Origin of the sequence: Pseudanabaena sp. FACHB-1998 (assembly GCF_014696355.1) — a bacterium.
Classification (GTDB): domain Bacteria; phylum Cyanobacteriota; class Cyanobacteriia; order Pseudanabaenales; family Pseudanabaenaceae; genus Pseudanabaena.
The window spans coordinates 1-98583 of record NZ_JACJQA010000011.1; the positions used below are offsets into that span (position 1 = coordinate 1).

General features: G+C 42.6%; 86 protein-coding genes, 2 tRNA genes and 1 pseudogene. 39 read left to right on the plus strand and 50 right to left on the minus strand.

The window, feature by feature from the left end; all coding sequences use genetic code 11:
* The first annotated feature begins 182 nt into the window (after positions 1 to 182).
* Both H6F42_RS05120 and H6F42_RS05125 read left to right on the plus strand, forming a co-directional pair.
* Positions 183 to 782 carry a TIGR02466 family protein gene (locus H6F42_RS05120; RefSeq protein ID WP_190398287.1) on the plus strand — a complete coding sequence of 200 codons (600 nt, stop codon included), beginning with the start codon at positions 183 to 185 and terminating at the stop codon, positions 780 to 782.
* Between the two features lie 192 nt (positions 783 to 974).
* Complete coding sequence (locus H6F42_RS05125) at positions 975 to 1220, plus strand: hypothetical protein (protein WP_190398288.1); 246 nt, start codon at positions 975 to 977, stop codon at positions 1218 to 1220.
* A gap of 72 nt (positions 1221 to 1292) precedes the next feature.
* Here the strand turns inward: H6F42_RS05125 and H6F42_RS05130 are convergent, their stop codons facing one another.
* The gene (locus H6F42_RS05130; protein ID WP_190398289.1) at positions 1293 to 1457 is read right to left on the minus strand and encodes a hypothetical protein; all 165 of its coding nucleotides are present in this window, start codon (positions 1455 to 1457) and stop codon (positions 1293 to 1295) included.
* Between the two features lie 71 nt (positions 1458 to 1528).
* Positions 1529 to 1675 (minus strand): potassium-transporting ATPase subunit C, encoded by a 147-nt coding sequence (locus H6F42_RS05135; protein WP_190398368.1) that lies wholly within the window; start codon positions 1673 to 1675, stop codon positions 1529 to 1531.
* 147 nt (positions 1676 to 1822) lie between these two features.
* On the opposite strand from H6F42_RS05135, the gene miaB reads away from it, so the two are divergent.
* The 3 genes from miaB (at position 1823) to H6F42_RS05150 (ending at position 4591) form a co-directional block, all read left to right on the plus strand.
* Positions 1823 to 3175 (plus strand): tRNA (N6-isopentenyl adenosine(37)-C2)-methylthiotransferase MiaB, encoded by a 1353-nt coding sequence (gene miaB, locus H6F42_RS05140; protein ID WP_190398290.1) that lies wholly within the window; start codon positions 1823 to 1825, stop codon positions 3173 to 3175.
* Between the two features lie 77 nt (positions 3176 to 3252).
* Positions 3253 to 3324, plus strand: a tRNA-Lys gene (locus H6F42_RS05145).
* Positions 3325 to 3424: 100 nt separating this feature from the next.
* Positions 3425 to 4591, plus strand: coding sequence for a glycosyltransferase family 4 protein (locus H6F42_RS05150; RefSeq protein WP_190398291.1), 1167 nt, complete (start codon positions 3425 to 3427; stop codon positions 4589 to 4591).
* 20 nt (positions 4592 to 4611) lie between these two features.
* Here the strand turns inward: H6F42_RS05150 and H6F42_RS05155 are convergent, their stop codons facing one another.
* Positions 4612 to 6741, minus strand: coding sequence for an ATP-binding protein (locus H6F42_RS05155; RefSeq protein ID WP_190398292.1), 2130 nt, complete (start codon positions 6739 to 6741; stop codon positions 4612 to 4614).
* Between the two features lie 210 nt (positions 6742 to 6951).
* Entirely contained in the window at positions 6952 to 9510 is a 2559-nt protein-coding gene (locus H6F42_RS05160) for a PAS domain S-box protein (RefSeq protein ID WP_190398293.1), read from the minus strand.
* A 181-nt stretch (positions 9511 to 9691) separates the two neighbouring features.
* On the opposite strand from H6F42_RS05160, the gene H6F42_RS05165 reads away from it, so the two are divergent.
* From H6F42_RS05165 to H6F42_RS05180, 4 genes are all read left to right on the plus strand, one after another.
* Positions 9692 to 9955 carry a hypothetical protein gene (locus H6F42_RS05165; protein WP_190398294.1) on the plus strand — a complete coding sequence of 88 codons (264 nt, stop codon included), beginning with the start codon at positions 9692 to 9694 and terminating at the stop codon, positions 9953 to 9955.
* Between the two features lie 46 nt (positions 9956 to 10001).
* The gene (locus tag H6F42_RS05170; RefSeq protein WP_190398295.1) at positions 10002 to 10931 is read left to right on the plus strand and encodes a DMT family transporter; all 930 of its coding nucleotides are present in this window, start codon (positions 10002 to 10004) and stop codon (positions 10929 to 10931) included.
* A 198-nt stretch (positions 10932 to 11129) separates the two neighbouring features.
* A tRNA-Asn gene (locus H6F42_RS05175) sits at positions 11130 to 11201 on the plus strand.
* Positions 11202 to 11279: 78 nt separating this feature from the next.
* On the plus strand, positions 11280 to 12671 hold the full coding sequence (locus H6F42_RS05180) for a serine/threonine-protein kinase (protein ID WP_190398296.1): 1392 nt from the start codon (positions 11280 to 11282) through the stop codon (positions 12669 to 12671).
* Between the two features lie 39 nt (positions 12672 to 12710).
* On the opposite strand, the gene H6F42_RS05185 is transcribed toward H6F42_RS05180, so the two are convergent.
* The 3 genes from H6F42_RS05185 to H6F42_RS05195 form a co-directional block, all read right to left on the minus strand.
* Positions 12711 to 14795, minus strand: coding sequence for a bifunctional diguanylate cyclase/phosphodiesterase (locus H6F42_RS05185; protein WP_190398297.1), 2085 nt, complete (start codon positions 14793 to 14795; stop codon positions 12711 to 12713).
* Between the two features lie 332 nt (positions 14796 to 15127).
* Entirely contained in the window at positions 15128 to 15652 is a 525-nt protein-coding gene (locus H6F42_RS05190) for a Ycf51 family protein (RefSeq protein WP_190398298.1), read from the minus strand.
* A 186-nt stretch (positions 15653 to 15838) separates the two neighbouring features.
* Positions 15839 to 16234: a helix-turn-helix domain-containing protein gene (locus H6F42_RS05195; RefSeq protein ID WP_190398299.1), complete on the minus strand. Its 396-nt coding sequence runs from the start codon at positions 16232 to 16234 to the stop codon at positions 15839 to 15841.
* Positions 16235 to 16456: 222 nt separating this feature from the next.
* Here H6F42_RS05195 and H6F42_RS05200 point away from each other — a divergent pair, with 222 nt between their 5' ends.
* Both H6F42_RS05200 and H6F42_RS05205 read left to right on the plus strand, forming a co-directional pair.
* On the plus strand, positions 16457 to 16693 hold the full coding sequence (locus H6F42_RS05200) for a CDGSH iron-sulfur domain-containing protein (RefSeq protein WP_190398300.1): 237 nt from the start codon (positions 16457 to 16459) through the stop codon (positions 16691 to 16693).
* A gap of 226 nt (positions 16694 to 16919) precedes the next feature.
* Entirely contained in the window at positions 16920 to 17618 is a 699-nt protein-coding gene (locus H6F42_RS05205) for a pirin family protein (protein ID WP_190398301.1), read from the plus strand.
* 52 nt (positions 17619 to 17670) lie between these two features.
* Here the strand turns inward: H6F42_RS05205 and ureC are convergent, their stop codons facing one another.
* The 12 genes from ureC to ureG form a co-directional block, all read right to left on the minus strand.
* A complete protein-coding gene (gene ureC / locus H6F42_RS05210) occupies positions 17671 to 19383 on the minus strand; it encodes an urease subunit alpha (protein WP_190398302.1) in 1713 nt (570 codons plus the stop codon).
* A 4-nt stretch (positions 19384 to 19387) separates the two neighbouring features.
* The gene (locus tag H6F42_RS05215) at positions 19388 to 19699 is read right to left on the minus strand and encodes an urease subunit beta (protein WP_190398303.1); all 312 of its coding nucleotides are present in this window, start codon (positions 19697 to 19699) and stop codon (positions 19388 to 19390) included.
* 51 nt (positions 19700 to 19750) lie between these two features.
* Entirely contained in the window at positions 19751 to 20395 is a 645-nt protein-coding gene (locus H6F42_RS05220) for a Uma2 family endonuclease (RefSeq protein WP_190398304.1), read from the minus strand.
* Positions 20396 to 20463: 68 nt separating this feature from the next.
* Complete coding sequence (gene ureA / locus H6F42_RS05225) at positions 20464 to 20766, minus strand: urease subunit gamma (protein WP_190398305.1); 303 nt, start codon at positions 20764 to 20766, stop codon at positions 20464 to 20466.
* A gap of 130 nt (positions 20767 to 20896) precedes the next feature.
* Positions 20897 to 21721, minus strand: a complete 825-nt coding sequence (locus H6F42_RS05230; RefSeq protein WP_190398306.1) for an urease accessory protein UreD — start codon at positions 21719 to 21721, stop codon at positions 20897 to 20899.
* Positions 21722 to 21828: 107 nt separating this feature from the next.
* The gene (gene urtE / locus H6F42_RS05235; protein ID WP_190398307.1) at positions 21829 to 22551 is read right to left on the minus strand and encodes an urea ABC transporter ATP-binding subunit UrtE; all 723 of its coding nucleotides are present in this window, start codon (positions 22549 to 22551) and stop codon (positions 21829 to 21831) included.
* Positions 22551 to 23303, minus strand: coding sequence for an urea ABC transporter ATP-binding protein UrtD (gene urtD / locus H6F42_RS05240; RefSeq protein WP_190398308.1), 753 nt, complete (start codon positions 23301 to 23303; stop codon positions 22551 to 22553). Before urtD ends, urtE begins: the two co-directional genes overlap by 1 nt.
* Positions 23278 to 24483, minus strand: a complete 1206-nt coding sequence (gene urtC / locus H6F42_RS05245) for an urea ABC transporter permease subunit UrtC (protein WP_190398309.1) — start codon at positions 24481 to 24483, stop codon at positions 23278 to 23280. The genes urtD and urtC overlap by 26 nt, the downstream gene beginning before the upstream one ends.
* 5 nt (positions 24484 to 24488) lie before the next feature.
* Complete coding sequence (locus H6F42_RS05250) at positions 24489 to 25658, minus strand: branched-chain amino acid ABC transporter permease (RefSeq protein ID WP_190398310.1); 1170 nt, start codon at positions 25656 to 25658, stop codon at positions 24489 to 24491.
* Positions 25659 to 25818: 160 nt separating this feature from the next.
* Positions 25819 to 27162, minus strand: a complete 1344-nt coding sequence (gene urtA, locus H6F42_RS05255) for an urea ABC transporter substrate-binding protein (RefSeq protein WP_190398311.1) — start codon at positions 27160 to 27162, stop codon at positions 25819 to 25821.
* A gap of 568 nt (positions 27163 to 27730) precedes the next feature.
* The gene (locus tag H6F42_RS05260; protein ID WP_190398312.1) at positions 27731 to 31033 is read right to left on the minus strand and encodes a PAS domain S-box protein; all 3303 of its coding nucleotides are present in this window, start codon (positions 31031 to 31033) and stop codon (positions 27731 to 27733) included.
* A gap of 300 nt (positions 31034 to 31333) precedes the next feature.
* Entirely contained in the window at positions 31334 to 31927 is a 594-nt protein-coding gene (ureG, locus tag H6F42_RS05265; RefSeq protein ID WP_190398313.1) for an urease accessory protein UreG, read from the minus strand.
* A 183-nt stretch (positions 31928 to 32110) separates the two neighbouring features.
* On the opposite strand from ureG, the gene ureE reads away from it, so the two are divergent.
* From ureE to H6F42_RS05280, 3 genes are all read left to right on the plus strand, one after another.
* Positions 32111 to 32566: an urease accessory protein UreE gene (gene ureE, locus H6F42_RS05270; RefSeq protein ID WP_190398314.1), complete on the plus strand. Its 456-nt coding sequence runs from the start codon at positions 32111 to 32113 to the stop codon at positions 32564 to 32566.
* The gene (locus H6F42_RS05275; RefSeq protein WP_190398315.1) at positions 32556 to 33341 is read left to right on the plus strand and encodes an urease accessory protein UreF; all 786 of its coding nucleotides are present in this window, start codon (positions 32556 to 32558) and stop codon (positions 33339 to 33341) included. Before ureE ends, H6F42_RS05275 begins: the two co-directional genes overlap by 11 nt.
* 552 nt (positions 33342 to 33893) lie before the next feature.
* Complete coding sequence (locus H6F42_RS05280; RefSeq protein ID WP_190398316.1) at positions 33894 to 34739, plus strand: diguanylate cyclase; 846 nt, start codon at positions 33894 to 33896, stop codon at positions 34737 to 34739.
* A gap of 162 nt (positions 34740 to 34901) precedes the next feature.
* On the opposite strand, the gene H6F42_RS05285 is transcribed toward H6F42_RS05280, so the two are convergent.
* From H6F42_RS05285 to H6F42_RS05295, 3 genes are all read right to left on the minus strand, one after another.
* Positions 34902 to 35918: a 2-hydroxyacid dehydrogenase gene (locus tag H6F42_RS05285; protein WP_190398317.1), complete on the minus strand. Its 1017-nt coding sequence runs from the start codon at positions 35916 to 35918 to the stop codon at positions 34902 to 34904.
* A gap of 76 nt (positions 35919 to 35994) precedes the next feature.
* On the minus strand, positions 35995 to 38529 hold the full coding sequence (locus H6F42_RS05290) for a glycogen/starch/alpha-glucan phosphorylase (protein WP_190398318.1): 2535 nt from the start codon (positions 38527 to 38529) through the stop codon (positions 35995 to 35997).
* 220 nt (positions 38530 to 38749) lie between these two features.
* Positions 38750 to 39397 carry a Uma2 family endonuclease gene (locus tag H6F42_RS05295; RefSeq protein WP_190398319.1) on the minus strand — a complete coding sequence of 216 codons (648 nt, stop codon included), beginning with the start codon at positions 39395 to 39397 and terminating at the stop codon, positions 38750 to 38752.
* Positions 39398 to 39491: 94 nt separating this feature from the next.
* On the opposite strand from H6F42_RS05295, the gene H6F42_RS05300 reads away from it, so the two are divergent.
* Positions 39492 to 40961, plus strand: coding sequence for an FAD-binding domain-containing protein (locus tag H6F42_RS05300; RefSeq protein WP_190398320.1), 1470 nt, complete (start codon positions 39492 to 39494; stop codon positions 40959 to 40961).
* 121 nt (positions 40962 to 41082) lie between these two features.
* On the opposite strand, the gene H6F42_RS05305 is transcribed toward H6F42_RS05300, so the two are convergent.
* Together H6F42_RS05305 and H6F42_RS05310 are read right to left on the minus strand one after the other, a co-directional pair.
* A complete protein-coding gene (locus H6F42_RS05305) occupies positions 41083 to 41529 on the minus strand; it encodes a cyclic nucleotide-binding domain-containing protein (RefSeq protein ID WP_190398321.1) in 447 nt (148 codons plus the stop codon).
* Between the two features lie 2 nt (positions 41530 to 41531).
* Complete coding sequence (locus tag H6F42_RS05310; protein ID WP_190398322.1) at positions 41532 to 44579, minus strand: MFS transporter; 3048 nt, start codon at positions 44577 to 44579, stop codon at positions 41532 to 41534.
* Between the two features lie 24 nt (positions 44580 to 44603).
* Here H6F42_RS05310 and H6F42_RS05315 point away from each other — a divergent pair, with 24 nt between their 5' ends.
* Both H6F42_RS05315 and H6F42_RS05320 read left to right on the plus strand, forming a co-directional pair.
* Positions 44604 to 45467 (plus strand): PD-(D/E)XK nuclease family protein, encoded by an 864-nt coding sequence (locus H6F42_RS05315; RefSeq protein WP_190398323.1) that lies wholly within the window; start codon positions 44604 to 44606, stop codon positions 45465 to 45467.
* Positions 45468 to 45621: 154 nt separating this feature from the next.
* Entirely contained in the window at positions 45622 to 46596 is a 975-nt protein-coding gene (locus H6F42_RS05320) for an alpha-ketoacid dehydrogenase subunit beta (RefSeq protein WP_190398324.1), read from the plus strand.
* Positions 46597 to 46714: 118 nt separating this feature from the next.
* Here the strand turns inward: H6F42_RS05320 and H6F42_RS05325 are convergent, their stop codons facing one another.
* The 3 genes from H6F42_RS05325 to purL form a co-directional block, all read right to left on the minus strand.
* Positions 46715 to 47509, minus strand: coding sequence for a rhodanese-related sulfurtransferase (locus H6F42_RS05325; protein WP_190398325.1), 795 nt, complete (start codon positions 47507 to 47509; stop codon positions 46715 to 46717).
* 30 nt (positions 47510 to 47539) lie between these two features.
* Positions 47540 to 47782, minus strand: coding sequence for a hypothetical protein (locus H6F42_RS05330; protein WP_190398326.1), 243 nt, complete (start codon positions 47780 to 47782; stop codon positions 47540 to 47542).
* Between the two features lie 158 nt (positions 47783 to 47940).
* Positions 47941 to 50253 carry a phosphoribosylformylglycinamidine synthase subunit PurL gene (purL, locus tag H6F42_RS05335; protein WP_190398369.1) on the minus strand — a complete coding sequence of 771 codons (2313 nt, stop codon included), beginning with the start codon at positions 50251 to 50253 and terminating at the stop codon, positions 47941 to 47943.
* A gap of 109 nt (positions 50254 to 50362) precedes the next feature.
* Here purL and H6F42_RS05340 point away from each other — a divergent pair, with 109 nt between their 5' ends.
* Complete coding sequence (locus tag H6F42_RS05340; RefSeq protein WP_190398327.1) at positions 50363 to 50941, plus strand: Uma2 family endonuclease; 579 nt, start codon at positions 50363 to 50365, stop codon at positions 50939 to 50941.
* 7 nt (positions 50942 to 50948) lie between these two features.
* Here H6F42_RS05340 and H6F42_RS05345 read toward each other — a convergent pair whose 3' ends face one another.
* Both H6F42_RS05345 and lipA read right to left on the minus strand, forming a co-directional pair.
* A complete protein-coding gene (locus tag H6F42_RS05345; RefSeq protein ID WP_199288916.1) occupies positions 50949 to 52742 on the minus strand; it encodes a DUF389 domain-containing protein in 1794 nt (597 codons plus the stop codon).
* Positions 52743 to 52746: 4 nt separating this feature from the next.
* Positions 52747 to 53625 carry a lipoyl synthase gene (lipA, locus tag H6F42_RS05350; RefSeq protein WP_190398328.1) on the minus strand — a complete coding sequence of 293 codons (879 nt, stop codon included), beginning with the start codon at positions 53623 to 53625 and terminating at the stop codon, positions 52747 to 52749.
* Positions 53626 to 53738: 113 nt separating this feature from the next.
* Between lipA and H6F42_RS05355 the strand changes: the two genes are divergently transcribed.
* The 4 genes from H6F42_RS05355 to H6F42_RS05370 all read left to right on the plus strand — a co-directional run bounded on the left by H6F42_RS05355 (position 53739) and on the right by H6F42_RS05370 (position 57078).
* Positions 53739 to 54764, plus strand: coding sequence for a hypothetical protein (locus tag H6F42_RS05355; protein ID WP_190398329.1), 1026 nt, complete (start codon positions 53739 to 53741; stop codon positions 54762 to 54764).
* A 188-nt stretch (positions 54765 to 54952) separates the two neighbouring features.
* Positions 54953 to 55987, plus strand: a complete 1035-nt coding sequence (aroF, locus tag H6F42_RS05360) for a 3-deoxy-7-phosphoheptulonate synthase (protein WP_190398330.1) — start codon at positions 54953 to 54955, stop codon at positions 55985 to 55987.
* 48 nt (positions 55988 to 56035) lie between these two features.
* Entirely contained in the window at positions 56036 to 56458 is a 423-nt protein-coding gene (locus tag H6F42_RS05365; protein ID WP_190398331.1) for a thioesterase family protein, read from the plus strand.
* Positions 56455 to 57078: a class I SAM-dependent methyltransferase gene (locus tag H6F42_RS05370; protein WP_190398332.1), complete on the plus strand. Its 624-nt coding sequence runs from the start codon at positions 56455 to 56457 to the stop codon at positions 57076 to 57078. The genes H6F42_RS05365 and H6F42_RS05370 overlap by 4 nt, the downstream gene beginning before the upstream one ends.
* Positions 57079 to 57099: 21 nt before the next feature.
* Here the strand turns inward: H6F42_RS05370 and H6F42_RS05375 are convergent, their stop codons facing one another.
* Positions 57100 to 59688, minus strand: coding sequence for a chloride channel protein (locus H6F42_RS05375; RefSeq protein ID WP_190398333.1), 2589 nt, complete (start codon positions 59686 to 59688; stop codon positions 57100 to 57102).
* 8 nt (positions 59689 to 59696) lie between these two features.
* Positions 59697 to 60434 (minus strand): tRNA (guanosine(46)-N7)-methyltransferase TrmB, encoded by a 738-nt coding sequence (gene trmB / locus H6F42_RS05380; protein WP_242018338.1) that lies wholly within the window; start codon positions 60432 to 60434, stop codon positions 59697 to 59699.
* 320 nt (positions 60435 to 60754) lie between these two features.
* Here trmB and H6F42_RS05385 point away from each other — a divergent pair, with 320 nt between their 5' ends.
* Together H6F42_RS05385 and H6F42_RS05390 are read left to right on the plus strand one after the other, a co-directional pair.
* Positions 60755 to 61777 carry a homoserine kinase gene (locus H6F42_RS05385; RefSeq protein ID WP_190398334.1) on the plus strand — a complete coding sequence of 341 codons (1023 nt, stop codon included), beginning with the start codon at positions 60755 to 60757 and terminating at the stop codon, positions 61775 to 61777.
* Positions 61778 to 61942: 165 nt separating this feature from the next.
* Entirely contained in the window at positions 61943 to 62917 is a 975-nt protein-coding gene (locus tag H6F42_RS05390; RefSeq protein ID WP_190398335.1) for a M48 family metallopeptidase, read from the plus strand.
* A 35-nt stretch (positions 62918 to 62952) separates the two neighbouring features.
* On the opposite strand, the gene H6F42_RS05395 is transcribed toward H6F42_RS05390, so the two are convergent.
* Positions 62953 to 63528 (minus strand): gamma-glutamylcyclotransferase, encoded by a 576-nt coding sequence (locus H6F42_RS05395; RefSeq protein WP_190398336.1) that lies wholly within the window; start codon positions 63526 to 63528, stop codon positions 62953 to 62955.
* A 163-nt stretch (positions 63529 to 63691) separates the two neighbouring features.
* Between H6F42_RS05395 and H6F42_RS05400 the strand changes: the two genes are divergently transcribed.
* Positions 63692 to 64960 carry a chromate transporter gene (locus H6F42_RS05400; RefSeq protein WP_190398337.1) on the plus strand — a complete coding sequence of 423 codons (1269 nt, stop codon included), beginning with the start codon at positions 63692 to 63694 and terminating at the stop codon, positions 64958 to 64960.
* 302 nt (positions 64961 to 65262) lie between these two features.
* Positions 65263 to 65682: a helix-turn-helix transcriptional regulator gene (locus tag H6F42_RS05405; RefSeq protein ID WP_190398338.1), complete on the plus strand. Its 420-nt coding sequence runs from the start codon at positions 65263 to 65265 to the stop codon at positions 65680 to 65682.
* A 115-nt stretch (positions 65683 to 65797) separates the two neighbouring features.
* Here the strand turns inward: H6F42_RS05405 and H6F42_RS05410 are convergent, their stop codons facing one another.
* The 9 genes from H6F42_RS05410 to H6F42_RS05450 all read right to left on the minus strand — a co-directional run bounded on the left by H6F42_RS05410 (position 65798) and on the right by H6F42_RS05450 (position 74681).
* Entirely contained in the window at positions 65798 to 66589 is a 792-nt protein-coding gene (locus H6F42_RS05410) for a HEAT repeat domain-containing protein (protein WP_190398339.1), read from the minus strand.
* Positions 66590 to 66696: 107 nt separating this feature from the next.
* The gene (locus H6F42_RS05415) at positions 66697 to 67512 is read right to left on the minus strand and encodes a HEAT repeat domain-containing protein (RefSeq protein ID WP_190398340.1); all 816 of its coding nucleotides are present in this window, start codon (positions 67510 to 67512) and stop codon (positions 66697 to 66699) included.
* A gap of 140 nt (positions 67513 to 67652) precedes the next feature.
* Positions 67653 to 68144, minus strand: a complete 492-nt coding sequence (cpcA, locus tag H6F42_RS05420) for a phycocyanin subunit alpha (RefSeq protein WP_190398341.1) — start codon at positions 68142 to 68144, stop codon at positions 67653 to 67655.
* 51 nt (positions 68145 to 68195) lie between these two features.
* Positions 68196 to 68717, minus strand: coding sequence for a phycocyanin subunit beta (locus H6F42_RS05425; RefSeq protein ID WP_190398342.1), 522 nt, complete (start codon positions 68715 to 68717; stop codon positions 68196 to 68198).
* A gap of 561 nt (positions 68718 to 69278) precedes the next feature.
* The gene (gene glyQ / locus H6F42_RS05430) at positions 69279 to 70193 is read right to left on the minus strand and encodes a glycine--tRNA ligase subunit alpha (RefSeq protein ID WP_190398343.1); all 915 of its coding nucleotides are present in this window, start codon (positions 70191 to 70193) and stop codon (positions 69279 to 69281) included.
* A 395-nt stretch (positions 70194 to 70588) separates the two neighbouring features.
* Positions 70589 to 71299: a helix-hairpin-helix domain-containing protein gene (locus H6F42_RS05435; RefSeq protein ID WP_190398344.1), complete on the minus strand. Its 711-nt coding sequence runs from the start codon at positions 71297 to 71299 to the stop codon at positions 70589 to 70591.
* Between the two features lie 21 nt (positions 71300 to 71320).
* The gene (locus H6F42_RS05440; protein ID WP_190398345.1) at positions 71321 to 71656 is read right to left on the minus strand and encodes an NINE protein; all 336 of its coding nucleotides are present in this window, start codon (positions 71654 to 71656) and stop codon (positions 71321 to 71323) included.
* Positions 71657 to 71733: 77 nt separating this feature from the next.
* Positions 71734 to 71961: a hypothetical protein gene (locus H6F42_RS05445; RefSeq protein ID WP_190398346.1), complete on the minus strand. Its 228-nt coding sequence runs from the start codon at positions 71959 to 71961 to the stop codon at positions 71734 to 71736.
* A 95-nt stretch (positions 71962 to 72056) separates the two neighbouring features.
* Positions 72057 to 74681 (minus strand): DEAD/DEAH box helicase, encoded by a 2625-nt coding sequence (locus H6F42_RS05450; RefSeq protein ID WP_190398347.1) that lies wholly within the window; start codon positions 74679 to 74681, stop codon positions 72057 to 72059.
* Positions 74682 to 74829: 148 nt separating this feature from the next.
* Between H6F42_RS05450 and H6F42_RS05455 the strand changes: the two genes are divergently transcribed.
* The 7 genes and pseudogenes from H6F42_RS05455 (at position 74830) to uvrC (ending at position 81372) form a co-directional block, all read left to right on the plus strand.
* Positions 74830 to 76593 (plus strand): N-6 DNA methylase, encoded by a 1764-nt coding sequence (locus H6F42_RS05455; RefSeq protein ID WP_190398348.1) that lies wholly within the window; start codon positions 74830 to 74832, stop codon positions 76591 to 76593.
* 2 nt (positions 76594 to 76595) lie between these two features.
* The gene (locus H6F42_RS05460) at positions 76596 to 76823 is read left to right on the plus strand and encodes a DUF433 domain-containing protein (RefSeq protein WP_190398349.1); all 228 of its coding nucleotides are present in this window, start codon (positions 76596 to 76598) and stop codon (positions 76821 to 76823) included.
* Complete coding sequence (locus tag H6F42_RS05465; RefSeq protein WP_190398350.1) at positions 76820 to 77194, plus strand: DUF5615 family PIN-like protein; 375 nt, start codon at positions 76820 to 76822, stop codon at positions 77192 to 77194. The genes H6F42_RS05460 and H6F42_RS05465 overlap by 4 nt, the downstream gene beginning before the upstream one ends.
* A gap of 5 nt (positions 77195 to 77199) precedes the next feature.
* Complete coding sequence (locus H6F42_RS05470) at positions 77200 to 78534, plus strand: type ISP restriction/modification enzyme (RefSeq protein ID WP_190398351.1); 1335 nt, start codon at positions 77200 to 77202, stop codon at positions 78532 to 78534.
* A 15-nt stretch (positions 78535 to 78549) separates the two neighbouring features.
* A pseudogene (locus H6F42_RS21810) lies at positions 78550 to 78996 on the plus strand (XisH family protein).
* Positions 78954 to 79277: a XisI protein gene (locus H6F42_RS05480; RefSeq protein WP_190398352.1), complete on the plus strand. Its 324-nt coding sequence runs from the start codon at positions 78954 to 78956 to the stop codon at positions 79275 to 79277. Before H6F42_RS21810 ends, H6F42_RS05480 begins: the two are co-directional and overlap by 43 nt.
* Positions 79278 to 79425: 148 nt before the next feature.
* A complete protein-coding gene (gene uvrC / locus H6F42_RS05485; protein ID WP_190398353.1) occupies positions 79426 to 81372 on the plus strand; it encodes an excinuclease ABC subunit UvrC in 1947 nt (648 codons plus the stop codon).
* Positions 81373 to 81611: 239 nt separating this feature from the next.
* Here the strand turns inward: uvrC and H6F42_RS05490 are convergent, their stop codons facing one another.
* From H6F42_RS05490 to H6F42_RS05510, 5 genes are all read right to left on the minus strand, one after another.
* Positions 81612 to 82247, minus strand: a complete 636-nt coding sequence (locus H6F42_RS05490; protein WP_190398354.1) for a MotA/TolQ/ExbB proton channel family protein — start codon at positions 82245 to 82247, stop codon at positions 81612 to 81614.
* A complete protein-coding gene (gene rbfA, locus H6F42_RS05495) occupies positions 82240 to 82623 on the minus strand; it encodes a 30S ribosome-binding factor RbfA (protein ID WP_190398355.1) in 384 nt (127 codons plus the stop codon). The genes H6F42_RS05490 and rbfA overlap by 8 nt, the downstream gene beginning before the upstream one ends.
* Positions 82624 to 82710: 87 nt before the next feature.
* A complete protein-coding gene (locus tag H6F42_RS05500) occupies positions 82711 to 83004 on the minus strand; it encodes a DUF6464 family protein (RefSeq protein WP_199288919.1) in 294 nt (97 codons plus the stop codon).
* Positions 83005 to 83132: 128 nt separating this feature from the next.
* Complete coding sequence (locus tag H6F42_RS05505; RefSeq protein ID WP_190398357.1) at positions 83133 to 83336, minus strand: DUF751 family protein; 204 nt, start codon at positions 83334 to 83336, stop codon at positions 83133 to 83135.
* A 204-nt stretch (positions 83337 to 83540) separates the two neighbouring features.
* Positions 83541 to 84275, minus strand: coding sequence for a DUF4337 domain-containing protein (locus H6F42_RS05510; RefSeq protein ID WP_190398358.1), 735 nt, complete (start codon positions 84273 to 84275; stop codon positions 83541 to 83543).
* Between the two features lie 201 nt (positions 84276 to 84476).
* On the opposite strand from H6F42_RS05510, the gene H6F42_RS05515 reads away from it, so the two are divergent.
* Both H6F42_RS05515 and H6F42_RS05520 read left to right on the plus strand, forming a co-directional pair.
* On the plus strand, positions 84477 to 87713 hold the full coding sequence (locus tag H6F42_RS05515; RefSeq protein ID WP_190398359.1) for a CHAT domain-containing protein: 3237 nt from the start codon (positions 84477 to 84479) through the stop codon (positions 87711 to 87713).
* Between the two features lie 503 nt (positions 87714 to 88216).
* Positions 88217 to 89761, plus strand: a complete 1545-nt coding sequence (locus H6F42_RS05520) for an adenylate/guanylate cyclase domain-containing protein (protein WP_190398360.1) — start codon at positions 88217 to 88219, stop codon at positions 89759 to 89761.
* A gap of 97 nt (positions 89762 to 89858) precedes the next feature.
* Here H6F42_RS05520 and H6F42_RS05525 read toward each other — a convergent pair whose 3' ends face one another.
* Positions 89859 to 90179, minus strand: coding sequence for a S1 RNA-binding domain-containing protein (locus H6F42_RS05525; protein WP_190398361.1), 321 nt, complete (start codon positions 90177 to 90179; stop codon positions 89859 to 89861).
* A gap of 3 nt (positions 90180 to 90182) precedes the next feature.
* Positions 90183 to 90512, minus strand: a complete 330-nt coding sequence (locus H6F42_RS05530; RefSeq protein ID WP_190398362.1) for a hypothetical protein — start codon at positions 90510 to 90512, stop codon at positions 90183 to 90185.
* A gap of 87 nt (positions 90513 to 90599) precedes the next feature.
* Here H6F42_RS05530 and H6F42_RS05535 point away from each other — a divergent pair, with 87 nt between their 5' ends.
* Positions 90600 to 91214: a hypothetical protein gene (locus tag H6F42_RS05535; protein ID WP_190398363.1), complete on the plus strand. Its 615-nt coding sequence runs from the start codon at positions 90600 to 90602 to the stop codon at positions 91212 to 91214.
* 33 nt (positions 91215 to 91247) lie between these two features.
* Positions 91248 to 92183: a methionyl-tRNA formyltransferase gene (gene fmt, locus H6F42_RS05540; protein ID WP_190398364.1), complete on the plus strand. Its 936-nt coding sequence runs from the start codon at positions 91248 to 91250 to the stop codon at positions 92181 to 92183.
* Positions 92184 to 92214: 31 nt separating this feature from the next.
* Here the strand turns inward: fmt and H6F42_RS22275 are convergent, their stop codons facing one another.
* Both H6F42_RS22275 and hflX read right to left on the minus strand, forming a co-directional pair.
* Positions 92215 to 93078, minus strand: a complete 864-nt coding sequence (locus H6F42_RS22275) for a tetratricopeptide repeat protein (RefSeq protein WP_190398365.1) — start codon at positions 93076 to 93078, stop codon at positions 92215 to 92217.
* Between the two features lie 32 nt (positions 93079 to 93110).
* Positions 93111 to 94781, minus strand: a complete 1671-nt coding sequence (gene hflX, locus H6F42_RS05550; RefSeq protein ID WP_190398372.1) for a GTPase HflX — start codon at positions 94779 to 94781, stop codon at positions 93111 to 93113.
* A gap of 105 nt (positions 94782 to 94886) precedes the next feature.
* Here hflX and H6F42_RS05555 point away from each other — a divergent pair, with 105 nt between their 5' ends.
* Complete coding sequence (locus H6F42_RS05555) at positions 94887 to 95651, plus strand: sirohydrochlorin chelatase (RefSeq protein ID WP_190398366.1); 765 nt, start codon at positions 94887 to 94889, stop codon at positions 95649 to 95651.
* Between the two features lie 222 nt (positions 95652 to 95873).
* Positions 95874 to 98411: an EAL domain-containing protein gene (locus H6F42_RS05560; RefSeq protein WP_190398367.1), complete on the plus strand. Its 2538-nt coding sequence runs from the start codon at positions 95874 to 95876 to the stop codon at positions 98409 to 98411.
* The last annotated feature ends 172 nt before the right edge of the window (positions 98412 to 98583 follow it).

The window sequence follows — 98583 nt, forward strand, 5'->3', positions numbered from 1 at the left end:
GTAATGGCTTTGAATCAATTAAAGGCGCTATTGACTATTTTGCCCATAATTTACCCGCAATGTTGTCTTTGATTTCTTAAAGTCTCTCTACCTCTTTCTTGAAATAGCCCTGCTCCCAAAAGGGGATATAACCCTTTCACTTGCTTTGTCTTGATAACACTATTAACTCTTCTACAAAAACTATGGCTGGTTCTCGTAATGATTGGTTTCCGACTCCCATTTGGCACTTTACGATCGCTAATCATCAGCAACTCAATGCCATCCTTCTCGCAGAAATTTATGCAGAACAAGAAAAAGATCAGCAGGGGGAGAAATGGTCAAATATTCTGGGATGGCACAGCGTCAATGATTTACATAGACGCGATCGCTTCCAAGATCTCACCAAAATCATCCATACGAATGTTTTAGAGGTTGCTCAATTTTTGCAATGGGATTTACAAAAATTTTCACTACATATAACCACTTGTTGGGCAATTATCAATGGTAAGTTTGCTTCTAATTCAGTCCACAATCATCCCAATTCCATTTTAAGTGGAGTGTATTATCTCAAAGCTCCTGAGAACTGTGGTGGTATATATTTCAACGATCCTCGTCCTGCTTCGCAAATGATCATTCCTCCTGTGACAGAGTTCAATTTATGGACTTATCCTAAAGTTAGTTACAAAGCCCACGCAGGTACGATGCTTTTATTTCCTAGTTGGCTTTTGCATGGGGTAGATACAAATATGAGCGAAGAGTCTCGCATTTGTGTAAGTTTTAATATTGGCATGACTCCTCTCTAAGAAACCATTTTTGAGCAAGCGATCCAGATCACAATATTTTGAAAAGCTTACTTTGCAAACTTTTCAAAATATTGTGATCTGGATCGCCTTTATGTACTTTCAACATCACAGGATCATCAGATTAGCGATCGCATATTAGCTCTTAATAGAAGGCGATACTAATCCCATCAAGCAATAATTTCCAAAAAAGCAATGATCCTCACTTCCCTAAAGCAAGTTCGTTCCATAGTTATCAACACGGTAGCTGGCTCGGAGAATGCAATTATATTTTTAGGTAAGACCTTTGTATCCGATAAAGCCTATGACTCTCTTGACAAAGCGATCGCCGAAAGTAGAAGAGATATAGACTTAGGAATGGCTATAATCATTACACCCAATGACAACAAGTTTACAGTTTGGGTTGCAATTCCTCAGGAATTGATTTTGCAAGCTGCTTAAAATTTATCGCCAGAAAATCAAACTAACTCAGGACTAATAATAGATCTTTTGGAGAGGCAACAGTGGAGCATTTCAGTCTGAATTTTTATATACGCCTTCTCGCAGAGTTAATTCAATCTCAGACGCAAAGTATGTAGGAACTTCTATTTCAGATATTTGGATAAAGTTCTGCTCAGCATAGCTAACTTCAAATTCGCCTAGTACTTCATCAATCTTTTTGTAATTGTTGTATGGCATATTTTGACTTTAAATACTTGATTAGGTTTGGGACTCGGTAAGCACAACTCGTGAATTCTACTTACCCAATTCTAAGCTTTTGATAAGCTATCTAACGCCGCATTTAGCTTCAACACATTTACGCCATCCTCACCAAAGATACCGAGAAAACGGCGATCGCTATTTTGTTCGATTAGCTTTTCCATTGGGCTAGGTTCAACTTTGCGGACTTGAGCAATTCTGGCAACTCGCTTCTTGGGTTTTGAGTTGTCTTAATGCAAGTGACCACAGTTATTTTTTTGCTGTGTTTCTCATAGATTATGACAATCAATGCTGAAAGATATTAGAATAGGACAGTAATATTTTCGGCTTGGTTAAACACTTTCATGACTGCTCAGAAATATCACATCATCACCTTCGGCTGCCAAATGAATAAAGCTGACTCCGAACGCATGGCAGGCGTTTTGGAAGATATGGGCTATCAGTCAACCGAGGAAAGCGAAGAAGCCGACCTAATTTTGTACAACACTTGCAGCATTCGTGATAATGCTGAGCAGAAAGTTTATTCGTACTTAGGACGACAAGCCAAGCGCAAACGCGAAAATCCTAACTTAACTTTAGTCGTGGCTGGTTGTGTCGCCCAGCAAGAAGGCGAAGCATTACTTCGTCGCGTTCCTGAACTTGATCTGGTGATGGGTCCCCAGCATGTCAATCGCCTTGGAGACTTATTGGGACAGGTCTTTAATGGCAATCAAGTCGCCGCCACCGAAGAAGCCTATATTGAAGAAGACATCACCACCCCTCGCCGCAATAGCTCAGTATCGGCTTGGGTAAATGTGATCTATGGCTGTAATGAAAATTGCACCTATTGCATTGTGCCTTCAGTGCGCGGACGAGAACAGTCTCGGACTCCTGAAGTCATTCGCCAAGAAATTGAAGGGCTTGCGGCGCAGGGCTACAAAGAAATTACTTTGCTGGGGCAAAATATTGATGCCTATGGGCGTGATTTGCCCGCAGGTAGTATCGGTGCGGGTGTGGGCGGCAAAATTACCTTTACGGATCTGCTTTATTACGTCCATGATGTGGAGGGGATCGATCGCATTCGCTATGCCACCAGTCACCCCCGCTATTTCAGCCCTCGCTTAATTAAAGCTTGCTCCGAACTGCCCAAGGTTTGTGAACATTTCCATATTCCTTTTCAGTCAGGGGATAACGACATCTTGAAGGCAATGGCGCGGGGCTATACCCATGAGCGTTATCGCCGCATTATTGATGATATTCGCGCGGTGATGCCCGACGCTGCGATTACTGCTGACGCGATCGTCGCTTTCCCGGGGGAAACTGAGGAGCAGTTCGATCGCACTGTACAACTAGTCAATGATATCGGCTTTGACTTGGTGAATACCGCCGCCTATTCGCCTCGTCCGGGAACCCCTGCGGCGATTTGGGGAAATCAGTTAAGTGAGGAGATTAAAAGCGATCGCCTGCAACGTCTAAACCATGTTGTTAATCAAAATGCCGCCGAGCGATCGCAGCGTTATGCAGGACGTATCGAAGAAATCATGATTGAAGGTACTAACTACAAGAATCCTAATCAAGTAATGGGACGCACACGCACCAACCGTATCGCTTTCACAGAGAACACTACAGGCAAATCATTGGCTGAGCTAATTGGACAAACGGTATCTATAAGAATTACTGAAGTAAGACCTTTTAGTTTAACTGGCGTAATTTGCTAAAAGCATGTTAGACTAGCCAAGCGCGTTAAAAACAAATAAGATAATTTTTTGTTAAACAGCGCTGTGACAAACTAAATGGGTCGCTAACTCAACGGTAGAGTACTCGGCTTTTAACCGATTAGTTCCGGGTTCGAATCCCGGGCGACCCATAAAATCCCGAAATTAGCCAGTGCTACGCACTGGCTAATTTCTTATAGCTGTCGTCTGAGCATTTGGTATTATACCTTTGGTAATAATGTGGTGTAATTCATGCATATTGCATGGTTAGGTAAAAAATCGCCTGCTTGTGGCAACGTGACCTACAGTCGCGAAATTACAAATGCGTTACTCGATCGCGGGCATCGTGTTAGCTTTATGCATTTTGCGCCTGAGACCGATAGTGACAATCCAGATGATGAACTGGATGAAAACTCTCAAGAAGCCCAAGATGTAGCACTACCCTTTCTTTATAAGTCCACCATTTATACGGTTCCTTCACTGCGGGCTAATAAAATTTTGATCGATTCCTTGCGATCGCTCAAACCCGATCTTGTCCATGCATCCCTTGCCATATCTCCCCTCGATTTCCGCTTACCAGAAATTTGTGCCGAGCTAGATTTACCCCTTGTCGCTACTTTTCACCAACCCTTCGATCTCAAACGACGCAATCTTGCCTCTAGCACGCAGCAACTCACCTATCAGATTTATGCGCCATCCCTCGCTGATTACAATCAGGTGATTATTTTTTCCAACATTCAGAAAGAACTACTGAATAAGCTAGGCGTTCCCAATACAAGGATTGCGGTTATTCCCAATGGTGTTGATAGCGATCGCTATTCTCCGGGGGAATCAAATATTAAGCGAGAACTCAAGGCGGATGTGCTATTTCTCTATCAAGGTCGCCTAGCTGCTGAAAAAAATGTGGAGGCTCTGCTCAAAGCTTGGCGCAAATGCCGAATGCCTGAAAATTGCAAATTAGCGATCGTTGGTACTGGTCCCCTACTCGCAGGTTTAAAAGCCTTTTATGGAAATGACCCTACCATTGTGTGGATGGGATATATTGCGGATGAGCAGCGCCGCATTGAGATATTGCGCGGTACGGATGTGTTTATCTTGCCTTCCCTCGTGGAAGGTTTATCTCTCTCCTTGTTAGAAGCCATGTCCTGTGGGGTGGCTTGTATTGCCACCGATGTGGGAGCCGATGGTGAAGTGATTGAGCATGGCGCAGGAATTATTCTTGATTCCCATAAGGTGACTTCGCAACTTTGTACACTTCTGCCTTTATTTGTCGATCATCCTGAAATGGCTAAAATTATTGGGCTGAAGGCAAGACAAAGGGTTTTAGACCGCTATACCTTAACTAAAAATATCGATCACCTCGAAGTTCTCTATGAGCAAACTATGAGTCAGCAATGGGTTCGAGTCAGTGCTTTCTAAAGACACGCGATCGCTCCTCTTTAAATATACTTGGCGATGGTTTGGACGAGAGCTTTGAGTTTAACTGGCTTCATTAAATAATCAGTAATTCCCACTTCGAGAAACTTTTCGCGATCGCCCTCTATCGCTAAATCTGTCATGGCAATAATTGGTATATTAGCCAAACTAGAGTCTAGTCTTATTTGCTTAATTGTCTCAAGTACATCGATGTTAGACATTTTCAGATCAATCACCATCATATCTGGCTGATAGAGTTGAGCATTAGCAAAAGCATTTTGATGATCGCAAGAACCTTGTACGCGAAAACTCTTGGCTTCTAGATAACAAAAGATCGTGCTGAGATTTACTTCATTGTCTGCAACTAAAAAAATTAGAGGAGATGTAGTTAGAGGTGGAGATACACTCGAACTAGGAATTTCCAAAGCTGTTTCCGCTATGGGGACAAAACCTTCCCGCAAGGGAAGTTCGATGGTAAAGCAACTGCCCTTATCAATTTCGCTAATTACACCTACCCGTCCTCCGTGCAACTCGATAATTTTTTTAACGAAAGTCAAACCAATTCCCGATCCATTGTACTGACGATTAATTTTGCTATCTAATTGAGTGAAAGGCTCAAACAAAATTGATATATGCTCCTCCGCAATCCCTATTCCTGTATCCATAACTGCTAATCGCAGCCAACAATCAGAGTCTTGGCGATCGCAATGGGTATCCACCTGTAATTCAATGGAGCCACCTGTGGGCGTGAATTTCACCGCATTACTTAGCAATTTAATCAATACTTGCTGGATATGATTACAATCAATTTCCACATAGGGCAGATTAGGCTGGATTTTGTACACAACCTTAATTTTCTTTTGGAGAGCAGATTGTTGGATTAAACTCAAACTGGTTTGACAGATCTGATCGATACTGCTGGGGCTGAGATTGAGGGCAAATCGTCCCGCCGCAATATTTGTGATATTGAGAATGTCTTCAATCATTCCTAATAGATGTTTACCACTGGTGGCAATGGTATTTAAGGCTGTGAGTTGTTTTTGATTAGTAAGTCCAAATGCATGATCTTGAAAGGCTTCCGTCAATCCAAGAATTGCATTAAGTGGAGTTCTCAACTCATGACTCATCACCGATAGAAACTCATCTTTGAGGGAGCTAGCCCTCATCAGTTCTATATTAGAGAGAGCAAGTTTTTCATTGCTAGCTTGAAGTTCTGCTTCAGCAATTTTCTGAGCAGTAATATCTTTGGCAATGCCCAAATATCCTGTAATCCCATCTTGGGGTGAACAAATCGCTGTAATTGATAGCAAGACAGGAATTCGATTACCATTTTTATGAATATATGTCCATTCTTCTTCAAATACTTCCCCCAGTTTTGCTTTCGCAATAAATACCTCAAATCCCGCTTCAATATTTTGCTGTAATGCTGTAGAGAGAAGGGCGGCTCTCTCTGATATTTCGTTAAAGTCATGAAAGCTGGCAGGGGTTTTGCCCAGTATTTCCGCCTCTGTATATCCCAAAAGTGCTTCTGCACCTGTATTAAAAGATTTGATGATCCCTTCTAAGTCGGTGGAAATAATCGAAAAGTTGGCACTATCGAGAATTGCTTTCTGAAACATTGCAATTTCAAATAATTGCTTCTGCATCTCTTTTGCAGTAAATTCTTTGAGTCTTAGCTCTAACTGGCTGATTACTAAACTTCCCAAGACTTGAAGTTGTTGAATTTGTTTGGAATTAAGATTTTTTGGTTGATAATCAATGACACATAAGGTTCCTAAAATATAGTTGTCAGGTGTTATCAACGGAACCCCTGCGTAAAAACGAATTTTAGGATCATCCTGAACCAAAGGATTATTGGCAAAACGTTCATCTTTAGTTGCGTCTGGGACTATTAAGATAGATTCCAATGCAACCACATGACCACAAAAAGAAATGTCTCGCGATGTTTCTGAAACATCAATCCCAAATCGTGATTTGAACCACTGGCGATCGCGATCAACTAGTGAAATCAAGGCGATCTCCGTGTCGCAAATATCGGCAGCTATTTGGGTTAAATCATCATATTCTTTCTCAGGCAAAGTATCGACGATTTTATAGCGGTCTAATGCGGCTAGTCGTTCATTTTCATTTGTAGGGATTAGAGGTATTTTCATAGGATCAAATCATCGCCTAATTTACTAACTAAAAAGTTATTCGTAAACTTACTTATTCATATAGTAATACCAAATGAAGAAATGGCGTAGCCATTTCTTCATTTAAAAAACCTTACTGGGTTTGGTTTGTAAATCACAAAAGTGTTGTCCCACTTTCGTGATTTGGTATAACTAAAAGTTTGCTTAGGTTATAAAACGCTTTTTTTATACTTAAACTTCTAAATATTGTTGGATTAGCATCGTCATTTGCTTAAGTTTGACGGGCTTACTTAAATAATCGGTCGCGCCTGCTTCTAAACATTTTTCGCGATCGCCATCCATCGTTAAAGCAGTTAGGGCAATAATCGGAATATTCTTAGAATTATCATCTATTCGGATTTGGCGGATCGCCTCTAACCCATCCACAGTCGGCATCTGAATATCCATTAAAATCAAATCTGGATGATGGCTTTTGGTAAAGGCGATCGCTTCTACTCCATTTTTAGCTATTAGCGTACGATAATTTTTAGCTTCTAAATAGCTAGAAAAAGTAATAAGATTCGCCTCATTATCCTCAGCAATCAAGATTAAAGGATTATTGTTTATATTTGTTTCCGAAAAACTAATTTCTTTAATAGATTCATGATTATTAAGATTGGATGATATGAGCAGAGAACTACTTTTTTGTAAATCTAAATCTGCAAATTCTTCTGGTTTACAGACATAGGGTAGGCGTACCGTGAAATTACTGCCACTTCCTCGCTGACTACGCAAAATCACATCTCCACGGTGAAGTTCTACTATTTTTTTTACTAGAGCTAATCCTAAGCCTGTACCTTCATATTGTCTATTCAGATTGCTATCTATTTGAATAAATGGCTTAAACAATTTTGCTTGATCGGCTTCAGAAATACCAATACCTGTATCAATTACGGAAATGCAGAGATATTTTTGAAACCCTATGTAGCATCCTTTTTGATCGTCAAGATTAATAGGTTTGCGTAGGCGAACTAGGGATATCGGCTCAGACAAATTGATATCCATTGGTTCATAGTGAACTGCAAGGGTAACTTGTCCAGCGATGGGCGTAAATTTGATAGCGTTGTTTAAGAGATTAATCAGTACTTGCCGAATTCGCCTTTCGTCTAAATCCATTACTCCTAAATCTTTGGGCAGTCTTGCCTTAAGTCGAATTTGTTTTTTAAAAGCTTGCTGTTTAACAAAGGTAAGACTGGATTGACATAACTCCTCGATGTCAACTTTAGAGATTTCTAAATCTAGTTTTCCTGCTTCTATTTTAGAAAGTTCAAGAATTTCATTGATTAATGATAGTAAATGTTGTCCACTGCTGGCAATTGTAGCGATCGCACTAGACTGGCGATCATTCAGATTGCCCAATATCTTATCTAGTAAACTTTCGGACATTCCTAAAATGGCATTTAGTGGAGTTCGCAATTCATGACTCATGTTGGCGAGAAATTCGTCCTTAAGGCGTGTAGCTCTCATTAGCTCTGCATTGGAGTATTCGAGACGTTGTTCATAGTCTTTTTGCTCTTGCTCCAGACGTTTGCGATCGCTAATATCTCTAAAAATCCCTTGAGCCAACATTTTGCCATCTAGCTCGATACTACTTCCAGTAATTTCCACAGGAACTTTCGTTCCATCTTTCTGTAAAATAGTGCTTTCTATCGGGTGTTTGTAATTCTCTTCTAAAATTTGTTTAAAATGCTGGCGAGTGATTTCTAAAGTCTCCAAAGGATGAATTTGAGATGTATGCATCTCCATGAGTTCTTCGTGGCTATAGCCTAGCAATGTCTCAGCCATTTTGTTAGTGCTAATAATGTAGCCTTGGTCATCGGCTAGAACAATTGCGTCACTTGCTCCATCCATCAAAGCTCGGTAAAGTTTTTCTCTTTTTTCTAGAGCGATTTCTGCTTCTTTGCGATCGGTAATATCCGTTAAAGTGCCGATATATCCAGTCAGGCTGTTATTTTCAGGATCAAGCTCTTGGACTACTTGCACGTAAAACCAGTTGATACTTCCATCTGGTCGCAAATGTCGCCCTTCCCCATAATTGATGATTTGTTTGACAGGATTTGGATCACTATGGCTTTGTATCCATTGACTAATGAAGAGATCGCGATCCTCTGGATGTAATGTGTCCGTCCATCCATCCCCCAAAGCTGATTCTGCTGGATAGCCTGTCATTTCACTCCAGCGATCATTTACATAGGTGCATTTACCCTGCTTATTAAAATGAAAAATAGCTACGGGAGCCGCCGTCGCTAAACTTGTATAACGGGTTTTGCTCTCCTGTAAATCTAATTCCGCTTGCTTGTGTTGAGGAATATCAGTTTCTAAAGCACTTCTACTCGCAAGGATTTCAATTAATTTCTCCTTGTCTAACACACCAAGGAGGCGATCGCCATTTAATACGGGCAAATGCCGAACTTGCGGGGGGAAAGTTGTCAAAAACGAAGAAATATTGCTAATAAAATTATTTAACTCTGACTCTTGGAGCGTAACTACAGGACTCATCACTTCCTGTAAATTTAGTTTATCTAAATTAAGACGCTGAAGGCTAATACGCACTAAATCACGTTCTGTGAAAATGCCCAGTAAAGTGGGTTCCTCATTCTGTTTGCTTTGGCTCTGCGTTACAAGCACATAACCCTCATTTTGCATCAAAGCGATCGCCTCCATCACACTCATATCCTGTGAAGCCATCGGAGGATCGCGAGTGATTACCGAATGCAAAGCTGTAATTTTTGACGAAAATTCAGTAGTCATTGATTGGCAATTGCTGTGACAAGATTATAGCGATTTCTGCACATACTTATTTGCCACACATTAATAAAAACCAAACTGATTTCCTCATTTAGCGGGGGAATCAGTTTGGTTTTTATTAAGCCTCTGTACTTTGCTATATAATTCGGCATGATTACGCGAAATTTAGTCGGAGTAGATCGAGATGCCGAGAGAACCCAAAAAGCCTAATGAATACATCGTGCATTTAAAGCTAGAAGGTGGGCAAGAAGTCATAACAAAATTTACGACCATTGAAGAAGTGAAAACTTGGTATGCATCGCAATTTAAGGCGAAGGCTAATGAGGATGATCTGATGCCTATTCCCGTAAGAGCCGAATTAAATGAAATTTTGCTGGTTCGTCCTAAACGGGTTATTGCTATTCACGTTGAGCCGATTTACTCCTCTAGCGTCGAAATGTTTTCATAAAATTAAAAGGGGCGCTGCGCCCCTTTTAATTTTATGAATAAAAATAATGCCTCTACATCAAGTTTCGGGGCGATCGCGTTTAGGTCTGGCGCTATCGTTGCTCACAGTTTTGTTATGGGGATTTTTAGCGATCGCCTTAAAAATCGTTCTCCAAGAGCTAGATCCCTTCACAGTCACTTGGTTTCGTTTTACTGTCTCAGGGGTCGTTTTAGGAGCATATCTAGCCATAACTAAGCAATTACCAACATGGCAACAATTGCAGAAAATTCCCTTGCCCGTGTTTTTAGTAGCCGTTGGCGGTTTAACGCTGAACTATGTTTTATTTTTAATTGGGGTGGGCAAAACCTCCGCCAATAACGCTCAGGTAATCACCCAGATCGCGCCCGTGATGATGGGCATGGCTTCATTGGTAATTTTTAAAGAAAAGTATAACTATCTACAGTGGTGTGGCGTAGGTATTCTGGTCTGCGGATTGTTGCTGTTTTCCCATGACCAAGTGCGATCGCTAATCACCAGCTTTGACACCTACCTGTGGGGCAATACGTTATTAGTAATAGGCGCGATCGTCTGGGCTTTTTATGGACTAGCTCAGAAACAGCTATTGCTCAATTTGCCTTCGTCATCCGTATTGCTATGTCTCTACCTCAGTGCAGCAACGCTACTCGCACCAATAGCAAATCCTCAGAGACTGCTCACTCTGTCAGCGTTGCCTATGATTACCCTCATATTTTGTGCCTTTAATACTTTGATTGCTTACGGAGCTTTTGCGGCAGCCCTCGAACATTGGGAAGCATCACGGGTTAGCGCCGTAATTACCCTTGCCCCTCTGGTCACTTTAGTCGCCTCAGCGATCTTGCCTAATTTTATCCCCCAATTTTTGCCTCCTTCTCCCCTTAGTTTGTTGGGTTATACAGGAGCGATCGCGGTAGTTTGTGGTTCTATGGTCATTTCCTTAGCCTCAAATCCGAATAATTAGTACCAAAAGCCAAAATCGCTAATCGATTTTGGCTTTTTATTTTTTTGCTATAAAGCTTATCTAGAGAAGCTTTTGGAGATTTTTTGAAAAAAACTTGAAGTTTTTTTCAAAAAATCTCCAAAAGGGGTTGCACAAATACCACCCTTATACGCTATAGTTGTTAACGCTGAAGTCAATGACGAAGCAAAACCGCTACATTCCTCAGTAGCTCAGTGGTAGAGCAATCGGCTGTTAACCGATCGGTCGCAGGTTCGAATCCCGCCTGGGGAGTTATTAAAAAAGAAGGTATGCATTGCATATCTTCTTTTTTGTTATTGCGATAAAATTGGGCAAAAGCATGATAAAACTATGCCCCAGTCACAAGATATCCTCAAAGAGCGTTATCAACTGCAAAATCAGTTAGGGCTGAATTCAGGTCGCCAAACATGGCTCGCCCAAGATTTGCAATCTAATGGAGAGCTTGTAGTAGTTAAGTTGTTGACTTTTGGGGGAGATGTGCAATGGGAAGACTTAAAACTATTTGAGCGCGAGGCTCAAGTTCTCAAGCAGCTTAATCATCCAAGGATTCCTAAGTATCGAGATTACTTTTCGATTGATGAGCGATCGCTATGGTTTGGGCTAGTCCAAGAATATATTCAAGGCTCCTGCCTTAAGCAATTAATTGTACAGGGGCAAAAATTTACCGAGTCCCAGATCGAAGATATCGTCACGGATACCTTGGAGATATTGATTTACCTGCATGGACTTAATCCACCCGTACTCCATCGCGATATCAAGCCTAGCAACTTAATTTGGAGCGATCGCCAAGAAATTTATCTAGTAGATTTTGGGGCAGTTCAGGATAAAGCTTCGGCAGAAGGTAAGACTTTTACTGTAGTTGGGACCTATGGCTATGCGCCAATGGAGCAGTATGGAGGGCGAGCCGTCCCAGCATCGGATCTCTACGCTTTAGGTGCAACAGCAATTCATTTATTAACGGGGACTTCACCTGCGGAGTTGCCCCAAGACGATGAACTAAATATCCAGTTTCGCGATCGCTCGGGAGCAAGTCCTCAATTATTAGACTGGGTACAGAAAATGACCGCTCCTTCACCCAAACGACGGTTTGCCTCCGCTAGAGAAGCTCTAGATATGCTCCACAGCACCATCGAGCCTATAAAAAGAACATCTAATAATAGTCCTTCGCATTTCAAAGTCCCGAATATCAAAATCCCACAGCCACCGCTTAGCAAAGTCAAGATCGAGCGATCGGCAACGCACTTATTAGTTACGATTCCGCCTTCCATGTGGGCAATGGTAACTTCCGCCTGTTTATCGTCAGTCGCAATATTTATTGTATTTTTTATATCTACTTTAATATCGCGATGGAATCCTACATTCGCGATCGGTTTACTATTAGGAACATTAGTTCTTAGCTATATGTTTGTAGTTACGAACTGGTCTACGATTATTTTTGAGATTGATACTAATCATGTTCATTGTAGATTGGTGAAGCGCATTTTTAGATGGCAGCATTTTCTTCAAAAATTTAATATTAGGCAGATTGAATATATTCATACTTCTATGCAAAGTAAAACAGGGGGATCGGTAATTATTCAAAATCGTCAACAACTACCTCAATATCCCCGCAAACCAGAGCCGATTATTAATCGATGTGTAGTCGGTGATAACCGTCTTACCGAACTAGAAACTGCATGGTTAGCCCAAGAAATTCAAACTTGGTTACAAAGCTTAAAATAAGAAAGATAAGTGGCGGCGCTTCACATCGCCACTTATCTTTTATGAAGATTGCTGAATCCATTGAGTAGCTTTTTCGCTATCCAGAGGATGAGAAATAAAGTATCCTTGCACTTCAATGCTACTACCTCCAAGCCCTTCAAAATAATCTAACTCTTCCAAAGTTTCCACTCCTTCTACAACAATTCCCATACCCAGATTATTAGCTAAACGTAAGATTGAATGAATAATGCGTTGGCTTTTCTTATCAGTAAAGATACGATTAGTGAAACTTCGATCAATCTTTAAGACATCAATGGGTAAATTTTGAAGATAGCTAAAGGAAGAATAGCCAGTACCAAAGTCATCAATATAGACCTGTACCCCAATCTCCCGCAATTGTTCTAATTTTTGAGAAGAAACTTCAATATTTTCCATCAAAATAGTTTCGGTAATTTCCAATTTAATCAAACTAGGAATCACTTGATTCTGTTTGATAATTTGATGAATTCTTTCCACAAAGTCTGATTGAATCACCTGCAAAGTAGATACATTAATCGCTAGGGTTAGGGGGGATATATTAGGAATTGTTTGCTGCCATTGATATAACTGTTTACATGCTGTATCTAAAACCCAATAGCCAATTTTAATAATTTCTCCACTTTCCTCTGCGATTGGTAGAAATTCTTGGGGAGATATCAAACCCTGTAAAGGGTGTAACCAACGTAATAAAACTTCAAAGCCAGTAAGTTGATGGAGATGTAGTGAGACAATTGGCTGATAAACTAAGTAGAATTCTTGTCTTTCAAGAGCTTGACGTAAATCCGATTCTAGTTGCCATTTAACCCTAGAGCCTTGCTGCATATCCATATTATATAAAGCATATTTCCCTTTGCCTAACTTGCGGGATTTATGCATAGCTATGCTGGCATCTCTTAATATTTCATTAGCATAATTGTACTCCAGATCACTTAGAGCAATTCCAATACTCACAGAAGTAAAAATCTTTTGATTATTTACGATAAATGGTTGTTTGATACTCTCTATAATTTGCTCAGCTAGGCTAAAAATATATTCTTGATTATCAATATTTTCTACGAGAATTGAAAATTCATCACCATCAATTCTAGAAATAGTTATATTATCTTGTTGAAATTTAGCGAGGCGTTGTCCAATTTCTTGTAACACCTTATCCGCAACAGAAATACCGAAGTTATCATTAATCGATTGAAAGCGATCGCCATCTATAAAAATAACCGCAAACTGCATACTGGGTTCTAACTTTAACCTAGTAAAGGCTAAATCCAAAGATTCCATAAATGAATCACGATTGGGCAATCCCGTTAAAGAGTCGTGAAGTTGGCTATGATTTAATTGTTCAATAACTAAATCTCTTTCAATTCTAATGGAATCTGATTTAACTAGTAATTGTAATTGATGTATACAAATTGCTAACTGAGTAGCCAACCTTTCGAGTAAATCTATTTCCCAATTTTGCCAATAATGCGCGTGATTATATTGATGAATAATAATCAATCCCCACAATTTCTTGCTAAAGGGAATTGCTAACGAAATTGCTGAGTGGATACCTAAGGGCAATAAAGATTCTGCTACTTTGGGATCAACTGTAGGGGAAGAAATATCATTAACAACTACACTCACGCATCTTTGGTAGCATTGGAGCCATTCCGAATCGGTATAGAGGGGAGGTAGTTCTTTTCCAAGTAGCGATCGCTCGGGAACGCTGACTAATTCACATTTGATTTCCCGATGATTATCATCAGTAAATTGATAGACAATTACCTGATCGATTTGCAAAAGTTGTTGTATTTCCAAGACTACCGTATCTAGCAATTCCTCTAAATCGATAGATTGACGTAATCTATTTAACATTAACGCTAATAAAGTGTTAATTTCGTCTTCATTTAAGGAATCTTCACCTAATTTTGCTTTATAAACTTGCTTAATTCTTAACTTTAGACTAATCGTATCTTTGTCTAATTCGTCAAAATTTTTAGCTAATATCGTAGATAGAGATTGAATACTCTGAAGATCTTTATGTTGCTGTTCGGTTAGGTTTGTAGACTCGCTAATGCGATTTGTACATTCAATTATTTCGCCTAGCGTATCAAAAAACTGTTTTCGCATAGTCTCAGAAAGTTTAGTTGGTTAGACTGATGGCTTTACGAGCAAGATTAACACTAGAGCATATCAATGCTAAAAGCACTTTAAAGATTTGAGATGTTATACGTGCTGTATATGTATAACTAAAAGTATAACTGAGATACTCCGATCCCAGTCAAGAATTAGCTATGCGGCGCGAAGCGCCGCATAGCTAATTCTTGGCTGGCATGTTCTATTTTTAGACTGGGAAAGGAGTAAGTAGCTAGGCATAATTAATTACAAACCAAAAGCCGTAAAGTTGCGCTCTGTAGGGGCGCAACTTTACGGCTTTTGGTAATTTATTTTATACAAGTACTTTATAAACTTTGATTTTTGGGAAGTTCCGCAAACTTATCGGGAAAGATCTCTATTTCAATATTGGGATCATTGCGAAGACTCAGCGATCGCTTAACACGCCCTAAATATAAAGGCTTCGATACACCTTCTTGAGGGTGAATAACTGTTCTCGCATAAATGGTAAGTTGCTCTGCACCTTGGCTATTGCGCCCAGGGGAAAATAAGTTGCTACTAGCTTGTTTCAATGTTGACACTAGCTGCTCAGGGGTGACAGTAGGCGGAACAACAATTGTTGCTTGGGGACCAAAGCGATCGAAAACAGTCTTAAAAGCAACCGAGCCTTCGATAGATGTGCGGGTAATTGGCTCAAAGCTTAGGGAAAATAGTCCTACAACTAATACTACCGAAAAGAGGGTAGCGCCTACCATGCGATAGCGCCAGCTCCACTGACGGGCAACAGCTAAGCCTGTTACCAAAGCACATGCCAATACAAATATGCCCATTCCCTGTGCAAGCTGACCAAATAAAGCAGGCGTTAACGACATAACTTAATTTATTGTGAATTATTAAATAACTACTCAGTTCATTTTATAGCGGCTTGTACAGTAAGTTGCTAGGCGCAATTAAATATAAACCCCAAAAAAGTGTGGCGCACGCGCCGCTTGTGCCACACTTTTTTGGCAAACATCAATAGTTAAAGAGTCGCAGCACTTTACGCTGCGACTCTTTAACTATTGATGTTCTAAGTACTTTTTACCCCAGAGATGCATGGCATCTAATACAGGACGTAAAGTTTTACCCAAGGGGGTAAGAGAATATTCGACTTTTGGCGGTACTTGCATATAGATTTCACGATGGATTAAGCCATCACGCTCCATTTCCCGCAATTGCTGAGTGAGCATTTTTTGGGTGATACCATGCAAGCCACGATGCAATTCACCAAAGCGTCTTGTACCATTGAATAATTCATGTAAGATTAAAACTTTCCAACGACCACCGATCGCATCAAGTGTCGCTTCGACAGGACAACTGGTGCGATCGCTTTGATAAGAAGCACTGCAATTAACTTCTTCTGATTGAATCGGCTCAGTAAATGTATCGGGAAAAGTAACAACAAATTTATCCATAGTTTCTTTTTGGTATGTACCTTACAAAAAAGTGCATACTTTACGCAAAGACTGTAAAGCAATTATATTTAGATTTATCAGAAATCAACAAGTAATCAATAACTTCTCTTTGTTTAGGACTTTGCCGTAACCCAAGGAGCTGACGTTTGATGGCGCGAGTCGCCTCATCAAAAGCCAGTTCCTAATCAACCAGTAAATTACCACTTAAATTTGGATAGAACTATGAGTGAGCCTAAGATCGTTGATAAAAAGCCCGTTGTATTAGAACTCGAACCTAAGACTTATTATTGGTGTACCTGTGGAGAATCCACTAATCAACCCTATTGTAATGGAGCGCATAAAGGTACTGGCTTTACTCCTCTTGTCTTTGAAGTAACAGAAGCTAAAAAAGTCGCTCTCTGTCTATGCAAACATACAGGCAATGCTCCATTCTGTGATGGCGCACATACTAAATTGTAATGGCGTTGCCCCCCATTTTATGATGGCGCGGCTTCGCCGCGCCATCATAAAATAGTTTGAGTAATACCAAATCACGAAAGTGTGACAACACTTTTGGGTTTTAAAACCCAAACCCAGTAAAGTTTTTCTAATGAAGAAATGGCTACACTATTTCTTCATTAGGTATAAAGTTTTAAGATTTTCATTTTGCCTGCGACAAAATGAAAATCGCTATAGGAGAAAAATTATGTTGACTATTCGCAAATCCGAAGAAAGAGGTCATGCAAATCATGGTTGGCTCGATAGTTACCACACTTTCTCATTTGCTAACTACTACGATCCACAGCATATTGCCTTTCGCTCTTTACGAGTAATTAATCAAGACCAAATTGCAGGAGGCAAAGGCTTCGGCACGCATCCCCATCGAGATATGGAAATTATTACCTATATGCTTGATGGTGCATTAGAGCATAAGGATAGTATGGGCAATGGTTCTATTATTCGAGTAGGCGATGTCCAGAGAATGAGTGCGGGAACAGGAATTACCCATAGCGAGTTTAATCATTCTGCAACTGATATCGCTCATTTGTTGCAAATATGGATTCTGCCCAACCAACAGAATGTAACTCCTAGTTATGAGCAGATTTCTTTTTCTAGAGAAGAGAAATTGAATCAATTACGATTGATTGCATCCCCTAATGGTAGCGATCGCTCAGTTACAATTCATCAAGATGCTTACATATATGCCTCTATTCTCGAAGATGGCGCTATGGTTAGCCATAGAGTTCAAGCTAATCGTTATGCATGGGTACAGGTTGCTAGAGGAAGTGTGTTAATTGATGATCGCTTACTCAAAGCTGGAGATGCGATCGCTAGCGATCAAGCTGGGGATTTGTCAGTGATGGCTCAGGATGATGCTGAGATTCTCATCTTTGATTTAGCCTAAACCAATTCAGTCTTTAATCAAAGAGGCGCTGGCAAAGCCAGCGCCTCTTTGATTAGAAGAGAAAGTATCTTTGTGCCATCGGCAATACTGATGCAGGTTCGCAAGTGAGTAATTCCCCATCGGCTCGGACTTCGTAAGTTTCCGAGTCAACTTCCATGTGAGGAAGCGCATCATTAAGTTTCATATCCCGTTTACTGATATTACGAGTTCCTTTAACGGTAAGTACCTGCTTCTTCAAGCCTAATTGAGTAGGAATACCTCGCTCCATCGCAACTTGGGAAAGGAAAGTAAAAGATGTGGGCGCGATCGCTCCTGCATAACTGCCAAACATTGGACGCATATATACAGGTTGGGGGGTGGGGATACTAGCATTGGCATCACCCATCTGCGCCCAAGCAATGAAGCCTCCTTTCAATACCATTTCGGGCTTAACTCCAAAAAAGGCAGGATGCCAAAGAACTAGATCGGCGATTTTGCCCACTTCCACCGAACCGACATATTCAGAAATACCATGGGCGATCGCAGGATTTATCGTGTACTTTGCCACATAGCGCTGAGCGCGGAAATTATCAGCTCTAGTACTTTCGGCACTAGAAAGAACTCCTCGCTGCACTTTCATTTTGTGAGCAGTTTGCCAAGTTCTAATAATCACTTCGCCAACTCTTCCCATTGCTTGCGAGTCAGAGGAAATCATACTGAATGCACCGATATCATGGAGAATATCTTCAGCAGCGATCGTTTCGCGACGGATTCTTGATTCTGCAAAGGATACATCTTCGGGAATGCTAGGATCAAGATGGTGACAGACCATCAGCATATCAAGATGTTCATCAAGAGTATTTAAAGTATAGGGACGAGTGGGATTAGTAGAAGAAGGCAGAACATTCGCTTCACCACAAATCTTGATAATATCGGGAGCATGACCACCACCTGCGCCTTCGGTGTGATAGGTATGGATGACGCGATTTTTAAAAGCGGCGATCGTATCTTCCACAAATCCCGCTTCGTTAAGCGTGTCGGTGTGGATGGCAACCTGCACATCATATTCATCGGCAACACCTAAGCAAGTATTAATCGTGGCGGGAGTCGTTCCCCAGTCCTCATGAAGCTTTAAGCCGATCGCACCCGCTTCCACCTGTTCCACTAAGCCTTCGGGCTTGCTGCTATTCCCTTTTCCGAGAAATCCTAAATTCATCGGGAAAGCATCGGCGGCTTGCAACATCCGATACATATTCCAAGGACCGGGGGTACAAGTTGTCGCATTTGTTCCAACGGCGGGTCCAGTTCCACCACCGATCATCGTCGTAATACCAGAAGCGATCGCGACTTCAATTTGTTGGGGACAGATAAAATGGATATGGGTATCAATGCCGCCTGCGGTGAGAATGCGTCCTTCTCCTGCGATGATTTCCGTACCCGCACCAATAATAATATCTACGTTATCCTGAATGTAAGGATTTCCTGCCTTCCCGATCGCCACAATCTTGCCATCTTTAATTCCCACATCCGCCTTCACTACGCCCCACCAATCGAGAATCAGTGCATTGGTAATCGCAACATCTACGGCTCCATTGGCATTAGTAATTGGCGATTGTCCCATACCATCGCGGATCACCTTGCCACCACCAAATTTCACTTCATCGCCGTAGGTGGTGTAGTCTCGTTCGACTTCAATAAATAATTCGGTATCAGCTAAGCGAACTTTATCACCAACGGTTGCGCCATAGGTTTCTGCGTAGGCACGGCGCGACATTCTATAACTCATTTGTTTAACTCTCCAATTTGCCTTCTACTAAAGCATTAAATCCATAAATCTCGCGAGTACCCACATAGGGAACCAGATTTACTTCCTTCTCATCCCCTGGCTCAAAGCGGATGGAAGTTCCTGCAGGAATATCGAGATGTTTGCCTTTAGCGCGATCGCGATCAAAAATTAATGCTCGATTGGTTTCATAAAAATGATAATGCGAACCAACTTGGATAGGGCGATCGCCTGAATTCGCAACCTTGAGCGTGGTCACCTCTCGCCCCGCATTTAATTCAATATCACCTTCTTGAGTAATGATTTCACCAACAATCATAGATTTATCTCCATTATTATTTAGTTAGGATGTAGGGCAAAGCACTACATCCTAGATGTTGAGAATTTGAGCAGCAGTTAAGTCTAGTTCAGGAAAAGTCCGCGAATTAATTTTGTCATCTCCTATAAATTTAGTTGTTTGATATTTACCTTTTTCATCTAATAGGTTGACAAACACAGTGGGGATTTTAGGATTACCAAGAAACTCACGGCTAGCGATCGCTAAATAATCCACAATCCAATATTCAGAAATACCTATGCGTTGATATTCTTCAAACTTGTCAACATAATCATCTTCCCAGTTTGTAGAAACTACTTCAACAGCTAGCTGAATTTTGTCCCCAAATCCTTTATAGTCACTACGATTAGAGCGCCAAGATGTCGCATCGATCACACTTACGTCAGGTACACGCCCACGCTCATTTCCGCTTTGGTCGATGCTTCTTATGGGAACCGCTCTCTTAATGACATAGTTAAGAGCTAATCGTTCGACTTCACGATAAAAACGTCTATCAATAAATTCTCCAACATCGTCATGATTGCGTGTAAATGCCATTTCAAAAATCTCAATTAGCTCGCCATCAATAAGCTCGTAATGACCATATTCAGGATAAATTTTTAGAAACTGCTCAAAGGTTATTTTCTGTTCTCCCTCTGTTTGTTTCTGTTGATTTTTGGGCGTTGCGATCGCAATCATCTCAGACCTCCATAAAGTATTTGGAATCGATCAAAATAAAGTGCAAAGCACTTTATTTTGATCGATTGTTAGCGAATAGGATTATGTACTGTCACAAGTTTAGTTCCATCAGGAAAAGTAGCTTCTACTTGCACATCATGGATCATTTCGGGAATGCCTTCCATCACGTCATCATGGGTGAGCAAAGTTGCGCCATAGGACATCAACTCGGCAACTGTACGACCTTCCCTCGCACCTTCTAAAATCTCCGCAGTAATAAAGGCGATCGCTTCAGGATAATTTAACTTCAAACCTTTAGCTTTACGACGCTCTGCTAATAATGCAGCCGTAAAAATCAATAATTTATCTTTTTCTTGAGGCGTAAGTTGCATGAATATCTACCAAACTCTAGGTAAGCATTTACTTGGTTTTTGATTTTGGCGAAGCCAAAATCAAAAACTTACCAAACTCTAGGTATGCATTTATTGAGTTTCTAGTTTTGGCGAAGCCAAAACTAGAAACTCACCAAACCCTAGGTACGCATATTGCTCTATCCCTATAGGATACACGCAAAAGCTGCCAAATTTGCTGAAACCATTTACGCGCATCGCTAGAGGAGTCTCCAAAATAACGACATACTAAACCTGACAGCGATCGCGTAACTCCTGACATTCCTCGATAATTTCCCCCTTCCCAAGTAGAACGAATGTGTGTAATTAATTCAGGCTCTACGGTTGCACCGACAAAGATAAAATTTGCAGCGATCGCATAATTATTTAATCCATTAGGACTCCCTAACATTTCTGTATTTCCATTGAGATATTGTCGATCAATCCATAGCGGACTTTGGTCGCGCCATACCTCCATATGCGATCGCCAGTTACCATCCAGAAATTTCTCTCCCCTAGCTGTGCGTCCAAACCTGATAATTTCCCACATCGTAAAAGTGGCGGCTGGTGCTAGATCAATTCTGGTTTGCTGACGATATTGCGCTTCGGAAAACACAATTGTCTCCTGTGGAAACCATTCCAAGCTTGCCCCTTCATCAATGCGGATATGAACATTTTGTAGAGATTCTGCACCTTTGCTGCGATAGATTTTGCTAGCAGCAGCCGTAGTAATCAGGGCTTGGGTTTGGGGTTGCAAATGGATTTTTGCAGACAGGCGATCACCCCCCACTAGACCACCTGCGGTATGTAAAAGAATACAATGACAAATTTCTTCGCCTTCAGGATAAAGCGATCGCTGAATTTTCCAAGGTGCTACGGTGTAATTACGGGTTAATACTGTTTGTTGATTCCGTTTCGCAAATTCTAATTCTAATTCTCCCGCCCAAGGTGAAGCCATAGGAATATCTAATTAATTCTGTGCAATAGGAAACATAGCATCTAATAGACTGAGGCTAACATAAAAATAAGGGAGAGTGCGAAGCACTCCCCCTTATTTTTATGTTTTTAAACTGCTAGGAATTTCTGAATTACTTCATTACTTAGCTCTGAAGTTTTACCAGAGGCGACAATACCGCCTTTTTGCATGGCGTAATACCAATCCGCTTGGCGGACAAAGTGCAAATGCTGCTCTACAAGCAGGATTGAAATCCCAGTGGTTGCCACAATATGTTTAACTGCCGATTCAATTTCTAAAATAATCGATGGCTGAATTCCTTCCGTTGGTTCATCGAGAATTAACAATCTAGGTTGTCCCATCAAAGCACGGGCGATCGCTAATTGTTGTTGTTGACCGCCGCTAAGGTCTCCGCCCATACGATTGAGCATCGATTTCAATACTGGAAATAGCTCATACACCATATCCAAAAGGTTTTGGCGCACCGCAGGAGTAACTGGGTGAGACTCCAAACCTAGTAAGAGATTTTCTCTGACGGTCATACGGGGCATGACCTCGCGACCCTGTGGCACATAGCCCACACCCATTCTAGCTCGGCGATCGGGAGTAAGTTGAGTGATATCCTTCCCAAAAAAGGAAACATCACCCTGTCTCGGTTTTAGTAATCCCATGATTGTTTTTAATAGAGTGGTTTTACCTACTCCATTACGACCAATTAGGCAGACCATTTTGCCAGCCGCCACACCCATATCCACATTGCGGAGAATATGGCTTTCACCATAATAAACATTGAGATTATTAATTTGTAAAATCGGATCGTAAGTTTCTTCCATTATTCTTCCTCTTCCTGATGTCCCAAATAAACTTCAATGACTCGTGGATCATTTTGCACTTCTTCAAAATTGCCTTCACAAAGGACGCTACCTTGATGCAAAACCGTTACTTTACGAGCAATCTGACGCACAAACTCCATATCATGCTCAATCACGATAATGGAATGGGATTCTGCCAAAGACATTAGCAATTCGCCAGTTTTTTCGGTTTCTTCGTCAGTTAAGCCCGCTACAGGCTCATCCACTAACAACAGGTCGGGAGATTGAGCAATTAACATCCCAATTTCTAGCCATTGCTTTTCGCCGTGTGATAGAAACTCGGCTTTCATTTCCGACTTGTGCATCAGTCCAATGACCTTTAGCAAGTCATTCACTTTTTGCTTTTCAACTACCGATGGTGGCTTAAACAAAGTAGAGAAAACATTTTTATTGGGATTACTTGCTAACTCTAGGTTTTCTCTGGGAGTGAGATTGAGATATACACGGGGAGTTTGAAACTTGCGACCTACGCCCATTCTGGCAATTTTATGCTCTGAAAGCGATCGCGTATTTTTACCTTTAAATCGTACCTGACCTTCAGTGGGCTTCACTTTACCCGTAATTACATCTAAAAATGTGGTTTTGCCCGCACCGTTAGGACCAATAATTACTCGTAATTCACCCTGCTCCATCTCAAAGTTTAAGTTGTTAATAGCTTTAAACCCATCGAAGCTTACCGTAACATTTTCAATCTCTAAGATTCTGCCGCTCATTTTGTACCTCTGGATCTAATTCAAGACTGGGATATGTAACCTTGGGTCTCCGACTAAAAACTCGTTGGAACAGCAATAAGCCACTAGTTTTGAACCAACCCACTAAACCATCGGGTAGCACCATCACCACAATTAAGAACATCGCGCCCTGAAAGAACAACCAGATTTCGGGGAACTGCTCACTTAATAGACTTTTAGCAAAATTAACTAAAATTGCGCCAATTAATGCTCCGATCAGCGTAGAGCGACCACCCACGGCAACCCAAATCACCATTTCAATGGACAGTCCGATATCCATCGACTTCGGAGAAATAATCCCTGTCTGGGGTGTGAAAAGAGCGCCGCCAATACCTGCTAAAACTGCGGATATGGCAAATACCAAAACCTTAAACCCTGTAGGATCGTAGCCTGAAAATCTGGCACGGTTTTCATCATCCCTAAGAGCAATTAACAATCTACCAAATCTTCCACTCGTAAGCCAACGACATAGCACATAGGCTAGTCCTAAAAAGGCAACGGTAAGAATATAGAAAAATCGCTGGGTTTCAGGAGCATTGATGTCATAACCAAAGATGGTTTTGAAGTCAGTGAGTCCATTTGTGCCATTAATATATTGCTGCTGACCGTTGAAGAAGTTAAAGAAAATAATCGTGGTTGCTTGGGTCAGAATCGAGAAATATACGCCGCGAATGCGATTTCTGAATACGAGATATCCTAAGATTGCGCCCACGATCGCTGGTATTAAGACGATCGCTAAAAGCGTAAATTCAAAGGAATAAAACGGCTCCCACAATGCAGGTAATTTCGTAATGCCATAGAGAGGCATGAAGGAAGGTAACTTCTCTGTTGCATCGGCAGGAAATTGCAGCTTTAAGTGCATGGCGAGGGCATAGCCGCCCAATCCGAAAAATACGCCATGACCTAAACTAAGAAGCCCTGTATAGCCCCAGATCAAATCAATTCCTAAAGCCACGATCGCTAAAGCTAGAAATCGCCCTAGCATCGTGATCCGAAAGGCTTGACCCGTTGCTTTAAAAATTTCGGGAATTACAAAAATCAATAATAAGGCGATTGCCAAGCCGACACTAACTTCAATGCCAAGCGATCGCCACTTGTTTTTTGATGGATTCGGCGAGGTAGATTGATTCGGAATCGTAGAAATATCTTCTGTCGTACTCATAATAATTACAATTCCACTGAACGACCTTTTTGAGGAAACATTCCCGCAGGCTTATATTGCAAGAAAGCAACAATCATCAGGAACAGCAGCACTTTTGCCATACTGGTAGTTCCAAAGAAAGTGAAAAATCCTGCAACGGGACTTAGTGGACCAAATAAAGTAACAAAGGTTTGGGAACCGAAGAGATAGCTGGTGATCCCAATCGCCATGGCTGCCGCAATACTACCCACCAACTTACCGACACCACCAACGACAACCACCATAAAGGTGTCTACAATATAGTTTTGTCCAGTATTTGGTCCCACGGAGCCAAGGAAGCTAACCGCACATCCTGCTATTCCTGCTAATCCTGAGCCAAGAGAAAATGTTAAAGCATCAACAGTTTTAGTAGGAATACCTAAACAGGAACTCATTTGTCTATTTTGAGTTACCGCACGGATTCTCAAGCCCCAAGGTGACTTCTCTAGAAATAGATAGATGCCCACCACACAGGCAATGGTCAAAACGATGATAAATAAGCGGACATAGGGTAATTGTAATGATCCGATCGCGATACCACCTCTAAGCCACTTAGGAGCAGTCACGTCCACATTCTGAGCGCCAAACCAAGGTTGGGTCACAGCCATTTTGTAAATCTGTCCCAGAAATACTGCCACTGCCCCTGAAATTGCGAGGGATAGGGGTAAGAGGATCGCGATCGCCCAATTCCGAATCGCTTCCCAATTAGGTCTTTTCTGTAAAATCCAGACAGCCCCAAAATATAACAGGCTAAAAACTAATATTGCTGCAATAATCACCCAATTTACGCTGCGGACAAATTGTTGCAAAATCAAGCTTACGCCCCAAGTTGCTAAAAGTGTTTCTAATGGTCGTCCATAGAGATAACGAATTACTCCCTTTTCCAAGAGAAATCCGATCCCTGCTGTCACTAAAAAAGCGGCAATTAGGGCTGCAAAAACATAAAAATCTGTCCAAGGTTCTCCTAACTTTTTGAAGCCATTCTGTACCACAAAGGTTGTATATGCACCCAGCATCATCAATTCGCCGTGAGCCATATTAATTACGCCCATCAAACCAAAGACGATCGCCAATCCTAATGCAGCTAATAATAGTACCGAACCCGTACTGATACCATTAAATACTCCCTCTAGAAGTCGGAGAAGATTTTCATTCATGACTCTATCTACATAAAAAACATGAGCAGATTCGGCAATAAATACCGAACAGAATCAAAATAGTTTGCTATGCAGACATTGCCCACACAGCAAACTATTTCGAGGTTTAAGTTGATGGGTAACAGGCAAGGGGCTTAAGCCCCTTGCCTGTAAAAGAAACCTATGCTTTCTTGAACTTACCACCCTTAGCCTTATCAGAGTAATCGCAAGCAAAGCCCTTAGTCTCTGCAACAAATTGGTTCCAAGGTAATGGAGCCACTGCGGACTTGGTTTCATAAACCACTTTGAATTGTCCATCAGGTGTAACTTCACCAATACGGACAAACTTAGACAAGTGATGGCTGTTTTCCATAGTCACCTTGCCTTCTGGAGCGTCAAAGGTTTGACCGAGAGCAGCCATTCTTACGGCTTCAAGATCCTCTGCTTTACCTGCTTTCTCAACCGCTTGCTTCCAAATGTTTACAGCGATGTATCCAGCTTCCATAGGATCATTGGTTACACGATCTGCACCATACTTAGCCTTGAAAGCTTCGACGAACTTCTTGTTAACAGGGTTGTCAACGGTCATGAAGTAATTCCATGCTGCATAGTGACCCTTGAGGAATTCAGGACCGATCGCTTTAACTTCTTCTTCGGCGATACTAACGGACATCGAAGGATATTTGTCAGCAGTCAGACCAGCACCTTGCATCTGTTTGAAGAAAGCAACGTTACTATCACCATTGAGGGAGTTGTAAATTACGCCGCCATTGGGAAGTGCTTGCTTAATCTTGGTGATAATTGGTGTAACTTCAGAGTTGCCCAAGGGTAGATAGTCTTCACCGACTACCTTACCGCCCGATGCTTCCAATTGAGCTTTAATGATTGTGTTTGCAGTGCGAGGGAACACATAGTCAGAGCCAACGAGGAAGAACTCTTTACCCTTGTTCTTAAGCAACCATTCTACAGAAGGCTCAATCTGTTGGTTAGGAGCGGCTCCAGTGTAGAAGATATTCTTAGAACATTCTTGACCTTCGTACTGAACTGGATAGAAGAGTAAATGATCTTTTGACTCAAATACAGGCAATACAGCTTTACGGCTAGCAGAAGTCCAGCAACCAAACACGACAACTACCTTGTCTTGGTCGATTAATTTCTTCGCTTTTTCAGCGAATGTTGGCCAGTCAGAGTTACCGTCTTCAACGATCGCTTCGATTTGCTTACCAAGCACGCCGCCTTTCTTGTTAATTTCTTCGATCGCAAGTTGAGTTGCATCGACCAAGCTCTTTTCACTAATTGCCATAGTGCCGCTCAAGGAATGCAAAATGCCAACCTTGATTGTTCCACCCTTAGCTGCCGCAGTACTAGCAGCAGTAGGAGAAGCAGCAGTTGTTGCTGCCGTAGTTGCAGCAGTTGTAGTAGTTGCTGTAGGTGTAGATGGGGTACAGGCTTTAATTAAACTACTAACGCCCAGTGCAGCAGAGCCATAGACGATAAACTTACGACGATTCATTCTCTTGCTCATTAAATTTTAACGCCTCCAAACTGTTGAATTCTATTTTCCATGACTAGTTAGAATGGAGGTTAAACCCCACTCCTCACACACTTAAATCAATCGAAGTGATTGCTTAACAATCCTGATATAGTTAATCCTAGCAGGTTGTATCAGAGAATACTTTTTGCCTTTAGTCTTTGTTAGAAGTATTTCTACTGATTGTTGGTTTAGGGGTTGTGAGAATAGATAACATTGTCCAAATTGATAGCTAAGACTCTGATATTAATCCCTTTCCAGTGATACCAAATCAAAAGATGGCGTAGCCATCTTTTGATTTGGTATCACTGGATTTGATTTTTATAGCTGTGGTCAGTCTTGTTAGCACACAAAACCAGAAGACGAGTTGCGGCGCGAAGCGCCGCAACTCGCTTCTTGGGTTTTGATTTGCCCTAATGCAAGTGACCACAGCTATAAATCACAAAAATATTGACTCACTTTCGTAATTTGGTATACAAGGGTTGGAGGTGCGTGGCTTCGCCGCACACCTCCAATCCTCCACTTTATAAGGACTATTCCTTAGGTGAGAAGGGAGTAAGCATTATTTTAGACTTGAAATTATATGAATAATCTCTTGCATTTTAATGGGTTTACTAATGTAATCATTCATACCTGCATCCAAACAAGCCTGACGATCTTCAGGTCTAGCATTGGCGGTCATGGCAACGATCGGTAGGTGAGAATTTTCAGAACTTTGACGAATCAATTTGGTAGCCGTTAATCCATCCATTTCAGGCATTTGGATATCCATCAAAATTAAGTCATAGGCATGAGTCTGAATTGCTTGTACAGCTTCTAAGCCATTTCTTGCCCAATCTATTTGATATCCTAATTTTTCAAGAAATTTCGTGGCAATTAGTTGATTAAAGGGATTATCTTCTACCAATAAAATTTGTAAAGGGAATTTTTCGGCTAGTTGAGACTCAATCACAAGGGGAGGGATTGAAGATGTTTGCCCATCGATCGCCTCTTTCTCGATTTCAGAAGTTGAGCTAGCGATTGTAAAATAGAAGGTTGAACCTTGGATTGAACCTCTAGTGGAGAATAGCGGCTTCCAGTCTAAGCTTGGCTTACCACCTACTTGACCGAGACTTTCCACCCAAATCGTGCCACCCAGAAATTCTACAAGACGCTTACTAATGGCTAACCCCAATCCTGTACCACCATATTTGCGATTAATGGAGACATCAGCTTGAGTAAATGGTTGAAATAATTGGTCGATCTGATCGCTTTGAATGCCAATACCTGTATCGGCGATCGCAAACTTGAGTATGTATTTGTTGCTTGATGAAATTTCTGATGAAATTTGTGTGGAAATAAAAGACTGAAACTCAGCACTGACAAAAACTTTCACCTCACCGATTTGAGTGAATTTAATCGCGTTACCAATCAGATTTAGTAAAATTTGACGCAGGCGGTGGCGATCGCTATAAACCGTAGTCGGAACATTAGGAGCGATCTCATATTGGAGATTAATTTGCTTAGCGATCGCTTGACTATTTAAGAGTTGGCAAACCCGACTGATCAGCTCTTCTAAATTAAATTCCCATTTTTCTATGGCTAACATACCTGATTCGATTTTCGAGAAATCGAGAACATCATTAATTATATTTAAGAGCGCATCTCCACTATCTTGGATTGCTTTCACAAAATCTGCTTGTTCTTCATCTAGCTTCGTAGTTTCTAGTAGTTGCGCCATCCCTAATACTCCATTCATGGGAGTACGAATTTCATGGCTCATATTTGCTAAGAATGCACTTTTGGCTCGAGTAGCTTCTTCTGCTGCTTCTTTGGCTTTGAGTAATTCTATTTCAGTACGTTTGCGAATGGTAATATCCACTATGCGAGCCAGACTAAAATGTCTTTCACCAAAATTAATTCTCTTTAGCAAAAGATCTCCCCAAAATTCACGTCCTTTAAAAGTGAGGTATTCTAACTCTAATTGACAAAAACCTTTTTGATCAACTTCTTGATTAATCCAAGCAAGTTCTTTCTTGGTGAAATTACGTTTATGAAGAGTGCTACCCACGATGTTAAGTAATTGGTTTTTATGATCTACTTCAAATAATTCTATGGCTTGCTGATTGCAGTCAAATATTAGTGAAGTTCTACTATCAAGTAAGAACAATGCATCGGTGGATTCATTAAAGATTAGTTCCCGTAGATCATGGCTGTAGGATAGCTCCTCTTCCAGTTTCTTGCGATCGCTAATGTCACGAATCAGGATCATCGCTTCATTATCACCACTGACAGCAATCCGAGCCTCCTCGTAATGCACTTCGCCATTGATTACAGTTTGGTACTCATGAAATTGAATTTCCCCAGTTTGAAATGCTTGTTCGATGTAATACATGCGCTGTTGTGCGACTTCTGGTTCAAGCACATCTAATACATTGTTACCGAGCATTTGTTCAGGTGAAACTGCACACTCAATTTCATCGGAAGGAATGGCATCCAAGTAAAAACCATCACGACTCACACGCAAAATTAGGTCAGGAATTGCATCAATTAAAGCTTGAGTAGTGGTAACAGCTTGACGTAAATTTTCTTCGGTTTGCTTTTGATCACTCAGGTCAATATCTACACAATAGAGTTCTTGTTCTCCTTCAGTATTAGTCAGCATTATGTGACTAGAATAAACTGCTATTCTAGAACCGTCTTTACGCATTAAGTTTAGTTCATCGGCTGGAATAGGTTGCCCATTTACGAGCCAATTTTGAACTGCATCAATTACACCTTGACGCATCTCTGGAGGAATAATCAGATCTTCCAGTTGCTGACCGATTGCCTCAGCCTTGGTGTAGCCATACAGATGTTCACTTGCCTCATTCCAGTAAATTACTTGACGCAGACGATTGTAGCCTTGGACTGAGATTTTTGGGGTAGACTCAAATAAGTTGCGAAATCTCTGCTCACTTTTTTCTAAGTTGGCTGCGGTTTGCTTGCGATCGCTAATATCTGTCAGAATTCCATTCCAAATAATTGCTCCATCTTCTCTCTGTTGGGGAATGGACTTTCCTAAAATCCACTTAATTTTTTCGCTAACAGTTTGAATGCGAAATTCAAAATTCCAAGGTTCGAGGGTCTGAGCGGAAACAACAATGGATTGGTGGAAAGATTCCCAGTCTTCAGGAAAAATCAAGTCCCAAATAACTTGGATATCGTTAATGACACATTCTGGCGAAATCCCCGTTAATTCCTCAATGCCCTGACTCGCGAACGGCACACTAAATTCCCCTTCTGGGCTAAGTCGAAATTGATAAACAGCCCCTGGTATTGCGTCGGTGAGGTTGCGGAGCTTGAGTTCACTCTCTAGCAAGGCTATCTCAGCTTGATTGCGTTTAGCTTCATTAGTTAGGCGATCGCTAATATCCTGAAAAGTGGCGATCGCATAAATAACCTGTTCCTGCTGATCAAAAATTGGTGTAGCTGTTACTTCTAAAGGCACTACGCCATCAGAACGACGAATCTCTAAATCATTAACTTGAATGGTTTCTCCTGCAAAAGCACGATTACTAGGCAAGTCTTGATTCGGATAGGGTTCCTCAGTACCAGCACGATATATCTGGAAAGATTCTGAAAGGCGATCTGTCTCTGATTCTGCGTAGCGATTAGTCCCCAATATTGATCGCCCGATATTATTGATATAAATTAGTTGTCCTGCTGCGTCATGCACAGCAATTCCAATCGGGGTCGCGTCTAAAAATTGGATCAGACGGCTTTCGCTAACCGATAAAGACACATTGGCAACAAGTGACTCCAAAATACGCTTGACACTAGTTGGTGTGTTTTCCCAGTCTTCTGGAGAAATCTGCTCAGACCCTAGAGGAGACTGTTTTACCATAACTCCAACTTAGACCAGCTTGCTTTAGTTCATTCCTTTATTGTATAGCTAATACCTTGATAGTCAAGAATTTACGAAGTGACTTACTACTAGTTGCTGATTAGCAAATTAAGGCAAAAATAAAGCCTATAGCATAGGCTAAACCTATACTACAGGCTTTATTTTTGTGTATTTAATTACGCCTAGTTACTCAAATCTACAGGGATCATATTACTTTGGCTTTGTCACGATTTCGCCAAGCCTAGAACAGGGGACTTAAGCCCATTGCTTTTCTCAAATGTTTTCAAATGAGATATTAATCTACATTTTTTTGATAATAAAATCTGTGATTTTAGTTAAACCTTCTTGGGTTTTAAGATTACTAAATACAAAAGGTTTGTCACCACGCATTTTTTTAGCATCACGATCCATTACGGTTAAATCTGCCCCCACGTAAGGCGCAAGATCAATTTTATTAATCACTAATAAATCAGATTTAGTAATTCCAGGTCCTCCTTTGCGCGGTATTTTATCGCCTGCCGCTACATCAATTACATAGAGAGTGAGATCTACCAACTCAGGGCTAAAGGTAGATGCAAGATTATCGCCACCACTCTCTACAAAAATTAAATCTAAATTCTCAAATCGAAGTTCTAATTGCTCGATCGCTGCCAAGTTCATCGATGCATCTTCACGAATGGCAGTATGGGGACAACCACCAGTTTCTACGCCCACAATGCGATCGCGTTCTAGAGCTTCGCTGCGAACAAGGAACTGAGCATCCTCTTGAGTGTATATATCATTAGTGACGACAGCAATTTGAAAATGCGATCGCATCGCTTTACAGAGCGAATCAACAAGGGCTGTTTTTCCAGAACCAACGGGTCCAGCAACTCCAATGCGAAATGGTGACATACGGATTTATCTTTAACTTATACTATTGTGAATAGAGTTACAGCGCTTTGCACTTTCTTAAAACCCAGATAAATTTTCAAAAAGTTTACTTTACAAGCTTTTTAAAAATTTATCTGTAATATACAAAACCTCAATAGGCTGTAATCGCTATCCACCATAGTACAAGAGTATAGTTTCGGAATTATGCACATTCTCACCCAGCGTCTATCGCCACAGGCAAAACAAACAGTGGAGCCTACATCTTTACTCACCTTGGCATTAATTGCCGAAGATAGAACTCGGAGTCGTCATCGTTTTATGAGCGAAGAAGGTGAGGAAGTAAATCTGCAACTACAGAGAGGTACAGTGTTGAGAGAAGGTGATATTCTTGCGGATGCTAATGGTCAGGCGATCGCCAAAGTCTTAGCTAAGCCCGAACCTGTCTTAACTGTCACATCCCACCATGCGATCGATTTTTTGCGCGCAGCTTATCATTTAGGAAATCGACATATTGCCCTAGAAATTACTGAATCTTATCTAAGGCTGTCACCTGACTCCGTACTTGAGGATATGGTTCTCAAAATGGGTTTAAATGTTACTCAGGAAATGCAACCTTTTCAACCAGAGTCTGGCGCATATCATCATCACCATGATCATTAATCTTGATTCTTTGCAAATATTGCGACTATTGCAAATCACCAGTCCTACTCTACCGATAGGAGCTTATAGCTATTCAGAGGGAATAGAATACCTATGCAGTTCTGGTGTTATCCATAATGAAGTGGATCTTTACAATTGGCTCAAAAGGGAGTTAAGTTTTGGTTTTATTTCCAACGAGGCGGCGATCGCACTTCGCGCCCATCAAGGATTTATCAAAAGCGATATCCATAGCCTTATCTATTGGAATAACTGGTTTTCAGCTACTAGAGAAACAGAAGAAGTTCGTTTAGCTAGTTGGCAAATGGGACAATCTTTAATCAAATTGTGGTGTCAGCTTCCATTAGATTCATTATCTAGGGAAGAGACTTATCAAGATTCTTTAAAGGAAAATCTCCAAGACTTTCAGTCTCTATCGACAATTAGGCAAGAAATACAAGACTCTTTGCCCAAGGCTAAAGATAATGCTGAAGGAAGGGGATGCAATTATGCGATCGCCTTTGGTATTGTTGCCGCAAGCTTGGGTATCAACCCTCAAAATACTGTTAGTGGTTATATCTATAGCTGGTTATCAAATTTAGTTAGTGCCGCAGTAAGAGCAGTTCCCTTTGGTCAAACCATTGGGCAACAGATTATATTTCGGCTTAGCACTGATATTGTGCAGAGTTCACAGTTGGCTTTAGAGCGATTAGATTGCGATCTAGAGTGGTGTGGATGGGGGGCAAGTTTAGCCTCAGCCAATCATGAGACGCAGTATTCTCGACTATTTCGTAGTTAGAGTTATTAGGGCTAAGTGTCTAGACGCGATTAAAAAACAAACCCACGACTTGTGGCGCGTGCGCCACAAGTCGTGGGTTTTAATCCAAAAATTAGATTGAAAAATATAGCAGTGTAAGTTTTGCTTAGGACATAAAACCCAAAAAGCGAGTTGCGGCGCGAAGCGCCGCAACTCGCTTTTTGGGTTTTGGTTTGTACTGGCTAACTCTTGCTTTGCTATATAGTGTGACTCTAGAAAACCTATTTAATTTACGTTAGATAAAGTGTAGAAAAACTTCATTTGATGTAAACATTCCTCTTTAGTAAAATCACCTCAGAATATTTAGTGTTAACTATTAATTTTAATTAGCTGCTTATTTTTATTTGGCTCATAAAACACATAATCCCCAATAAAAATGTTACATACTACACTTTATATTTTCTCTAAATTTAAGATTTGGCAATTACTAAAAGCTGTTCTAGAATTACTATATTTAAAAGGTTAGCAGGTAGAAGATTATTACAGACTCATATTTCTACGCATAGGCAGATACTCCCCAATAGTTAGAAAAGTATGCATACTGAAGAACACACCCAAGTTATTAATGATCAACTTTTCTCGGCTAAAGTTGAAAGCCTAGCGCAAGAAATTAAAGAGTTAAAATCCCAAAATATTAGTTTAAAGCAGCAACTCGCTGCCAAGACTATTCAACAAGAACAGTTATCCAAAGCTAATCACCGTTTGCAAACAGAAATAATAGATCGGCAACAAACTGAAACAGCATTACGGTTACTTTTAGATCGGTTGTCGAGCGAAAAAAATGATCTCGAACTGATTTTAGATACTACCACCACCCATAGTGACACGATTGAAGCGATGCTCTATGACCGAGCTTTGTCCCTTGCGCGTGAGGTAACCGTAGATGGGCTTACGCAAATAGCTAATCGTCGAGCCTTTGACCAGCGCTTAGAAAATGAATGGCAACGCCTAGCCAGAGAAAATTCACCACTTTCGCTCTTGTTGTGTGATGTGGATTTCTTTAAACGTTATAACGATCGCTACGGACATCCTACGGGAGATGATTGTTTACGGGCAGTTGCTAAAGCGATCGAGTCTTGTATTCGTCGTCCCGCCGATCTCGCAGCTCGTTATGGAGGGGAAGAATTTGCGGTTATTCTTCCAAATACTCTAAGAGAAGGCGCAACTCATATTGCAGAGCAAATTTGTCAGGCTGTAGATAATCTCAAAATCCCCCATGAGTTCTCTTATGTAAGTAAGCATGTTTCTTTAAGCATTGGTATATCTACGGCTTTTCCTACTGTTAGAGTTTTATCCAAAACACTTCTAGAATCTGCGGACAAAGGCTTATATTTAGCCAAAAATAATGGTCGCAATCGCGCAGTTTTTAATAGCAGCTAGTATTCCAAAACCCGTCAAGTTGCGCCCTATGGGGCGCAACTTGACGGGTTTTGGTTTGTAATTAATTATGCCTAGCTACTTAACAGGAATCGGGCAAAGCCCACTTCCTGTTATTGATTTATAGGTTAAAGATGGTTGACGCTAAGCGCCGCCCATCTTTAACTATTTAACAGAAGCGATCGCTTGTTCCATTCTGACAATATTGATACAGTTACCAGTCTTCTCAAATTCCGTAATATTAGAGAGGGTAGTTTCAGCGATATTACTGAGAGCTTGACTGGTAAAAAAGGCTTGATGTCCTGTAACAATGACATTTGGGAAAGTGAGTAAACGCTGGAAAGTGTCATCTTGAATAACTTGATTGGATAAATCTTCAAAAAATAAATCCGCTTCCTGCTCATACACATCTATGCCCAGATAGCCGATCGCCCCAGATTTCAGTCCATCAATTGCCGCTTGCGTATCAATCAAACCGCCTCGACTGGTATTAATTAGCATCATCCCTGATTTCATCTGCGCGATCGCCGCCTCATTAATCAAATGATGGGATTCAGGAGTGAGTGGGCAATGGAGAGAAATAATATCGGATTGAGCAAATAGTTGAGAGAGGTCTACATATTCCATCCCTAAATTAAGGCAAGTTGGATTTTGATAGGTATCATACCCTAAGAGCTTGCAGCCAAAGCCTTTCATGATCTGGGCAAAAATAGCGCCGATCTTTCCAGTGCCAATAACGCCTACGGTCGAACTATGCAAATCAAAACCTAGTAATCCATCAATTGAAAAATTACCTTCTCTCACACGGTTATAAGCGCGATGGACTTTTCGATTGAGAGAGAGAATTAAGGCTACGGCATGTTCGGCAACCGCATAGGGAGAATAGGCTGGCACGCGCACCATCTCTAGACCTAATTGAGCCGCCGCCGCTAAGTCTACATGATTAAATCCCGCCGATCGCAACGCAATTAATTTTGTACCGCCTTTGGCGAGGGTTTCTAGCATCGAGGCATTGAGATAGTCATTGATAAAAATGCAGATCGCAGGAAATCCAGAGGCGAGGGAAACGGTTTCAGGACTGAGGTGAGATTCTAGGAAGGTAATCTCATGATCATATTGAATATTGGCGGTTTCAAAAAATTGGCGATCGTAGGTTTTGGTATTAAAAAAGGCAATTTTCATAACTCAATAATCAATGAATATACATAAATCAAAGGCGGCGCAAAGCGCCGCCTTTGATTTATAGATTTAGAGAAGCTTAACCACTAATATTGAGGGTCGCTTTTGCTGGATCGTAGGCTTCTAATTCCACCTTAACTGGCTTAACATTCCAGATTTCATCGCAGTATTCCTTGATTGTGCGATCGGAAGAGAACTTACCAGAACGAGCAACATTGAGAATGCTCATCGTTGTCCAATTCTCCCCATCCTTATAAGCGGCGGCGACTTTATCTTGACAATCGGAGTAGGCTTGATAATCAGCCAATAACATATAGTCATCCCGATAAAGTAGAGAATCTACCAAAGGCTTGAATAGGTCTTTATCGCCGGGAGAGAAATATCCTCCCCCTAAGCGATCGAGTACAAGACGTAGTTCTTCATTATTTTCGTAAAAGCTATAGGGATTATAGCCTTCAGACTTCATCTTTTCTACTTCAGCCGCAGTCAAACCGAAGAGGAAGAAGTTTTCTGCACCGACTTCTTCACGAATTTCAATATTTGCACCATCTAAAGTACCAATGGTTAAGGCTCCATTCATGGTGAATTTCATGTTGCCAGTACCAGAGGCTTCCTTACCTGCGGTGGAAATTTGTTCAGAGAGATCAGCAGCAGGATAAATCAATTGTCCCAGAGAAGCACTGAAGTTAGCTAGAAAGACAACTTTAATTCTGTCTTGAACATCGGGATCGCGATTAACCACATCAGCAACGGCATTGATTGCTTTAATGATCAACTTCGCCATGAAGTAACCAGGAGCAGCTTTTCCGCCAAAGACGAAGGTGCGAGGAGTAACATCAATACTAGGATTTTGCTTGATTCGCAAGTACAGGGCAATGATGTGGAGTAGGTCAAGATGCTGACGCTTGTATTCATGAATACGCTTAACTTGGATGTCAAAAATAGAATTGACATCAACGTCTACACCATTGTGAGCTGAGATGTAATCAGCAAGTTTTTGCTTGTTGGCGCGTTTGATCTGATTCCAGCGATCGCGAAAATCCTTGTCATCCACAAAGGCTTCAAGTTTTTTAAGTTCATCAAGGTGCTTCAGCCAAGTATCACCAATTTTTTCGGTAATTAGACCAGATAAAGCAGGATTAGCTAGTAATACCCAACGACGAGGGGTAACACCATTGGTTTTATTGTTGAACTTCGCAGGCCAAAGCTTATAAAAGTCCTTTAAAACATCCTGCTTCAACAATTCAGTATGCAAAGCGGCTACACCATTGACGGCATGACTACCAACGGTTGCAAGATTTGCCATGCGGACTTGTTTACCACCACTTTCTTCAATGATCGAGAGCCGCGCTAGTAACTCTTCATCATCGGGATACCAAGTCTGGACATCCTGTAAAAAGCGATGATTGATTTCGTAAATGATTTGCAAATGGCGAGGCAAAAGACTCTCAAATAAGGGAACTCCCCATTTTTCTAGAGCTTCGGGCATGAGAGTGTGATTGGTGTAGGCAAAGGTGCTTTGGGTAATGCGCCATGCTTCGTCCCAATACATTTCATGGTCATCTACCAACAAACGCATCATTTCCGCAATGCTAATGGCAGGGTGCGTATCATTTAGCTGAATGGCGGCATGTTCAGGAAGATTATCGAGGCGACCATATTTTTTCAGATGGCGGCGAATGATGTCTTGCAATGAGCAGGAAACAAAGAAGAATTGCTGCTCTAGGCGTAGTTGGCGACCTTGAGGAGTGTTGTCGTTGGGATAGAGAACTTTAGAGATAGTCTCTGATTTGATTTTGGTAGCTACTGCGCCATCATAGTCGCCAGAGTTAAAGGCTTGGAAGTTAAAGTCTTCCCCTGCTTCTGCTTTCCAGAGACGCAAGGTGTTGACGGTGTTGGTTTGATATCCGGGAACGGGGGTATCGTGGGGAATGCCCTCAACGGTGAAGCTAGGAATCCAACGGGTATGGGGACGACCGCGATCGTCATTATAGATTTCGGTATGTCCGCCGAATTTGACTTGGACTGTGGATTCGTAGCGCACAACTTCCCAAGGATTGCCACAACGGAGCCATTTGTCAGGAATTTCTACCTGCCAACCATGTTGAATTGATTGGTTGAAAATTCCGAATTCATAGCGAATTCCGTAACCCATTGCAGGAATTTCTAGAGTTGCGAGGGAATCAAGAAAACAGGCGGCTAGTCGTCCCAGTCCACCGTTACCAAGCCCGGGATCTGGTTCTTGTTCTAAGATCTCAGTGAGGTCGAGCCCTGATTCTTTAACGGCTTGCTCAATGGCTTCGTAAAGGTCAAGATTGATCAAACTATTACCGAGATGTCGCCCCATCAAAAATTCGGCGGAGAGATAATAGACAGTTTTAATGTCTTGCTCGTGGTAGACCTTGAGGGTTTGAAGCCAGCGTTGTAAGAGGCGATCGCGTGTGGTGTACGATAACGCCATGTAATAGTCGGTAAAATTAGCCAGTAATGCGAGTTTGCCTTGAATGTAGAACAGGTTATCGGCAAAGGCTCGCTTGAGGGTTTCAATACTTAAACCTGTGCGATCGTCTTCTACCGTAATATTGCTGGTTTGATTAGCAACATTTGTTTGCATAGAATTATTCCTGAATGGTTACTTTGTCTTATTGCCGTTCTGCTGACCCTAAGGCGGAGGGCAAGGCTACCCTCCTATCCAAGCATAAACTTGGGGTTGTTGGGCATTTATTAACTGATAATTTATGTTTGGAGATAGCAATATTTACGGTTTCCTGACATTAGCACCAGTTATCGTAAATATTAGCTCATTAAAAATAAAGTGATAGCGTGTTGCATCATCACTTTATTTGCTCTTGTAACCATTGCCGAAATTCGCGACGCAAAGTACTCATTGGGATTTCATTACTTTTTTCTAAAAATAGAGATATCCCTTGAATAACATCAATATTAGGTAAAGCCTTGCTAACAGTGGAGTTAACATATTGACTATTTGCCAATAGATTTATCTCTAATTTTCCATTCTTATACCGCCAAATTTCAGAAACCGCCAAAGCTTCATAAGCATTGATTTGAGTAATTGAGGTTAAATCAACTTCGATTACCAAATCAGGCGCAGGATCAACCGTAAGATCAATCCTCTTTTTGCCAATTACTGCTTGATAGTTATTGATATAAAAGCAATCATCAGGCTCGATCCCCGCCTGCATTTTCTTATTCTTAAAGGTTGTAGAACCTAGGGATTCCCACTCCAAGGCTAATTCGTCCAAAATAATCTTAAGTAAATCTCCGATCAAAACTTTTATACGTTCATGTCCTGCGAGTGGCATCCGTAGTTCTAACACTCCCTTGTAGTAGGCAATCAGTGAATGACGATGTTCTCCTAAGTCTTCTAAGATGTCTACAAATTCCTGCCAGCTAATATTTTCTAGGCTAACTCGTTGACCTTGCTCTAACTGAATTTGCGCGATCGCGATTTTAACTGGCATGGTAGCAATCTCAAGTTGATCAATACTCATCCTAGCAAGGAATTTTTGATTGATAATAGGAGAGTGCTTTAAGTCAGTAGAACTGTAGATAGTTATGCCTCAAATAGCCAGTAACTCTGGAAAAGATCGTCAAATATTATCGGGACAAATCGCTTTAGTTTGGCATCGTCGTGATTTGCGCGTGGATGATCATCCAGCCCTAAGTGAGGCGATCGCACAGGTGGGGGATCAAGGTTGTGTATTAGGGCTATTTATCTTTGATCCCGATATTCTTGATGATGGCTTAACTGAAGGTCGTAAGGTCGATTTTATGCTGGGCTGTCTGCGAGAATTGCAGGCTAATTATCGCCGCTTGGGGAGTGAATTGCTATTCATGTATGGACAGCCTGTGCAGGAAATTTGTAAATTAGCACAGGCTGTTTCGGCTAGTCACGTTTTTTTTAATGAGGATGTGGAACCCTTGGCGATTAAGCGCGATCGCCAAGCGACTGATGCTTTGCAAGCTCTGGGGATCAAGGTACAGAGCTTTGTCGATATTGGGTTGATTGCCCCCCATGCGATCGCCACTCAGTCGGGAGAACCCTATAAGGTGTACACCCCCTTTTGGCGCAATTGGCAAAGCAAGCCGAAACCTCAGCCCTTCGATGCCCCACAAAAAATAAAAGGTTTAGCTAATTACGAAAATTTACCCGTAATGTCTTTACCAAGTTTGCGAGAACTCAAGTTTATTAATGACATTGCCCTGCCCAAATCAGGAGAAACTGCCGCTTTAGAGCTATTAAACAAATTTTGTGATAGCAATAGCATTCTGCGTTATCAAACAGAACGGGATCTGCCTGCCCATGCTGGCACATCAAATTTAAGCCCCCATTTACGCTTTGGGACTGTGGGGATTAGGCGGGTCTGGGCGGCAGCGATCGCGGCGAAACAGATGGTGCGTAGCGAAGAAGATGCCACGGGGATCACCACATGGAAGCAAGAATTAGCATGGCGTGAGTTTTATCAGCATGTTTTGTTTTATTTTCCTGAGCTAGAGTCAGGAGCCTATCGCCCCCAAATGCGAAATTTCCCTTGGGATGATGACGAGGAAAAATTTCAGGCTTGGTGTGAGGGTCGTACAGGCTATCCCATTGTGGATGCCGCCATGCGTCAACTTAATCAAACGGGCTGGATGCATAATCGTTGTCGGATGATTGTGGCGAGCTTTTTGACTAAGGACTTAATTATCAATTGGCAATGGGGCGAACGTTACTTTATGCAAAAGCTTCTGGACGGTGACTTAGCGGCAAATAATGGCGGCTGGCAGTGGAGTGCATCTAGTGGGATGGACCCTAAGCCCCTCCGCATTTTTAATCCTGCATCTCAATCTCGCAAGTATGATCCTGAAGGTGAGTATATTTTGCAATGGTTGCCTGAATTGCAGGGTTTAACGACGGCTGAGCTATTAAGTGGCAATATTCCACCCCATCAGTGCAAAAAACGAGATTATCCCTTGCCAATTGTGGATCACAATCTGCAACAGCAAAAATTTAAAAAGCTCTATCAAGATTGCAAAAGTCCTTAAATAGGCGGCGCTTTGCACCGTCTATTTAAGGACTTAACCAAGATCAAGAGATTTTTTGAAATTGCTGCAAAGCAGCAATTTCAAAAAAATAGAAGTGCGGCGCTATGCGCCGCACTTCTATTTATGACTGCTTAGAAGCTTGTAGCTCATTGAGTTGCAAATTTTGGCTACGGATGCGCCGTGATAATAAACGAATAATATTTACTGCAATATCGGGAGTCTCATCGATCGCCTCATACAGTTGCTGCTGCGTTAACACCAAGCAATCGCAGTTAGAAATAGCCGTTACAGAAGCTGATCGCGGCTCTGCGTCAAAAAGCGACATTTCCCCGAAACAACTACCTTTATCTAAAATTGCCAAATCCTTGTCCCCCAAATGCACCCGCACCCGACCAGCCACCACAATGTAAAGCGATCGCCCCTCTTGACCTTGGGCAAAGATCATCTTGCCCGATGGGTATGACACCTCATTCATAATTGAAGCGAGGCGTACTAAGAAGTCATCACGGAGTTCCTTAAAAATCGGAACCCCGCGCACTAACAATAACCGATCAATACTGGTTAACATCGCTAAGACTCCCCATACCCAGTTGGCTTGCCAGCCATTCTGGCTCTAATCTCAGTATCTATATCTTTGCTCTCATGGGAATTATCACTTAGATTTAGGGTGTTTTTCCCGTTATTTTGAAAATAATAGGAAATTGCTTTTGCCTGAGCGAGTACCAAAGGATTACGATCTTTTAATAAACGGGGCAGAATTCTTACCAGCGATCGCGGTGAAGAAACTTGCAAATAGGCAATCACCGCTTCTCGGACAAAACCTGTGGGATGCTCTATGCATTTCAACATGGTTTCCGCAGGTAGGCTCCAAAATTGAGTCCTTGCCACATGTAAGCAACAAGTTAAAGTCCAGTCAGATAGACAATAACGGAGTTCTACAAGCTGCTGTAGGCGCTTGAGGGGTGATAAAGGTTGGTAGGGATGAATTGTGGAAAGTACACCTAATTTATCGGAGATCGAGCGATTATCGACTACTGACAAGAGGATCTGCTTAATACTTAAATCAACCGTATTGTCTAGAATTTCCATACCTCGCGCCAGACTACCCTTAGATCCAGACAGAATATTAAAGGCCGCCGCCTGAATTGCGGAAGATGAGTACAGCAATTTCATTAATAGAAAAATTCGCTCTAGGCTATCGATCGCCTCAGTTCGCAAAGAATCTAAAAGTAAACCCGCTTCGACGGTGGAAATTTGATCTTCGGGAACGTCCTCGATCGCCGCCCAAGCCTCAGTCATCACCCCTAGTTCTTGAACGACCATTTTTTCAATGCCGCTACGTCCCATTAACTCTAAAACTGCTTCAATGCCCTGTTCTTGAGGAATACGGATCAGAGTTCTAAGGATTTGTCGCCGATGCTTGCCCCAAGTTTGGGATAAGTTGCTAGCAAGGACAGATATAGAAGTCTGTGTACCAATTTCACCCAAAATGTCCCAAGCTTGGACACGCGCATTATCGGGACTGCGATCGCTATAGGCAAGGTCGATGAGAGAGCTGATCGCATCATCACCAAGGGTGACTAGGGCTTCGTGAGAAGCTTTGCGGGTCGCCTTATAGTGTAGACCCCGAATCACTGAGGGAAAGTATTCACTCGCACGAGTAGCGGCGATCGCCCGCAATAGCGCACAACGCACCTCAATCGAAGGATCTTGCAATAATTGCGGCACATAAAATCGTAAAGACTGCATAAAGGCGGCTTCTGCCAAGGCGCGGCAACCGATCACTCTCTCAGGCTGGGATGAACTCGTGATCATATGGCGCAAAGTATTTGTTGCCTCCGCCACCTGAGACGAAGCGCCTAACCGCATCATCAAAGCTACAGCCGTACCCCGAATGATCGGATTTTGTTCTGGCCCCAAATATTTTCGCAGACTATCAATATCGCGATTTTTATCGTCTGCTAGCAATACATAGCGCAAACATAAAGCCTGTACCTGCGGTGATGCTTGGGGAGATTGCATTACCTCCCGAATGGATGGCAAATATTTCGCTTCAGGATTTGCCAACATTGCTTCAATGCTTTGCGCTTGCAAATCGGGATTCATTTGGGCAAGCAAAGGAGCAAGGGATTCGCCCACCGCCTGTGGCGCAATTTGCGTAAGCAGATCGATGCAAACCGACTGCTCCGTTTGCGTTTCGGCACGAGTCATTGATTCGGAGACGGCTCGGCGTAACTCACGGGTATCTACCGCCATTAAGCTCAGTTGTCCACGCTCGACACTTTGAATCAATAGTTCTAAATAGCCGCGCCGCAGTAGCCAAATGACCGCCACCCAAATTATGGCTACAAGGACAATTACGCCAGCAAACCAATGGGAAAAAATGTCAGAATCAATCCCCCTTTGTTTAAAAATTTCACTCACTACCCAAATCAATACCCCTGCGCCTCCAGTGGCAAGCGGATCGGCGATGCCCCGCACAAAGGATTGCATCTGACTGCGAAACTGATCGGGGACAGCTTGAAATAAAGTAGGTGCTGTTGCCGCCACGATCGTAAATCGAAATAACTCGTCAAAGAACTTCAGAACCACAAACCCTATAAGGAGTCCAAAGGGAGCAAATCCTGCGAGCGTGCCTGTGATGATGATGCCCGCAGGCGGCATAAGTACCGCAAAAAACACCCCGATCCTTTCGATAATGCGACTAGAGCCAAAAAGCTGCAAGGCAAGCTTAAAGACTCCCATAATCCCCCCAAATATTCCTAAGAAGCTACCGATCGCCTCTTCAGTTTTTAGGTGAGTTTCGAGTTGGGTCTGATACTGAAACTCGATCATGAAAAACAAAACTTGAGCCGCTACAAAAAAGCCAAACAATAGCCAAACATAGTTGAGAATATTCCCCTGTAGCGATCGGGTGGAAATATCACTATCCTCGTCATTGTTATAGACCGAGTTGGGAAAGGCTTGTTTATAGCGCGTACTCAAATAAAACAGTACGCAGGAACCCATAAACAGCATAAAGCAGGTGGCTAGGGTCATATTGATCGCCCCACCCCAACTCACCAGAAATGGGTAAGAAAATCCGCCCACAATTTCGGCAACAATAATTCCCGTACTAATTAAGGGGAAAGCACGTTTGATTTCACGGATATTAAATAACTGGTTAGCCGCAATATCATTATTAATATTGCTAAGTACATAAATCCCTTCAACCCAGAGGCGAATCCCAAAAACTGCCGCCATGTATATAAATGATCCCTTTTGCATCAGCCCCATCCAAGCAAAAGGCAATGGTAGGGCTAATAAAAATGAAATGCCTAGCATGACCCAACGCAAAGGAAATAGCTTTTGCAGCCAAGAATAAAAAACACCAAAAGCTGTGACCACAAAAGCCGTGGCGATATATACCCAAGTTAAATTTTCGGCTTTATAGGCTTCCAGAAACAGGGTAGAGCTAGAATACTCAAGCCATACCGCGCCAATTGATGTTGCACCGTAAAATAAAAACATCAACAACGTGCGCTCTGCTTCGTCAGGACGCAGGTTGACGATTTTTAAAAATCGACGCATCGAAGAATTAGGGTTGGGAATGACAGAGGCATTCACTGGTGCATTCATAGGTGCTGGCGATCGTTTGACGATATGGTACTACAAGAACGCAAATCTGCAATGAAAGCTATTTCTTCAATTCCTTCGATATCTCAGGGGCATCTTAATATCTGGGAAAGTTGTCGGCGTAAGTATCAATACACTTTTTTAGAGGAGTTGAGCTTACCAGATGCTGACTTGGAAATCAAAAAAAAGCTGCTTTTGGGCGCAAATTTTCACTTGCTCATGCAACAAAAGGAGTTAGGGCTGGATGTCTCAGCCTTAGCAAATAGTGACGCTAATTTGCAGTCATGGCTAGCCGCTTTTGAAAACCAACCACCAGAGATGATTGTTGGCGATCGCCTATGCGAGCATCGCCGCACTTTAGAAATTTCATTAGAAATGTCGCTGCATCATAAAGAGAATAATGATCGTGGTCAAGAGTATTTTGTCCTAACCGCTATTTACGATTTTTTAATTTTGGGCGATCGCCACGCTCAAGTCCTTGACTGGAAAACCCATCAAAGGGCGATCGCCAAAGAAAAGTTAGAACATAATTGGCAAACTCGACTTTATCTATATCTACTAGCAAAAACGAGTAATTATGCTCCTGAGCAGTTGTCTATGACCTATTGGTTTGCAAATACTGCTGACGCGGTGATCATTTCTTATTCGCAAGCACAACATGAGCAAACCGAAAAAAAGCTTACAGAAATTTTGGCTGATCTTAGCCAATCTCTTCATGAATGGCAGTTGCACGGGTTAGATTATCCCCAACGCTCACCAGATGGCAATATCTGTAGTTCCTGCGAGTTTCGCGATCGCTGCGATCGGGGCAATGTATTAACCAATTTAGCTAACCCTAAACCCCAAAACTCCTCCCTAAATATTGCCGATATACCCGAAATTTCTATTTAGTTGCGAATAGAGCTCTCTCTATTCGCAACTAAAAAAGGCGGCGCTTTTTTACACAAAACTCAAAATGCTTTTGAGTTCAGGTGCAAGATTTACGCTTTGTAAAGTTATAATTGGGCGTTAGCCCCAACAACTATGTAGAAATTAATAGATAAATATGGCAGAGGTTACTTTTTTTAACGCCCTCAGAGAAGCAATTGATGAGGAAATGGAGCGCGATCCAGCCGTTTATGTTTTAGGCGAAGACGTGGGGCATTATGGCGGCTCCTACAAAGTAACCAAAGACCTTTATAAGAAATACGGTGATTTGCGCTTACTTGATACCCCGATCGCCGAAAACAGCTTCACAGGTCTAGCGATCGGCTCAGCGATGACAGGCTTGCGCCCTATTATCGAAGGCATGAATATGGGCTTCCTGCTCCTTGCCTTCAACCAAATTTCTAACAACGCAGGGATGCTGCGCTACACCTCTGGTGGCAACTTCAAAATTCCCGTCGTAATTCGTGGACCAGGTGGCGTAGGACGGAACCTCGGTGCAGAACATTCCCAGCGTCTTGAAACCTATTTCCAAGCAGTACCCGGAATTAAGATGGTGGCTTGCTCTACGCCCTACAACGCCAAGGGCTTGCTAAAATCAGCAATTCGCAACGATAATCCGATTCTTTTCTTTGAGCATGTTTTGCTTTACAACCTCAAAGAAGATATTCCCGATGAAGAGTACTTACTACCCCTCGACAAGGCAGAAATTGTCCGTGAGGGAAGTGATGTAACGATTCTCACCTATTCGAGAATGCGTTATCACGTTCTTAAAGCTGTCGAAACTTTAGTGGATAAGGGCTACGATCCTGAAGTGATTGATTTGATTTCTCTCAAGCCCCTTGATATGGAAACAATCGTAACTTCCCTTCGTAAAACTCATCGCATTGTGATTGTTGAAGAAGGTATGCGTTGCGCCAGTATTGGTTCGGAAATTATTGCTTCGATCAATGACAGTTACTTTGATGAGCTTGATGCGCCAATTGTGCGTCTTGCGGCTTTGGATGTCCCAACTCCTTACAATGGTGGCTTAGAAAATCTCACCATTCCTCAACCTGAAGATGTAATTGCCGCAGTTGAGAAGTTACTGGCATAATTTTTGTAGAGAGGCTTTGCCTCTCTATAAAAATTATGGTTTTAGATCGCTTTTTTTAGCCAACCAATTCAACCCTTAAAGCCTTTAAAAGTAACGCTTAGCATTACTTTTAAAGGCTTTAAATTGAGTTAATACTAACGCGATCGTCAAATACAAAACATTCTCCTTCCCAGACACTCTCTTCCTGTGGCACTTCCTCAATATATTTGAGAATTCCACCCTTAAGGTGATATACCTCACTAAAGCCTTGAGACAACATATAAGCACTAGCCTTTTCGCAACGAATACCCCCAGTGCAGAACATAGCAACCTTTTGATGTTTGTTAGGATCTAGATGTTCTTGCACATAATTTGGGAACTCGCCAAAGGTCTCCAAATTAGGATTTATTGCACCTTTAAAAGTGCCAAATTCTACTTCATAGTTATTGCGAGTATCAATAACGATTACTTCTGGATCAGCAATTAAGCTATTCCAGTCTTTAGGATCGACATAAGTACCAACTCGATATCTAGGATCGATATTGGGAACTCCTAGAGTCACTATTTCCTTTTTAAGGCGTACTTTCATTCGTTGAAAGGGAATACCTTGGCAATAGGATTCTTTATGTTCTAATTGCTGTAGTCGGCGATCGCTGCGTAAATGGCTGAGCAAAGCATCGATCGCTTCGCGACTACCAGCAATTGTCGAATTGATACCTTCTTGAGCCAAGAGGATAGTTCCCTTAAGCTGATGAGCATCACAAAACTCTTTGAGCGGATTTCGCAAAGCTTCGTAATCTGGCAAGTCTGTAAAATGATAAAAAGCTGCAACCACGCAAAGCTCATTTTTTTCAGGATGAGCCGCTTGAGACTTGGCAAGATTGGCTTTAATAATTTGGGCTTGCAGACGATTTATTTGCTTGATTCTACTCATTGATCCAGCTTTTACTCATTTATTTGTGATTTAGTTATTCCAATCATAGCTAAGCCAACCGTTGGCTAGCTTATCGTGGATTAGCTGTCGCACCATGTTGACTTCCTCGACTAATACTTTACCGTCCGCATGAATTGTCCGATCAATTAAATCCAGATCGTACTTAGAAATCTTGCCGTCAGCAGATGCTAAACGAATTACCGATTGTAAATTCTTTAAACTAAGTAATTCCTCGGCAGTCAATTCTTGTCGGTTAGGATGTTCAACTAACATTTACTTAACCTCAAACTCTATTAATCTAGTTTATCTGGTTATTTTGGGGTCTATCTAAATGTCTTAGTTTTGTTACCGAATTTAACGATTTTTGACTTTAAAGGAATCCTAAATATTTTTAGAGAGTGCGTCTCTTCGGGACGCACTCTCTAAAAATATTACAGAATATGACTCATGCGTTTTGGAATAGCCTCATTAAAGTTTTTGGTGATTTGCGATAAAGATAAAGCGATCGCTTGTTCTCCATTCACCACAATCTCCAACTCACTAGCCGCCTCGCTTACCCTGCCAATACACTGCCAAGCATCATCTAGCTGATTATTGAGATATGCTTCCCATGCAGTGCGATCGCTTTCTTTCACAGAAACAACAATCCGACTTGCACCTTCACCAAACAGAAGTTGAGTTAAATGTAAGTCTTCAGAAAGAACAAGTTGAATTTTGGCAGTGAGTTTGCCCGAAATAGATGATTCGGCGATCGCTACGGCTAGCCCACCTTCAGAACAATCATGGGCAGATTGAACTAAGCCTTGGATAACTCCTTGACGACAGGCAAGCTGTACTTTGCGCTCTAACTCAAAATCTACGGGTTGAGGACGACCTGTGACTTCACCGATGACTGATGCGAGATATTCTGAACCTGCGAGACTAGCGCGATCGCTACCTAGCAAATAAATCACATCACCGACATTCTGCCAACCCTGACCGACAACCTTAGTCACATCTTCAACTAAGCCGACCATTCCGATTACAGGTGTGGGATAGATGGGTTGTGAATTGCCTTCCGCATCAATAGTTTCGTTATAGAGGGATACATTACCGCCAGTAACAGGTGTGGACAATTCGCGACAAGCATCAGCAATGCCGCGACAGGCTTCATGTAACTGCCAGTAACCGATCGCATTTTCAGGACTGCCAAAATTCAAGTTGTCAGTAACAGAAATAGGATCGGAACCAACACAGGATAAATTACGGGCAGCTTCAGCAACCGCTAGTTTTGCGCCTTCGTAGGGATCGAGGTAAACATAACGGGCATTGCAATCAACAGTCGCCGCAACCCCCGCAAGGGCATCAATTTGGCATTCAGCCGCGCTCAACTCACCAGCCCCAAACCCTTGACTGCGTAAACGAATTACCGCCGCGTCCGCGCCCCCAGGGAAAAGCACCGTATTATTCTGAACCTGGTGATCATACTGGCGATAGACCCATGCTTTCGAGGCGATCGCGGGTGTATCGAGTAATTTCAATAATGCATCATTAGGGGAAATAGCAGGGAAAGAGGCGATCGCTGTTTTTTCATCCCATGCCCAAGCTTGCTTAGCATATTCAGGAGTATCGGCAAGTTGACGATGATAAATCGGGGTGTTGTCCGCCAAAGCCGTCGCAGGAATCTCCGCCGCAATTTCACCATGCCAGAGAATGCGTACAATTGGTTCTTCTAGAACTTCACCTGCCACCACTGCATGAAGTCCCCAACGCTCAAAAATCTCAATCAGTTCTGTTTCCCTGCCCTTATGCGCCACAAATAACATCCGTTCCTGAGATTCCGAAAGCAGATATTCATAAGCGTTCATTCCTGATTCTCGCGCAGGAATTTTATCTAAATCCAGAGATACACCCACGCCGCCCTTAGCCGCCATTTCGGAAGTAGAACAGGTCAACCCTGCCGCGCCCATATCCTGTGCCGCCACCACAGCACCAGTTTTGAAAGCTTCTAAACAAGCTTCCACTAAAGCTTTCTCTAAAAATGGATCGCCCACCTGTACCGCCGAGCGATTCTGTTCTGACTTACCAGAAATCTCCGTACTAGCAAAACTTGCGCCCTTGATCCCATCGCGCCCCGTAGTCGAACCCACATAAATTACAGGATTGCCCACACCCGCAGCACCTGATTTGACGATTTCTTTAGTTTCCATAATCCCGATCGCCATCGCATTGACTAGCGGATTACGGTTATATGCCTTATCAAAATAGACCTCACCGCCAACCGTAGGAACGCCGATACAATTACCATAGCCAGCGATGCCGTTGACAATGCCGTTAACACGACTACGTACCCAAGGATCGGACAATTCCCCAAATCGCAATGAGTTCAAAATCGCCACGGGACGCGCTCCCATTGTGAAAATATCGCGTAAAATGCCGCCAACGCCTGTCGCTGCGCCCTGATAGGGTTCTACTGCTGAAGGACGGTTATGGCTTTCGATCTTAAAACTAATGGCAATATCATCGGTAATCTTGACTACGCCAGCGTTTTCTCCCGGACCAACCAGAATGCGATCGCCCGTCGTGGGAAATTGCTTGAGCAAGGGACGCGAATTTTTGTAGCAGCAATGCTCAGACCACATCACGCCAAACATCCCCAATTCGGCTTTGTTGGGTTCACGACCAAGGCGATCGCAAATCATTTGATATTCATCGAGGGTCAAGCCCTCAGATTTGATTTCGGCTGGAGAAAATTTGGGTGTGATACTGGCGGTCATGATTAATGTGCGACAAAATTTTGACTAAGGACTATGATCTTATCGCATTGACCCAGCCTAAAATGATTTCATGTTGTCCAAAAGGAGATCAACTTTTATGACATTGCAATTACTTGATCAAAGCGCGATCGCCCAGAAGTTTAAATTCACAACCCAGCAATATCACCTCATGCATGAAGCGGGTGTTTTTAAAGATGGCGATCGCCTTGAGTTAATTAATGGAGAAATTAAAACCATGTCCCCAATTGGCAGAAAACACGTTGCTTGCATCATTCGACTTGACAAACTCATCCAAAAAAAACTTGGCGATCGCGTTATGGTTTCAACGCAGAACTCAATTCGCTTAGAAGATCATTCAGAGCCACAGCCCGATCTTGCTATCTTAAAATTTCGTGATGATTTTTATGAAGGAGGCTTGCCAACGCCAGATGATATTTTGCTAATTATTGAGGTTGCGGATAGTTCAATTGATTATGATCGCGATGTGAAAGCCCCTCTATATGCGATGGCAGGGATTCCTGAAATGTGGTTATTTGATGTCAATAAAAAAGTGATCGAGGGATATTCTCAACCATCACCATTAGGTTATAAACAAATACATCGCTACGATGAAGGTGATGTGTTATCCATACTTGCTTTTTCTGACGTTACTTTTAATTGGAATGAGCTTTTCTAGAATTATCTTATCCTTCTTTCGCCTTCACTGTGATTTTTAATAGAGCTTTACCCTCTGACGGAGAATTAGGAGAACTTAAATCTCCTACATTTAAAGGCTGGGATTTACTTAAGCGCTGTAGAGGAATTTGCCATTTAGACTCTAAATAAGTAGCGATCCCCTGAAAGCGCGATTGCCTTAAATCATTACTTTCAAGATTCCGTAAACTTATTGATATAGATAGATTGACCTGAGGATAGCGCTGGAGTAAGTTGCCAATCTGATCAAGTTTGCTATTTACATCTAGCGGAATCACGGCTTTACTCTCCTCAAAGAGAATCTCAGCGATCGCTGAATTAATATACTCTAAATTTACTTTTGCATCAGCCATACCGATTCTTGTCTGCACATCTCTAATCACTAAAGCTTGGGCATCAGCGCTGATGGGGCGATCGCTTAAATAGGTAATTGCTACTAACATCGACTGGGATTTGCCCGTAGTCACTGCATAGTCAAGTAATTGAGCATTTGGCGGCAAAGTCAAATCCGCGATCGCTGTATTTAAACTTTGTAAGAAATTGGTTTGTAATTCATTTAAACTTCGAGGTTTTACTTCAATAGGTAGAGAAACTTCTTCCTTTTTAGCCAAAATCTCATTGGAGGCAGTAGGAATCTCAGTTAGCACAAATTGAATTTGCTGAGGACTTTTACCTAGCTTTTGAGCTAATTCTTGAACATACTGTTCCTTCTCTTCATTAGAATAAAGCTTGCTAGTAAATACATTTAGGCGCAAAGTCACGAACTGATTTTGTTCTGTAATCGAGATGCGCTCAATCGAAGAGCGAGGCTGATTATCTGGATAATTACTAAACTTAGCTTGCCAAACATTGGTTGCATTGCGCTGCAAAGCATTTTGTTGTTGCTTCTGCGTCACTTCTTCGCCTAGTCTGCCAAAGGCATTACTGAGAGGTACTAAAAGTGCCAAGATGGTCAAGACAGCCACTAGTAACCTTCCTGCCAAACTGCCAATTGGACGCAACCAATTTAAAAAACTATAACGACTTAAAAAATTCTGCACAGCAAGACTTTCGCGATCGCTAGATTCCCAAAGCTTCACCCGTTCGCGAACTTTTTCCGTATCAATATGTAGCGCCAGAAAAACTAACAATGAAGCAAAGGCGATCGCTACTAAGTTAGTCAGAAATAATAAACCACCACCTCTAGCAATTTGTAATCCCTCGCTCCAATTAAGACTGAAGGCAACACCAATACCAAAACCGACTACACATAAAGGCGGCATCAGGGCTACTGCAATTGATACCCCCGGGATGGAAGTAACTACACCTTTTACAGGACGGCAAATGGCGATCGCGCCGATCGCGCCCGAAAATAATGCTACCCCTAAGTCCAATGTATTTGGTTGTATCCTTGCCAAAATCTCGCTAGTTGCTTCCTTAAATGGCAGCGTGAAAATTAGTAGTATTGCGAAACTAATGGCGACAGCACAACTCAACGTGAGATTGGCAATTCCCCTTGCCAACAAAATAAAATCTCCAGCCGCCAAAGCCAAACCAAGAGAAAGAATTGGTCCCATCAAAGGGGAAATTAACATTGCCCCAATAATTACCGCAGGGCTATTTAGCACCAAACCTAATGTCGCAATTCCTGCTGCAAAAATGATTTGCAGCCAGTAGGTTGGATCTCTTAAAGTCGCGGCTTGCGAAATTTCTAGATACACCTCAGTTTTGCGTTGCTCATCCACACCCATTTGAGCGGCAAGGCGATCGCGGGAAACTTGCCAGAGATCAGTATTTTTAGCCATGCAATTATTTCTCAGCCTTTGGATATAACTTCATCAATGCTTGCACTTGTTCTGCATGATAGGAGCTACGGGTTAAAGGAGAAGACACCACTTGCAGAAATCCCATCGCTTCCCCTGCAACACGCCATGCCTCAAACTGTTCTGGTGTGACAAACTCATGCAAAGTCAAATGCTTAGCCGAAGGTTGCAAGTATTGACCAATGGTGATGATATCGCAATCTACAGATCTCAAATCGCGCATTACTTCCAAAACTTCATCATGAGTCTCGCTCATACCCACCATAATTCCTGATTTGGTATAGACCCAAGGCGCAATTTCACGGGCGCGGCGTAATAGTTCTAAACTACGCTGATAGTCTCCCTGTGGACGGACACGACGATAGAGCCTTGGCACGGTTTCCGTATTGTGATTCAGTACATGGGGACGCGCTTCCAGAATTGTTTCTAAAGCTTCCCAATTCGCACAGAGATCGGGAATTAGAAGTTCTATTGTCGTCTGGGGCATCAATTTGCGGATTTCTTCGATGCAGCGCACAAATTGCGAAGCGCCGCCATCAGGCAAGTCATCACGATTAACGGAAGTAATCACGACATGCTTAAGTTTCATCCGTCGCACTGCTTCACCGAGATTAACAGGTTCCATCGGATCGAGAGCTTGCGGCTTCTTTTCAAAATCAATGTCGCAGTAGGGACAAGCACGGGTGCAAGCGGGCCCCATAATCAAAAATGTGGCAGTACCTTGGTTGAAGCATTCGCCAATATTGGGGCAAGATGCTTCTTCGCATACAGTATTCAGCCCCAAGTCGCGCAGGACTTCTGTAACATTGCCAATGCGCTCCCATTGAGGGGCTTTTACTCGCAACCAATCTGGTTTGACTGCCATATTTGTAACTACCTAGATCTAGCTTTTGCTATTTGTTTCAATTTTTGTAACGTTTTATATTCTAACATTACTAGATATAGCGTTGAGCAATTCGCAACTGAGGAGAATCGCATATGAAGCTAAGAATATCGACACTTTGCTTTATTTCAGCTTTTGCTACTTTCTTTACCGCGATCGCCTTTGCCGAAAATACCAATCTGATCTCATCTCCAAAACACGCACAAAATCGTAGTGAGTTCTCAGGACTATTCGAGAATAAGTATGGATTTGCTTATTACTGGGAGATAGCAACTGGTATATACAAGTCAGATGGTTTGGGAACAAACCTACCTAAAGGGCTAATTGCTAAAGATCTTGCTCGGCTGCTTGCTCCTAATGAAGATTTAAGCCTTGCAATATTAGTTGGAGCTAAAGCCTTTCCTTATCGTTTGAATAGCTATGTTACCATTGTGTGCTTTGCTAAAAATGAATATGAGTACAGGTCGGAAATGACATCTTCCGATAAATCATGTGATAAGAAATCTTACCGTCGGGATGATGTTGTTTACTTAGGATTAGTAGAATATGACTCCATAGACTCCAAACCTAAATTAATAGCTAATCCATTAAAAATCGAGACAGGTTGGCATTTTATAAGCCAAAGACAATTTAGAAAGAGCAATGCCAAATTCAGGTTCTTAGACCCTACAAATAACGCTCTCCTACCATATGGCAAGTTTAGAGAATTTGACTTTGCTCCGTTTCAAATAAGCAATACTCAGACAGCCTTTGGATTGAGAGTTGGAATGTTTCAAGGTTATTCTGGTGGCGGCGGCTATTATGAAGTTCTTGCTCTTTTTCTGGTTGACAATGGTCAAATCGTTAACATTCTTGCTGAGCCAATATATTTTTGGGAAGATCAGGCAGGAGATTGGAATAAAGATGGAACTCGTCAGCATTACCTTTACGAAGGAGAGAATATACTTGTTGTTCTACCTAGTCAGACAGATGGGTATTACGATCTGCAATTAAAAGCACTGGATAACGAATGGGAGAGAACTTTTTTGTGGGATGCCTCTCTAAAGCGTTACTTGCCAAGCGATCGCACTGCAACACTCAATCGAGTTCTAGCCGAAACCTTAAATTTGAGAGTAGACTGAACTACTTTTAGAAGTAACACTAATCAGTAAACAAACCCAGTAAGAATTTTTAGCGTATAAAGTGGCTATGTTATTTTGTACTTTTACATTACTTACTTCTTAAGATAGAAACATTGAAAATCTAGTTTCTGTTAAAGCTTACTGTATAGAATAAAGGCAGGTAATATATTACATAAAGGAGCCTAGCTGTGATCGTAGTAACCAAGATTGGTACACCCGCAGAGGAAGTTGAGCGGATCTGCGACGAACTCTCTAGTTGGGGATTATCACCTGAAAAAATTGTTGGCAAGCATAAAGTTGTTTTAGGATTAGTGGGCGAAACCGCCGATCTCGATCGCCATCGTATCGAAGAATTAAGCCCTTGGATAGAGACAGTCTTGCGAGTAGAACGTCCCTTCAAACGCGCTAGTCGAGAATATCGCCAAAATGAATCAAGTGTGGTGATTGTACCTACACCCAATGGTGATGTAGCGATCGGTGAGAATTGTCCTCTAGTCGTTGTCGCGGGTCCCTGCTCTGTGGAGAACGAAGAAATGATTGTGGAAACAGCAGTTCGAGTCAAGGCTTCGGGCGCACAATTTCTTAGAGGCGGAGCCTACAAACCACGTACTTCTCCCTATGCTTTTCAGGGACATGGCGAGAGCGCTCTCTCCTTACTCGCCGCCGCAAGGGAAGCTAGCGGCTTGGGAATTATCACGGAAGTAATGGATACTGGTGATATCGAGAAGATTGCGGAAGTTGCGGATGTACTGCAAATTGGCGCAAGAAATATGCAGAACTTCTCTCTATTGAAACAGATAGGGAAACAGAATAAACCGATTTTGCTCAAGCGTGGGTTAGCGGCAACCATTGACGATTGGCTAATGGCCGCCGAATATATTCTTGCAGAAGGAAATCCCAATGTAATTCTTTGTGAACGCGGTATTCGCACCTTTGATCGCGAATATACGCGCAATACCTTGGATTTAGCAGCCATCCCTGTACTCCGCAAGCTCACCCATCTGCCCATCATGATTGATCCCAGTCATGGGACAGGCTGGTCAGATTATGTGCCGTCCATGAGTCTTGCATCGATCGCGGCGGGGGTAGATTCCTTAATGATCGAAGTGCATCCTAATCCCAAAAAAGCTCTCTCCGATGGACCCCAATCCCTCACCTTTGATGCTTTTGATAAGTTAATGATGCAGGTCAATCGCATGGCTCAAGTAATGGGTCGAGCCTAGGTGAGAGAGGCTCTTTGTGCCTCTTTTGGCTGATTAGCTGATTAACCGATGAATCAATCTTTTGTTTACTATCGAACGATTAACTTCCGTGACACTGATGCGGCGGGAGTAGTGTACTTTGCGAATGCGCTATCCTTTTGCCATGAAGCCTATGAAGCTTCCCTCGCCGCCTCAGGAATTAATCTCAAATCTTTTTTTCGTGGAGAAGCGATCGCTGTGCCGATTACTCAGGCAAGTATTGACTTTTTAAAGCCAATGTTTTGTGGCGATCGCCTCGCGATTTTCTTAGCGAAAACCTTACTAAGTCCCGAATCTTTTCAGATTGAATATCAATTATTTTTTGAGGGAGAAGATATCCAGAAAAAGGCGATCGCTATGGCTTTAACTAAACATACCTGTATTGACACCAGCACCAGAAAACGGTGCAAGCTTTCTGATCAACTTTTGCAATGGATTGAATTTACACAATGACGACGATTTTACGGGACTGGAGTTATCAATATCAGTGGTTTTATGACACCGTATCGGCACTCGCTGCCCTGAGTGTGGGTGGTGAGAACCGATTTCGGAAATTGTTTTTAAAAGATTTGCAAATTAATCCTGATGCAAAAGTTCTTGATCTCTGTTGTGGTGCGGGTCAAGCAACACAGGAACTAGTTCAGCATTTCTCGGAGGTTACAGGGCTAGATGCTTCACCGATCGCCATAAAACGCGCCCAGCAAAGAGTGCCGCAAGCTAAATATGTGGAAGCCTTTGCTGAAAAAATGCCCTTTAGCGATCGCAGTTTCGATTTAGTCATTACAAGTACTGCCATGCATGAAATGGAACCTGAACAATTGCAACAAATCATTCAAGAAGTCTATCGAGTCTTAAGTCAAAACGGACAATTTATCATCATCGATTTTCATAGCCCTACTAATCCTCTGTTTTGGCTGCCGATCGCCACGTTCCTTTGGCTATTTGAAACGGAGACAGCATGGCAATTACTCAAAACGGATCTGCATCAGCTTTTACATCAAACAGGCTTTAAGGTGGAGGCTTGCCAACTCTATGCGGGAGGAAGTTTGCAAGTATTGCGATCGCGCAAATAAGTGATTTACCCAAACCATAGCCTAATTGGTCGCTCTCCTAACGATGACAATTGTTTGATCGCTATGGCGGGCGATCGCTTCGGGAATATTGCCATGCACTAATTGCTGCAAAAAACTTTCATGGCTAGCACCGAGCATAATTACATCGCTTCTTTCTTGCTCTGCCAAATCCACGATGGCATCAGCTACTGATTTTGAGCAAATGGAAATTTGGCGAACCGTAAAACGGAGCGATTGATATAAATTATGGGCGCATTCTTCTAATTGACGCGGATCATAATCTTCATCATTAGGTGCGAATACTTGACAGAGACAGATCTCTGGATAGGGAGCAAGGGATAGGAGATCGGGCAGGAGCATCAAAGTACTCGCCGTATTTGCACCGCCTGAAATGGGAATGAGCCAACGATTGAAGGAAATATTTGGCTTTTTAAATTCTTGAGAAAAAGGATTGGATCGATGTAAGCGATCGCTGAACTTGACTAGCATTAGATCACAGGTAGCCTGCTTCACGACTTGATTAACAATATTCTCAAATATGCGCTCCGTTGAAGCCTGAGTCCCATGCCAGCCAATCATTAATAAATCTGTAGGGCGATCGCTGACAACTTCTAAAATTGTCTGCCCGATATCATGGGATATTCTGACTTGAGTATGTAATGATACTTGTCTATTTGCCGCCGCCGTGCTTGCCTTTTGAAATAGCTCTAGACTCGGATTTAGATCAACTTTTGTCTCCGAGGGGGATAGATGATTAGGAATACAAATCACATGAAGACATTCTAATTCATAGTTTCTTTCTGCGGCGATCGCTAAGCCCATTTCTATTAAATAGGAAGCGGTTTGCGGATTACCTAAAGGCAAAATAATTCTACCTCTACCTGTTGCCGTGCCACGCGTTTGATAGACCAGATAAGATGGCTTTTTGGGTTGGGAACTGACTCCGCGCAAGCGTTTTGCCTGAGCGCGTAAAATATCGCTACGGGTGATAATGCCCACCAGTTTATAGCGATCGATTACAGGCAATCGTGAAAGTTTGTAATAGGAAAGCAAATAGAGGACTTGAGAGAGACTTTCTTCAGGGCTAACGGTGATGGGCTTGTAAGTCATGATTTGATCAATGGATAGATCACCCGCAAGCTGGCGATCTTCAGCTTTTGCTAAATCCATTTGAGTAATAATCCCGACGAGATTTCCTTTGGATACCACGGGAAATCCACGATGGCGCGATCGCGCAAAAAATTCAATTGCGTCGTTAATTTGCATCTGTTCGGGCAGAGTTTCCACTTGACGCTGCATCACATCCCTTGCTCTCAAGCCATCCCATAAGCCTTCTGTAACGACCTCAGGTTGCAGATAAATTCCCTTTAGTTCCAATAAATGCGTATATAAAGAACCGGGGGCATATTTATCGGCACAGAGATAGGCGATTACGCTCGTAATCATCAGTGGCAAAATGATATTGAAATCCATCGTGGTTTCAAAAACAATCACAAAGGCAGTGATCGGAACCTTAGCAACTGCACCAAAAAACGCGCCCATTCCTGCTAGTGCGTAAGTTGTTAAATGTTCATAGCCCAAGAGAAAATGCTCTAAGTTTCCCACTAAAGATCCTAACGCTGCTCCTAAAATCAGACTCGGCACAAATAATCCCCCCGGAGTCTCGGCACTACAGGCAATCAGCGTCAACAGGAAGCGCACCACAAAAGTACCCAAATTCACCAGCCAATCGGACTGCCCCATTGCTAAAAATACTTGTAAGCCAGTGCTGTCGCGGAAGTCGCTCGGCAAGACGGAGATTGCCATACCTGACAAACAACCTGCGATCGCAATCCGTCCTGATAGCCCCATTTTAAAAAAGCGGCGACTCCATTGGGTGACACTTAAAATTCCATGATTAAAAAGCGCCGCACAACAGCCCACTAGCAAACCAAGTAACATCAAAAAAGGAATCTCTTGGGCAAAAAACTGAGCTTGAGGTAGTGATTGATTAAGTCCTTGTCCTGTAAAGATTTGCGATACTACTCCACCAATAAAAGATGCGAGAATTGCGGTTCCTAAAGTTAAGCTGGATACGTCATGGAGTAGTTCTTCGATTACAAATAGCACCCCTGCGATCGGAGCGTTAAAACCTGCGGCTAGCCCTGCGGCGGCTCCTGCGGCAATCAGTTGGCGTTGATATTCGGGAGAGTTGGGAATCCATTGGCTAACTTGCCCTGCGATCGCAGCACCAATTTGGACGGTGGGTCCTTGCCGACCAAGGGCAAGCCCAGAGCCAAGCGCCAAGATCGTACTCGCGATTTTGACGATCGCCACTCGCAAATTTAAGGCGATCGGCACATAACCAAGGGCAGCTTTAACTTGAGGAATGCCACTGCCTGCCGCCTCTGTGGCAAATTTTTCCACCAAAAAACCCGATAGAAAGCCTCCAGTTAAGCCAATGGCAGGCAAAGCAATCCACGCAGGAATTTCGTGGGAAATGTGAACGCGCCACCCACCCAGCCAACCAATGCCATATTTAAGCAAAACAGCCGTTAATCCAGATAGTAAGCCGATTAAACAAGCTTCTAAAATGGCTAGGCGTTTAGGGTTTAACCATTTGTACAGCAAATTAGTATTTACCTACGTTTGAAATAAGCGCGATAAACTGGCAAACCTTGAGAGATAACGGAACTTTCGCGTTCGGTGGGGATATGCTCAGGAAAAATCTGATCATCGGCAAAGTTGTCACTCCCCGCGAGATTGAGAAAATTCTCATTAGCATCAAAATGTTGGCGCATATCTAGAGCCACATCATAGACATCAGACTGCAAAAACACATCGGCATTGGGAACTAATAGTTCCGCTAAAGTTGCCACTAATTCAGGTTGAACGGCTCTACGCTTTTGTTGGCGACGCTTAAACCAAGGATCGGGAAATTGAATCGTAACTTCATGTAATGAGCCTTTAGTTAATAGTCCTGCTAGCGACACATTAGCATTGCAAAAAATATAATGTAGATTTTTTAAGCCCAGTTCGTCGCGCACTTCATTACAGCGATCGACTAGTGGCTCCCGAATTTCTAAGCCTAAAAAGTTCCAATCAGACTTGATTTGCGCCATTTGTAAAATGTAGCGCCCCCGTGCGGAGCCTATATCTAAGCTAAGGGGTTTTGTCCAGTCCCCATAAATTTCTGTCCAGATTGGTGGGGCGATCGCCACGCTATATTTTTTGGCAAGGGGATTGACATGTTCGCGCACTCGCGCCCGTCGTGAGACATTTTCATTGCAGACATTGACAATGACTTGGGGGGGATTGGGGCGATCGCCTAAAGCTTCGCCTGAGTTAGGGGTTGGGGTTAAAGAATTCTTTTGCATAGTCTTTAGAATAACCAAAAACAAAGAATCAAAAGATATTTTTGTCGAGCGCTTCGCTCTTACATCTAAGCCAAGATATTTGGGAAAGGGTTGCAAAGCAAACCTTTCCCAAATATCTTGGCTTGCTTGGTAGGGTTTTGGAGTTTTCGTTTTGCCTATAGCAAAATAAAACCCACAATATTCGACAAAAATATCTTTTGGTTTTTGATAAACACTTTCAATTTTAAGTCTGCGATATATCTAAAGAACTGACTAACAACAGATTTTAAAAATCTGTTGTTAAGCATCTAAAAGCATCATCCATCCAGCCATTAATCGCCATGCCTGTCGCAGACTGGTCTCTCAAGCATTTGTCTACCATGCCTGACCATCTCTTTCCGATCACCTACTCAACCCTAGCTCCGGAGGCTTTGGTTGATCGCGTATTATCGTGTTTTGCGGTGGGCGAGGTGACTAGTTGTGTCTTTTGGATGCGAGGGTTAAGTGATATCTATTTGGTAAGCACTCGCGATAGTCGATATGTGTTGCGCGTGTCCCACGCCCATTGGCGCTCTAAGGCAGAAATCGAGTTTGAGCTACAACTTCTAGAATTTTTACATCGTCACCATATCCCCGTGGCTTATCCGCTTTCGACCTATGATGGCAAGCTGGCGATCGAGATTAAGGCGTTAGAAGGCGATCGCTATGCTTCTTTGTTTACCCATGCCGCAGGTCAGGTTGCCGTTGGCGATTTAAACAAAGTTCAAGCCCAAAAATTAGGGGAAACCGTCGCAAAATTACATAAAACCTCTCAAAACTTTCAATGTCATGCAGCGCGTCCCCATTTGACCATTAATTACCTCTTAGATGACTCCCTGCGGGATCTATCGCCATTTTTTAACAATGGGGCGCGAGACTATATGCAAGAAGCGATCGCCCACATCAAAGAGCAAATCCATGATCTCCCGCAGGAATTACCTCTATGGAGCGTCTGCTGGGGTGATCCGCATAGTGGCAACGTCCATTTCACCGACAATAACGATATTACGTTGTTTGATTTTGATCAATGTGGTTATGGATGGCGATCGTTTGATATCGCGAAGTTTTTGCAAGTCACTTTGCAAGCTGGAATTAGCCCCAGCGTTCGCAAGGCTTTCTTGCATGGCTACCAGTCCACCCAACCCCTCGAAGAGATCGAATTAAAATGTATGCAGCCCCTGATGCAGGCGGCGCAGATCTGGTCATGGGCGATTAGTGTCAAGTCCGCGATCGTGCATAATCACAGCAAGCTCGATCACAGCTACTTCCATCAAAGGCTCGAGCATTTCAAGATGTTGCGATCGCCTGATTGGAAACCTTTTTAAGAATTTATTTGTTTAAACCTCATCCGTTATTTATCAAGATATCTTACTTGAGGGCAAAGCTGATGGGATAGCCGAAGGCGAGGCTAAAAGTAGGTATAGCTAAAGCTCTGTAACTTTGGGATAAAATGGGGAAGATCATGTGTATCTCAGTAGATATCAAAACCTATGCCACGTTATACAGGCATTTCTAGCGAAGCCTTTCGCCATCCCCTTGATCGCCAAGCCGAACAAGCCCTCCGCAGCGTCCCCGGATTTGACCTCGTGGCAGGGAAATTTGTCGAGTTTATGTACGAGCGTCCGCAGACGATTTACCACATTGGCAATAGTATTCAGGTAAGTCATCGACAATACGCCACCATCCATCGCATTTTTCGAGAATGTATCGCTGACCTTGATATTCAGCCTGAGCCAGTTCTATTTGTCTCCCAAAATCCTGTAGCTAATAGCTACGCTCTCGGCAAAGATCACCCCTACATTGTGATTAATTCAGGACTGCTAGATCTGCTCACCGAGGAAGAAATTCGGGCAGTACTTGCCCATGAGCTTGGTCATATTAAATGCGGTCATACTACCCTGATCCAAATGGCGATGTGGGTGATGAGCATCGTTTCACAATTGAGCGAAATGACCTTTGGTTTAGGTGGTTTGGTGAGCAGTGGCTTAATTTATGCCTTTTTTGAATGGCGACGTAAGGCCGAATTGTCGAGCGATCGCGCCGCCTTATTAGTCACCGATGAACTGGATACAGTTCTCTCCACGATGATGAAGCTATCGGGCGGGAGTTCTGCTTTTGCCCATGAACTGAGCTTGCCCGAATTTATTCGTCAATCGGAAGCTTATCAAGAACTGGATAAAGATAATCTCAATCAAATTTATAAGTTCATGCTCTACAACGGGTTTGGTGCTGGCTCCATGCTCAGTCATCCGTTCCCCGTTGAGCGAGTTCATTATATCCGTGACTGGGCGGAATCAGAGGATTATCGCATTATCAAGACTGGTAAATACAAGAAAGGTGATACCACTGGGGCTGTAGATGTTGCTAGTCCTAGTGAAGAGAAGAAAACAGAAACTGAAGCAGAACGCCTCAAGCGTCAAATTGACGACCTTCAAGCCGAAATCAATCGCATTAAACGTTCTTAACAGAAAGGCGGCGCGAAGCGCCGCCTTTCTGTTTCTTAGCCACATTCTTGATAGTTGTAGGACTGCAACTTGTAAATGTGATAGAACAACTGCCAAAAATACTTTTCGGTTAAGCCGCAAGTCGAAGCGCCCCGAAGCACCACATTGGAATACCAATCATTGGGGGCAAGTTCGCGAGATAGCTTATTGACAACGCTGTAAGTTCTTACATTTGGATAAACTATATTTTTAACCGTAACGTTGATCAGTTCGTGCTGATAGCCGCCTCTAGAGACATCTTCGCGGATATCTAGGCGATCGCTTAAGCGCATGGGCAGACAATACAAAACCCCTTCTACATAGGAATTAGGATCTTTGACAATATCTAGGCAACCGCAACCCCGATGGGGCGATCGGTAATAAAAACCAAGCTTATATCCACTTAAACGCGCCACACCGACAACATAGTGATGAGCCGTTTCACCAAGCGATCGCTTCAAATCAACAGGACACATACAGGAACCATAGGCGAAGTAATAAAACATCGGCTCAGCTTGGGGACAAAGTTCGGCAGGAGAACCTTCCAAGGGCGACAATGGCTGTATTTTTTGTGATTTGAGCGAATCTACCATATTTTTTCTTTGGCAAAAACTGTTTAGTATTCTGAGATACATGCAGAAAGTATAAAGCTTTGTGTATGCTCATCAGAACTAAGGATTATCAAAATTTTGGGAATAAAGAAAGTTCCCTAGGTATTTATGGCATCAAGTATGTCCTATCCAATTTCAAAAAAATATGTCCGAATATACAAAAAAAGATTCCGAGTCAAAATCTCCCTCAGAATCTGAGCAGTCTTCTGAAGTGGCTTCTGACCTCACTAAAAATGTTAATATTAAGCATAGACTTTGGGAACTAGTAACTGTATTTACCAAACTGGGCGCAATCGCCTTTGGGGGGCCCGCCGCTCATGTGGCTGCCATTGATTTAGAAGTTGTCCAGCGTCGGCAATGGCTAAATCGCGAGAAATTATTGGATTTGTTGAGTATCACTAACTTAATTCCCGGACCAAATTCCACTGAATTAGTAATTCACATCGGACTGGAACGCGCTGGTTGGTTGGGAGCCGTGGTCGCTGGTGTTTGCTTTATTTTGCCAGCGATGCTGGTGGTTTGGGGATTGGCGATCGCCTATGTGGAATATCAAACATTGCCGACCTTGGGTTGGCTCCTCTATGGCATCAAGCCCGTAATTATTGCAATTATCAGCCAAGCTTTGTGGAAACTAGGCAAAGCCGCTTTTAAGGATGTAGTTACTTGGATCGCAGGAATTTTAGTCCTATCGCTATATTTTTTTAAAGTTAATGAAATACTGCTCATGCTAGGGGCTGGGCTAGTAATCAGCCTAATTCGTAATTTAAAAAGTCTTTTAAAAAATCTTAAATCCCCTAAAAACTTTTCTTTTTTTCTTGTTCCCTTTTCCTTCTTTCCGCCATCGACTTTAAGCGCGATCGCCACAGAGCCGATTCCCAAAACTTGGATCGCGGTTTTTCTGAGCTTTTTAAAAATTGGCGCAGTTCTCTATGGCAGTGGCTATGTGCTTTTAGCCTTTGTGCAGCAAGAATTTGTGGAACGCACCCATTGGCTAACCTCACAGCAGTTATTAGATGCGGTGGCGATCGGGCAGTTTACCCCAGGGCCCATTTTGACCACTGCCACATTTATCGGTTACATCTTGGCAGGTAATCTAGGAGCGATCGCCGCCACAATTGGCATCTTTTTACCAGCCTTTATTCTGGTTTTAGCAATTAATCCCTTTGTAAAAAATCTACGCAAATCTTCATGGATTTCAGGCTTTTTAGATGGGGTAAATACTGCTTCGATTAGCTTGATGGCAGCAGTTACATGGGAGTTAGGCAAAGGAACTTTAATCGATATTTGGACAATTATTTTAGCGATCGCTAGTTTAACGATTCTGCTCAAATTTCCCAAATTTAATTCAGCTTGGTTAGTAATTGCTGGTGCAGCGATCGGTTGTCTAGTCAAAAAATTCGTGAGCATTACTTAATTTCTAAGAATGCTACTGCCTCCTCACTCAAGAATTAGTAGTGCGGCGCAAAGCGCTGCACCACTAATTCTTGGGTTTTAATGTCTATTTTTATACTGAGAAGGGAGTAATAGGATAAAATCTAGCAATAATGCTGAATTAGCTAACTTTTACTAGCTCAATAGCACTGAATTCTTACAGCAATTTGCTCTCAAAACCCCACTAAGAGATTTAATAAAAATGTTGCTTTGCAACATTTTTATTAAATCTCTTAGTGGCTCGTTTGATGAAAAATTGTTGGACAAAACTGTTGATATGAAAAGATGCCCCCAAGGTTACAGCTCAAAACTGAAGATTGCTCACCGCTAGGTTTATTCGTTCTTCAATATTTAGAAGAACAGGATATTAGTATGAATCATCTTGCCGAATTGGCAGGAGTCCCACAACCAAGACTGCGGGGAGCGTGCTTTAAGGGAACTTGTCCAACGCCTGAAACCCTAAGAAAGCTTGCCAAGATCATGGGTAAGCATCATCTCGAACTCTACACATTGGCATATCAAGGTCGAATTGAGCAGGTTCCAGAAGATGTTGATGATAACTTACTTGATATTTTAATCAGGCAAATGCTAGAAACCGCTAGGGAATTAAATTTAGCAATGCCCAAAACACAACCATCCAAAGCCAAAATCCGTAAAGCTCTAATCGAATTGGGGTTTAGGGAAAAGAGAGAAGAAATTTTATGAAAATTAAAATTTAAGAACCGATTATTGATGGCACGGCGAAGCCGTGCCATCAATAATCGGTTCTTTCTTAAGTTATGGAGTCCTTAGCTAAGTCTTGAAAGTGTTGGGAATTGACTTACTTTGAGACTTCTGTTCGCTCTTGTCGTTTCATTTCGTAAAGTTTATTCATAATTACCTGCCAATCATTCGGAGAGAGAGGAGATGTACTCTCTTGATAATTGGAAGCTTGAATAACATTATTTAATTTATCAGTATAAATTTGTTGTAACTTATCTTCTAGTTTTGCTTGGGCTAGCCACACTCGACCCCGTACTGCAAGGGTTTCATCATTGCAGGACAAGATATTCATTTGAGTTTGAATCTGCCCTAACCATTCAGGATAACTATCGGCAATCATCATACCTAGAGATTCTAACCCCACCACGGCCGCATAGCGAACTACCCATTCCTCATCCTGTTGCGCCACAAATAGCAAGGCTTCCAAGGCTTCCTCTTGAGCGATCTCACGAACTTCATCGGGGAACCAGTGCCATTTCATCATCCCCAAGCCTTTGACTGCCGCACGCCGCACGCTCAAAGCAAAATCTGCGGTGGCAACTCCTAACAAAGTTACCAAACCTCTAGGATCGCCAATACCCGCTAAGGCGCGAATTGCCCACGATCGCGCAGTGTAGTTGTGCATATCCAAAAGATGTAATAAGGCAGGAACCGCAGGATCTCCCAAGGCGATTAATCCATCAACTGAAGCAACGGCAGCCCCCGGGTTGTTATAGCTGAGAGCTTCAATCAATGTAGGGATAGCTCCTTCTAATCGAGCGTCCGCTAGATTTTGGACTGCTTCGAGCAGTAGCTTAGAAGAATCTGCTTCTTCTACGGCTTGAATGAGTTGGGAAAGGCGATCGGTCATATATGGATAAAGTATAGAAGCGCAAAGCGCTCCTCTACTTTACAATAAATCATCCATCAGTATCACAACTCTGACTGCGCCTTCAGCACTTTAACAGCAAGCAGTTACTACAATAAATCATCCATCAGGGTCATCACCCTGACTGCGCCATCGGTAAGTTGTGGCGGAATCGCTAAGGGAATTTGTTTTTCTAACAATCCTCTCAGGGAAATCAATTTGAGGCTATTTTCAGCCATTGTCTGACTAATCGCTTCAGCCGCCCCTAAATAGCCGATCGCCCCCAAATCAGAAAGCACTGTCCGCCGCAATTGCAAATCCTTATTAGATAACGCAGTAATCAAGCGATCGCCATATTGACTCGCAACTTCAGGATCGGCGGAAAGTTGATACATGGCTCTTGCTGCGGCAAATTGAACCTTCGCTACAGGATGTTCTAAAAAAGGCAGAATGTCTGGTATAGCGTTAACCGCGCCTAGGCTCCCTAAAGCTTCGAGAAAAGCATCAAAGGGATGCTCTGGCTCTGAGTCTGAATTAATTTGAAAACTTTGGGTTTTAATTAATTCATTTAATTTAGGAACACAGGAACTGTCGCCTAGCATTTCTAAAGATTGCGCCGCCGCCTCGCGCACATAAAAATCCTCACAATCTAAGGACTTAATCAAGGCTGGCACGGCACGGCGATCGTCTAATTTACCCAAGGCTCTCGCCGCATTACGCCGCAATGGATAGCCACCCGCCTCCGTGCGATCGGCTTCATCATCCAAAGCCAAGATCAACAAATCCACCGCTTGAGGCAATTTGACCCGAAATCTTCCCAACCACCATGCCGCATAGATCCTCAGCCCTAAGTCATCACATTGAAGATTTATTAGCGCTTGTTCGATGGTTAGCAGGTTATCGTCTGGAAGTTCAGATTCGCTCATAGCTTTGTTATCAATTTTTATCTACAGCATTTTATATCAAAACCGAAGAGAGAGTTGCAGTGCAATTTTCTCTTCGGTTCTCCAACTAAAAAAGCACCTCGCAAGAGGTGCTTTTTTAGGAATTTAATCTAGAGATAGAACTAGATCAAAGCATTGATTACATAGTCAATGTAGGAGTTAGCTTCAGAAGCAGCATCTCCAGAAAGACCGTGGTTGCCCTTGATGTACTTCAAAGCTTCAACATACCAGCTAGGAGACAATTCAAAAGTGCGGTTGATTTCAGCCAAGCCACTGATGAGGTAGTCATCAATAGGACCTGTACCACCAACAACCAAAGCATAGGTTACGATGCGGAGGTAGTAGCCAACATCTCTGGAGCACTTGCTCTTGCCAGTTTCGGTAGAAGCGAAGTTAGGACCAGAAGTGGTGGTGGTGTAAGGGTACTTTTGGTAAACAGCATTGGTTGCACCAGATACCAAAGAATCAGCCTTTTCGGTCAAAGCTCTAGCAGCTTGTAGACCAGAAGCAGCTTGACGGAAACGACCAAAAGCAACTTGTAATTCGCTAGCGCTGAGGAAACGACCTTGAGAATCTGCTGTAGCTAAAGCTTCGGTTAAAGGGGTCTTCGACATGATTTACAATATCTCCAAATAAATTTTTTAAACAATCAGTAAAGATAACAACTAGGAAACTGCTGCTGCTGCCTTATCGAAGTAGCTAGCTAGTTCACCGATGAGGCTGTTGCAATCACCACGAGTGATGCCATTAGGATCGTTAGCGATCGCAATTGCTGCTTCTTTCATCTTGTTAACACCAACTGCAACGGAAGCTCCAGGAGTACCGAGAGCCAAGTAGGTTTCTCTCAAACCGTTCAAGCAACGATCATCCAAGATGCTGGAATCGCCAGCGTAGATAGCGTAGGTTACATAGCGCAAGATGATTTCCATGTCGCGTAAGCAAGCAGCCATACGACGGTTGGTGTAAGCATTTCCACCAGGAGCGATCAAAGCGGGCTGTTCAGCAAACAAGGAACGAGCAGCATTAGCAACGATTGTAGAAGAGTTACCAGTGATGCGGTTTACGATATCAATACGCTTGTTACCTTCAGCAACCAATGAGCTCAAAGCATCTAGCTGAGAAGAGGTGAGGTATGCACCACGTGAATCAGCTTGGGATACTACCTTGGCAAATGCATCTAATGTCATGTTACGTTTATCTCCAAATTATGTTTTAAGTGTCTTTTAAAGACTGAGATAGGCAAAGCCACTCACTCTCTAGAATGTTTCTAAATTTGCTTTAGAAGCAGCTAGAAAAAATTTATGTTTTTAAAGGGTTGAGTAGAAATACTTAGCTAGTTAAGCGCTTAACTTTCGCTTAGCTAGTTAGTTAAATTTCTAACCTATTTGTTTATACTATGTCGTTGGATCGTTTTTTATTACAGATTGTCACAATTTATAAAGGGTTGTTGCGAAATAGCAGTTTTTAACGCTGAAACCCGTTTGTAGTAACAAGTTATTGGAGCTTGATTTTTGCTGGATGTCAGTTAGAAAGCCATAAACCAGTTCTTCTGTCCATTTTGAACTATAGTTTCCTAACTTCAAGAATGAGTAAATATTACTAGTGCAAGTTTTGATAAAGGCAAGGGGCTTTATCAAAACTTGTTCTAGGCTTGGCAAATTCTAGGCTCGGCAAAATCGTGACCGTGCCAAACTCCTTACAAAGAGAGGTGCGGCGTTTTGTGCCACACCTCTCTTTATGAATAAGATTTAAACGGGAACCTTTAGATCTGAGCCTAAAGGAAAACCGAGAGCTTCTCTTTGATTGTAATAAAGCTTGGCAACCTGTCTAGCAAGGTTGCGAATTCGCCCAATATAACGAGTACGCTCTGTTACGGAAATTACGCCCCTTGCATCAAGCAAGTTAAAAGAGTGCGAACATTTCAGCACGTAGTCAAAGGCAGGAAGCACTAGCTCAGATTCGATTAAATGCGCTGCTTCCTTTTCGTACTGCAAGAATAATTGGAAGAGTAAATCTGAATCCTGTGGCTTGCCTCCAAAGTTACCAAAGTTATAACCACTATGCTCAACTTCGCCTTGGTGATGCACCTGCCCATACTTAATGTCGCCTAGAGTGGGGTGCGATCGCCATACGATGTCATACACTGAGTCCACTCCTTGTAGGTACATCACGAGACGTTCTAACCCGTAGGTAATCTCCGCAGAAACGGGGCGACAGTCTAAGCCACCGACCTGTTGAAAATAGGTGAATTGGGTGACTTCCATTCCATCGAGCCACACTTCCCAACCCACACCCCAAGCTCCAAGGGTAGGAGATTCCCAATCGTCTTCTACAAAACGAACATCATGGTCGGCGGGATCGATGCCTAGATGTTTGAGGCTATTTAGATATAGATCGAGGACATCATCGGGGGATGGCTTGAGAATTACTTGAAATTGGTAGTAATGCTGTAAGCGGTTGGGGTTTTCGCCATAGCGCCCGTCGGTGGGACGACGGCATGGTTCTACATAGGCGACATTCCAAGGCTCAGGACCGATCGCTCTTAAAAAGGTATGAGGACTCATCGTGCCAGCGCCTTTTTCGATGTCATAGGGCTGAGCAATCAGACATCCGCGATCGCTCCAATACTTTTGTAATTCCAAGATAACCGACTGAAAATCCATGCTTCGAGAGTCAATAATGGGGCTATAACACTTTAGATTTTTATACTATAGCAATGCTTGAGTTATACCAAAACTAAAAATGGCGTAGCCATTTTTAGTTTTAAAAGCCTTTACTGAGTTTGCTTTTTATAGCGTTATTTCCTTCCCACCCAAGAATTAGTGGTGCGGCGCGAAGCGCCGCCACTCGCTTTCTAGTTTTTAATTCAAGCCTTAACAGGCTATATTTTCGTGAATTGGTGTTACTCTTTCCCACCCAAAGATTAGTGGTGCGGCGCTTCGCGCCGCACCACTAATCTTTGGGTTTTAGTGTCTATTTTTATACTGGGAAGGGAGTAGTTAGCTATATCAAAAAGAAGGGTGGCATTTTGCCACCCTTCTTTTTGATAATTCTGGGATTAAGTTAGATGTCGATAAGCGCTAAATGGAATTCCCGTTCGCTTTTTGATGTCCATGATCGATTTAAATTCTCCTCGACGCTGACGCTCCTCAGCGATCGCGTGGGCGACCTTTGGCTCCAGTCCCAAACCAATTAGATCATCCGCCGACATAGAATTAATTCGTTTCCATGAATAACCCGACTCTTGGCGATAATCATAGCTAAATACGACCATTGGCTCGATTTTCTTGAGAGTTGAGTTAGGAATTTCTAAAACATCATGCAATTCCTCAAGGCTAGTAAAGATATGTCCTTCGTCTCGTAAGGAATCAATATCATTTGCATAAACAATGGGTAAGCCTAAAACATTTACCAAGTCATTCTTCGAGCAGGCATTGATATCAACCTTAGCGCGATAGGGGGCGATCGCAGCAAATAGCTTGGCATCATCTGGTAAAGGTAAATCTCTGGGATAGGTCTTGACTAAATATTCGCGTTTGAGAGCAAAGGCGGTAGCAATTTGAGCGACCCAAACTAAACCCGCAAGTTTAGATAAAATTGGAATGGACGGTAAAATTATTGCGGCAGCAACAAATCCTGCTCCAATACCAATCCAAACATTAGAGCCTGACTTCGCTCCTGCATAGGCGATCGCCCCACCACCTAATGCTGGGAAAAAAGACCACCAAACCCAATTTGGCGTTTGATCGAACCAAGAAGGTTGAGACATAGTGTTAAGAGATATTAGTTCTTAGATATTCTTCAGTAACTTTTTACGCTTTTCTTCGTACTCTTCGGCAGTAATCACACCCTCGTCATAAAGTCTTTTGAGGTCACTAAGTGCCGAGGTAGAATCTTTAACGGAGGCTGTTGCCTGTCCTGCCCCACCGTTAAATCTGCGGTTAAATTCTTCCTCAGACATCAAAAGTAACATGATGAATTCGATGAGAGTGGCGAGCGAGGGAATGCCAGTCCAGCAGAATAGTAGATACAGAATACCCCATCCAGTTTGCCCCAGATAAAATTTATGAGCGCCGAAAGCCCCTAAAAAGAAGCACCAAAGGATTGCATTAGTTCTACTCTTCATACCTATCTCTTCTCTATCTCTTATTTTTTGTATTTGCTATTTTAGGCTAGATATACAATACACCATGCCTAACGTAGCTATGTTGAGTGTTTTTCTTTATTAATCTTGCCCAATTTTTTACTTAGAAAGTACACTGCGGCGATGCCTAGTTTTGCTTCGAGGAGGGTGATGTAAATTTGTAAGTAGGGATGAGTCTCTGGATTAGAATTAAAGGCAAATACAGCGATCCCCACAAGGACATAGGGCAGAAATTTTAATTTATTAGTGACTTGTTTGGTGCTAAAAAGCGAAAATTTATCCACCATGTTTTTTCTTCACCATGTTGTTGAGATCTGTAGAGATGATCATCCTATTTTTCAGGTTATCTTAGTCAATTAGATAACTTGTATTCCTAAGCACATTAGATCACCTCATTAACGGGGAAGCGATCTATTAATTGAGCCGCTTGTTTGGCGGCTTGGTAGATTTGAGTGGGTAAATGGGGAACATGGGGGATCTGATAGAGCAGATCAATCGTGCGACGCATCAAGCGCACAATATCCCCTTCATCGAGATTGGTGTTTTGGCATAGCTCCACCCATTCCATCCCTAGCGCCCATTGCTCGACCAATCCCGTCAGCTCGTAATCAAGCCAAGCAGGAATATCAACTAAATGGCGGCGTTGGATATGCATTAACTCACGGCGGCGATCGCGCAGACCATCAAGGGCATCCTCCACCGTTGGCGACAGCCCGAACTTAATCCAGTTGTCAGGGCGACTATTTTCGCTGACGATCGCCGCGCATACTGTCGCCAAATGATGGGGCGAGAGGTTATCTAATTCACCAGAAAGCAAGGCACAGGCTAACCACAGTTCATTTTCACCCCGTAGCGCCGCCACCACCTGTCCAATGTCCGTGGGTTTCGTATCCTCAAGACAGCCGTAGGACTGCAAAATATTCACTAAGCTCATGAACTCTTGCCAGTGACGTTGGCGGCGCTCGTTGACGACCTTTTGCTGAAATTCGATTTGGCGTTGCAACTGTTCAAGGCGATTTACCTTTTTAAACACAGAGCCGCGATCGCTCATTTTCGATACAGGATGGCGATCCATTTCCGCTTCGATCGCCACCACTCGCGCCTGTTGCTTGAGGACTTCGGGCGCTAATTCGGGGGCGGCTAAGGGCGTAATTTTTTGGGCGATCGCGAGGCTAGTTTCATCGCCGTCGATGGACTGCCCCGGCCGCAGAGCTAACTTGGTGGGATATTCGATATCGCCATCCAATAGCAAATCACTGCCGACTAACACAATATCTTTGTAGCCCGCCACATACCAACGATTATCACGACCAAGGCACACAAACCAAGGGAACTGCCCAGAGCCTTGCACCTTGGCAGCTAAAACCGTATGCACAATTAAGCCTTTATTAGAGCGAATCGTAAGTGGCGAACCCGATAGCAGGTAAGGCGCATAGGATGCTAAGTCCTGTAGGCGAGTTTCTTCGGCTTGTTGGGCAAGTAATTTGAGCAGGCGCTTTTCTTCGCGGAGGCGATCGCGCAGTTTGTCATAGACTTCTAATTGCTTCAAATCGACATTAGCGAGATCCTTCTCTAACTTCGCAATCTGTTCCATTACCGACTCGAGGTTCTGGATTTGGGGCGCAAGATTGAGATCCGCCAGATATTGCCCAAAGCTCCGTTCGACCAAATCTCTCGCCTGTTCGAGGGAATGGGTTTGCAGCAAGTTCATCACCATGCCATAGCTGGGCGCAAACTGACTGACAAGAGGATCGGCGCTAGAGGTGGCAAGGTGGGCGGCTTCCTTCGCGCCCTCAAAAGGAGTTTGGACAGTTACCACATAGCCAACTTCATCCATGCCGCGCCGTCCTGCCCTTCCCGCCATCTGCAAGAATTCCGAAGCATTAAGTAACCGATGTCCGCGATCGGTGCGCTTAGAGATGCTAGAAATCACCGTAGTTCGCGCAGGCATATTAATTCCCGCCGCTAGGGTTTCCGTGGCAAAGACCACCTTAATTAAACCCTGTTGAAATAGTTCCTCAACAAAGCCTTTCCATGCTGGCAAAATCCCCGCATGGTGGGCAGCTATACCTCGATAAAGAGCATCAATATGCACTGGCTTGCCAATTTCGGGATTAGCCGCCACAAAATTATCGACTTGAGGCTTTAACCTTAGAGATTCGGCAGAATTTACAAGGGAAACATTACCTAACTCGGTAATCGCTTTGTCACAACCACGGCGGCTAAAGATAAAGTAAATAGCTGGTAGCATGTCCCTTTGTCGCAAGTGGGAAACTACTGCGCCAATACTAGGCACAATTTTATGGCGTTCCTCTTTACTAGGCGGCTTATTGGTGAGAGGCTTTAAGCGTGGATTGATCTTCTGATTAGAACTGTCGAGCAGTGGAAAGAAGCCTTTGTTATTACAGAAAGAATGTTGTAATGGAACGGGGCGAAAGTCGGAATAGATTAACTCGGTTCTGCCATGTACTTTGTTGAGCCAATCCGTTAGCTGTTGGCTATTGGCAACCGTTGCCGAGAGTGCCACTAGCTGCACTTCCACAGGACAATAAACAATCGACTCTTCCCAAACTGTTCCCCTTTGGCGATCGTTCATGTAGTGACATTCATCAAGAACCACTACTTCTACGTCCGTGAGGGATGTACCGACTTCACCGATGGGCGTTCCATAGAGCATATTCCGAAAAATCTCGGTGGTCATCACCAAAATGGGCGCGTCACGGTTTACCGACAAATCCCCCGTCAGCAACCCCACATTCTCATCGCCAAACTGATGGCGAAAGTCCCGTAATTTTTGATTAGAAAGCGCTTTGAGTGGCGTGGTATAAAAAACTCGCCGCCTTCCCGCTAAGGCGGCATGAATGGCATATTCACCAATGAGGGTTTTCCCCGAACCCGTTGGCGCACAAACAACGACTGACTTACCCGCTTGCAAGGCGGCGATCGCCTGTAGCTGAAATGAGTCTAGCTGAAATGGATATAGGTCTTGGGGGTCTATCGCTTGCACGCAGGTTTGCCTGAGTAAGTATACTTAAATATAATCAATGTAATATTTATAGCAGTTTTCCAAGAGGTGTATCCTCCTTGGAAAACTGCTATAAATGCTTGTCTAGCCTTATATAGTATCCTATTGACTAAGTTTGCACAAAAGAGATATGCCCAGTCTTAGCCTCAAGCCATCGCACAAGCCGATCAAGAATTACTATGAGGTCTTGGAACAATATTCCAAGTTGGGGATTGTGCATGAGGGGGCGGTGAGTAGTGCTTTTCAGAATTTGTTAGATTCCTGTGCGCGGCAATTTCAATGGACTTTGATTCCGCAATATGCGATCAAACGCTCGAAAAAGCAACCGATTCGCATCGATGGGGCTTTGGTGGATAGTTACAATTTGCCTCGTGCTTATTGGGAAGCGAAGGATATTAACGACAATTTAAAGAAGGAAATCCCGAAAAAGTTTGCGGTGGGTTATCCCAAAGACAATATGTTGTTTCAGCGTCCCGATCGCGCCATGCTCTATCAAGATGGCAAGTTGGTGATGGATGCGGATCTCACTAAGGATCAAGAGTTAGTCGATATCGTGCGCCAGTTTTTTGAATATCGTGCGCCAGCGATCGCGCAATGGGAAAAGGCGGCTGAGGAATTTGGCGATCGGGTGAAGGATCATGCTACGGCTTTACTGGAGCTAATCCGCACACAGGAGAAGACTAACAAAAAGTTTATTGATGCGTTTGCGGCGTTTATGTTGCTTTGTCGGCAGTCGATTAATCCAAATCTGGCGGAGTCGGCGGTTGAGGAGATGTTGATTCAGCATTTGCTAACGGAACGGATTTTTCGGAGTGTGTTCAATAATCCTGATTTTGCTCAGAGAAATATTATTGCAGTTGAGATTGAGAAGGTGATCAATGCTTTGACTTCTAAGCATTTCAGCCGCGCTCATTTTTTGAGTAGTTTGGATCGATTTTATGGGGCTATTGAAGAAACAGCAGCAACGATTGATGATTTTTCGCAAAAGCAGGATTTTTTGAATACGGTCTATGAGAAGTTCTTTCAGGGCTTTTCGACAAAGGTGGCGGATACGCATGGGATTGTGTATACACCACAGCCAATTGTGAATTTCATGGTGAAGAGTGTGGAGGAGATTTTGCAACGGGAGTTTGGCAAGTCTCTGGTGGATAAGGGTGTGCATATTCTCGATCCGTTTGTGGGTACGGGAAATTTCATCATGCGGGTGATGCGTGAGATTGCGGAAATCCAGAAGTCGGCTTTGCCTCACAAATATGAGCATGAGTTGCATTGCAATGAGGTGATGTTGCTGCCCTATTACATTGCTTCGATGAATATTGAGCATGAGTATTTTGAGCAAACTGGGAAGTATGAGGCGTTTGAGGGGATTTGTTTAGTAGATACGTTTGAACTTGCTGAAGCAAAGCAGTTAAGTTTGGCGCTTTTCTCTACGGAAAATACGAAGCGTGTTGAGAGACAAAAGCAATCACCAATTTTTGTGATTATTGGGAATCCTCCTTACAATGCCTATCAATCGGAAGATTTGAATAATCGCAATCGTAAATATCCGACAATGGATAAGCGAGTAAGTGAGACATACAGCAAGGATTCTAAGGCTACAAACAAAAATGCTCTTTCTGATCCTTACGTCAAAGCAATTCGATGGGCTTCTGATAGGATAGGAGATAAAGAAGGCATAGTCGCTTTTGTGACCAACAATAGCTTGATCAACGATCTTGCTTTCGATGGAGTTAGAAAAAATTTAGAGAATGATTTCGATCAGGTCTACATTTTTGATCTAGGAGGCAATGTAAGAAAAAACCCAAAATTATCTGGAACAAAGAATAATGTGTTTGGGATTCAGGTTGGTGTCAGTGTCAATATTTTTGTCAAACATCGTCAGGAGAATAATTAGCAATGAGATTTACAAGAATTACGGTCAATCCTAAAAAAATGGGTGGTGTACCTTGTATTCGAGAGCTTCGCATTCCAGTTGCTACTGTGGTTGGTATGTTTGCTGAAGGTATGCGGGATAGCGAAATTTTAGAAGCATTACCTGATTTACAAACTGAAGACATCCGCGAGGCTCTGCACTATGCTGCTCAAGCTATGCGTGAAAGAGAATTACCTTTATTAAGTGCATGAAATTTCTAATCGACAACCCTTTATCCCCAGCGATCGCATTTGGCTTGAGGCAGGTTAGTTTTGATGCGAGTCATGTCCGAGACTATGGTATGCAAGCATCTGAAGATATCGAGATTTTTGAATATGCAGCTAGAGAAGGTCGCACGGTTATTTCCGCAGATACCGACTTTGGTACTTTGTTGGCTTTGAAGCAGGAATCTAAACCCTCAGTTATCTTGTTTCGTCGCAATAGCGATCGCCGACCTGAAACACAATTACAAATCTTGTTGGCAAATCTTCCTAGCCTTGAAGAAAGTATTGATGCAGGTAGTATTATCATTTTTGATCGCGATCGCATTCGTATTCGCTCTTTACCAATTAATGGAGATTAAGATTAATGGGAAAGGCAAAGATTTATTATGCAAGAGTTGATGAGTTCTGGACAAAAGAACAGAAGCTTCAACATTTAGAGTCGATTGATAGTTTTAAAGATATTAAATGGGAATCTATTGAGCCTGATGCAAAGTATAACTGGCTTCTGGAAGGTTTACATTCTGAGTATGAAGATTTTATTCCACTTGGGACAAAAGAAGCTAAATCTACCGATGGTATGGCGGCTTATGCAATTTTTAAGCTTTATAGTCGAGGTGCTGAAACAGCAAGAGATGAGTGGGCTTACAACTTCAATATTCAAGAATTATCCAAAAACATACAATCATTTATAAATTTCTATAACGAACAGGTTTACAAATGGGAGAACGAAAGAAAAGAAGGTGATAGTGTTGATTCTTTTGTTTCATACGACGAAACAAAGATTAAATGGAGTAGCCGATTAAAAGAATGTCTAGAATCTGAGGTAAAAGTAGATTTTAGTACAGGAAAAATTAGACAATCTATTTATCGTCCATATACTCGTCAGAGCTTATATTTTGACAATGTTTTAACTCATAGAAGAGGTCAATTTCACTTAGTATTCCCAACCCAAAAAAGCGAAGAAGAAAACCAAGTTATTTGTATAGTTACTGAAGCTCAAGTTCCATTCTCTGCTCAAGCAGCAAATTGTATTCCTTGCCTACACTATGGTGGTAGACAAACTCAATGTTTTCCCTTTTACACTTATAGCGAAGATGGAACTAATCGCCAAGAAAACATTACTGATTGGGCTTTAGAAAAATTCCAAATCCATTATCAAGATCCCAAAATTACCAAATGGGACATCTTCTATTACACCTACGCCCTACTCCATCATCCCCACTATCGCGATCGCTACGCCGCCAACCTCAAACGCGAACTACCGCGCATCCCCTTCGCACCAGAGTTTCATAGCTTTGCGATCGCAGGAAAACACCTTACCGAAATCCATATTAACTACGAACAACAACCCGAATATCGCCTCAAACATATCGAAAACAAAGACCTCTCAATCGATTGGCGAGTCGAAAAAATGCGCCTCAGCAAAGACAAAACCCAAATCAAATATAACGACTTCCTAACCCTCACAGGTATTCCCCCAGAAACCTTTGAATACAAACTAGGCAACCGTTCTGCCCTAGACTGGATCATCGATCAATATCAAGTCAGCACCGACAAACGAAGCGGTATTACCAACGATCCTAATCGTCTTGACGACGAAGAATACATTGTGAGATTGATTAAGCAAGTCATCACCGTCAGCTTAGAAACAGTTAAAATTGTGAAAGGTTTACCAGATTTGGGACTACCCAAGGATTAATAAGGAGGAAATAATTTGCCAGCTAGAGACTCCATTCATGAAACTGTAAAAGAAGCAGTTATTAAAGATGGATGGGAAATTACTGACGATCCCTATGTTATTTCCTATGGCGATCGCTTTTTGTTTGTCGATCTTGGGACAAGTGGTTTTATTGGCATTCAGCAAGGAAACAAACAAATTGCCATTGAAATCAAACAGTTTCGGGGTCAGTCTCAAGTTACTGATTTAGAGTAAGCGATCGGGCAGTATTCTTTGTATCGTATATTGCTCAACCAGATTGACCCAGAGCGTGATCTGTATTTGGCAATTTCTGAGGCAACTTATAACGATATATTTAATGAACCAATTGGTAAACTAGCGATCGCTGAAATCCCGTTGAAACTTGTTATCGTAAATCTAAGTACTAAGGAGATAACTCAATGGATACCATCAAGTCCTATCAAACAGTCATCAAGCAAGTAATTAGTGAATATGCTAAGCTCCGTCCATCTCATGGCAATATTCACTTAGAGACGATATTTGATGATGTGAATAGTCGCTATGCGTTAATGCAATTTGGTTGGGATCGGGATCGGCGTGTGCGTGGTAATTTGATTTATGTAAGTATCAAGGACAATAAAGTTTTAATTGAATATGATGGAATTGAGAGTGGAATTACTCAGGATTTGATACAGAGAGGGATTCCTGAGCAAGATATTGTACTTGCCTTTTTACCTGAATTTCAAGCGGTTGGTGTGAAATGATTACAAATTCGCTAAATCGAGAATATATATTAAATGAGTTGCGCGGTTTGAAGTTAGAACTGCGCGATCGCTTGTCGTGATGAATATACAGCAAGATTAAGGAATTGATGAAACTGCCAAGCGATCGGGATTTGCTATGATTTGATTTATGACTGAGCCGCTATTGCAAAATCCTGAAAAACTACAGACTCGTTTAAAAGAAATCCCTCTCGAAGCAGGGGTTTATTTTATGCGCGATCGCCATGACGGAGTAATTTACATTGGTAAGTCCAAAGCCCTCCGCAATCGGGTGCGATCGTACTTTCGCAGCAGTCAAGACTTATCACCACGCATCGCCATGATGGTGCAGTTGGTGCATGAAATAGAATTTATTGTCACCGACTCTGAAGCCGAAGCCCTTGCCCTCGAAGCCAATCTGATCAAGCAATATCAGCCCTATTACAACGTTTTACTTAAGGATGATAAGAAATATCCTTACGTTTGTATTACTTGGTCGGAGGACTATCCGCGTATTTTTATTACTCGCAAACGGAGAATGGGTGGTACTAAGGATAAGTACTACGGGCCCTATGTCGATGTGTTCAATCTCAAACGAACTTTAGGAATTATTAAACGCGCCTTTCCACTTCGCCAAAGACCGATACCGATGTTTAAGGATCGTCCTTGCCTGAACTATGACATGGGCTTATGCCCGGGGGTATGTCAGGAAAAGGTTTCACCCGAAGACTATCGGAAGACGATGTTACGGGTAGCAATGATCTTTCAAGGGCGCTCCAGTGAGCTAGTAGAATCTTTTACGGAGAAGATGGAAGTTGCTGCCGAAGCTTTGGAATTTGAGAAAGCCGCCGATCTGCGCGATCGCATTCAAGTATTACAAAATCTCAACTCTAATCAAAAGGTATCACTGCCTGATGATACGGTTTCTCGCGATGCGATCGCCTTAGCCTATGACGAACAACATACTTGTATTCAGCTATTTCAAATTAGGGCGGGGCGTTTAGTTGGTAGGCTTGCCTTTGTGGCGGATAGCCAGAGCGATCAGCCAGAAGCAATTTTGCAGCGCACCTTAGAGGCACATTACCAAAACTGCGATCCTGTGGAAATTCCCAATGAAGTTCATACACAATTAGAACTTCCTGAAGTCGAGATTTTGCAAGCATGGCTCAGCGATCGTAAAGGGCGCAAAGTAGCGATCGCCACGCCACAACGGCAACTCAAGGCAGAACTAATCGAAATGGTGGAACGCAATGCTCAGTACGAGTTAGCGAGAATCCAAAAACAAAGCGATCGTAATTTACAGGGATTAGAAGATCTTGCGGAACTGCTCAATCTCGATAGTGTTCCCCATCGCATCGAAGGCTATGATATTTCCCATATTCAAGGTTCCGATGCTGTCGCCAGTCAGGTGGTGTTTATCGATGGCATTCCCGCCAAGCAACATTATCGCCATTACAAAATCCGTAATCCTGATATTAAGTCAGGACATTCCGATGACTTTGCCAGCCTTGCAGAAGTCATCGCCAGACGATTTCGGAAGTATGCCGCCTTTGAAGTCCTTACTTCTAGCCACTCTAACCTAGGAGAGGGGGATGATACTCTCACCCCTAGCCCCTCTCCCAAGGGAGGAGAGGGGATTAACAGTGGAGATGATTTTCCTGATGTGGTGATGATCGATGGGGGTAAAGGTCAGCTTTCTTCAGTGATGAAGATTATCGACAAATTAGGATTGCGCGATCGCCTAACGGTGATTAGCCTTGCCAAAAAACGCGAAGAAATCTTCTTGCCTGAACAATCAGAGCCATTAGTGGGTAATGATCCAGAACGTGCAGGTGTGCAAGTGTTAAGACGGTTGCGCGATGAGGCGCACCGTTTCGCGATTACTTTCCATCGCCAAAAACGTAGCCAAAGAATGCAGCGATCGCACCTCGATCAAATTACGGGCTTAGGGCATCATCGCCAAAAGGTTTTACTAGAGAAGTTCCATTCTGTGGAATATATTCGGCAAGCAACCGTTGAGCAGATTGCTGAAACCGAAGGGATTGGCAAAAAATTAGCCCTACATATTTACAATCATTTTCATCCAACAAGTAGCTAATACCAAAGGAAGAAATAGCTTTGCCATTTCTTCCTTTATAGCGGTGGTCAACTGCATGAGGATAAACCAAAACCCAAAAAGCGAGTGGCGGCGCTTCGCGCCGCCACTCGCTTTTTGGGTTTTGGTTTGTACTGGCTAACTCTTACTTTGCTATAGTACAAAAAAACAAAATTGGCGGCGCAATGCGCCGCCAATTTTGTTTTTTGAGAGAAGAATTCGCTTTGCGAATCCTTCTTTTACTAAGAGCGAGAATTAAGGCGTTGCCAATGTTGGCGATAGATTAGCTCTAGTTGATTACCAAACTTTATAAACAACTTTGCCTGTTGATCTTGTAGAGCTAAAAATAGACGGTGAAAGGCCGAAGCAAAAATCGCAATAATTAGCCCCGTTGCCGTTGTGATTAGAGCTTCAGCAATACCTTGAGTTAACCCTCCCGATTTCGCGTTTGCCGCTACATCTCCAATTTTGAGAGAGCCAAAAGAAGATATCAGCCCCGTAATCGTTCCTAATAGCCCCAATAGTGGTGCAAGCGTAATTGCAGCTTCGAGTAACTTTTCCCCCTTTAGCATTCCTGCTAACTCCTCGTCGGCAGTGCTTTCAAGGGCAAGGCGAAACAACTCAGGATCGGGTTCTTTAAGAGCTAAAGGCGCATAAAGAAAACGTCCCACAGGTACTTGGATTGATTGCTCAGCAATTTCAGCAGCAAGGGTTAAATCTTCGCGGGCGATCGCTAAAATATTTTCGGCAGTTTTACGCTCTTGCTTGAGAATCTCCAACCAAAAGATCAATCGCTCCATGATCCCCGCTAAGGCAAATACTGATAGAGCAATGAGTGGATACATCACCCACCCACCCGCTTTAATCAATTCAATCACTTGATTTAGACTCCTTTTCTTCACGTTCACGGCTGAGTTGATTGATCAACGATAGAACCTTAACTCCACGCTCAAAGGAACGATCTTCCTGAAATATGATTTCAGGAACGCGCCGCAGCGTTAGTCTTTGACCAACTTCACGTTTGATGAAACCTGTCGCTGAGGCTAGGGCTTCCATCGTTTGTTGACGGGCTTCCTCAGTACCATAGATACTGACAAAAATTTTCACATGTTGCAGGTCGCCCGATACTTCGGCATCGGTGACACTCACCATACCCATTCCTACGCGATCGTCCTTAATATCTTTGAGCAGCATATTGCTAACTTCGCGTTTGATGAGTTCGGCGACACGAGCAACTCGTCTTGTAGTAGCCATAGTTTTACATTTACACAGTAAATTAATTAATTAAAGATTTTTGATAACCTAGCTTTACGACGCTATCAAAAATTAGAGAAATAGAGGTTATTCGTAATATCGGCAACCTTCACATGGACCATTAGGATTGACCGCACAGCGAATGTAAGGCGATCGCGCATTATATCTACAGCTAACCATGCCAATTACATAACCATACCCTTCTATGCAAGTCATATCAGCAGGTGGTAAAGCTTTAAGCCTGCCGACTATGGGTGTAGCGATCGCACTTAACTGCCTGTCACTTAACTGCCTGTATTTAACTTGGGCGCGATGAAGCATCCATAATGAGAGGATTGGCGGCGCTATGCCAAGCAATAAAATAATGGCGATGTCTAACATAGTTTCTAACATGTTTAACACGTTGGTATAGCGGTTTTGATTTTGCCTACGGCAGCATCAAAGCTCTAAACGAAGACGTGAATTTTTCAAGTTTTGCTGTGCAGAAACTTGAAAAAAATTGCTATGGGCTAAGCCACATCCAAACCTAGCATAGCTCTTAATACTAGGGATACGCCAATAAATCCGCTAATGATCGCCGTGATCATGGCGATCGCCGTTACGGGTTGCTTGAGAAGGGGGATAATGGGAGCGATGATCACCGACAAAACGCCACCAGTAATTAAAGCTAAGAATTTAGGGTAGCGAAGTAAGTTAAGAATAAAATTTTTCATATATTTTAGATATATTGATGTTTGTTGCGCTGTTTTAGACCGAGCGGCAAACGTTTACTGCTTCCCATTATGAAACTAATTTTAGGTTTTTCAGCGATATTACAATTTTTGCGTAAAGCTAGAGAGAGTTGCGGCACAACTCTCTCTAGCTTTAGTTTTGATGAACCACAAGAAATTTTTTAAAAGGGTTGCGCTGCAACCCTTTTAAAAAATTTCTTGGTTCGGGTTTGAGTGCGAAGCGCTGTAAGTACGATGAATCGCACCATTAGACAACATTTTAGTTAAGCTTTCAGGATGGTAATCCCAGTTTAATAGTCCTGAAAGTCCCATAAATAGACCAAAGGCAGCAGGAACCATCGCCGCACCATAGAGCCAACCCTTTTGTGTGAGCGAAGTCATCGCTAGGAGGGCGATCGCTAGGGCAAAGGCGGCTTCCGAGAGGTCAAACTGATCATCATGGACATTTAACTGCTCGTAAAGTTTTTCCGCTTCTTCGGCTTGTTTTTGTAACTTCTCCTTTTCTTGATCTTGCTTAGCCGCGATCGCCTCATACTTGGCAAGTTCTTTATCGAAATCGGCTTTGAGTTTTGCCTGCGGAGCAAGGGGGATCGATGCTGCTTGTAGTTTTAGCTGAGCGATCGTGGATTTGGCAATTTCGGCTCGGACGTTACGAGCTTGATAGAAAGCCCAAGTATCTATGCGATCGGCTTGAGCCTTTTGCATAGCCTGAACCACATTACCGCTTTTGACCTGACATATCCCCATAAAGGTGACAAACAAAACCACCGTGATTGCCACGTAATTATTCAGTTGATTTTTAGGCTTACTTTTTTCTTTAGAATCAGCGCTGTTGGATTCGGACGCTTTTTCATGCTTATCTTCTGCGTCAGAATCGTCTTCGTTATTTTCAATAACTTCATTGATATCAGATATTTCCATGATTTAAGGTGATATTCTCCTAAGTCTTGCTTAAGTTTTATACTTGAGCTATTACAGCAATTTGAGCATAATCCCAAACCCTAAGAAATTTTTTGAAAGTTTTGCTTGCAAAGAGTTTCAGAAAATTTCCTAAGGCTTGCCCGATCAATAATTGCGGTAATTGCTGGTTAATTATATGACAACAGGATTAGCAATCTTTCTATGAACAGGAAATCTATTGGCGATCGCCTATCTAAGACTTTCATTGTAGGAATGACCCTGATTTTATGGGAATTAGCCCTGAATCCCGCTTGGGCGGAGAAACAGTCCTTGAATGAGGGGAGTAAAACAAATACTTCAGTCAAGTCTGAGCCATCCCAGCCCAACTCTATCGAAACGCAATTAGTTCAAGCCGAAAAGCTCTTCGATCAGGGGAAATTTAAAGAATCTTTACAACAATATCAACAGGCTCTGGCGATCGCCCAACAACAGGGCGATCGCTTAAGGGAATTGCAATCTTTAGCAGGCTTGGGTGCGGTACAAATTAGTTTAAAGCAGGAAAAACAGGCGATCGCCACTTTGTTAGATGCAACTAAAATTTTGCAATCTCTACCCGTGAATTTAGCGCCCCGTGACAGGCTGAATTATCGCCAAGCCGAAGGCGAAGTGAATTATCAATATGGACGCGCCTATCTGAGTTTGGAACAATTTGATAATGCTTTAAAACTTCTTGAAAACTCGTTAGCCATTCGCAAAGAAGTGGGCGATCGCTATCGTGAAGGCAAAACCCTTGCCACTATTGGCATTATCTATGTAAAGAAGTTTGAATTTCCTAAATCGGTAGGCTTTTTTGAAAATGGACTTAAACTGAGTCAAGCAGTCGGAAATCGCGCCTCTGAAGCCCAAATTTTATTTTATTTAGCTTCCACTTATAGCTTGTTGGGAAAAAAAGAGCAGGCTCTTGCCTTGGCTAAACAAAGTGGTACAGCCTATCGAGCGATCGAAAGTTTTCTGGGAGAAGCGACTGCGCTAAATTTAGAAGCCAATATCTACAACATGAGTTTGGAATATGCTAAATCAATTGAGCTAAATCTCAAGGCTTTGGAATTAGTCAGGCAATCGGGCGATCGCTCCCGTGAGGCAGGCATGATGAGTGTGGTTGCCACTTCCTATCGCTATCTCAGTCAATATTCTCAAGCTATCGACCTTTATCAACAAGGACTAAAGATCTACCGCGAATTAGGCGATCGCCCTGAAGAAGGGCGCAATCTCAAAAACATGGCGGAGGTGTATTTAGACCAAGGTAAGAATCGCGAAGCTCTAGATAAATATACACAGGCTAAGTCTATTTATCTGGATTTAACCAAGGTTCCCAATCCTAAGCAGAGCGATAAACAAACCCTCGCCAGTATTCTCGTAGGAGAAGGAAGTCTGTATACTTCGCTAAGTCAATATCCTAAAGCTTTGAAGAGTCTGCAAGAAGCGCGATCGCTTTATGAATCCGTAGGCGATAAGCAGGGAGAGGGCGTGGCTTCGATGTATTTAGCGGGAGTCTATCTGCAATTGGGAGAACCTAGCAAGGTTACAGAAATTTTAAAAAAATTGCCAGAACTAGCCAAGTATTCGCCTCAACTCACAAAAATGGCGGAGTCATTAATTGCATTACTCAATGTAAATCCAAACTCAGTCAACCCTCAAGCTCAATTAAAATCTGCCCAAGATTTATTAGAGTTCTTTAAGCAATCAGGAAGCCCTACTTCCGAAGCCGCCATGCTTTCGCAAATAGGCAGTCTATATTTCGATCTCCAGCAACCTGAAAAATCCATAACTTCCCATCAACAGGCGCTAGAGATTTTTCAAGCTATCGGCGATCGCGCTGGTGTCGCCAATTCCCTTTACAATTTGGGCTTAGTCTATAGTCTATCGAGTCAAAGTGATCGCGCTTTTGTGGCGTTTCAAGGTGCTTTGAAATATTCCCGTGAAGTGGGCAATCGCAATCAGGAAAGTAAATTACTTGGAAATTTAGGAATTCTCATAAAAAGCCAATATCCACAACTAGCGATCGCCTTTTTAAAACAAGCGGTGAATGTCACGGAGTCCATTCGCCAAGATTTGCGGCAACTTGCCCCAGAACAACAAAGGGCTTATCAGCAAACAATTGCCTATAACTATCGTCTCTTGGCAGATTTGCTATTGCAGCAGGGACGAGTAATGGAAGCTTTGCAAGTTCTCGATTTATTAAAGGTGCAGGAACTTCAAGAATACTTGCAAAACGTTAAAGGGAATGCTCGCACGGCTCAAGGGCTATATATTTTCCCTGAAGAGAATTTGCAAACCCAAGCCATATCCTCTCAGCCCTTTAAATCTCTCCAACCGATCATCGAGAGCAACCAAAAAATTATTCAACAATTACAGCAAACTCCACCCGCAGAACTTAATCGCGTTCCCGAATATCTACAAAAACTGCCTCAAGGTCAAGCGCTGCTTTATCCGTTGATTTTAAGCGATCGCCTAGAGCTAATTCTCTTTACTCCCAACAAGTTACCGATCCGTCGTTCTGTTAAGATATCTGAATCTCAGGTCTTGCAATTAATTCAAGATTTTCAAGCGGAACTTCGAGATGCGGGTTCTCTGGATGTGCTAGAAACAGCTTCAAAGCTTTACGACATCTTGATTAAGCCTCTTGAAGCTGATCTTGCTCAAACCAATACAATTCTCTACGCTCCCGATGGACAGTTGCGCTATATACCGCTTACGGCGCTCTATGATGGCAAGCAATGGCTAGTGGAGAAGTATCGCATTAATAATTTAGTTGCCTATAGTCTCAGCGACTTTGGCAATAATCCGCCTAAGGCTTTGCGAATTGTGGCGGGAGCCTTTGGGGGACAGCCTAATAGTAAAAAATTCGGTCAAGCGGGCTTACCTGCAACCCTCACCGAAGTGCAGGCGATCGCTTCTGCTTTACCAAATACTACTAAGCTGATCGACAATGATTTCAGTCGTCAAGCCACTGAGTCCTTAATGCGAAACAATAACATCGTGCATTTGGCTACCCATGCCGAATTTAACGTTGGTAAGCCCGAAAACTCTTTTTTGATTTTTGGCAATGGCGATCGCATTCTGCTGAATGAAATGAAGGATTTGCCGATGTCCAATGTGGATTTAATCGTTCTCAGTGCTTGTCAAACTGGAGTGGGCAAGTTGGGCAATGGGATCGAAATTTTGGGATTTGGCTATCAAGTGCAAAGGGCAGGCGCGAAGGCGGCGATTTCTTCTCTATGGCAGGTGAGTGATGAGGGAACACAAGTCTTAATGCAGGAATTCTATCGCAGTGTTAAAACAGGCGATCGATCCAAGGCGGAGTCATTGCGCCAAGCGCAGATTGCCACCATTCGCTCTAAGGACTTTTCTCATCCTTTTTACTGGTCAGCCTTCATCATCATTGGCAATGGAGTGTAATCTAGCTTCCCACTCCAGAAGATGAGTTGCGCCGCTTCGCGGCGCAACTCATCTTCTGGTTTCAAGAATGGCAGTAGCTATATTGATATGAGGACTAGCGACAGTTTCAGTGCCTCTTCCAGTATCCATAACAAAACTTCAGATTTTTGAAAATTGTACAAAAATCTTGATATAACTGTATAGTACAGTAGAAAAAGCAACACCAAACAGCGATTGCCCTAATCTAATTCACAACGTGATCGCCTAAATCATCAACTTCACCACACAAGCGATCGCCCCTCAACAAACCAACAACATCAAACAGCGATCGCCTTTAATCTCAATCACAAAGCGAGATTCCCCAATCTTAAACTGGCTGCATATCACACTATAGTTATGCTGTTTGTCACTGTACGTTTGTGTTGCAAATCATTATTAACTCAACTGAAGTAGAGGATATTAATTGGTATCAGGTTTTTTCTATCTCTCATTTTTGCCATTACATCGGAGTATTAATAATCCATATGCCAGAAAAACTTAGTCTTGAGGAACTCAAGCTCGATCCATATATTTCACCAGTTGAAGCGAGACTTCTAACACAAAAAATCTTGGACGGGAAACCTGGTCTATTTCCTATTACAGGACAACATGGCACAGGTAAAACCACAACATTACTTATAATTGCTTACCATGCTTGGCAAAAAAATTTGCCTGTTATGTTGCTCTCCGAGGAGAGAGATTGGTTCAATTCAATGCACATACAATTACCTGAAAGTTGGGTGACTCAACATGTGGAGCCATCTGAACAAGCTTGGGTGGATGCAATTGAACAGGCAACAGCCAATCCATCAACTATTATCGTCATCGATACACTCAATGGAAATAACGAAGCAGCAGCTCTCATGGCAGCAAAGTCTAAGCACTGGGTCTTTGCCTGTATTGACACTCCTTTTGTAGGAATAGATGTACTTCCTAACCTACGGGCTAGGGGATTAACTAGCCAAGAGATTTTGGAGAATGTTTCAGGGGTAGTTTCACAAATGCTTCTACCTCGTTTGTGTGGTAACTGTGGGCAGTTAGTTCCAGTGAGTTTGGAGGAGACTCGGCTGGTTTATCCTGATAGTCGTAAAGCAAAAGAACTATGGCGCGAGATTGGCTGCCAAGTATGTTCTAGTCGAGGGAATATTGGGCGCTGTGCATCTTTTGAAGTCCTTCATATTGATGATGAAGTAAAATCTTTATTGGAAGACTATCTAGACCGCAATATCTTAAATCGGCTTCCGAATCACAAACATTTCACCATGCAAAATGGATCGAGAGATTTGGTTAAAAATGGAATCGTGGGTATCCAAACCTACCAACGTGAAGTATTACAGAATCCACTGTTGCGGATACAACATTTCTGGGAACAGGAAAACTTTCGTGCTAAGCAGTTTCAAGAGATGTTTGGGCGCTTTGTCACTCAACAGCTTGTAGACAGGCTTATGTCTCAGCAAGACTTTGAGCAAATCGTTGAAGGAGAACGAAAATATGTCACCTGCTTCTTCTGTGATGTTCGTGGCTTTACAACTCGGGCAGAACAAAGCTCTCCGTCAGAAATCTTTCTAACACTCAATCGATATTTTCGAGAGATAATCGATACCGTGTTTCAATACGAAGGGACGATTGATAAATTTATTGGGGATTCGGTGATGGTTGTTTTTGGTGCTCCCATTGAGCAAACTGACCAAGAACTTCGAGCTGTGCAATGTGCGATCGCAATCCAGAAGAAAGTTGCTGAAATTAATCGAACTGAGCTGACTGTGCCGATTCACATTGGTATTGGAATTAACTCTGGCGAAGTTATTGCAGGCTGTCTCGGTAGCGATCGACGAATGGACTACACCATTTTAGGTGATGTAGTTAACACAGCAGCTCGTCTAGAAAGCCAATCTCAGCCAGATCAAATTCTGATTGGCTCGGAGACTTATGCTGCTGTACAAGATAAGATGGAATGTCGTGGTATCGGAGCTTTAAAACTCAAGGGTAAAGTTGAACCATTAGAAGTTTTTGAGGTTGTTTATATGTAAAGATCTTATGTGGAGTGATAAGTCGCCATAGTATTAATAACGGCGAGATGCTTAAACTCCTTGTCGTTATTGATATCAGTTGCGACCGTCCCAAAATTTAAACTTGACTCACAACAGGCACTCTCAACTTAACCAAAGACTTTTGCAACACACTCGGCTTAACACTCAACCAAACCTGATTGCGATCATCCTCAGTATAGCCAACCACCACCGCCCCCACAGGTGAACCAATCTCAGGATACATTTCTGGACTCATCGCCCCACTGTCCAAAAAATCTGGAATTTGGATAATTCCCTTTACCTTCTCATCCCCAATATCAACAAACACACCAAAAGGCGCATGAAATTCCACTTTCCCGTAAATTAACTTCCCAAGCTGATATTTAGTTTTGACTTGATTCCAAAATTGACTATTCATTAGCTATTCTCTCTTTAAAACTCTAGGGAACTGGTTTAAAGTTGGAAATAAATCTTGAGGGATCGGTAACTCGATATACGAACCACCCTGATAAGTCCTCTCAAGCGGTTTAAAAATGCGATCATAGGTTTCTTGATCTATCGTAACCTCTAAAATACCCTGTTTGTAACTCTGGTTATACTGTTCAGCCAAACTTCTAGAGTTAGCGCCAGCAAAATAACACTTACCATCCTCATAGGGTGGATTGTACGGAAAATCCTCCACTTGAAAACCATTTTGCAACAATTTCTCACCTTTATTCGGCTGAGGTGCTTTATAAATAGTGACTTTCACAATATCTAATGTAAGGTTGTAATCGGAGCTATTTGTTGACCACTATCTCAGCAAGTTAGACTATACATTGTTTGCCGACTAACACCAATGTCATATAGTGAATTTAAAACGATCGCCCAAGTACAAGAAAAATTTGGCTTGACGATAAAAGAATCAGAAAATCTATTTGTGGATATTCAACCTTTGACGATTAGTGAATATCTGCAACAAACCCTCAAACGCAATCTTTCCATTGCCAATGCCATCAATACTGAAAAAGCGCGATCGGAATTGCTCATTGCGCCCATCCTGCTTGAAATTCGGCAAATATTTGATCAAAAGGTTGGCTTCTTTTCTGGGACAGAATTTAATGTTGATATAGAATCTGGCTTAAATGGATTTTGTGATTTTATGTTGACAGCTTCTAGTGAAATCTATGAAATTTCCTGTCCAGTAATTACCCTTGTGGAAGCAAAAAATGAAAATATTAAAGGCGGATTAGGACAATGTATCGCAGAAATGGTTGCGGCTCAGCGCTTTAATGCCAAAAGTGATAATAGACTTCCTATTTATGGTGTAGTGACAACAGGAATGATTTGGAAATTTTTACGTCTTGAAGAGAGAACTCTTTGGATTGATCAAGAAGATTATTTTATTAAAGAAATTGGCAAATTACTGGGTATTTTATCTAGTCCCTTTCACTCCTATTATAATCCTGTCTAGAGATAGGCGCTCATTTACTATGGCTCAATAATTATGCGTGTTGTATTTTTTGGAACTCCTGATTTTGCAGTTCCCACCTTAGAGAAGCTTTTATCGGAACCAGATTTTGAAGTGGTAGGTGTGGTTTCCCAACCAGATACTAGGCGTGGTCGGGGTAATCAAGTTACGCCGCCGCCTGTCAAAGCTGCGGCGATCGCCCAAAATCCTGATCTGCAAATCTGGCAACCCGATCGCCTCAAAAAAGATAAACAGGTACTTGAGGAACTAGCGGCGATTAATGCCGATGTATTTGTGGTAGTTGCCTATGGGCAGATTCTCTCACAAAAGATTTTGAAGATGCCTAAGTATGGCTGTATCAATGTGCATGGCTCATTGCTGCCAAAATATCGTGGTGCTGCGCCGATCCAATGGGCGATCGCTAATGGGGAAAGCATTACTGGAATTACGACCATGCAAATGGATGCAGGTATTGATACAGGCGCGATGTTACTCAAATCTGCGTTAGAAATTCTGCCTGAAGACAATACAGATACTTTAAGTACGAAATTAGCGAATTTAGGTGCAGATTTATTAATTGATACTTTGCGGCGCTTAGATACGATCAAGCCTGAACCTCAAGATGATGCTTTGTCCTGCTATTCACCAATGATTGGGCGCGAGGATTGGGAACTAGATTGGAATCAAGAGGCGATCGCTTTGCATAATCGCATTCGTGCCTTCTATCCCAATTGCTACATAGATTTTCGTGGACAGAGGTTAAAGGTTACCAAGTCAGAAGTTATGGAAGCTGAGGATAATTTAGAGAATATTGGCAAGGTTGCCGAGATTCGGAAGGGTAAAGGCTTTGGATTGCAAACTGGTAAAGGTTTATTACTAATAAAAGAAGTGCAACCTGCGGGTAAAAAACTGCAATCGGGTTGGGATTTTGTAAATGGAGCAAGAATTGCGATCGGTGAATCTATTTCATAAGAAAAAAGCGGCTCAAGGAGCCGCTTTTTTCTTATGGTTTTTTGGGAGTTTCAGGGTTACTGCTAGGAGGCTGGGCGGGATTTGTGAAAGGTTGTTTTTGAGGAGAGAGAGAGGCGAGACGCTTTACTTCGTCCTTAAATTCGGCGGGAGCCAGTTCTAAACCCTTATCAAAGAGTTTTTTCGCATCATCATCCTTACCCTGTACTTGTCTCAGTTGCGCCTTGCCAACGTAGGGACGAAAATCCTTAACATTTTCCTTGATCATTTGATCGTAAGTGGCGATCGCATCGTCTAGGCGATTTTGTTGGCGATAGACTTCACCAAGAATCCAGCGTACTGAACCTGTATCAACGGTATTAGCTTGGATTTTATTCGCAGTTTCCGCAGTCTTGAGGGTATCTTGCAAAATACCGATCGCCGCTTCAGGACGCTTATCGGTTAATTCGATGCTTACTACACTTTGCAAAGCTGGAATAAATCCGGGCTTAGTAGTCAAAATTTTCCGATATTCGGCTAGAGCATTTTTAGGATCTTTAAGTTCCACATAGGTTCTGGCTAAAGTCATCCGATATTCGGGCTGATCAGGAAAAGCATCAGCAAGGGTTTGCAATGGCTCAATGGTTTCTTTAGTTTTTCCTAATTGATTTCTGAGGTTAACTAGTCCAATGAGTGCAGTTTGATTTTTAGGATCACTCTTCAGCACTGCCTCAAATCCTTCAATCTGGATTTTAATCCGTTCTTGCTCAGCATTTTGATTAGCATTAACGGCTTCTTGCGGTTTGGTGGGGGCAAATATGCCGCCGATCAATGGTGCGATCGAGATGCCCAGAAATGAGAGCGTAACTACTATGAGGACACCGTTAATAATCCATTGCCTTGCTGTACGTTGTGTCACAATTTTCACCCTAAATTCAAATACATCATAGTCTACAGCTTACCGATCGCATACTCAATTTGCTTGAGCAAGGCTTTGCTCATCTGCTCAAAGCCTTGGCGTTTGAGAGCAGAGATAGCGATCGCTTCGGGGTATTTCTCCAAAATGGCTTGGGGATCAGTTACGGCATCAATTTTATTGAAGACTAATAAAATGGGTCCCACAGCGATCGGCATATCCTTGAGAATTTTTTCGACTGCTTTTAATTGATCCTCCCAAGCGGAATGGGAAGCATCAACGAGATGGACTAACACATCGGCTTCCGACACCTCCTCAAGAGTGGCGCGGAAAGCATCTACCAGCGAATCGGGAAGCTCATGGATAAAGCCAACGGTATCGGTTAATAGCACCGTATGCATTTGAGACTGATCATCCGCAAGACTAAGGCGGCGCGTAGTTGGGTCAAGGGTGGCAAATAGCTTGTCCGCCGCATAGACATCGGCTTTAGTCAGGGCATTGAGCAAGGTGGATTTCCCTGCATTGGTGTAGCCCACGATCGCTACAGTGGGAACTTCCTGATCGACTCGTTTTTGGCGAATGCGCGATCGCTGCTCCTGAAGGCGATTAACCTGTTGCTGGAGGAAGGTAATCCGCTTTTGAATCACACGGCGATCGGTTTCTAACTTGGTTTCACCTGGTCCCCGTGTGCCGATCCCACCACCAAGCCTTGAAAGAGCTTGACCATGTCCCGCTAGCCTTGGCAGGCGATATTCAAGCTGGGCTAGCTCGACTTGGAGCTTACCTTCGGAGGACTGGGCGCGTTGGGCAAAAATATCGAGAATAACCTCGGTGCGATCGCTCACTCGCAAACCGATCATCCGTTCGATATTACGTGTTTGGGAAGCCGTAAGCTCTCGATCAAATACCACCAGATTTGCGCCCTTAGTTTGGGCGGCGATCGCCAGTTCTAAGACCTTGCCTTCACCTAAAACGGTCTGTGGATGCGGACGCTCGCGCTTTTGCCAGAGAGCATCTAACACCTTGCCGCCAGCACTTTCCACCAACTGCCCCAGCTCAATCATCGTAAAGGGCATCGAGTCGGACTTTTCCTTTTGCGCCATTAGCCCGACTAGCACCACCCGATCTTGATTATCATCGGTGCTACGTCCTGCAAAATTACGGCTAAATTCTTCTTCTAGCCCCTCAACTAATTCCAGAAAATCTTGCTTCGAGAGGGTATCCAAGGTCATCGGACTAGATACCCGCCAAGCATCTTGCTGTTCGGGCAACTCAGTTTCAGTGGCAGGTAATAGATGAGCTAAATAGCCGCGTTCGGTATAGCCCCTCTCATTAACGGGCAGAATTACCAAGGCATCAAGCCTTTGCATCAGCATCGCCGTTAAATCCGTGGGATTTGGGGGCAATGCGTCAGGGCTAGCGCAAATACAACGAATCCCACTCAGGCGATCGCTACCATAGCGAGGCAATTCTAGGGGCGGTATTTTAGTTTGATTGGGTGTACCGATCGCCACCCTAATTACCTGTCCGCGTCGATTGAGGTAAATGCAAACAGAGTCCTTTAGCTCAGCGCTAACAACTGCAAGGCGTTGAGCCAGTTCGGGAGTAGTAAGGCTATCTTGAGGCAGACGCGATCTATAGAGTCGCTCTAATTGTTTTAATTGATGAGCCTTGAGTCCTTGGGTTTTTCCGTAAATAGTTTCGATATGCGTTACTCGTTATAATTGTGATAATCGAACTTTTGAGCTTTAGTTTTGCCTATGGCACAACTAAAATTGCTAGATTGATCACAATTATAACGAGTAGAGACTATGAACGCCGCAGCGCTTTTTTTTGTAACTCATGGCAGTAGCGATCGCCGTTCTTGGTCAACCTTGCAAACCTTAGTCAATGTAGCTCGCAGCCAAAGCTCTAGCCCCCATGTTAAAAATAGTCCTCTAATTAGTGGTGGATGCTTGGAAGGCTTGGAGCTAAGCCTTGCTCAACAATTGGAACAATTTGCAATAGAAGTGAGTACTTATGGTTGCAAAGAAGTGATCATCTTGCCATTATTTTTGTTGGCAGGTGTCCACGTTAGTGAAGATATTCCCCATGAAGTCGCGATCGCTCAAAGTAAGTTACAGTTCGCCTTAAGCCAAGACTCCAATAAATCTTTAGAACCAATCACTTTTCAGATTACTCCTCACTTAGGCACACATCCCCAAATTCCCAGTTTACTAAGCCAGCATTTTGCTAAATATGCGAATGAATCTAGTTCGGAAACTCAAGGACAAATCTTAATGGCGCATGGAAGTCGGCGCACAGGCGCTAACCAAGTAGTTGAAGACTTAGCTCAACAAAGTCAAGCGATCGCCGCTTATTGGGGAGTTGAGCCAAAAATAGAAACTCAAATCGAAAACCTAATTGTCCAAAACATCTATAAAATCAATGTCTTACCATATTTTTTAACCTCAGGAGGAATTACCGAAGCGATCGCGAATAAACTTAGTGTCTATAGCGATCGGGCTAAAATCCAACTGTTACCTGTTCCCCTATCTAATGAAGAGATTATCAATTTATCTTTAACTTTTATCTAAAGTGAGAAATAGTGAATCCCAAATCAACTCGTGACTGCGCCAAAGTGGGATGATCCCATCCCCACTCTCTTTAGGGTTTTATGTATTTATATCTATATGCTATAAAGTTTAAGGCTAAATTGTTAAGCACTTCTTTGCAGTTTTTAAGTCAACAAATAAGCATCTAGATAACTGCGATTTGGGAAAAGCTAAAATATTAGTGATACCGATTAGGTGAAAAATTTGGCTGAAAGATATAAACATCTTAATCCCATATATCAAGAGGTTCTCAAGCAGGAGCGTCTCAAGAATTTAATGCGTATTGCTAAATGCATTGAAAATAGCACTGTCGGCATTTTTGAAACTACTTTAGATGATCAAGTTCGCCAAACCAGCTTATCTTTTTGTGAATTATTAGGATATAGCAAGTCCCAGATCAGCCAACTCAAATATGTGCAAATCTGCCATCCTGAAGACCTACCTGCTTACTACTTTCTTAAAGAAAGATTGCTGTCAGGCGATATTGATCACTGTTATTTAAATGTTCGCTACCTTCGAGAAGATGGACAAATAGTTCAAGTTTTGCAAAGTACAGATCTAAGTGTCGAGGATAATCAAGAACCTTACTTTGTCAATAGATTTGAGGATATAACGGATTGGGAACAAAATGCTAAAAATCAGAGAGAAGCAGAAAATCGTACTCGATATCTCTTTGAGAATAATCCTAATCCAATGTGGATTTACGATCTGGAGACTTTATACTTCTTAGCAGTTAATCAAGCTGCAATTAGTCATTATGGATACAGTGAAGCAGAGTTCTTATCCATGACCTTACAAGATATACGACCTTCCGAAGATGTCCCGAGACTTTTGGAAGCCCTATCTAAAATATCCACAGGATTGACTAAACCTGAAATATGGCGACATTGCAAGAAAGATGGCAATTTGATTTTAGTCGAAGTTTCGGCTCATACCCTCCTTTATAACAACCGTAAATGCGAACTTATTTTAATTAATGATGTTACCCAAAAAATGAAAGCTGAGGAGGCTCTCAAGTTAGCGGAGGCTAAATATCGGAGTATTTTTGAGAATGCTGTAGAAGGAATCTTCCAGACTTCAGTAGAGGGAAGGTTTTTGATTGCCAATTCGATGCTTGCCAAAATTTATGGATATGATTCCCCTGATGATTTGATTAATAATCTTACGGATATTAGCAATCAGCTATATGTCGATCCGCAACGCCGCACAGAATTAATTCAATTTTTAATGGATAAAGAAGAAGTTAAGCAGTTTGAGGCGAAGATCTACCGCAAAGATGGGTCGATAATTTGGACTGCGGAAAATGCCCATGTTGTCTATGATATTACAGGCAATATTCTCTTTTTTGAGGGAACCGTTGAGGATATTACCGCTAGCAAACGCGCTCAAGCCGAAATTGAACATTTAGCTTTCCACGATTCTCTCACTAATTTGCCTAATCGAGTTTTATTTCGTGATCGCCTCTCGATGGCGTTAGAAAAGGCGACCGAACAGCTCGATCAGCATCTGGAAGAGTATCAAGATAATGACATAAGGCTAGTTCCACCTTTGTTAGCGGTGCTGTTTCTGGATCTCGATCGCTTTAAATTAGTCAATGATACGATGGGTCATGCCGCAGGCGATCGCCTCTTAATTGAAGTAGCGAAAAGGCTAGGGGAATGTATGTTTGAAAGTACGTTCTTAGCGAGAATGGGTGGAGACGAATTTATGATTTTTGTACCTGAGTTGCAGAGTGTGGAGTCCATCCAGCAATTTGCTCAATTAATTTTGCAATCCTTTGAATCGCCATTTTTCGTAGAGGAAATGGCGCTTTATATTGGTACAAGCATTGGGGTTAGTCTGTTTCCGAGTGATGGTACTGATGAAGAGACTTTGATGAAAAATGCCGATACAGCAATGTTTCGGGCAAAGGAACGGGGCAGAAATCATTACCAATTGTATAATCATGCGATCGGCGCAAAGGTGATGGAATATGTGGCGATCGAGAATGGAATTCGGCAAGCTCTCGATCGCTCAGAGTTTCAAGTTTTTTATCAACCGCAGATCAATTTATTAAGCGGGGAAATCGATTGTATGGAAGCCCTAGCCCGTTGGTTGCATCCAGAATTGGGATGGGTTCCTCCTAATCAATTCATACCTGCTGCTGAGGAACATGGCTTAATTGTGAGATTGGGAGAATGGGTACTCCAAACAGCTTGCCAGCAGAATAGTGAGTGGCAAAAAATGGGATTACCACCGATTAGAATGGCAGTTAATTTTTCGGCTCAACAGTTTCAAGTACCGACCCTTTGCGATCGCATTATGCAAATTCTCTTTGAGACCAATTTAGATCCGCAATATTTGGAATTAGAAATTACCGAGAGCTTAGTGATGCAGGATCAAAATACTACAATCAAAATGCTCAGGCAGTTGCAATCGTTGGGTATGCGCGTATCCATTGATGATTTTGGTACAGGCTATTCTTCACTGAGTTATTTGCGTTTATTGCCTGTGAGTAAAGTTAAAATTGATGCTAGCTTTATTCGTGAAACCCCGCAAAATGCTGATGATTCAGCAATTACATCGGCAATTATTGCAATGGCGCACAATCTCAACTTGATGGCGATCGCTGAAGGTGTGGAGCGAAGAGAGCAATTAGAGTTTTTGCGATCGCATAATTGTGATGCGGTGCAGGGTTATCTCTTTAGTCGTCCCGTTCCCGCTCACGAAGCAACTTTGCTATTACAAGCTCAGCTTGGCTAAAACCAGAGTTTGTGTACCCCGCTACGCGGAGTACACAAACTCTGGTTTTAGTTATTTAACTGATGTTACGTGGAAGGAATAGCCAGTTTTTGGAGTTGAGAGAAACTAGCCCTAATAGCATTGAAGTAGAGTTTAGACTTGAGAGCAAAGTGATTGAGTTTAGTTTTGATCC

What these genes read in the sequence shown, in the direction of transcription:
- H6F42_RS05120 (WP_190398287.1), top strand. Translation starts at nt 183, where the DNA reads ATGGCTGGTTCTCGTAATGATTGGTTTCCGACTCCCATTTGGCACTTT.
- H6F42_RS05125 (WP_190398288.1), top strand. Translation starts at nt 975, where the DNA reads ATGATCCTCACTTCCCTAAAGCAAGTTCGTTCCATAGTTATCAACACG.
- H6F42_RS05130 (WP_190398289.1), bottom strand. Translation starts at nt 1,457, where the DNA reads ATGCCATACAACAATTACAAAAAGATTGATGAAGTACTAGGCGAATTT.
- miaB (WP_190398290.1), top strand. Translation starts at nt 1,823, where the DNA reads ATGACTGCTCAGAAATATCACATCATCACCTTCGGCTGCCAAATGAAT.
- H6F42_RS05150 (WP_190398291.1), top strand. Translation starts at nt 3,425, where the DNA reads ATGCATATTGCATGGTTAGGTAAAAAATCGCCTGCTTGTGGCAACGTG.
- H6F42_RS05155 (WP_190398292.1), bottom strand. Translation starts at nt 6,741, where the DNA reads ATGAAAATACCTCTAATCCCTACAAATGAAAATGAACGACTAGCCGCA.
- H6F42_RS05160 (WP_190398293.1), bottom strand. Translation starts at nt 9,510, where the DNA reads ATGACTACTGAATTTTCGTCAAAAATTACAGCTTTGCATTCGGTAATC.
- H6F42_RS05165 (WP_190398294.1), top strand. Translation starts at nt 9,692, where the DNA reads ATGCCGAGAGAACCCAAAAAGCCTAATGAATACATCGTGCATTTAAAG.
- H6F42_RS05170 (WP_190398295.1), top strand. Translation starts at nt 10,002, where the DNA reads ATGCCTCTACATCAAGTTTCGGGGCGATCGCGTTTAGGTCTGGCGCTA.
- H6F42_RS05180 (WP_190398296.1), top strand. Translation starts at nt 11,280, where the DNA reads ATGCCCCAGTCACAAGATATCCTCAAAGAGCGTTATCAACTGCAAAAT.
- H6F42_RS05185 (WP_190398297.1), bottom strand. Translation starts at nt 14,795, where the DNA reads ATGCGAAAACAGTTTTTTGATACGCTAGGCGAAATAATTGAATGTACA.
- H6F42_RS05190 (WP_190398298.1), bottom strand. Translation starts at nt 15,652, where the DNA reads ATGTCGTTAACGCCTGCTTTATTTGGTCAGCTTGCACAGGGAATGGGC.
- H6F42_RS05195 (WP_190398299.1), bottom strand. Translation starts at nt 16,234, where the DNA reads ATGGATAAATTTGTTGTTACTTTTCCCGATACATTTACTGAGCCGATT.
- H6F42_RS05200 (WP_190398300.1), top strand. Translation starts at nt 16,457, where the DNA reads ATGAGTGAGCCTAAGATCGTTGATAAAAAGCCCGTTGTATTAGAACTC.
- H6F42_RS05205 (WP_190398301.1), top strand. Translation starts at nt 16,920, where the DNA reads ATGTTGACTATTCGCAAATCCGAAGAAAGAGGTCATGCAAATCATGGT.
- ureC (WP_190398302.1), bottom strand. Translation starts at nt 19,383, where the DNA reads ATGAGTTATAGAATGTCGCGCCGTGCCTACGCAGAAACCTATGGCGCA.
- H6F42_RS05215 (WP_190398303.1), bottom strand. Translation starts at nt 19,699, where the DNA reads ATGATTGTTGGTGAAATCATTACTCAAGAAGGTGATATTGAATTAAAT.
- H6F42_RS05220 (WP_190398304.1), bottom strand. Translation starts at nt 20,395, where the DNA reads ATGATTGCGATCGCAACGCCCAAAAATCAACAGAAACAAACAGAGGGA.
- ureA (WP_190398305.1), bottom strand. Translation starts at nt 20,766, where the DNA reads ATGCAACTTACGCCTCAAGAAAAAGATAAATTATTGATTTTTACGGCT.
- H6F42_RS05230 (WP_190398306.1), bottom strand. Translation starts at nt 21,721, where the DNA reads ATGGCTTCACCTTGGGCGGGAGAATTAGAATTAGAATTTGCGAAACGG.
- urtE (WP_190398307.1), bottom strand. Translation starts at nt 22,551, where the DNA reads ATGGAAGAAACTTACGATCCGATTTTACAAATTAATAATCTCAATGTT.
- urtD (WP_190398308.1), bottom strand. Translation starts at nt 23,303, where the DNA reads ATGAGCGGCAGAATCTTAGAGATTGAAAATGTTACGGTAAGCTTCGAT.
- urtC (WP_190398309.1), bottom strand. Translation starts at nt 24,483, where the DNA reads ATGAGTACGACAGAAGATATTTCTACGATTCCGAATCAATCTACCTCG.
- H6F42_RS05250 (WP_190398310.1), bottom strand. Translation starts at nt 25,658, where the DNA reads ATGAATGAAAATCTTCTCCGACTTCTAGAGGGAGTATTTAATGGTATC.
- urtA (WP_190398311.1), bottom strand. Translation starts at nt 27,162, where the DNA reads ATGAGCAAGAGAATGAATCGTCGTAAGTTTATCGTCTATGGCTCTGCT.
- H6F42_RS05260 (WP_190398312.1), bottom strand. Translation starts at nt 31,033, where the DNA reads ATGGTAAAACAGTCTCCTCTAGGGTCTGAGCAGATTTCTCCAGAAGAC.
- ureG (WP_190398313.1), bottom strand. Translation starts at nt 31,927, where the DNA reads ATGTCACCATTTCGCATTGGAGTTGCTGGACCCGTTGGTTCTGGAAAA.
- ureE (WP_190398314.1), top strand. Translation starts at nt 32,111, where the DNA reads ATGCACATTCTCACCCAGCGTCTATCGCCACAGGCAAAACAAACAGTG.
- H6F42_RS05275 (WP_190398315.1), top strand. Translation starts at nt 32,556, where the DNA reads ATGATCATTAATCTTGATTCTTTGCAAATATTGCGACTATTGCAAATC.
- H6F42_RS05280 (WP_190398316.1), top strand. Translation starts at nt 33,894, where the DNA reads ATGCATACTGAAGAACACACCCAAGTTATTAATGATCAACTTTTCTCG.
- H6F42_RS05285 (WP_190398317.1), bottom strand. Translation starts at nt 35,918, where the DNA reads ATGAAAATTGCCTTTTTTAATACCAAAACCTACGATCGCCAATTTTTT.
- H6F42_RS05290 (WP_190398318.1), bottom strand. Translation starts at nt 38,529, where the DNA reads ATGCAAACAAATGTTGCTAATCAAACCAGCAATATTACGGTAGAAGAC.
- H6F42_RS05295 (WP_190398319.1), bottom strand. Translation starts at nt 39,397, where the DNA reads ATGCCAGTTAAAATCGCGATCGCGCAAATTCAGTTAGAGCAAGGTCAA.
- H6F42_RS05300 (WP_190398320.1), top strand. Translation starts at nt 39,492, where the DNA reads ATGCCTCAAATAGCCAGTAACTCTGGAAAAGATCGTCAAATATTATCG.
- H6F42_RS05305 (WP_190398321.1), bottom strand. Translation starts at nt 41,529, where the DNA reads ATGTTAACCAGTATTGATCGGTTATTGTTAGTGCGCGGGGTTCCGATT.
- H6F42_RS05310 (WP_190398322.1), bottom strand. Translation starts at nt 44,579, where the DNA reads ATGAATGCACCAGTGAATGCCTCTGTCATTCCCAACCCTAATTCTTCG.
- H6F42_RS05315 (WP_190398323.1), top strand. Translation starts at nt 44,604, where the DNA reads ATGGTACTACAAGAACGCAAATCTGCAATGAAAGCTATTTCTTCAATT.
- H6F42_RS05320 (WP_190398324.1), top strand. Translation starts at nt 45,622, where the DNA reads ATGGCAGAGGTTACTTTTTTTAACGCCCTCAGAGAAGCAATTGATGAG.
- H6F42_RS05325 (WP_190398325.1), bottom strand. Translation starts at nt 47,509, where the DNA reads ATGAGTAGAATCAAGCAAATAAATCGTCTGCAAGCCCAAATTATTAAA.
- H6F42_RS05330 (WP_190398326.1), bottom strand. Translation starts at nt 47,782, where the DNA reads ATGTTAGTTGAACATCCTAACCGACAAGAATTGACTGCCGAGGAATTA.
- H6F42_RS05340 (WP_190398327.1), top strand. Translation starts at nt 50,363, where the DNA reads ATGACATTGCAATTACTTGATCAAAGCGCGATCGCCCAGAAGTTTAAA.
- H6F42_RS05345 (WP_199288916.1), bottom strand. Translation starts at nt 52,742, where the DNA reads ATGGCTAAAAATACTGATCTCTGGCAAGTTTCCCGCGATCGCCTTGCC.
- lipA (WP_190398328.1), bottom strand. Translation starts at nt 53,625, where the DNA reads ATGGCAGTCAAACCAGATTGGTTGCGAGTAAAAGCCCCTCAATGGGAG.
- H6F42_RS05355 (WP_190398329.1), top strand. Translation starts at nt 53,739, where the DNA reads ATGAAGCTAAGAATATCGACACTTTGCTTTATTTCAGCTTTTGCTACT.
- H6F42_RS05365 (WP_190398331.1), top strand. Translation starts at nt 56,036, where the DNA reads ATGAATCAATCTTTTGTTTACTATCGAACGATTAACTTCCGTGACACT.
- H6F42_RS05370 (WP_190398332.1), top strand. Translation starts at nt 56,455, where the DNA reads ATGACGACGATTTTACGGGACTGGAGTTATCAATATCAGTGGTTTTAT.
- trmB (WP_242018338.1), bottom strand. Translation starts at nt 60,434, where the DNA reads ATGCAAAAGAATTCTTTAACCCCAACCCCTAACTCAGGCGAAGCTTTA.
- H6F42_RS05385 (WP_190398334.1), top strand. Translation starts at nt 60,755, where the DNA reads ATGCCTGTCGCAGACTGGTCTCTCAAGCATTTGTCTACCATGCCTGAC.
- H6F42_RS05390 (WP_190398335.1), top strand. Translation starts at nt 61,943, where the DNA reads ATGCCACGTTATACAGGCATTTCTAGCGAAGCCTTTCGCCATCCCCTT.
- H6F42_RS05395 (WP_190398336.1), bottom strand. Translation starts at nt 63,528, where the DNA reads ATGGTAGATTCGCTCAAATCACAAAAAATACAGCCATTGTCGCCCTTG.
- H6F42_RS05400 (WP_190398337.1), top strand. Translation starts at nt 63,692, where the DNA reads ATGTCCGAATATACAAAAAAAGATTCCGAGTCAAAATCTCCCTCAGAA.
- H6F42_RS05405 (WP_190398338.1), top strand. Translation starts at nt 65,263, where the DNA reads ATGCCCCCAAGGTTACAGCTCAAAACTGAAGATTGCTCACCGCTAGGT.
- H6F42_RS05410 (WP_190398339.1), bottom strand. Translation starts at nt 66,589, where the DNA reads ATGACCGATCGCCTTTCCCAACTCATTCAAGCCGTAGAAGAAGCAGAT.
- H6F42_RS05415 (WP_190398340.1), bottom strand. Translation starts at nt 67,512, where the DNA reads ATGAGCGAATCTGAACTTCCAGACGATAACCTGCTAACCATCGAACAA.
- cpcA (WP_190398341.1), bottom strand. Translation starts at nt 68,144, where the DNA reads ATGTCGAAGACCCCTTTAACCGAAGCTTTAGCTACAGCAGATTCTCAA.
- H6F42_RS05425 (WP_190398342.1), bottom strand. Translation starts at nt 68,717, where the DNA reads ATGACATTAGATGCATTTGCCAAGGTAGTATCCCAAGCTGATTCACGT.
- glyQ (WP_190398343.1), bottom strand. Translation starts at nt 70,193, where the DNA reads ATGGATTTTCAGTCGGTTATCTTGGAATTACAAAAGTATTGGAGCGAT.
- H6F42_RS05435 (WP_190398344.1), bottom strand. Translation starts at nt 71,299, where the DNA reads ATGTCTCAACCTTCTTGGTTCGATCAAACGCCAAATTGGGTTTGGTGG.
- H6F42_RS05440 (WP_190398345.1), bottom strand. Translation starts at nt 71,656, where the DNA reads ATGAAGAGTAGAACTAATGCAATCCTTTGGTGCTTCTTTTTAGGGGCT.
- H6F42_RS05445 (WP_190398346.1), bottom strand. Translation starts at nt 71,961, where the DNA reads ATGGTGGATAAATTTTCGCTTTTTAGCACCAAACAAGTCACTAATAAA.
- H6F42_RS05455 (WP_190398348.1), top strand. Translation starts at nt 74,830, where the DNA reads ATGCCCAGTCTTAGCCTCAAGCCATCGCACAAGCCGATCAAGAATTAC.
- H6F42_RS05460 (WP_190398349.1), top strand. Translation starts at nt 76,596, where the DNA reads ATGAGATTTACAAGAATTACGGTCAATCCTAAAAAAATGGGTGGTGTA.
- H6F42_RS05465 (WP_190398350.1), top strand. Translation starts at nt 76,820, where the DNA reads ATGAAATTTCTAATCGACAACCCTTTATCCCCAGCGATCGCATTTGGC.
- H6F42_RS05470 (WP_190398351.1), top strand. Translation starts at nt 77,200, where the DNA reads ATGGGAAAGGCAAAGATTTATTATGCAAGAGTTGATGAGTTCTGGACA.
- H6F42_RS05480 (WP_190398352.1), top strand. Translation starts at nt 78,954, where the DNA reads ATGGATACCATCAAGTCCTATCAAACAGTCATCAAGCAAGTAATTAGT.
- uvrC (WP_190398353.1), top strand. Translation starts at nt 79,426, where the DNA reads ATGACTGAGCCGCTATTGCAAAATCCTGAAAAACTACAGACTCGTTTA.
- rbfA (WP_190398355.1), bottom strand. Translation starts at nt 82,623, where the DNA reads ATGGCTACTACAAGACGAGTTGCTCGTGTCGCCGAACTCATCAAACGC.
- H6F42_RS05500 (WP_199288919.1), bottom strand. Translation starts at nt 83,004, where the DNA reads ATGTTAGACATCGCCATTATTTTATTGCTTGGCATAGCGCCGCCAATC.
- H6F42_RS05505 (WP_190398357.1), bottom strand. Translation starts at nt 83,336, where the DNA reads ATGAAAAATTTTATTCTTAACTTACTTCGCTACCCTAAATTCTTAGCT.
- H6F42_RS05510 (WP_190398358.1), bottom strand. Translation starts at nt 84,275, where the DNA reads ATGGAAATATCTGATATCAATGAAGTTATTGAAAATAACGAAGACGAT.
- H6F42_RS05515 (WP_190398359.1), top strand. Translation starts at nt 84,477, where the DNA reads ATGAACAGGAAATCTATTGGCGATCGCCTATCTAAGACTTTCATTGTA.
- H6F42_RS05520 (WP_190398360.1), top strand. Translation starts at nt 88,217, where the DNA reads ATGCCAGAAAAACTTAGTCTTGAGGAACTCAAGCTCGATCCATATATT.
- H6F42_RS05525 (WP_190398361.1), bottom strand. Translation starts at nt 90,179, where the DNA reads ATGAATAGTCAATTTTGGAATCAAGTCAAAACTAAATATCAGCTTGGG.
- H6F42_RS05535 (WP_190398363.1), top strand. Translation starts at nt 90,600, where the DNA reads ATGTCATATAGTGAATTTAAAACGATCGCCCAAGTACAAGAAAAATTT.
- fmt (WP_190398364.1), top strand. Translation starts at nt 91,248, where the DNA reads ATGCGTGTTGTATTTTTTGGAACTCCTGATTTTGCAGTTCCCACCTTA.
- H6F42_RS05555 (WP_190398366.1), top strand. Translation starts at nt 94,887, where the DNA reads ATGAACGCCGCAGCGCTTTTTTTTGTAACTCATGGCAGTAGCGATCGC.